Here is a 115,343-nt window from a genome sequence, read left to right on the forward strand (position 1 = left end):
GCAAGGCGGTGGCGATGATGACCGCTTGCTCCCAGGAGGCGCTGGGCGCGGCGCGGCTGAAGCCGCAGGACATCAACCGCTTCGTGCCGCATCAGGCCAACGCCCGCATCTTCGACGCGGTCGGCAGAAGCCTCGGCATTGCCGATGATGCAATCGTCAAGACGATCGCCGAATACGGCAACTCGTCCGCCGCGACGATTCCGCTGTCGCTATCGCTCGCCAACCAGCACGAGCCATTCCGGGTCGGAGAGAAAATACTTCTGGCGGCGGCAGGTGCGGGACTCAGCGGCGGCGCGCTTGTGGTTGGAACCTAGCCGCGCGGCTGCTGTCGACAAGACATCAAGACTAGTCATGCGAGACGGATGAGGACAACAGACCAATGCGAAAAATAGTCGCCGGCAAGCTTCACGGCATCCACGTCACCGAAGCAAACCTCAACTACCATGGTTCCATAACGCTCGACCCTGATCACTGCGAGGCCGCCGGGATCCTGCCGATGGAATTCGTCGAGATATGGAACAAGAATTCCGGCGCGCGGATTTCAACCTATGTCATTCTGGGCGAGCGCGGATCACGATGCTGCATCCTCAATGGTGCTGCCGCCCGCACCTGCCAGCCTGGCGACCCGATCATCGTCTGCAACTCCATCTACCTGAACGAAGCGCATATCACGTCGCTGAAGCCGCGGATCGTCACGTTCGACCAGGACAACCACATACGCGACCGCCTGAGCTACTCGGTCGAGCTCGACGCATATGGCCGTTATAGCTTCTCGATCCTTGATGAGGCCGATGAAGCCTTGGCCTTCCCTCCGCTTGTTTCCCGGGCGTGATTTTTATTCGACGCTTGCGCGAGCTTCCGCCAGAGCCATCGCATTCGGCCGAACTGGCGAAGGGTCAATCGGCGACGAAGTCACGGACGTTGCCCTTTACCGCGCGTGCTTCGAGTTCCGCCGCGAGGGCCAGCTCAACTTACCGATCAATCCCTAAACGGCGCGCGAGTTCCATGATCAGATCTTGCCCAAGGAAGGGCACTAGCTTAGCTAGTTGTGTGTCTGATCGACGTCTACGCCACGCGTATTTCCCAGACTTCTGCGCCGAGGCCCGGCGTGAGGACATGATGACAATGGCTGCGATCTCTATGCCCCGCGCACGATACTGTAACAGAGGCACATGAGCTGCCATGGATGATCTGGTCAAAGGGGCGTCACCGGCCTCACCCGCCACCTTCGAGTTCGCCATACGCGGCGGGGGAGCGTTGCGGAGGAAATGCCTAGGCTTGACGCAACGAATGGTGTTCAGGGTATGTCGGCGCCGTGGGCGCGCGCGTTAAAGCGCCGAGACGCTGGTGACGCGAAGACGCCGACCTATGCGACGCGGTAGGCCCGGCCAGGCGACAGCAGGCAGACCGGTCTGGACGATCAGCAACAGAAGCGCCCGGTCACGGCGCCCGCCCCAACTGCCGAGGTCGGGAGCGGCAAGCAAGGCTGCGGCTCCGACGTTGGTGAGGAAGGCGACGGGTCGGCGAACATAACGCTTGCTCGGGATGGCGAGAACCCGCTGTGCCAATGCGCTGTGTTCCGGGCGCAAGGCCACATGGCGGAAGAAGCAATGGATGGCGGCAAGACGGACATTGCGGCTACGGGCGCTGTTGTCGCAGTCGTGATCGAGATGATCGAGGAAGGCGCCGAGGAACGCGGTGTCGAGATCCGGCAAGATCACTTCCGACGGTCCCTTGCGCACTGCCGCTGGCCAGCAGCAGGCAGAAGGTATCGCGGTAGCTCGCCAAGGGGGCTTGCTTGTCGGTGAAGAAAACCTCAAGGAGAGCAGGGAACGTCCGGGCGGCGCGCATGGGCGGGACTCCAGCTGAGAGTGCTCCGCCCGCAGAAGCGCTTGCTGTAGTAGGTTCGGCGTTGCCGTCAAATACCAATAGGTGTCGGTGATGTGGGCATGGGGTCTGTGTGGCGGTGGGCGCGAAGCCGTTCAAGTCGCCTGAGCGGCCGAAACGTCATTTGAGGGTTGATTCATTCGCCATCGCGGCAATGCGGATGTGGTGCGCCAGAATCTGCTGGCCGAGTAAGCCGGCGAACACTGCAGCGCGTGCAGCCCTATCGTCAAACGCTGAAGGCCGAGGCGCTGGCGACGAGGCGGTTCGAGAAGCCACCGGGCCGACAGCTGCAGATCGACCTCGGCGAGCGTCTGGCCGAGATCGGCGGCGCGAAGATCAAAGCATTCGTGTTCAGGGCTACGCTCGGGCATTCGCGATGACTGCATATGCGTGCCTTCCGGGCCGAGAAGCAAGAGCACTGGTTTGCCAGGCTCGAGAGCGCGTTTACGAGCTTCGGCGGCGTGCCCGGAGGAAGTTCTGATGGACAATCGCGCGCTCGTCGTGCGCCACGGCGCGGAGAGCCGGTCCGTTCAGTTCAATGACAAGCTCATCGTTGCTTCCTTCCTTCGTTCCATCCATCGCGGCTGCCCTTGGGCCCGCAACTGTTCGAGGATCATCTCGGAATGCCAAAATCGGCGATATGCCTACCAATGATCATATGGAGGGATTGATCTCAGGAAACACGCGTCGCAGATCGTTGTTTCTCTAGCGCGCCGAAAAGACCCATAACCAACAACACATTTATAACCGCGACCGCGAACAGCATGGCGAGTGCACCGTTCGCACCAAGCCTCGTGATCAGCAGTGCTCCTAGCGAGGGCGATGCGGCCTGCATAATCAAGCTCGGCATGGCAATGCGCCCCATGATCGACGGGTAAAGGTCGTCACCAAAGACAGCGAGCGGCAGCGTACCGCGGGCAATGGACTCTAAGCCAATTCCCGCCCCGTAAAACATGAGTGCTGTCGCCCCGAGCGGGACGTTCACCCACAGAAGGCCAAGTCCAATAGCAACGAATACGGTCGAGGCAACCTTCGTCCAGATCGGATGATGGAAGCGGCTGATTGCCAAGTCGATCGCCCGCGCACCGACTTGGCATGGCCCGACAATCGCCCCGAGCGCGACCGCTGCAGCGAGCCCGATGCCACGAGCCTGAAGGATTGTCAGCAGATGGACGGAAAGCAGCGTTGAGCTGATCGAGCTGACGGTAATGACGAGCACCATTAGCATAAACAGCAACCTCAAACCTGCCGGTATAGGGCGCTCGTCCAAGTCCCCCCGGTCGCTTGCGATGACCGCACGTGTCTCTCGTTTCTGCTCTCTCGGCAGCGCAAAGACATAGATCGGCAGCAGAACGAACACATCAAGGCCCGCATAGATCAGGCATGCGTTGCGCCAACCGAATGCGGAGACGAACATGGCGGAGAGCGGCCAACAGATGGTGCTGGCAAAGCCACCGAACAGGGTCAGCGTAGCAATCGCGGTTCGCGCACGCTGGCCGTATATGCGGCCGAGCGTCGCGAATGCCGGGTCGTAGAGGCCCGCGCCCATGCCGACACCGAGCACCAGCCATGAGACTATGTAGACCAGTAGGTTGGGAGAGAGCGCCAAGCCGATTAACCCGGCAGCAAGGAAGACGGCGCTCGTCGCCAGCACGGGGCGACCGCCAAGCCGTTGGATGCAGTCGCCGATACGCGGCGAAACAATGCCGGCTACAAGCAGGCCGAGCGAAAGGCCACCGACAATCCAGGCCACCGGCCACCCCGTATCGCAGGCGATGGGCTGCGTCAGTACGCCTAGTAGAAAGAAGGAGGACCCCCATGCGAGTATTTGTGTCATGCCCAGAAGGGGAATGATCGTTCGAAGACGGGGCGCATCTCCGATTGGCGCAGATGGGTCTGCAGGGGTGATGTTCACGGGGCAGCTCCGCATGTCTTCTTGCCTTCTTCCTTGGCGATTACATCGGCGACGTAGCAGGCATCATCCCTACTCGGCGCAGGACCGCCGCAGCATTCTATCGCTTGCGCACCCGAGAAGGTTGTGGTGCAAATCTTAATCTCTGGCAGGGAATGTTCCATCACACTCGCGCCACGTCGGGGGATCGGCTGGCTTGCTATCGCATCGTCGACCAATTTCGTACCGGCCTCCGCGAGTTTTCGAAGCGTCTCCAGGCCTAACCGGAACATGCCCGATGCGTAATTGCTGGTCGGACGGCATCCTGCGCCTTCGAGTTCGGGATCAGGCGGTTGGACCTGTCAGGTCGCAGCCGACGATGAGGGTCTCTTGCGCGAGGTCGACAGGGTCGGCGAACGAATTTTTGGAAGATTGTCGATTTGAAACTGGCATGTTGCTTTCCTTCGTTCCATCGATCACGATCTCACCCAGAACATAACTGTCAGTCGGCAGTTCCTGCCGCCTTCGGAAGAGGGTGCATCAAAAATTGTGCCAACTGCGTTAAAAAAGAGCCGCAGAAATTTTCCCCCGCAGTTTCAACTTGTATTAGAGCGCAGCTGGAAGCCAGGTCGAACAGGCAGTGTCGCGGACTCGACAACGCCGACAGTAGGCATCGGTTGTCGGCGGTCTTTTCAGCAAGACCTGGCAGGATTGCATCGCCGGAAGCGGCGCTAGGCGACACCGCGATCATGATGATCGCTAGCCGGACCGGCAACGTAAGGAACCCGCGCCAAGCAGTCCGTGACGACGACCGGCATCTTGCGCTTCTGCGCAATTCGATAGGCGCGCCGGGCGCAAGCTCTATTTTCCAGCGTCCCTTTCTTCGCCGCGGTTCCCCCCGGCCATTCGCGCAGCAGTACCGCTGCCGGCGAGAGCGCCCTTCCATGCCAGATAGTAAGCCGGCCGAGCTTCTCGATGGGTGTCGGTCCAAAAGTGAGCGGATAGCGTTCGAACTTATCCAGCATGTTCTCTCCAGCGATGCGTGAATGAGCCGAAACTGGCTATGCACATCATTTTAACGGGCGTGTTTGGTCTGGGTCAGCTGGGCTATTCGACGTCTCAGAACAGCTTCGTGAATAGTCGAGTTTCAGCGCCGCATTCGTCACGAGACCAGCAACTGGCAACCAATGCCTATCGAACCGAGAAACTGCGCCTCCCGGAATTAGAACGACCGAAATGCGATCGCCGTCGACCGCACCAAGCATAGTATTCCTTGAAAGACCCGCCGATGTTCACGGTTGGTCCGAAGTGGCGTGAATCCGACTTTGATCTCGTCACCGCGCCTTAGTGGAGCAGCGATATGCCGCCCATCGGAACGAGCTGATGCACATCTGAAGATTCATTCCTCATCACCTCATCGTCTGGCGGCCGGTATGCAATTTCCTTGCAACTGCCGAATTGCTCAGCCGTTTGGCCATCTCTGCTGCCACTGCTAGACCGCCAGACCAGAAAGAGCACGCTTGCGAAATAGGTTACCTGGAGGAGCAGCGAACAAGCCAACGCTGCAAGGATCACTGTGCGGATAGAACGAGAAGCGAAGTAGACCGCCAAAGCGTTGCTGCACAGGACCAGCCATAGGGCGCGACAAAAGATTCTAAAGGGCAACGCCGTTCTCCTGGTTTGTCCGCCAAATCATGCAGCGACCTTGTCGGCCGCAACATGGGTCTGGCAGTTCTTCGGGCAGACGCGGGCGCAGGCTCCGCAGCCTACGCAGCGGCCGGCATGGTCGACGACCATGATCATTCGATTGAGTTCGCCATCGAAATCGTCGTCTTCACCGTCGCAGGGGCCGAGGATTTCGCCTGCGTCATCGACGCCGTAAAGGTGCATGACCTCGCGCGAGCAAACCTTATAGCAGCGTCCGCAGCCGATGCAGGTCGTGCCATCGATAGCGGTGAGATACTGCGGCATCCATCTGGAGCCGTCGCGGGTAGCGAAAGTGCTCGTCATCGCGGATCCTCCGACGCGGCGAGATTTCTCTTAGCAGCGTCCAACTCGGCAAAAACGGCGAACGTTCTCTCTGCAACCACCTTGATCTCAGTCCAGTTGACCGGGAGGTCCTCGGCAAGGTCGTGCAATTCCATTTTCGCAGTTCCCGCACGCGACTGCAGCTTGCGGACCTTCTTCTGCAGCTCCTCAAGATTTGACATTAATCCTTCCTCGAAAACGGCTTCCATCACGCCGGCGCAACGTCGGGACTGGCTTCGGTGTCTGCGGTCGCATCGTCGATTAGTTTGGTACCGGCCTCCGCGAGTTGCCGAAACGTCTCGAAGCCGAACCGATGGACGTCTGGACAGAACGACCCAAGGCCTGGCACCGAAAAGCCCGCACCAAAGGCCTCACGGGCTTGGCCTCCACAATAGGCGATGTCACCGGGCGGAAACGCTCCTCGATCACAAGGCCCTCGGCGGTGTAGAATATGTCGAGCCTCCACAGCACGCCCGGATCGGGATCGCCGATGCCAGGGATTGTACGGCGCTGTTTTCTGGTGACGATGAAGTCGTCCAACAGCTCGGCGGCCGATTTGCCTTTCCATGAGCCGCAGGGCTCCTGAGCACGGATCAGCCGCACGAGGCATTTGAGGAACGGGGTGGCAAGGGCCGCCTCTTCCTCGGTGAAAGCAGCGCTCACCGTGGCATCAGGCATGCCTTTAGTCCTCTTCCTCAAAACACGATTTGCCTTTTCGGCAGCGACTGCTTCGGGCACATTTGCGCAGCCGACGCCCGGCTCGGGGCAGGCAATTCCACGCGATCGATTTCCCGGTGGCCGACTTTGGACGCGTCTTCGTCTGTGAGGCCTTCCACGCGGATTCGCGTCGAACATCACTCCCGCCGCGGTGAGGCCGCAGATCATCGCAAGATTCGAGCCTTGAACCTGCTGCATGCGATCCATCAGGTGATGCATGGGGCCTACTTGCTGCGGTTACGCCAGGGACGAATTGGCCAGCAAGCATTCAGATTGACGCCCCTTTTTATGTATTTTCCTCGGCCGGCCGCGCTTTGGTACCTTAGGGAAATTGTTTTGCGGAGCCGCGCTGAGAGCGCTCTAACAGCCCTCCCACCCTTGTAGTTGGCCAGGGCCTGCAGCAAATCCGGCAGGAGATGTTGTCTCATGCCGTCCGGGATAGGCTCCGGACCGTCCAGCGACTTCAGCGCCAGCCCGAGCAACTCGATCGCGCGATGGTTGTTGCCGCTGTCGTAATAGTATCTGGCGACCGCCGGATAGGACCGGAACTTGGGGCCGTCGCCTTGCGGGGGATTGAGTGCCAGGATGTGTTCGGACAGCTCTTTGCCCATCGCGAAGCGCTCAGCAGACGGAAAGCGCGAGTGGTCATGCGCCGGACCGAACAGTTGGCCCAGCGCTGCAAGCATCCAATCTTCGGAGTTTCTTTCGATCGCGTCGCGAACCAATTCGCGCATTAGCGGGACGCCGGTCCACATGTCATGCATTTTGTGAAGCACCAGATGCACATGAGCCAGGCGGAAATTGATGTCGTCCGGCATCAAGGCGATGCCCTCTTCGATCGCCGAGAGCGCCGTCTTCCAATCCTCTATCTTTATCGCCGCCCAGAATCTGTCATTGATCGGCTTCTTCAACGCCTGTTCGCGCGCTATTGCGCCGTTTCTGGCGATCCGGGCCGCGTCGGCGGCTTTCGCTTCGTCGCTGGCGCGCCAGCTGCCGTTAAGCACTTTCGGCAAAACCTCATCGAGTTGCCTCGGATGACCGATAAAGGCGATGCGGCCGTCTCGGTCGACCACGAACGAGGTGGGAAGCCCGACAGAAAAGCTGGGCTCCCTCCAAAGCCTGTTCATTTCGCCTGTGGGGTCGAACGCGATCCGATAGTTCAGATCCGAGCACTTTTCGGACAACCACGCGTCCAACTTGGTTCGGGCCTCAACGGCCGAGGAAGCGTCTTCATCGGCCGCTATTCCGACGACCTCCAATCCGCCGTCTTTGTATTTCTCCTGCAGTTGCACCAGTTGGGGCGCCGCCGCCGCACATGGCCCGCACCAAGTCGCCCAAAACTCGACGACGTACACTTTGCCGGGCTGGAAGTTGGTGAGGGGCTCGCCACGCAGCCAGGTCTCGACTTTTATCGAAGGAGCCGGTGACTCCATCTGCAATGCCATGTTGCTCTCCAAGGCTATTGCCAAAGGTTGCGCGACTTTACGCGCGAGATTATTTCCCTCTAAGCGAGGGGCACACGGGTTCAAGGAAAAGGAGCATCGCTCGTCTCGCGCGTCAGCGCGCAGCCAGCCTTTACTCAGTCTTGCCGTTGCCGAATCTCAACTAGCAAAGGCCGTGCCAGTGCGCTCAGCGCGCAGTAAGGGGTGATTTCCCTTGAAATCCACCATGCGACCAAGATGGCCGGTTGTATTGATTCCGACATGTCTTCTGCCGTTGTCAGGTTTCGGACATGCATCGCGCGCTCAGCGCCACCAGAAAAGTCTGGCCAAGGACCACTCAACATGTACGCCGGCCGAGGGACGAGCAGATGGACATCATGACTGCGTCGGCTATCGCCATGCTCGTCATCATCGTCCGCGTCGTGCCCGTTGGCTGGAGCGTTGTGCCATTGCGGTCCCTCAAGCGGTAGCGGATCTCGGCAGTTGCGATCCCAATGGGCCAATCCATCGGCGAGCCGCCTGTGCTCCCTCGCCCGCCTTGCGATTGAATTGCTAGCCGGCGACATGGGAGTTCACCACGACCACGCCAGTCCAGCTGCGGCCCGCCAATACCGCCATCGCAAATGCCGCCATCGTCAGATTGACTGACGATCGTGGCGGACAGGCCAGGAGTACCGGTGCCGGCCCGTCAAGTCTGCGGGACTCCTGCTTTGTGTTACCTTGTGTGTTCGCGGTGCTCGGGCGCCACATCGACCGCCCGGGTGCGAATGTGAGCGTTGTCGGATTTGATTGGCCCAAGACCATTCGGCCGTCACGCGGGGCGGGCCGGACCGACTGAAGACACTGAAGATGCGGCCGTCCTCGCTGCTCTACCATCTGAGCCAATGACATTGTGATTGATGCCATCGCTTGCCGCCCAATCCGGCAAGGGCCGGACCGTCCAGACTCGACGTTGAGGCGGTCTCTCCCACGGCGCAGTTATCGCGTTGTTCAGCTCCAAGGCAATAGTGAGTGAGAGCGTGATTTCGCCCATGCGGGTGCCTATACGGGTCCGAACGGCGTGCCGCGTCCAAAGGATTCTCTTTTTCGACCTGACGCCGACCTGCGAAGCCTTGAGTTTGACTGCATTGAGAAGCGCATGTACGTCGGCGGCCGTTGAGTTCCGCTCACGGATCATCTCGGGCGAGCAGTAGCCGTCCCTAGGGGCGCGCTGGAGACGTCCGGTCTCGGGTCGAGGCGCTTGATTGTCTCGAGGCACTCCGCGAAAACGTGCGCCTTTGCCGCGACTCTTTCTCCGACTTGACATCAGGATAGGCGACCCGGGGAAGCAGAGCTTCGAACAGCATCGGTGCACCTTCGGAAGCGTCAGCGAGCCAAAAACAGCGGCAATGGCGGCTTTCCTTCTATCCATCTCCTCAAGCCGCCGAAGAGCCGCTCGCGCAGCCGTCGGCTGCTGTAAGCGCCCATGACAATCATGTTGGCAGAAATGTCGATTGCGTGCTGCGCGAGCACCGTTGCCGCCGGTTTGCCGGCGCTCGGCAGCCGATCGACCGACACCCGAGCACCATGCCGGGTGAGATAGGCAGCGACGTCGGCTCCCGGCTCGATGCCGTTTCCGGTGCAGGTCATCTCCGGATCGACTAATGTGACGCGAACTTCCTCGGCACCGGATAGCAAATCCAGAGCTTCGCGAACCGCACGGGACGCCTCGACGCGCGAATCCCAGCCGACCAGCACGCGCCGCGGCGACAGAGTCGCCTCGGCACCCTTCGGCACAACGAGCACCGGCTTTCCTGTATCGAACAAGCTGCCGTTGATAACAAGAGATCCGAGAGTGATGTCGTTGAGAAGTGTGGGGCCGACGATGGTCAGGTCATTGCAGAGCGCCCGCCGTCGCACCGCATCACCGACGCCGGCGTGATCACAGTAGTCGGTATCGACGTCATAGCAAATCCACATGGCTCTCAGCAGTTTTTGAATATCCCTGGACGTCTTTTCCAGAATGGCCATGTCGTGTGAAAATTTCTCGATTTGCCTATACCGCCTTTCCAGTCTGGCAATGGCCTCCGCGCACTGTTTTGGCCACTCGGGGATGCAATCGCCTAGCGGCGCCATAATCAGTACTGAAAGATTCGCGCCGACCTCGGCACACAAGCCGGCAGCAATTTTGACGTCCTCATCGGAGTGGTCAGCTCCCGTCACACTGAGTACGCTCTTGAAGGCCATGTGACTGCTTCTTTTTTGGGTATGTCATCTTACCTGGAGGCGCGTTTCGAAGGCGTAAGACTTGCCTTACGAGGGAGATGGGAGATGGCATTGGACCGGCTCGCCATTCAGCCATCCGGCTGCTCGAGCGAATAGCCGGCCGACCTGACGGTACGAATGACGCTGCCGGGCGAGGCCGCCTTCAGCGCCTTTCTGATCCGGCTGATATGGACGTCGACGGTGCGTGCACCGATATGGATATTGTCCGGCCATGCCGCCTCGATCAGCTCGTCCCGGCTGAAGACCTTGCCGGGAGCTTCAAGCAAATGCCGCAGCAGGTTGAATTCGAGCGGTCCGAGATGGATGTCGTGGCCATTGCCGCGAACTCGGTGGGCGTCGAGCTTCATCTCAAGGCTGCCGCAGCAGAGCCAGCTGCCGTTTTCGACCCCGTTTGAACCGGGCTTCGGCAGCGCCAGCTTCGTGCGCAAACAGTCAAGCAGCGTGGCCGGCGCGATTGGCCGCACAAAGCTCTCGTCAATGCCTGCCTTCAAGAGCTCGAGGTGCTGGTTCTCGGCGCCGGGGGCGATCAGTGCAATAACGGGAAGGTCGCCGGTCCGGGGCTCCCGCTTAAGCCTGGCGCAGATTGTGGAGCCCGTCGCGCTTGTTGGCCCGCAGTCCAGCACTACCGCCTGGAGCTCTCGTTCGTCGGCCGCTGCAAGTGCTTCCTTCACGCCGCCTGCCGGCTCGCTCGTGAAGCCGTCCACCCCCAGAATATGATTGAGGAACAGATACAATTCCGTGTCTTGCGAACAGATCAGGACCAGTGGCTTCATCGGTGCTGCCCCAACAACCAAATTGGCCTCGACCGCCTCGGTTGAGTGGGCTGGCCATGGTATGTCCTCAAGGGCTGGCATGATCCCGATGCTCCAACAGCGGCTCCATCAGGCCCGCGCCACCTCGGGATAAGCTTCAATGGCCGCGATCGCGTCGCCGGCCAGTTTCGTACCCGCCGCGGCGAGTTTCCACAACGTCTCGAACCCGAACCGGTGGACGTCGCGCAAGGTCTTCGACAGAACGACCAGCCGCCCGGCCGTAAAAAGTACACGCCCGAAGCCCTCGTGGCTCATCTCCATCATGGGTGATGCCATCAGGCCGGAGCGCTCTTCGATCGCCAGCCCGACGGCGGTGTAGAACATGTCGAGCCTCCATAGCACGTCGGGGTCAGGATCGCCGATGATCGGGATCGCACGGCGCTGCTCCTTTGTGATGATGAAGTCGCCCAGGAGCTCGGCTTCCGATTTGCCTTCCCATGTTCCGTAGGAATCCTGCGCCCGGATCAGGCGCACGAGACATTTGACGAACGGGGTGGCAAGGGCCGCCTCGTCCTCCGCCACATCAGAGCTGACCGCGGCGTCAGACATTTCACCTACTCCTCATTTGAATCCTCGTCCTCGAAGGACGGTTTCTTTTCGGCAACCCCTGCCTGGGCCAGCACCTTTCGCAGCCAGGGGGGAGGACACGTCCTCAGCATCGTCTGCGTGCGCAACAGAACCTCTTGGATGGTCTGGGGCTGCGGCACTTTGATCGGATGGATTTTCGCCGAAATAACCTTGGCTGCCGAAGGTCCGCCGATCGCCAGACAAAACAGGAGGTGACAGCCCTTCAGCGCCTCCACCTTCAAAGTGATGCGATCGTCGCCCTCGCTGCGATGCTTCCCGCTCTCATCGGAAACGTCGTCGAAGGCCACGGCTTCCACAAGCTGCCATTCCTCACGTGTGATGTCGTAGACTGCGAAGCGCTTGGCCGAACCGAAATGAGCGTTTAGGTTCTTCATGTCTTGCGTGGCGATCGCCACGCGCAAAGCGCCGGCTTGCCGCAGCGGCATCGATGCGTGAACCTCGTCAGTGACGAGCGAGAGGCGACGAACAGAGCTCATCTGGCATTTCTCGGTGGCGGAATGGATCAAGCGCGTCAGGCGTCGGCGGATGCCGGTTTGCCTGGAAGATGTTGGCAACCTCGAAGATCAGGTCGCGCGTCCCCTGATAGAGGATTGTGAGCTTGTGCTGGCTGCCGAGCCGGTCGAAGACGGGGAAGCCGACGCGCATGAGCGGGATTCCAAGGCGCTGCGCCGCCTGGCGGCCGTGGGAGTGGGTAACGAGAAGATCGGCGCCGGCGCCAAGAGCTTCCAAATCGCCGAGATCGCCGATTTGAATCGACTGCACCGGTACCTTCTCCAGAATTTTCGACATATCTGCCGTGGTGACCGCCGCCGCGATCTCGGAGCCCATGTCGATGAAGAACGTCGCGAGTTGATAGAGCTGGTCTGGTTCAGCAGCGATCGCAATTTTCTTGCCTCCGAAATGGAAATGTCCATCGAGCAACGCGTCCTGCAACTGCCCCCGGCGACGGCGGACCCCGGCCGGCACCGCCACGCCCGAAATCGCGGTCAGCAGCGAGACGAACCGATCAGCACTCTTCAATCCGGTCAGCGACTCGAACAACACGTAAGGCACGCCGGTCAGCCTGTGCAGCATCTCGGCCGGGCGGCGCATATGCTCACCGATGACGATGCATTGGCGGGCCGTGCCAAGCTCGCGGATATCCTCGACGCTGGCGCCGGCATAGGTGGTCGTGACCCAACGGTCTGGCACCGTGCCGTCGAGCGAGCCGGAGACGTCCGGCACAATCACCGGCTCGAGCCCGAAGCTTTCCACCGTCTCGCGCACATGCTCGATGTCAGCCACAGTCAGGTTCCAGCCGGGTAGAATCGCGATCTTCTGCGACTGCCGCGCCTGCTCGCCTGGCCGCGTAATCCTTTCGATCAGCGCGGCGACAGCCTTGGCCCAACCCTCTTCGATCGCGCCGTCGAAATCCGGCGTGTTGGCCAGCACGACCTCCGTACCTGCGAGTTCTTCTGCGCGCTTCAGCCTGATATTGGCGATATCGCCTGCGAAGTCTTCACCACGTGTCTCCACCAGCGCCGTCGTGCAGACCCCGATCAGCTTTGGCTTTGCGCGGGTCTTGAGATTGAGGATCGCCTCTTCCAGATGGTCTGCTCCGCCAACGATCGTTGCCACTTCGTCCATTGCGGTGGTCTGCAGGGGGATGGCTTCCTTGAAATGCCGCACGAACAGCACCAGCGCGAAGCTGGTGCAGCCCTGGCTACCGTGGAAAAGCGGGATTGCGCCATCGACCCCAAGAAAGGCCAAAGCTGCACCTAGCGGCTGCGACGCCTTCAGCGGATTGACTGCTGCGGCTTTGGTCTGGGGAAGGATGCGGACCATCGGCTTCCTCAACACTCGCCGAAATCGTCGGCCATCGTGCCGGCGAATTTCTTGAAGGCCTGGACAGTCGCGGTCTTGCTCTTCGTGCTCGGCGGTTCGTCGCCTGCGGCGGGCCGGCACTCCCACGGCGGTGGCTCCCGCACCTGGCGCCAGATCGGGTTGTGGATGGCAAGGTCGATCTGACGTACGAGCTCCACCATGCCGTCATAGCCGGCATAGGGCTGGTGACGCTCCTGGTTGATATCGAGCCAAGGTGTCTTGGCCTTCAGTGCGATAAATTGCGTGCGCCCGCCCGACAGCATGATGTCGGCTTCATGTTTTGAAAGCGTGGCGTAAAGCTCGCGCGGTGCCATGGTCTCGAACATGTGGTTCTCGTCCTTGAGTATCTGCTTGATGCGCTCCTTGTCTTCGTGCGTCGATTTCTTGACCGAGGTGCCGACGATCTCGATGCCGATCTCCATCAGTGCATGGACGACCGACCAGGACTTCACACCGCCAGTGTTGAGAAGCACGCGCTTGCCTTCGAGCCTCGGCCGGTAGGCCGCGAGCTTCTTCCAGGCAATCGCCTCCTCTTCAGCAATCAAGGCTTCAGTGCGGCCGAGGATCTCCGGTTCGGCCCCCTTCTTCACCAGCAGTCGAGATATCTGCCGGAGCGCTTCAGAGGTATCGGTGATGCCGTAGAAAGAGCCCTCGAAAAACGGAATGTCCCAGTGCTGCTCCATCTTGCGGGCGAGATTGATGAGTGCGGTCGAGCACACCATCATAGTTGCCCGGGCGCGGTGCGCTGAGGCAACGTCCAGGTAGCGCGCGTCCCCCGGAATTGAGGCGCGCACTCGGATGCCCAGCCGATCAAGGAGCGGCTTCACCAGCCAAAATTCGCCCGAGAGGTTGAATTCACCAAGGATATTGATGTCGTAAGGGCCGGCATCGTCGGGCTCTACCGTGCCGATGACATGATCAAGCAATGCCTCGCCGGCCAGCTTATTGCCGAGATTCTTGGAGCCGACGAAGCCCGGCGCATTGACCGGCACCACCGGCAGGCCGAACTTTTCCGCCGCGCGTTTGCACACTGCCTCGATGTCGTCGCCGATCAGCGCCGTCACACAGGTCGAATAGACGAAGATCGCCGGCGGCGCGTAAGTTTCCTTGATCTCGCGGATGGCTTTGAAAAGCTTCCGCTCGCCCTGCCCCATCACCACATCGAGTTCGGTGAGATCGGTCGTGAAGCTTGTGCGCCATAGCGTTGGCCCGGACGAAGCCGCGCCGCGGTTATCCCAGGAATTGCCCTCGCAGGCTAGCGGTGCATGGACCAGATGCGCGACATCGGTGATCGGCTGCAGCACGATTTTTGCGCCGTCGAAGGCACAGCCGCCAGCTGCCGCCCCGGGCGTCAGCGCCTTGGAGCAGCCCTTTTTGCGCGCCTTGGCATCCTTGTCGCGGTTCTTCTCGCAGGCAGGCTCGTTGAAGACATCCTGGATTTTGGCATTGAGCGAGGACATTGCGCCGGTCTCCAAAGTCCGTCGGGAAGACGACCGGCCTCACCGAAAAGCCGGCCGCCACTCCCTAAAGCGCGTCGCGATCTTTCAGGTTCGCTCCGTGCGCTTTAGGTTTTGACTTCATGCATGTGTTGCCCCGAAACCGGTTCCACTTTCGGGAGACATGCTTTAGCGGGTGAGGTCATAAGAATAGTCCGTCACCCCCGTCTCGCTTGTCTCGCGATCGAGCTTGTCGAAGATCTTGTCGAGGATTGTCGTCAGTACGCGCAACCCGCCCTGGTAGCCCATGAGCGCAAAGCGATGGTGATGGTGCCGGTCGAAGATCGGAAACATCAGCCGGATCAGCGGCGTGCCGGTGTCGCGCTCCAGATACTTGCCATAGGAATTGCCGATCAACAGGTCCACGGGCTCGGTGAAGAGCAGCGATCGCATCGCCCACAGGTCCTTGCCCGCCCAGACTTGAGCCTCCTTGCCAAAGGGCGAGGATGCAAGCAGTTCCTTCATCTCGGCTTCCCACGCCGTCGTGCCGTTGGTGGCGAGGCAGTGCGTCGGCTCGCCGCCTGTCTCCATGATGAAGCGTGCCATGGCGTGGACAAAGTCCGGATCGCCGTAGATTGCGTATTTCTTCCCGTGCAGCCAGGATTGGCTGTCCGCCATGGCGTCAACAAGTCGGCCGCGCTCCAGGCGGATTGCCTCGGGGATTTCCTTGCCGGAAATAGCGGAGACCTCCACCAGGAATTCGTCGGTCGCCTGGACGCCGAGCGGGTAATGGAACGAGGCCGTCGCCTGCCCGACCTCCTCGCAATATTCCAGTGTTTTTCGGGTGTTGTGATGCTGAAGCGAAAGTGTCGCCTCGGCGTTGAGTGCATTCCTCACGTCTTGGATCTTCGTGCCGCCGTCATACATGCGGTATTCGCCGTCCGACGGCGTATCGAACTGGTCAGAGGCGTCTTGGATGAAGGTATAGGATACGCCCATCAGATCGAGCAGGCGTTTGAGTTCCCGGTTGTTGCCAACGCAAAAGCCGTCGAAGCCCGGAATGATGTTGATGGTTCCTAAGGCTTCCGTCCGCTCCTCGCCTTTCCAGAAGTGCTCCAAAATGCCCTTGACCGTGCCGTCATAGCCGTCGACATGGCTGCCGACGAAGGCCGGCGTGTGGGCGAAGGGCACGTCGAATTCGCGCGGGACCGAGCCTTCTTCCTTGGCGTTCTCGATGAAGCTGTGCAGGTCGTCGCCGATGACCTCGGCCATACAAGTCGTCGATACGGCGATCATCTTCGGATCATAGAGTTTATACGTGTTGGCGAGCCCGTCGATCATGTTCTTCAGGCCACCGAACACTGCCGCATCCTCGGTCATCGAGGAAGAAACCGCCGAAGCAGGCTCCTTGAAATGGCGCGACAGGTGCGAGCGGTAATAGGCCACGCAGCCCTGGCTTCCGTGGACGAAGGACATGGTTCGCTCGAAGCCCGCGGCCGCGAACACCGCGCCGAGCGGCTGGCAGGCCTTGGCGGGGTTGATGACAAGCGCCTCGCGAGCGAGATTCTTTTCGCGGTATTCCCACGTCTTGGTGAATTCGCGTTGATCGGTAACAACCTGATCCTGGTGCGGACACTCGAAGGTCAGCTTCTTCTCGGCGAGCATCTGCCGGTATTCCGGCTCGCGGAAGAGGGGCGCATGGTCGAGAACTTTTTCGGCCGACTGCGGCATGGTGGTCACCTCTTTTTGCATCTGACCGCGCCATATGGCGGGACAGGGACATCAAACGTTTCAGGTCTTGCGCGGATCGCGGGGCCGCGGGGTTTATCGTCTCCTTGGGGAGAACAGGCTAAGGCCAGGCGTTTATTCGGCAGCCATCGCCCGCCCACGGCTCGGACGTCTTTTCCAAGGCGCCTCGAATAGGCCCCAGACCGGGTTGTTGATGGCAAGATCCACGTCACGGGCGAAAACGGCAAAGCCGTCATAGCCGTGATAGGGTCCCGAATAATCCCAGGAGTGCATCTGGCGGAAAGGTATGCCCATCTTCTGCACCGGGTATTTTTCCTTGATGCCGGAGCCAACGAGATTAGGGCGAACCCCCTCGATGAACTTCTCCAACTCGTAACCGGTCACGTCGTCATAGATCAGCGTGCCGTTCTTCACGTAGTGGGCGGTGCGTTGATAATCGTCGTTGTGGCCGAACTCGTAACCGGTGCCGACGATCACCATGCCGAGGTCCTCGTAGGCTGTGATGACGTGACGGGGCCGCAGCCCGCCGACATAGAGCATCACCGTATTGCCTTCCAGCCGCGGCCGGTATTTGGCGATAACCTCGTCGACCAAGGGGCGATATTTGGCGATGACCTTTTCGGTCTTCTCCTCGATTTCGGGTCCAAAATGCTTGGCAATCTTGCGCAGCGAGGCTTCGATCTGGGAGGGACCGAAGAAATTGTACTCCATCCAGGCAATGCCGTACTTTTCCTCCATGTGCCGGCAGATGTAGTTCATCGACCTGTAGCAATGGATCAGATTGAGCTTGGCCTTCGGCGCACGCTCTATCTCGGCGAGCGTTGCGTCGCCCGACCAGTTGCCGACCACGCGCAGACCGATTTCCTCGAGCAGGATGCGCGAAGCCCAGGCGTCGCCGCCGATGTTGTAGTCGCCGATCACGTTGACGTCGTGCGGGCCGCCCTCGAAATCGACGTCCTTCTTCTCGAAGACCCAGTCGCGGATCGCATCGTTGGCAATGTGGTGGCCGAGCGATTGCGAGACGCCGCGGAAGCCCTCGCAGCGCACCGGCACGATCGTCTTTTCGAGCTCCTTGGCCTTCTTGCGTGAGACCGCCTCGGTGTCGTCGCCAATGAGGCCGATCGGGCACTCGGACTGCACGGTGATGCCATTATTGAGCGGAAACAGTTCCTCAATCTCGTCGATGATCTGTTCCAGCTTCTTGTCGCCGCCGAAAACAATGTCCTTCTCCTGGAAATCGGAGGTGAACTGCATTGTCCCGAACGTGTCGACGCCCGTCGTACCGACGTAGTAGTTGCGGCGCTGCGACCAGGAATATTGCCCGCAACCGACCGGGCCGTGCGAGATATGGACCATGTCCTTGACTGGACCCCACACAACGCCTTTCGAGCCGGCATAGGCGCAGCCGCGAATCGTCATCACGCCGGGAATGGACTTGATGTTCGATTTGACGTCGCATTCGGAAAGGACCTCCTTTTCCTCGCCGGCCTCGTCCCCGCTTTTTGCGACGCTGAGGTGCTTCTTGCGGCGCTTCGCCGTCTTGTCGGGATATTGCGACAGCACCTCCTCGATAAGCTTCGCATGAAGAGCACCGTCATTTTCGTATTCCAGGCTCATGGGACCCCTTTCAAGGTTCGCGTGACGCCTCACCGGCGAGGCGCCGTTGTTCCAAAGGCGCGCCAGGTCAAGGCTGCGCCTCATGTCGACAACGCTCGTTACAGTGCGGCCGCCTTTGCCGTTTCCTTGGCCTGAAGCTCGGCAAGCATCTGCTCGTCGGTCTTCATGATGCCGAAGTCGAGCAGCATGTCTTCGAGCTCCTCCATGGTGATCGGGGTCGGGATGGTGCCCTGGCCCGAATTGGCATGGATCTTCTCGGCCAGCGCGCGGTATTCCCCGGCCTGCTTTGAGTCCGGCGCATACTGGATCACCGACATCTTCCTGAGTTCGGCATGCTGGACGATATTGTCGCGCGGCACGAAATGGACGAGCTTGGAATTGAGCTTGGAGGCCAGCGCTTCGGCGAGGTCGAGCTCGCGGTCGGTTTGGCGCTCGTTGCAGATCAGGCCGCCAAGCCGCACGCCGCCCGAATTGGCGTATTTCAGGATGCCCTTGGCGATGTTGTTGGCCGCATAGAGCGCCATCATCTCGCCGGACATGACGATGTAGATTTCCTGGGCCTTGTTCTCGCGGATCGGCATCGCAAAACCGCCGCACACCACGTCCCCGAGCACGTCGTAAGAGACATAGTCGACATCGTCATAGGCGCCGTTCTCCTCAAGGAAGTTGATCGAGGTGATGACGCCGCGGCCGGCGCAGCCGACACCCGGCTCGGGGCCGCCCGACTCCACGCACTTGATGCCCTTGTAGCCGATCTTGAGCACGTCCTCGAGTTCGAGGTCTTCCACCGACCCTTCCTTTGCCGCAAGGTGCAGGACGGTATCCTGCGCCTTCGAGTTCAGGATCAGGCGGGTGGAGTCGGCTTTGGGGTCGCAGCCGACGATGAGGATCTTCTGCCCCAGGTCGACAAGGGCGGCGAGCGTATTCTGGGAGGTGGTGGACTTGCCGATGCCGCCCTTGCCGTAAAAGGCGATCTGACGCAGACCTGACATGTAGCTTTCCTTCCTTCGTTCCATTCATCGCGGCTGCCCGCGACATGAATGCCGATCGGCAGCTCTCGCCGCCTCGCACCGAAGGGTCTCAAGACTCGTGCCAACTTGGCTGATGGGATCGAAGAAAGATTTCGTATTTGCTTTTCAGCTGTTTAGCGTGATCCAAGACAGCAGATGGCCAAACAAGCTCCTGTGTAGCGGACCCGACAAAGGCAACAGGGCGCGTCGGATTCCGTTGCTTGTGACCACTGCTGATATCGCCGGAACTGGCCCTCCCCGCCACTAAATGATCACCGCATCGGGATCCCTGTCTTTTTTGCAACGCAACCCTTTACGAGGAGGAAGCAAAGTACCTCGGGTGTGTCGGGAGACGATTGCAAAGATCCGCCGCCGTGCCTTGGTCCAGGGGAAGGTGATCGAGATAGCACCATTATGCAGCCGTTGGTCCTTCCCGCTCCAGCCGACGAGCGCTACCAGCCAGGCCAGAGGTAATTCCTTGGCAACATCCCCAGCGGTTCCGCCATCCGGCCGGGCTTGCTCCACGATCCAATCCAATGATTGGCGTTGACGCCGAGCGTATATCATTTGCCGGTCCCGGCGCACCACCTGCTCGACGTCGCCAACGCCGTTCACGGCTTTGGATCGGGTGGCTGCGCGGCATCGATCGGCTCCTGATAGAGATGGATGGCCCATTCGCTCAGATCGACAGCCGTCCTTTTCTTCGAATATGACGATACGTGGCTTGAGGACCCGGACCACTTCTCTCTCGAGCCGGCCCTTGCTCTCACCCGGGGTGCCTTCGCCCCTCCTGTCGGACTGGCAACCTTCGGTTCCATTAGCGGCTCGGCGCCCGATACCTGAGGTCGCCGCCTGATGCAGCGTGCCGAACGCCGCCTGGGCGGATCGCGAAGCTCGCGCCGTTCGCACCCTCGCGGAATACGACTATCTGCTCGGTGTCGCCGACGAGACCAGGCTTGGCGCGCTCCGCTTCCGCTGGGTCGGCGACGAGGTTTTTCAGGCGCCGATCCGCGATGGCGTTCCTGGCCTGATCGAGCTTGGCCGACTGCTCCAGATCACCGAGCGGATTCTCCGCGACGAGGAAACGGACGAAGATCTCCAGCTGATCTTTGCCCCCGGCTCCTCCCTCGGCGGCGCGCGTCCGAAGGCGTCGGTCATTGACCAATATGGTCGCCTATCCATCGCCGAGTTCCCGAAGGAAACGGACGACTACAGCATGGAGACCTGGGAGGAGATCGCGCTGCAACTTGCCGGTCAGGCCGGTATCGCCACTCCCGACCACGAGCTGATCGATGTCGCCGGCAAGGCGGTGATGCTCTCGCGGCGCTTCGATCGCAATGGCGCGACCCGCATCCCGTTCCTGTCGGCGATGGCGATGATGGGCGCCAGGGATGGCGAGCGCGGCAGCTACCGGGAGATCGTCGACGCCCTCGCGCAACACGGCGCCCAGGGAAAGACCGACGCCCAATGCCCTCTATCGGCGCGTGGTCTTCAACGTCCTGATCTCGAACGTCGATGATCACCTGCCGCAATCACGGCTTCCTGTGGCTGGGAAAGGCGGGATGGTCGCTCTCGCCGGCTTACGACCTCAATCCAGTTCCAACGGATCTGAAGGCACGGGTGCTCACGACGAACATCGATCTCGACGAGGGCACCTGCTCCGTCGATCTCCTTGAGGCAGCATCGGAGTTCTTCGCACTCACGCTGCCGCAAGCGCGCACTGTCATCAAAAAAGTCGCGGCGGTGACTGCGACATGGCGGGACACCGCGAAGGCGGTCGGCGCTCGATCGGCGGAGATCAACCGCATGGCCAGTTCTTTCGAGCATAACGATCTCAAGCGCGCGCTGGCGCTATGACAAGGAGCTTCCTGCACAGTTTCGATCCGCCAACATCCAGCCCTGTCACGGGCGCGACCGTCGACCTCGACGTCTCGGAGATCGAGGACGCCGGGATTCGCGAAGTGTCGCAGACACCAGGGGCCGCGTATGGCGTGTGGTCCATCCTGGACGCGGTGTCGACGCCAACGGGCGCGGGCACACCCTATCTTCCGGGAACCGCTTGGACATCCGATAGGTGATGCGACAGCGCCATCCGACGACATGCAATCAGGTCCGGAACATCGACCCGGAACCGCAGCCGACAGCTCGCAACCCACTCTATCATCGTCAGCCATGGCGCTCAGCAGATGCGAGCCTCCTTTGAATTCACTAGAAAATGTCTATTTGTCATTGACATATCCCGGGCTAACGCTGAAGTAGCCGCTTGCGGCCACTTTACCGCCGTGCAATTATGTCCACTATGAATGGACAATCTACATCGAAGCTACAGCTCCTGCTGCAAACCGTGCCTCCGGGCTTTCTGGTGGACTCAGCCTGGATGAAGCGCCATGCCATCTCCCGCCAGTCAGCTTCGGCCTACGTTGCGCGCGGGTGGCTCGAGCGGGTTTCGCAAGGTGTTTTTAGGCGACCTTTCAGCGCGGGCCACAGCTCCGAAGCGCGGTCCGGCTGGAAGATCCCCCTCCTGTCTGCGCAGTGGCTGATGGAGTATAGTTTCCATGTCGGCGGCATGAGTGCACTCGATCTGCGCGGCCATGCCCATTATCTGCGGCTGGGCGATGATCCCGCCATCTATCTCTACGGCGAGGATATCCCCGACTGGTTGGTGGGGCTCGACACCGACGCGCACTTCGTTCGGCGCCGGAACGACCTGTTTCATGACCCATCCCTCGGTGTCGATGACGCAACCTTTAGCCTCTCGGAGAGCTCAGACGAGGGCATGGGCCTTAGCCCCTGGCTTTGGCCAATTAGGATGTCCTCGCCCGAGCGTGCGGTTCTGGAAGCTACGGCGGACGTTCCGAACGCCATCAGCTTTCACACCATGGACACCGCCTTCGAGGCCTTGGTGAGCTTGCGTCCCCGGCTCTTGTCGCAATTGCTCGTGCAATGCCGCAGTGTGAAGGTGAAGCGCCTGTTCCTCGTCTATGCCGACAAACATGGGCATCCTTGGCGCAAACACGTCAATACAGCCGAGCTGAATCTCGGTCGCGGAGACAGGAGCCTCCTGACCGGCGGCCGGCTTCATCCGACTTATCGCATAACGGTGCCGGCTGACCTCCTGCCCCGAGAGGCGTCGGATGCGTGAAACCTACAGGCGGCAAGTGGAACTTCTGGTGCGCACATTGCCCTTCATCGCGCGCCAGGAGGTGTTTGCGCTGAAGGGCGGCACGGCGATCAATCTCTTCTATCGAGAGATGCCCCGACTGTCGGTCGATGTCGACCTCGTTTACCTGCCGATTGAAGATCGGGCGACCACGCTGAAGAGCATCGACCGGGCCCTCGAGGCCGTTCGTGAGGATCTGCAACGCGGTCTTCGCGGAGTGGTCGTGCAGCGGATTGCCGGCGGCGGCAACAACGACACCCGCGTCCTCGTTCGGCAGGGCAACACCGAGATCAAGATCGAGACCTCGCCGGTCGCCCGCGGCACCGTCCATCAACCGGAGTTGCGACGCGTCGGCACCCTCGTCGAAGACGCATTCGGCTTCGCCGAGATGCAGGTTGTCGCATTCGAGGATCTCTTCGGTGGCAAATTGCATGCAGCCGTCGACCGCCAACATCCCCGAGACCTGTTCGACGTGAAGCTGCTCTATGAAAATGAGGGGCTGACAGACCCCCTCTTTCGAACGTTCCTGGTATATGTCGCGAGTTCTGGTAGACCGCCTCACGAACTGATCAGGCCCTCACTCGCGAAGATCGAGGAGGCCTTCGTCAAGGAATTCGAGGGGATGACGTTGACGTCGGTCGATGTGGACGACCTCACAGGCGCGAGAGCTCATCTTACGGCGGACCTGCTCGAAAAACTCGATGACAACGCTATGCGCTTTTTGTTGAGCCTTCACGATGGCGATCCCGATTTCGAAGCCATTGGTTTGCCGCAGGCGGCTCAACTTCCCGCTGTGCGATGGAAGCTGCTGAATCTCGCAAAACTGAAGGAACAGAATCCAGACAAGCATACCCAACTACGCCGCGAGATCGAAAGTCTGCGAACTTAACCACGGGGGTTGCGCAACCCGATCTTAGGACATGTCACCCATGGGGTGAGGTTTTTGATTTTCTCAAGCCGATTAATGATCACCTTAACTGTCGCACAATTTGCCAAACAGGACCTATAGGGAAGCCGGCACTTGTACGTCGGCGCCGCACAGCGCCGCAAGGTCGTCTATCTCGAGGACATAGCCATTACGAACAAGTTCGAATTGGATTGAGTTGAGCTCTCTCACGGATCAATTCGACATAGTGAACAATCATCCACGACTGCTGCGGAGCCTCGGTTTCGGCGATGACGACCATGACGAATATGCGCTTAAGGTTGATGGGGATGGTCATGAGTGCCCAGTTTTCATCTCGTCCGGCGCACCGCTTCTCCGTTCCCGCGGTCCGCCCTCTCGCCCTTTGGTTGGGCTTCCGACATTTTTGTCCCCCTCCGGACACAAGAAGATTGATCGAATCGGCCTGTTCGAGACGGCTTTCATTTCTCCGAGCATTAAACGTTCTCGATGACCGAGCCCGCGGGCCGCCGCCGCAGCGACAAAGCAGCGCCGGAAAAGAAACTGGTGATCGATGCGGGACTGTTGATGCCGCAATCGCTGCGGCGGACGGGCTTTGACGTTTCGCAGCCCGCGAGTCTAGCCTGATCAGATCACCGACCTAGCCGGCGGGCTTTGCCGCGCGGCTACCCCGAAGGCGTGGTCCTTCAAAGCGAAATCGCTGCGATCTGTGCTTTCAAGTCAGATGGCATGGCATTTGCGCCAACTCATCAGAACCATCGAACCACACACAAACTACGAGAGAACCATGGCTGAAAGGCGACGCTCCAGACAAGCGCTTGAGGCGACGGTGCCCATTGCGGACAAACGTCGGGAGGTCGTCCCCTCCAGGAGCCCGTGCTCGCTAGCTTTTGTGCGCACGTCTCATCGGATGCCGACATCCAAATGCGTGGCGTTGGCCCAATTGCTGCTTGCCGGTCCTCATCAGCATGTGAATGCTAAAGTGCTCCATCAAAGGGCCACCCAAGCCAGCGTCGGCGCGTCACTGGCAACCATCTACAAAACGCTGAACCAGTTTCGTGAAGCGAGGATCTTGCGCGACCTCACAATTGCGGCGTCACACGCCTATTTCGACGCTGACACTGTCGATCACCAATACTTTCTCCTCGAAGACAAGCAGCCGGTCATCGATAACCCTTCCAGCGCCGATTGCCGTAAAAGGGTTGCTCGATCCGCCCAAATCACTCATACCGATCCGGCCGTTCGGATGACGAAGCGGATGGGCCAAGCCCTTCCCGTACCACCGGATGGAAGAGCGATTTGGAAGCCGCAAAGGCCTTCAACTCATGTCCGGCATGCCTCCCGAGCCGACGCTGCGTCGGCCCCAATCGAGAAGCCATGCCTCAGTTTTCTTCTAAAAGGAGCAACTTGATGACCGTCACGAAGAAGGTTCCCTTCGTTACCTTTCGCACCCGTGTTCGCGATGAGTCCATCGAGGGGCCAAATCCATACCGTTGGGAAGACAAGACATCCGATGACTATTTCGACGGCAAGTGCGTCATCTTGTTCTCGCTGCCAGGCGCCTTCACCCCGACCTGCTCGACCTACCAGCTACCCGATTTCGAAAAGCTCTATGGCGAGTTTGAGAAGGAGGGAATTGACGCAATCTACTGCGTCTCGGTCAACGACGCCTTCGTCATGAATGCGTGGGGCAAATCCTTGGGGCTGCAGAAGGTCGAGCTTATCCCGGACGGCTCAGGCGAGTTCACGCGCAAAATGGGCATGCTGGTTGCGAAGGACAATCTCGGCTTCGGAATGCGCTCCTGGCGCTACGCCGCCCTGATCAACGACGGCGCGGTGGAACAGTGGTTTGAGGAAGAAGGTTTCTCCGACAACTGCGAGACCGATCCCTATGACATCTCATCCCCGCAAAACGTTCTTGAGACACTGAAGGCCGCCGCATGACCGAGTGAACGTCTGGCAGCCCACTACACACGGCCAAGAGCCTCCTCGATAGGAGTTTCGCGCTCAACATGCTGTCCTCGGCAAGGCTGCTTCAACGCCAGAAGCAATCGATGGTGGCATCGCCTCAGCTCATTGAGTCGATTCGCCTGCTGCAACTGGCTCGTGCCGAGCTGCATCAATTCGTGGAGCAGGAACTCGAGAAGAATCCCCTTTTGGAGCCTGCTTCAAACGACGGCGAGGCTCTTGGCGATGTTTTACCGAACTCAGGAGACGATCAGTACACCGGCGCACGCGAAAACGACATTGATAGGCCGACGAGGGCGCAGTCCCCCGAGCGGCCCGGGGAATGGAAATCACTTCGCAACACGACGAACATCCCCGCGGATAATCGCCCTGCCCTGGACGAGTTTGCCGCCTCCACCGAAACATTGCACGACCATGTCGCTGGTCAGATCGCGCTCACTGCATTCACACCTCAGGAGCGGCTGATTGCCAGCGAGCTTGCCGCTCATCTGGAAGACACCGGCTATCTTCGGGTGGACCTTCTGGAACTGACCGGCAGCCTAAACGCCCGGGAGACGGATGTGGAGCGGGTTCTCGCAACCTTGCAGCACTTTGATCCACCGGGAATTTTTGCTCGCACTCTCAGCGAATGTCTCGAGATCCAGTTGCGCCAGCGAGACCGGTTCGACCCGGCGATGGCCGCTTTGGTTGCCAACCTTGAGATGCTTGCGCGACGAGATTTTCAGGCATTGAAGCAGCATTGCTGCGTGGATGAGGACGATCTTCTCGAGATGTTGCATGAAATCCGTGCGCTCGATCCCAAGCCTGGAAACGCATTCCAATCCGGAGCGCCGGAATCCATCATACCCGACGTCTGGGTCACGCCTTCGCCCGGAGGTGGATGGCAGATCGAACTTGATCCGGACGCGCTGCCCAAGGTTTTGATCAACCAAACCTACTATGCTGAAGTCTCGCGACACACCGTCCGGAATTCGAAAGATCAAGCATTTCTGAACGAATGCCTGCAGAGCGCGAACTGGTTAATCCGCAGCCTCGATCAGCGTGCCAAGACGATTCTCAAGGTTGCGGCTGAAATCGTGCGCCAACAGGATGCCTTCTTGGAACACGGAGTCGCCCACCTGCGGCCTCTCAATCTCAGGACTGTCGCTGAGGCAATCAACGTGCACGAGTCGACGGTGAGCCGGGTCACCTCGAACAAGTATATGCTTACGCCACGCGGGGTGTTCGAGCTCAAGTATTTTTTCACTGTCGCGATCGCCTCGTGCCAAGGCGGCGACGCGCACTCCGCCGAAGCTGTCCGCCATCGGATCAAAGCGATGATTGCTCAAGAACCGCCCGGTGACGTGCTTTCCGACGACGACATCTCCGCCCGGCTGAAGGAAACCGGCATCAATGTTGCGCGCCGCACCGTCACAAAATACCGCGAGGCGATGAACATCCCCTCCTCCGTGCAACGGCGCCGGGAAAAACGCCTACGGCTCAACGGCGATCAAGATTGGCCGCCTGATACCGCCGACGAACGCGGCTCTTAATCCAAGCGATCCCGTTCCTGATCCGTGCGAGGCTGCTTTTGCCTTTCTCCGGGCCGCTTGCGGTCGAATTGATCGAGTCCGTCACCCCGAATGCTATGGCCGGTTCTTCGCGTCCCCAAACGACCGGTTGAAACTCGGTAGTCATGGTACTTTCTCTTCATGTGACGGCAACGGGACCGCGGCGCGATCTCACCGCAGGCGGGCTGCCTGTGTCAGTCGGCCGCGACTACGCCCGCCGCATGATCGCCGGAACGCGGTATGCGGCACTATCGGAAGCAAGCTGATCGACGTGGCGGAGATAGCTATGCGCAACATTGAAGGGGTTGTGCGCAACTATTCTCTTTATGCGCAACTATAATTGCGCGGAGGCCTTTTCTTGCGCATAGAAAGGTCGGAGCAAGAGCAGTTCGAAAATCGTACGCGGCCGTGATCGAATGCCATGGTAAAGGAACCACTCGCAAAATCCTGGAGATGTGTTCCCCGATGCCTGCTTTCAGCGCCTATGCGATGGTGGGCGGAAGCGATGGCGATGATACGGGTGCTCGCCCATTTTTCCCTTACTCCAAAACGCTTTGAGAAGCGGCCATGAAGGCCTCGGCCCTATTTGACGCGGGAGGCTGATGTCTTCTGACAACCACGTTGTCGTTCCCAGTTTACCCACGCACCCAATTCCGCGCGCCCCGCCTGACCCGAACGGTACTGGAACCTCGGAACTCGTGGCGTTTCGTTGTGTCCTCCATAATCACCGGGATGCGTCGGGGCGAGGAGCGGCAGCGCCCCGCCAGATGTTCTCCACGCCCGCCGTTGCGTCGAACAAGGGCTGAGACGGTAGGGAGCGAGGGAGCGCGCCCTCAACAGCGCCGTAGCGACCGAGCGACCGCTTTACAAGCAATCATGGCTCGGATCGTTTCGCCGTGCTCGAACACCGCATCGCCCTGACACCAGCCAGAGCCGCGTGTTTTTTTGCGTGAGAGGGCGCGGTCCTTGGGATCCGTTTGTTGTCCTGCTTCCGACAAAAGAAGGTTTCGACCCTGAGCCGAACTCGACCCGTTCATCGCGATCAGGGCGATAAACATCCCTCCTCCCGTGTGACAGCCCATGGCCAGGGGCGATCAAGGTCGGCCGCCTCATAACGCCGACGAAAGCGCCTCTTGATCCAACGCGATCCCGTTCCTGATACGGGCGAGGCGACTTTCGCCTTCTTCCGGGCCGAAGCAGCTTTGGAAATCATTGCATTCCCGGCAACTCGGCGCGGTGCATAGCAAAAAACCTTCGGCCTCGCAGAGCTTGCGGTAAAGGTATTTCTTCCATTTCATGTTTTGGGTGTTGCCGGCCGCCAGCGTCGGAAAATGCCTGGCAAGCAGGCGGCTGAGCTCAGTCCGATCGAAAAGGCCAAGGTCCTGCCAGAGATGGTCGTTGCGCATGGCACGCCGGGCGATGATCTTGGCGAACCGGGCGCTTGCCGGATCGCCCGGCAGGGCATGGGCCAGGAGCAGCTCGCGCAGAAGTTCTTCCTCCGGGTCCGGCTCGGGCTCGCCCCCCTCTTCCAGTGAGAACGCGTCGACAGGGATAGCAGGGAAGCTGCCGGTCAGGAGATCGCGCAGCTCGGCGTGCGAAAGGCCGGTTGCTTCCGTCACCGTCGCCTCGCCGGCCCCGACTTCTTCGAGCGCACACGAAAGCACGCAGGCAAGCACATGCCGGTCAAACTCGAGCTCCATCCGCGCCGATTGGCCAGTACCGAGGCAGCCGCAGTCGTGGGCGAACATGGGTGCCATTCTCCTTGTTTTGTCCCATCACCCCCTCTGATGAGCGAGCGACTTGTTGACCGCCGGGATGATCTTGTCTCCCCAGAGCTCGATCTGGCGTAGCATTGTCTTTTGGTCGAAATCCCCCAACTGGGTCTGAATTGCGATCTGGTCCGGTTTTAAGATATCGATCTCTTCCAGTAGGCGATCGATCACTCGATTCACGCTGCCGACCGGCAGGTTTCGGCGCATCGTCTCGAATGAAAGATCCTGCTGCGTCGGAGTCTCCTTCAGCAGATAGCCGTCCAGGCTCTGCTGGCGCCGCTGATGCAGTGCTTCAGACAGCCGGCGCTGGAAGCGGGCATTGTCGAGATAACTGTTGATCTCTGCCTCGTCGTCGCTGGCATAGCAGCAACGCAACAGAGATATCTTGGCGTCCGTGACATTCTTGTCTTCGTCAGCCGCCACCTTCTCGATTGCGTCGCGCAGAGTGCTCAAAGTCTCCAAGCCATTGTGAAATGCCGTGACAAAAAAGTTGTGTCCCTCACGATAGGCTCGGGCCATGCGCGCGGTCCCGCCGGCGATCCAGATCGGCGGGGTCGGCTTCTGGACGGTGCGAACCGAAATCGCGGTGGGGGGTATGTTCTCATACCGGCCGTCGTGCTCGAAGATGTTTTGGTTGAGGCCCTTCAGAAGGATGTCCAAGTATTCCGAAAAGACCGTCGGCGCCTCATCGATATTGACGCCGAAGCGCTCGAACTCGAATTGCTGGTATCCCGAGCCGACGCCGAGCTCGAGACGGCCGTTCGCAACGATGTCGGCGAAGCCGATCTCGGAAAGCAGGCGCTGCGGTTGATAGAGCGGCAGCACGCACACAGCAGTGCCGAGGCGAATGGTGCTCGTCACGCCGGCGCAATGCGCCACCATCATCAAGGGCGAGGGAATGAGGCTATAATTGTTGAAGTGGTGCTCCGCGAACCACGCGGTATCGAAGCCGGCTTGCTCCGAAACGATGGCCTGTTCGATAGAGTTGCGGATAACGCTCTCGCACGACTGATGATAGCCGCGCTGGGCGGCCAGGATGAAGGTCGCGAATTCCATAGTGTTTCCTTGCTTACAGAGGGAATCTGCCGATCGGGGGATGCGCTGGGTACGCGCACAAGGCGTTGGCCGCGGTGTCGATCCAGCCCTTGGCGCCGGCATGGTCTTGCCGCAAACCGCTCGCCATTCGGCGGTTGCAGGCGCATGGAGCGGTTGGAACTATTTCGACCGCGATGGGGGACGGACGTTTTTTCGTCAACGCCGAAGATGACATCTTCGGTCGCAGCAGTGCAGGCGCGGCGCGTAGCCGGACCCCGAAGCCTTGGGCGTCCTCGTCTTCGATGAGTCCGCAGCCGGTCGCCTGGCGAAAAATCGACAGTTAACACGCGGTCTCCGCAAAATACTCGTTATCCGGTTCGCTGGCGTTTCCCGCATCACCGAAAGAGGTCCAGCCGCCGTCCACGTACAGAATGGAGCCGTTGACGTATGAGGCGGCAGACGAAGCCAGGAAGAACGCTGCGTCAGCGACGTCTTCGGGCTGTCCCATCCTGCCCATCGGGATGCGTCGTGCGATCGTGGTCATGTCGATGCGGCCGACCTTCGCCAACTGAGGAACGCCAGGCATACAAATGTAGCCAGGAGCGACGGTGGCCATCCGAATGCCGACCGGCCCGAGTTCGGCCGCCAAGCATCGGGTCAGAATGTCCAGCCCCGCCTGGGAGGCACCGTAGGCATGGCGCGGCGCGAACGGCAGAAAGCTGTTGATCGATCCGATGTTGAGGATCACGCCGCCAGCGCGCATCGCCTTAACCGCCTCGCGCGCGCAAGTGAAGGCGCCGGTAAGATTGACATCCAGGACGTGTTCGATGTGTTCCGGTATTTGTTCGATTCCCAACAACATAGTGTCGACGACAGCAGCACCGTTGACGAGCACATCGATGCGCCCGAAGCGCGCCCGCAGCTCCTCGAATAGCGCTACCACCTCGCTCTCGACGGCCACATCCACGCATTTGGCCGGGTTCTTGCCGCGGAGCCACGCAGCGAGCTCTGCCGCTGCAGCGCCATCTCTGTCAGCAATCACAACTGTATCGCCGTTTGCAGCAAAGCGGCGAGCGACGGCCGCGCCTATGCCGTTCGCGCCGCCGGTGACGAGCACGATTCGCGCGTCGGTGCATTCGGCCGGACAGCAGAGTTCGGCTTGGGGCGTCTCATCCACCGGCGGGTGCGCATCCCCCGGCTGGTTGAATGACATCCAGCCTCCATCGACCGCCAGCACTGAACCGGTGATATAGCGCGCCTGCGAGCTGGTCAGAAAACGCACGGCGAGGGCGATCTCGTCCGGGCGCGCCAAGCGCCCCAGCGGCACGCGGCGGCGCACCGCCGCTAGGTCCACTTTGCCGGCGCGTTCCAGTTCTGCCACCATCGGCGTGCGCACGTAGCCGGGCGCTAGCGCTGTCACGCGAATGCCGCGAGAAGCCCACTCGCATGCAAGCGACTTCGTCAACGAGATCAGGCCCGCTTTCGAGGCCGCGTAGGCGTTGCGCTTGGGATTGCCGACGATGCCCGCCATCGAAGCGACGTTGACGATGGCACCGCCTGGCCTCATGCGCCTCGCCGCTTCGCGGGCCATGACGAACGGTCCAATCAAATTTACTGCCAGGGCGAGGCGGAAGGCGTCGACACCCGTGTCGACGCTCGCAGCCATGGTGGGTCCCATCGCGGCGTTGTTGATGAGGACGCTGATCTGGGCGAACTGTGCTTCGAGGCGACCGTAAAGCGCGAGGACATCCTCCTCCCGCGAGACGTCGCACTCGAGGCCGAGATGCGGGTGGCCGAGACCACGGGCCAGTTCAACGACGCCACTGCCAGGGAGGTCTACCGCAACGACAGTGTCTCCATCCCTGGCAAGAATTTCGACCAGGGCACGGCCGATCCCACCCGCAGCGCCCGTAATGATGACGATGCGTCCTGTCTGCATCATAAAAACTTCTCCCGCGCTCCCTTCAGCGATTTCAGCCCTTCAATTTTTTGAGCGGCAAAATGATACATTGCGCTACAGCGTCGGGTCCTGGCGATGGCCAGTTGCAGACCCGGAAAGACGACGCAGCGATCCGGCAGCGGTCCAACTTCCAAACTGCTAGCCGAGGTTGCTGATAAACCGGCCAAGGACAGGAGTTTGCCTCGATGATCGGCGCTGCCAAGGTCCCGCACATTTGGGCACGACCAGTGTCGTCGGCGGGCTCGTGGGACAGAGCCCGATCGCTCACGCCGTCGCGAGCAGAAAGGCAATCCAATTTGGCGCACCTTCACCGGGCAGTCTTTCGCCGGGATCGCTTTGGCATTGCAAAGTTGTCATAGCCTTTGTTCTCCACGGCAGATGCGGCTCTGTCGTTCGAAACCGGCGAAGAGTCATGGCGAGAAGGAATGCGCTTTCCGAGCCTGTAGACCGGATCGTCCGGATGCGATGCTCCAATCGGCCGTCTCGGGCCGAACTGTTCTGCCTCAACGATCGCTGGTGGAATCTGCTCCTCGAGCCAATCGTAGACGACCGTCCGTTCGGCAATCCGCCACTCCCCTTCCCTCTTGTGAAACAGATCGCAGTAACGGCCGCACAGGAGCGTCTGGCGTAGGTCTCGGTCTTTGTCTGGTGCGCGTTGCAGCGCAGTGAAATAGCTCTCGACCGCAGCCTCTGCCGAGCTGATGAATTCGATCAGGATGTTGGTGATCTGGTGTATGTTACGGGGTCCGGTCTTGAAGACGCCGAGTGCAAACTGGATGAAGCCCTCCGCAGGGCCGCAATATGCTCCATGATTGTCATGCGCATCGGGCCAGTATGCGCTGCGTAGCGCCGCCTCATCGGCTCGGTCGATCCCGCGGCAGTACCGATAGAGGCAGTCGCGGATCGCCTCACGGTCGATTAGTTGGGCAATTTTCGTCTGGTCCATCGGCTCTGTTTTATTCTGTGGTTGGAAGAGGTATTTCGCGAACCGCCGCGCTGGCGGTTGGCCATCATGGGGGAGCACCTTGGTGCCGCAGATGCTCGCTGCGCAGTTGAACGGGGACGGTGATGGGACAGAAGGTGCGTGCCGTCCGTTCCATGTGGGGCCCACACTGTCGATCCCTTGCATGCCCGCCAGACTCTCGGTGGAAACACATCCGATTCAAACCGCGCTGCAGGGCTCGCGGTCAATTTCAAGTGCACGTTCGGGGCAGGATCGCGCGCCTCGCGATGCGGTCAGCTCCTCCCCTTCCGCAACTTCGATGTTACCGGGCAGGATGTAACCCGCGTCATCGAGCTTGAAGATGTGTGGCGCGTGCGCCGCGCATCTGGCGTGACCCTGGCATTTGGCATTTTGGACGATGATGCGCATGGCGCTGCCTCCATTGTCTTTGCCTCGGCTTGGCGCGAGTCTTGGTCAGGACCAGTCCAGGATCAGGTTTTCGATCCCGAACACATGGCCGCCAGAGGTGATGGGCGCCGTCCCCTCCTTGATCCTGAAGGCCGGGATGCGCGCCAGCCATTCCTCAAGGCCAATGACGATCTCGCGCCGGGCAAGGTGTGAGCCGAGGCAACGGTGGGGACCATAGCCAAACGTGGCATGGCGGTTGTCCTCTCGCGCAAGATCGACCGTGTTGGGGCATTCGAATTCCGCTGGATCGCGATTGGCGATCATCGTGGCGCAGGAAACATAGTCTCCCTTGCGGATCGGCGCGCCTTCGAAGTCGATATCTTTCGTTGCCACGCGGATCAACTGAACGGTCGGATAGGCGCGCAGCAATTCTTCGGCTGCGAGCACGATCCGCTCCGGTTCGCTGCGAAGCAGTTCCTGATCCTTGAGGTTGCGTGCGAGATAGGCCAGGTCAAAGCCAATGGCTGCTGCAACAGTGTCGAGCCCGGCAACGAAAACAAGCACGCCGACGCCGCGCACTTCCTGTTTCGTCAGGCGGCGCCCCTCGACCTGTGCCTGCACGATGAAGGTCATGAAATCGTCAACCAGGTCCTCGCGGCGGGCGGCTGCAAGTTCATCAATGAACGAAACGATCGTCCGGGCTGCGGCCGGCCGTTTCACATCGTCGCCGTGGAGCAGATCCCTCGCCCATCCGACAAATGTATCGATCCGGTCATCCGGCAGACCCAGGAGATGAAGGAAGATGCTGACCGTGAACGGAAATGCGAAATCCTTCATGACGTCGCAACTTGTGCCCGATGCGGCGATCCCGTCGATGAGCCTAATTGCCCGCTCGCGGACGGCCGGCTCCAATGCCGACACCCGCTTTGGCGAAAGCAGCGGATTGAGCAGTGAGCGAAAGACGCCATGGGCCGGAGGATCGAGTTCAAGCGGGATCATCGGCCAGCTTTCGCCCAGCGCGGAGGCAAAGATGTTGCGATGGCTGGAAAAGGTTTCGGTGTCCTGCAGCACCCTACGCTGGTCGCTAGCGCGGGTGATCACCCAGGTACCCCGGCCGTCGCGCGTGTTGAGGGGCGAATAAAAGATCGGCGGCCCGGCATGGACGCAAGCGACTGCTGCGTGCGGATCCCCGTTGGGAGTAGGTGACATGCCGGGCGAAGTAAACAGGCTGAAGTCCCTCACCATTTCGGGCGGGACATGATCTGGAACTGGATTTGTCGCCATTTGGCTTCTCCTGAATGTCAGGCATCGCTCGATCGAGATTGCACGGCCGGTCATAAAGTCGATTGCCCGTGCCCGGTAAGTCCCGCCTCACGCTCATTGTGATTGCGTTGGGCGATGCAGCCGACCTGCGCGCAAGGGATCGGCCGCACTCATGCGGCGGTCGGACCAGCAATGCGTGGCAGGGTTTCGGCCAGGAACCGCCAGTCCTCGCGCTCGCCCTGGCCTTCTTGGCGCTTGCCAAAGAACTGGATGATCATCTTGCCGTCGGCGCCGTAGGCTTCGAGCGAGGTGACGTGACCGTACTTGGTCGGCTTGCGAACGGCCCAGACCTCGCGGATGTGATGAGTCGCGAGATGCAAGTGGAAGGTCTCGTCGAGCACATTGATCCACGGCCAGATTGTTTTGACCGGCTTGATCGGACCGGCATGGATTTGGATGCAGCCACGGTTGCCGACAAAGCACATAATCGGCATTTCGTCTTCGGCCGCCTGTTGAAACATGGCGCCAATGGCATCCTTATCGAGCGCCCAGGCGTAATCCTCGCCGACCATACGAATCGCCTGGCAGCGGCTGAGCTTCAGTGTCTTCAGCATGCCGAAGAACTGATGCACGTCGGTCAGTTGGCTCCAGCACTCGCGTAGATCGCCCACCGTGGCGGCTTGATCGGGAACCTCTACGTCATCGTCGACCCCGCTCGCCTTGACAGCTATCATCGGCTCCTGGTTCGAGGATTCCAGCTTAGCCACCAGCTTCTGATAAGCATCGAGGTTTGAGGCGGGCCCGAGTTGCACCTTGTGTATCGCCTTGCCGGCGGCATCAAAGAATTGCAGGCTGCGGCTGATGTCGTTGCCATTGCGCTTCTCGACGGCAAAGCCATACGCCCAAACTTTCGGGAAGATACGCAAGTCGATGTCGTCGCCAAGTACCAGAGCATGCTTGTTGCCGGTGACTACCTTGTCGTATACGCCGATCTTTTTGTGCACTGCACTTTCATTGCGGGTCAGCGCAATCACCTCGCCGACCGTTCCGAGGCCGGCCAGCAGATCATTGACGCGCGGCTCGACACGAACCGCGGCGAGGCCGCAATGCGCGGCGACAAGTTCGGCCTCAGAAATGCCCAGTCGGGCGGCGAGATCATGCTCACGGATCTTCGGATTGTCTTGCTGCGCCCGCCGGATTTCGTGCGGCGTCGGTTTCTCGCGCTGGTCCATGTGTTAGCCCTGCTTTCTGCCCTGCCGGGTGGTCAGCCTCGTGCTCGTCCAGGAACAGGGCGTTGCTGGCGACAGTGCGTGATCGCCATCGAAGCCGGGCGTGTCGTGTGAGCGGCGGAGAGCCGATTCCACCGGCGCAGAGCGGTTCTGACCCAGACCTGACATGTTGCTTTCCTTGCTTCATTCGATCGATCGCGAGGGTGATCGCGGCATGATTGTCGCCTCGGCGGTTTTTGCCGCATCGCCGACATGCGTTTCAAAAGTCATGCCAATTCGCCTGAAGAAGCGCAGAAAAAATCTTCTGCACACTCATCAATGATTTACGTGAGAGTTCAGTGGGACCGAGGCCGGACACTTTGTGTGAGGTACTCGACAAACCCGACAGTGCTTGTCGGATGCCCGACGTCTTTCCAGCAATGCCCAACAAGATTGATAGCGTTTCTAGAGGAATCGCGCCGTATTGAAGCAGTTTTTCCCTTTGGCACGGTCCCTGCAACGTGATCCGCAAAGACGTTCACGGATTGAGGAGAAATCTCGCCATGATTACGCTCACCGACAACGCTGTTGCCGCCGTCAAGACCGCTCTTTCACGCGCCAGCGAGCCGGCGGAAGGCTTTCGCATTATGGTCCAGACCGGCGGCTGCGCCGGCTTCAAATACATAATGGGCCTGGAGAGCGTCTCGCGCCAGGGCGATGTCATCACCGAGACAGACGGGGTCAAGCTGTTTGTGGACGCAGACTCGCAGCCCCATGTAGCCGGCATGACCGTCGATTTCGTCACCGGGCTCGACTCGTCCGGCTTTGTCTTCGACAACCCCAACGCGCGGGAGAAGTGCGCCTGCGGCAAGTCCTTCAGTTAACTGAGGACCGTTCGTATGAGGCCTGTCTACCTGGACAACAATGCAACGACACGGGCCGATCCTGACGTTGTGAAAGCGATGTTGCCGTTTTTTACCGATCAATTCGGCAATCCTTCGTCCGCACATGCTTTTGGCGCCTCAGTCGGTGCGGCGATGAAAAAGGCGCGGCGGCGGTTGCAGGCGCTGATCGGCGCGCAGTTCGATGATGAGATCACCTTCACCTCGGGAGGAACAGAAAGCGACAACGCAGCTATTCTTTCGGCGCTCGAGGCCAGGCCCGACCGACCCGAGATCGTGACGTCCGTGGTCGAGCATCCCGCCGTATTGACGCTGTGCGCGCATCTTGAGCAGACTCGCCGCGTCAAGGTCCACAGGATCCCGGTGGATCGTCGTGGCCGGCTTGACCTCGAAGCCTACAAGGCAGCCCTCTCGCCCCATGTGGCAGTCGTCTCGATAATGTGGGCGAACAACGAGACCGGTACGATCTTTCCCGTGGCCAAGCTTGCCGAGCTGGCCAAGGAAATCGGCGCCCTTTTCCATACCGATGCAGTGCAGGCGGTTGGCAAGCTTCCGATAGACCTGAAATCGACGACTATCGACATGCTCTCGCTCTCGGGCCACAAGCTTCATGGCCCCAAAGGGATCGGCGCACTTTGGATAAGGCGTGGCGTGCACTTCCACTCGATGATCAAGGGAGGGCACCAACAGCGCGACCGGCGTGCCGGTACCGAGAACACGCCCGGCATAGTCGGGCTCGGCATGGCAGCCGAACTCGCCTTGAAATTCATGGACGACGCGACCACACGGGTAAAGTCGCTGCGCGACCGCCTGGAGGATGGCATCCTCCAGCGCATCCCAAACACCTGTGTCACTGGCGATCCCATGGAGCGGTTGCCAAACACCGCAAACATCTCCTTTGAACATACCGAAAGCGATGGAATCCCACATCTGCTCAGCCGCGTGGGCATCGCCTGTTCCTCCGGCTCCGCCTGCACCTCCGGCTCAATGGAACCCAGCCATGTCCTGAGCGCGATGAAGATCCCACACGGGGCGGTCCGCTTCTCGTTGGCGCGCGACAACAGCGAAGAAGACGTCGACCGGGTGCTTGAGGTCATACCGGCAATCGTGGAGAAGCTGCGTGGCTCTCCCGGTTCTGGGCCGCGCGGGCGAAGTCCCGAAGACGTTCGATCCGGTCTATGCCTGAGCGGCAGCAGAACAGGCTGCCATTCATGAGCCGTGATGTCTTTCTCAACGACACGACCTTGCGCGACGGCGAGCAGGCGCCCGGTGTCGCCTTTACGACGGCGGAAAAGCTGGAGCTGGCCGAGTCTCTTGCGGCCGCCGGCGTCCCAGAGATCGAGATCGGCACGCCGATCATGGGCGCTGACGAGATCGAAACAATTCGCGCCGCGGTCGCGCGGCGTCTCCCGGCTCGGCTCATGGCCTGGTGCCGGATGAAGGCGCGGGATCTCGACGCAGCGACCGAGAGCGGCGTCGGCGCCGTCAATCTGTCGCTGCCTGCGTCGGACATTCAACTTGCCGCCAAACTCGGCCTCGACCAGGCGGGAGCGCTCCAGGTCATCGATGATATGGTGAGGCGGGCAGTCGCTGCCGGCTTCTTCGTCGCGGTGGGCTGCGAGGATGCCTCGCGGGCTGATGGAGATCATCTTGCACGCGTCATCGAAACGGCTGCGCGGGCCGGCGCAAGCCGCATCAGGCTGGCCGATACGGTCGGCATTCTCGACCCGTTTTCGACTTTCGAACTTATTGCCCAGCTCATGGCGAAGTCTGAAATCGACCTCGAATTTCATGCGCACAACGATCTCGGCCTTGCGGCCGCCAACACGCTGGCCGCGATCCGCGCGGGCGCGCGCCATGCCTCCGTCACCGTACTCGGGCTCGGCGAGCGTGCGGGCAATGCCGCGCTGGAAGAAGTGGCGGCCGCGATGGCCGTCATTGACGGCGCGGATACCGGCATCGAGCTGACCGCATTGCCCTACCTCGCCGCCCAGGTGGCTTCGGCCGCCCGCCGGCAGACCGCGGCTATCAAGCCGGTCGTCGGCGCCGATGTTTTCACCCACGAATCCGGCACTCACGTCGCAGGGCTGCTGAAGGACTCGCGCGCCTATCAGGGGCTCGACCCGGCACTCGTGGGCCGCTGCCAGCGTATCGTCATCGGTAAGCATTCCGGCGCTACCGCGATTGCCCGTGTGCTGAGCGAAAGCGGTCGCGATCTCGATCCGGATCTGGCAGCCGCGATGGTGGCCCGCGTCCGCCGCAAGGCGGCCGAGACCAAATCGACCGTCACTGCAGATCAACTGGTCGAACTCTACGATGGAATGTGCAGCGAGACACGCCTCGCGGATCTCGCCGGTCCAGGCCAGCTGTGCGACGAAGGCAGCGACACCACGGTTGGGAGAATGCAATGAATTGTTCCGCTGACAGCCGCCCCATCGATGTTAGGGACATCCTCGCGCGACTGAAGGGCCTGTCGGCCGCGGAGGAGTTCTTCGCGCTCCTTGGGGTCTCCTATGATCCGAAGGTGCTGAATGTCTCACGGCTTCATATCATGAAGCGTGTGGGCCAATACCTTGCCGAAGAAGATCTATCCGATCTGCCCGACCAGGTGGTCGCCGCGCGGGTGCGCGCCACGCTTGAGCGCGCCTATGAGGATTTCGCGACTTCCTCGCCGCTGACGCACCGGATCTTCAAGGTGCTCAAAGACCACGATCCGAACAAGCCTGCCACGCCTGGCCGCACCTTCGTCCCGTTCGAGTCCGTACTGAAGCGGTTCGCAAAAGAATGAGCGCGACATGGTTGCGACGCGACAATGTCGAGAAGCCGACAAATCGGGTCATCATGAACGCGCCTCTGAGCGGATCCAGCCGACTCTTCAAGAATAGGAGCACGCAAAGCAGTTGGCACGAATGATGCTGCCAAAGATCAACTGCCAGGCCCCCGCATCCCGATAGAACCCCAGAGAGATCGTCAATGCACATCGTAGTCTGCATCAAGCAGGTGCCGGACTCGGCACAGATACGGGTCCATCCCGTCACGAACACGATCATGCGCCAGGGTGTGCCTACTATCATCAATCCTTACGACCTATTCTCCCTCGAAGAAGCGCTCAGACTGCGCGACACTTATGGCGGCGAAGTCACCGTGCTCAGCATGGGTCCGCCCATGGCGGAGGACGCGTTGCGCAAGGCGCTCGGTTACGGTGCCGACCGTGCGGTGCTATTGACCGACCGCTATTTTGCCGGCTCCGACACCCTGGCGACCTCCTTCGCCCTTTCCCAGGCAATCGCGAAGGTCGGCGACACGTTCGGCACGCCAGACATCGTCTTCACCGGCAAGCAGACCATCGATGGCGACACCGCCCAGGTCGGGCCCGGCATCGCCAAGCGCCTCGATCTCCTGCAACTCACCTATGTCGCGAAGATCCCCTCCGTTGATCTTGCTGCGCGCGAGATCAAGGTCGAGCGCCGGTGTGAAGGCGGCACGCAGATGCTGAGGAGCAGGCTCCCTTGTCTCATCACCATGCTGGAAGGCACCAACGAGATCCGTCGGGGCTCGCTCGAGGATGCTCTGTGCGCCGCTCGCAGCCAGGTCTTGAGATGGAGTGCGGCCGACGCCGGCATTGATGACCTCACCAGATGCGGCCTGCGCGGCTCGCCAACGGTCGTCAAGCGCGTCTTCGCCCCTACTGCGCGGTCGGAAAAAGCAGCACTAGTCGACACCGCCGAGATGACCTTGCGCGATCTCGCTGACGAACTCATCGCCGCAATCTTGACCCGCCAGCCAGCGCTGGAACAGGAGCTCGCCTTCAACGGCGGCGCGTGACGGCAAGGAGAGACGATGTCGACCACGAACCGAGAAACCCCTCGCCCTGCCGCCGGACGTGCCGGCACAAAAAAGGAACTGCCCGAGCATTTCAAGGACTACCGCCACGTCTGGGTCTTTATCGAGCTCGAACGCGGCCAAGTCCATCCCGTATCATTCGAACTGCTCGGCGAAGGCCGCAAGCTCGCCGACAAGCTTGGCGTCGAGCTTGCGGGGATTGTGCTCGGACCGCCGGGAGAGACCACGCAGTCTGCGGTGGCCGAGGCTTTCGCGTATGGCGCCGACCTTGTCTACTACGTCGAGGCGCCGCTGCTTGCCGACTATCGGAACGAGCCTTTCACTAAGGCGATGACGGATCTGGTCGATACTCACAAACCCGAGATCCTGCTTCTCGGGGCGACCACACTCGGCAGGGATCTCGCCGGTTCGGTGGCGACGACCTTGCAGACAGGGCTCACGGCCGACTGCACCGAACTCGATGTCGATGCCGACGGTTCGCTCGCCGCGACCCGTCCGACTTTCGGCGGTTCCTTGTTGTGCACGATCTATACGCTCAATTACCGGCCGCAGATGGCGACTGTGCGACCGAGGGTCATGCCCATGCCGCAGCGGGTGGATACGCCGGTCGGGCGTGTCATCAATCACAAGCTGTCGGTTGCCGAGGACGAGATCATTACCAAAGTCCTCGGTTTCCTTCCGGATAGCCAGTCGGCAAAGGCAAATCTCGCCTATGCCGACATTGTGGTTGCGGGGGGCCTTGGTCTAGGCGCAGCGGAGAACCTGCAGCTTGTGAAGGATCTCGCGCGAGCAATTGGCGCCGAGCATGGCTGTTCGCGCCCGTTGGTCCAGAAGGGCTGGCTCTCGGCTGACCGGCAGATCGGCCAAACAGGCAAGACCATCCGGCCGAAGCTCTACATAGCGGCCGGAATTTCCGGCGCCGTCCAGCACCGGGTCGGCGTCGAAGGGGCGGATCTCATCGTGGCCATCAACACCGACCCGAAAGCGCCGATTTTCGATTTCGCCCACCTTGGGATCGTCACCGACGCGATCCGCTTCCTGCCCGCACTGACGGAAGCCTTCACCCGGCGGCTGTCGCCCCACAGTCGCGATAAGCTTGCGAGCTAGGGAGATGGACATGATCGAGGAAAAATTCGACGCCATTGTTGTTGGGGCCGGCATGTCCGGGAACGCTGCTGCTTATACCATGGCAAGCCACGGCCTGAAGGTGCTGCAGTTGGAACGGGGCGAATATCCGGGCTCCAAGAATGTTCAGGGCGCAATCATGTACGCGAACATGCTGGAGAAGATCATCCCGGATTTCCGGGATGATGCGCCTCTCGAGCGGCATTTGGTTGAGCAGCGGCTTTGGGTGATGGACGACACATCCCACACCGGGATTCACCATCGCTCGGACGACTTCAATGAGGCCAAGCCCAACCGCTACACGATCATCCGCGCCCAGTTCGATAAATGGTTTTCGCGTAAGGTGCGTGAGGCCGGCGCGACGGTTCTGTGCGAGACGACCGTGACGGAACTTGTCCGCGATGCCAAGGACAAGGTGGTTGGCGTCCGCACCGACCGGACCGGCGGAGAGATTTTCGCGGACGTTGTCGTTCTCGCGGAAGGTGTCTCCGGGCTGCTTGGCACGCGGGCCGGGCTTCGCGAGATGCCGAAGCCGAAATCCGTGGCCCTCGCCGTCAAGGAAATGCATTTCCTGCCTGAAGAGGTCATCGAGCAGCGGTTTGGCCTCAAGGCCGGCGAAGGTTGCGTGATCGAGGCCGTGGGTACGATCTCGCGCAGCATGGCCGGGCTCGGCTTCCTTTACACCAACAAGGAGTCGATCTCACTGGGCATCGGCTGCCTCGTTTCGGATTTCGCTGCGATGATGGAGAGCCCATACGTCCTTCTCGATGCGTTAAAAAACCATCCTTCGATCCGGCCTCTGATCGCCGGCTCGGAGGTGAAAGAATATGCCGCGCATCTCATTCCCGAAGGTGGCTACAAGGCGATCCCGCGGCTGTTTGGCGACGGGTGGGTGGTGGTCGGCGATGCTGCGCAATTGAATAACGCCGTCCACCGCGAGGGTTCGAACCTCGCCATGACCTCCGGTCGCATCGCGGCTGAGGCAATCATGCAGCTCAAGAGCCGCATGCGTCCAATGACCAAACAGAACCTTGTCCTCTACAAGATCATGCTCGACAATTCCTTCGTGATCAAAGACCTGAAGAAATACAAGGACATGCCGGCCCTGCTCCACACCAATTCCCGAAATTTCTTCACGACCTACCCGCAGCTGATGTCGCAGGCGGCCCAGAACTTCATGCGGGTCGATGGCACCCCGAAAATCGATAAGGAAAAGGCGACCACTGCTGCCTTCATCAAGGCGCGTTCGCGCTGGGGGCTGCTGAGCGACATGGTCCGCCTGGCATTCGCCTGGCGCTAGGAGACACGAGATGACAAGCGCAGCCTCACGTATTGAGGAGAAGCTCTACCAGAACCGCTACCTGGTCGATTCGGGGCGCCCACATATCAAAGTGCGACCACACCAGAAGCCGAGCGCCAAGCTGCTCGCGTTGACCCGCGTCTGCCCGGCTCAATGTTATGAATTGAACGACGAAGGCCAAGTGGAGATCACCGCCGACGGCTGCATGGAGTGCGGCACCTGCCGGGTACTGTGCGAGGCCAGTGGTGAGATCGAGTGGAATTATCCGCGCGGCGGCTTCGGTGTCCTCTTCAAGTTCGGATGACCTGCGCACGCACGCGCCGTTGCCAGAGCGTGCCGATACCTGCAATTGCCGCAATTGCAGCCTGACAATTTGCAATTGAACAGGGGCTCGTTAATACTGAGGTCTCGCGAGTCGAGATACAAAAGGCGCTTTGGGAGGAGCACCCTGCAAACCCCTGAGGTGTTTTTATGGCTCAAATAATGCGGGATCGGGTGGATGAGTTTGAGCTTCGCAACACCCGGCTACCTATCAAAACCACGCACGGAGCGAACATCCCGCTCAGGGGAATCTACGAGATATCCGAGATCCTGACCGCCCCCACGCGGCTGGAGACCACGCTTGCCAATGTCGTCAACATTCTCTCCTCGTTTCTACAAATGCGTCATGGAGCAATGGTCGTCCTGGACGCGAAAGGAGCGCTGGAGTTCGCCGCAACTGCCGGCAACATTCCCGCACCTCAATCAGACCGGCGGGGCGTCATACCGCAGGCCGTGGTAGACCGGATCGTGGCTGCGGGGACGCCGCTCCTCATCCACGATGTGAGCAAGTCCGAACTATTTCAGCCTGATCTTCAAACGGCTTCGAGCGGCGCCACCAGGCCGGTTACCTTTATCGGAGTGCCAATAGAGGCTGAGGATGAAATCCTCGGAACATTGTCGATCGACCGTGTCGGGGACGGCGCCGCCAGCGAGCGTTGCGACGAAGACGTACGCTTCCTCACGATGGTCGCCAACCTTGTCGGCCGGACCATCCGCCTCCATCGCATCTTGAGCACAGATCGTCAGCGGCTTGTCGAGGAGCAACGGAGACCAGAGAAATCGCTCGACGAGAAGGAGACCCGCCCTGCCCGGCATTCGCATGTCAAAATCGACGGGATCATCGGGGAAAGCCCCGCACTCAAGCAGGTGCTTGAAACCGTCGCGGTCGTAGCAAAGACCAACTCCACCGTGCTTTTGCGAGGCGAAAGTGGCACCGGCAAGGAATTCTTTGCACAGGCCATCCATAAGCTTTCACCTCGCAGCAAGAAGGCTTTTGTCAAATTGAACTGCGCCGCGCTGCCTGAAAGCGTTCTGGAATCGGAGCTGTTTGGGCATGAAAAGGGCGCCTTCACCGGGGCAGTCTCGCAGCGCGCCGGCCGTTTCGAATTGGCAAATGGCGGAACCCTATTGCTTGACGAAATCGGCGAGATTTCGCCTGCCTTTCAAGCAAAGCTGTTGCGCGTCTTGCAGGAAGGCGAGTTGGAGCGCGTCGGCGGCACCAGGACGCTAACGGTCGACGTCCGGCTTATATGCGCCACCAACAAGGACCTCGAGACGGCTGTCGTGAATGGAGAGTTCAGGGCCGACCTTTACTACCGCATCACTGTGGTGCCAATCATGCTGCCACCGCTCAGAGAGCGACCCGGCGATATTCCACGCCTTGCTAAGGCCTTCCTCGATCGATTCAATAGCGAGAACCATCGCGAGCTCGGCTTCGCGCCGTCGGCGCTTGACCTGATCTCGCAATGCTACTTCCCTGGTAACGTCCGTGAGCTGGAAAACTGCGTGCGAAGGACGGCCACGCTTGCGCGTTCAAGCACGATCGCCACTTCAGATTTCGCCTGCCAGAATAGCCAGTGCCTGTCTTCGCTCCTTTGGAAAGGAGCCGACCGTTCAAATGGCGGCAATGCCAGCGATGAGTTCGGCCGCAACAGGATGCCGGTTGAATCGTCGCTGGGGGCCAAGCGCATCGACGCCTCCGAGGGTGAGGCGGTGCCCGTCAATGCCCGCGATCCGAACGATCCTGCTTGGGGCGCGACAGGCATGCGTGTAACCGATCGCGACCGGCTGATCGACGCGATGCAGAAGGCCGGCTGGGTTCAGGCCAAGGCTGGTCGTATCCTCGGCCTCACGCCGCGGCAAGTCGGCTATGCCCTGCGTCGGCATGGTATCGAGGTGAAGAAGTTCTAAAGCCCGCGACGTCAAACGTCAGGCCTCCTCGCGCTCTGTGTGAGTGGTACCTTTTCAGACGCCACTCGCCTGTTCAAGTCGGAAGCCCGACAAAATTGGGACGTAACGAACAGGCGGAATCGCACATGAAAGCCGACATTTTGAACTGAAACCGCTTTTTTTGGAGCTGGCACAACTTTTGCGCTTTGAACTGCGACGTCCACCCAGGAACGGAGCCGTTCATGTCTTTACCGACGATTTCGCTTGAGAGTTTGGTCAGCACCAAATCCTTCGACCAGTTGCTGGCGACCGCGAAATCCGCCGGCTGCGCATCTTCATCCTGCGGCTCGTCCGCAAAGCCGGACGAGATGGACTGCGCTATCTGGGAGAAGATCAAGGACCATCCATGCTATTCGGAAGAGGCGCACCATTATTTCGCGCGCATGCATGTTGCGGTCGCGCCAGCCTGCAATATCCAGTGCAATTACTGCAATCGCAAATATGACTGCGCCAATGAAAGCCGGCCCGGGGTCGTCTCGGAAAAGCTGACCCCTGACCAGGCGCTGCGCAAGGTGATCGCGGTCGCCAACGAAGTTCCACAGCTTTCCGTGCTCGGTATCGCCGGGCCGGGCGACGCCTGTTACGACTGGAAGAAAACGAAGGCAACGTTCGAACGCGTGGCCAGGGAAATCCGCGACATCAAGCTGTGCGTCTCCACCAATGGGCTCGCGCTGCCGGATCATGTTGCTGAGCTTGCCGACATGAATGTGGATCACGTGACAATCACCATCAACATGGTCGACCCCGAAATCGGCGCAAAGATCTATCCCTGGATCTTTCGCAAACACCGCCGCCACACCGGCATTGACGCGGCAAGGATCCTGCACGAGCGGCAGATGTTGGGCCTGGAGATGCTGACCGCGCGCGGCATCCTCACCAAGATCAATTCGGTGATGATCCCCGGCGTCAACGACGAACACCTGATCGAGGTCAACAAATGGGTCAAGGAGCGCGGCGCGTTCCTGCACAATGTCATGCCGCTGATTTCCGACCCGGCGCACGGCACGCATTTTGGCCTGACCGGACAGCGCGGCCCAACGGCGTTGGAACTGAAGACGCTTCAGGATCGCCTCGAAGGTGGCGCCAAGCTGATGCGCCATTGCCGGCAGTGCCGGGCCGATGCTGTCGGCCTGCTTGGCGAGGATCGTGGCCACGAGTTCACGACCGACCAGATTTCGGATGACATCACCTACGACGCCAGCAAGCGCGAGGCCTATCGGGAGGTGGTCGCGCGCGAGCGCGGCGATCACGTGGCAGCCAAGAGTGAAGCGGTCGCGACGGTCAAGGCAGCGGGTTCCGGCAAATCGCTCCTCATCGCCGTGGCCACCAAGGGCGGGGGCCGGATCAACGAACATTTCGGCCATACGAAGGAATTCCAGGTTTATGAGGCGTCTCAGAGCGGGATCAGCTTCATCGGGCATCGCAAGGTCGAGCAGTATTGCCTCGGCGGGCGAGGCGCGGACGCGACCCTCGACAGCGTCATAGCTGCGCTCGACGGCATCCACATCGTGCTGTGCGCCAAGATCGGAGATTGCCCCAAGGATCAGCTCGCGGAAGCTGGAATCCGTGCAATGGATTTCTATGGCTACGACTACATCGAGACCGCTATCAGCGCGCTTTACGCCGCCGAGTTTGGGAGCGAACCACTGGCGGCGACGGCTTGAGCATCTCGTCCCAACCAAATCAGGAGTTGAGAAATGGCCTTCAAGATCATCGCCTCCCAATGCACGCAATGCGGTGCCTGCGAGTTCGAATGTCCCTCGAGCGCGATCAAATTCAAGGGCGAGACCTACGTGATCGACCCGGAGCGGTGCACCGAATGCAAGGAGGCCTTCGATACACAGCAATGCGCCTCGGTATGCCCGGTGCCGGGGACCTGCATTCCCGCCCCCGCCTGACTCCAGTCGGGCCAGCGGCACGGTCGGGTCGCTTCCGCCGGACGCCATGACCTCCTTTGTTGACAAGCTGCAGCCGCGAGAGAGGAAGCAAGGGGATGGGCCTGGGACGCGAACAGGAGGTCGAAATCCGCAAGCCTCCACGATTTATGCCGGGCGAGCGAGTCCGTGCCACACGCCACATAAAGAATGACGGCACCTATCCCGGTAGCGAGATAGGCGCGAACCTCGTGCGGAAGGGCGATGAAGGCTATGTGCGCGACATCGGCACATTTCTCCAGCAGTTCTACATCTATGCGGTCGAATGGTTGGATCGCGGCAGCGTCGTTGGCATGCGCGCCCACGAACTGATCAGCCTCGACATATCCGGAGATCCTTGCAGTGCCGAAATCACTTGTGGCCACGAATAAGGGAACAGCCCGATGAAGGTAATGATCCGTAGAACCGACGCCGGCCTATCGGCGTATGTTCCCAAGAAGGATCTCGAAGAGCCCATCATCAGCGTCGAAAATGAAGACCTATGGGGCGGGTCCATAACGCTCAGGAACGGCTGGCGGCTAGTCTTGCCCGACCTTCCGCGGGAAACGCCTCTGCCGATCACCGTCGAGGCGAGAAAGATTTCCAACGAGGACTGATGCTCAGGCTGACAACGTGGGCACCAACGGGAAATGAGCATGAACACGATCCTGGCCTTGGACCATCTCTTGATCTACCGCGACAGTCATGCCGCGAAGCAGCTGAACATGCTGAAAAAAGCGCTCTGCGCCGATGAGGTCATCCCCTATCTCGGTCCGGGTCTGCTCTGGCCTGGGCCCGCCGAACCAGTTGTACCGCACACGCCACAAGCCGTCGCCGCCGAACTCAACGCGCGAGCGCCAGCTCCTTCCAAGATCCGCACCAATATGTGGTCGATAGCCCAATTCATCGAGCAGCGCCGGCATCGCCGGACGCTTCAAGCTTGGATGGCTGAGATATTCGCAGGGCCGGTGGCGCCGACCGTCTTCCATGCCTGGCTCGCAACGCTGCCGCTCTCCCTCATCGTCGACAGCTGGTACGACGGCGCCATGCGCGCGGCTCTCGCGCAGACCGGCCGAACGGATGTCGTCGAGATTCAAGGCGTCACGCGGGCGCACGCCATCAGCGACATTTGGACGAAAACCTACGATTTGTCCGGTAGGGAACTTCAACTCGGATCAGTGGCAACGACGGTTCTCTATTCGCCGCATGGCAGTATCAAGCCGGCCGCAAACTTCCTCGTCGCTGACTCGGATTATGTCGAGGCCCTAACTGAAATCGATATCCAGACGCCGATTCCTCAAGTTGTAAAGGAACGGCGCACCAAACGCGGCTTTTTCTTCTTCGGCTGCCGGTTCGACGATCAGATGCTGCGCACCTACGCCCGACAAGTCATCAAGCGCTCAAGCGGCCCACACTTTGCGGTCATCGATTCGGCAACGCTGACCAAAAACGAACGCCGTTTTCTTGCAGCAAGCGCAATCACCGTCATTGACATGCCGGCAGGCGAAGCCGTGGCGAGGCTTGTCGGAGCAGGTGTCTAGCAGATGGTGGCCAGCTTTGCATGTCGGGGGCATTTGACGGGGGAGCCATCCGGCTTGAGGCCCTCCAAACGGCCCAAGATCAGTCTGGAATGTATCCTCGAACAGTAAGGCTATTCGCGGCGTGACGAAGCCCAGGAATTCGCTCGCGCATGGAGAGGCGGCCGGTTCGGACCGGGGCTTGAGCACGATAGCGCGCATTACCCGCATGAATTTGCGGCACCCGTGTCAGGTCGCCGTCGCTATCGGCTCGACACTCGTCGCGGCATCGCTCCAATTGCTCATCCCCGAGCTCCTCGGCCAAGCCATCGACCAGACCCAGACAGCCGTCGGCGGAGGTGTCAGCGGAGCGGCAGCGCAGGAGGCGCTGCGGACCTCGGCCCTCCTGCTGCTCGCCGTCAGCGTGCTGCGCGGCCTTTTCACGCTGGCTCAAAACTATTTTGCCGAAGCGGTCGGACATCACGTCGCGTATGAGCTGCGGGTCGCTTGTTATGAGAAGATCCAGCGGCTCAGCTTTTCTTTTCACGACCAGGCGCATTCAGGCGATCTGATCACGATCGGCATGCTCGATCTGGAAGGCGTGCGGATGTATTTTTCTGTCGCTCTGGTTCGCGCCGTCCTGCTCGTCATGTTGATCGGGATCGGCGCCTACATGCTGATTTCCACCAACCTGGTTCTTGGCCTCCTCGCGCTGAGCTTCGTGCCCTTCGTCGGGTGGCGCTCATCAATCACCCAGCTCAAGCTGCGCGCTACCTGGCTTGACCTGCAGGAGCGGCTTTCGGTCCTCAGCCGTGTAATGGAAGAAAATCTCGGCGGCATCCGAGTTGTCCGCGCCTTTGCAGCGCAGGCCTACGAGATGCTGAAGTTCGACCGCGCATCGAAGAGTGCGCTTGGCCTCATGCACGAACGGATCGAGATTTACGTGCGCAACATCTGCGCGATGAATTTCTCCTTCTTTTTCGCGATGGGACTGGTTCTGTGGATTGGCGGCAGCAAAGTCATCGCGGGCGAAATCAGCGTGGGCAAACTTGCGACGTTCCTGACGTTTATGACCATCTTACAGATGCCGGTTCGCCAGATAGGCTTGATGGTCAATGGCTTCGCCCGCGCCTCGACGTGCGGTTCGCGCCTTTTCGGGTTGCTCGACCTGGATATCGCAATCAAGGACTCAGCAGACGCTAAACCGCTCGACATCAGCGAAGGCACCTTGCGCTTCGACAATGTTTCATTCGCCTATCCCGACGCCGAGAACCGCCCAATTCTGAAGAATATCAGTTTCGAGGCCCGCAAGAGCGAGACGATCGCTATTGTCGGTCCGCCCGGCTCTGGCAAATCGACGATGGCTCATCTGATCCCTCGTTTTTACGACGTCGCCGGCGGCGTCATCACGCTTGACGGCCAGGATATCCGCGAGGTCACCCTCGCCACGCTTCGCAGGGCGGTCGCGGTCGTGCAGCAGGATGCATTCCTTTTCACCACGACGATCGAAAACAATATCGCCTATGGCGACCCCTGGGCCAAGGAACAGCGGATCGCGCGCGCGAGCGAGTCAGCTCAGCTTCACGACTATATTCTCGGGTTGCCGGCCGGCTACAAAACGGTGGTGCGCGAGCGCGGCGTGTCCCTGTCGGGCGGCCAGCGTCAGCGCCTAGCGATCGCCCGCGCGATGATGCTGCGCCCGTCGGTCATCATCTTCGACGACTCGACTGCAGCGATCGATGCAGCCACAGAGCAGCGCATTCGCTCCGCCGTGCGACTCTTTGCCAAGGATTGCGTAACCATCATCATCGGCCACCGGCTGAGTTCGCTCATGCATGCCGACCACATCCTGTTTATCGAGAACGGCGAGATTGTCGAGCGTGGCACTCACGAAGACCTTCTAGCGAAGTGTGGGCGCTACAAGGCCCTTTACGATCTCCAGGTGCGCCCGCTTGATGACATGCTGCCCGAACAAGAGGGGGCGAGCTGATGCTCCAGACCGGCGAAGTCGAGACGGAACGCAACGACGCCCGCGACGACGACCGGCGTCCGCCGCATGCGGTCGTCGGCTCGCACCGTATCGAAGAGGAGATATTCGGGCGGGCCTTCGACAAGAACATTGTCCGACGCATTTGGGCGTTCGTCCGGCCCTATCGCACCAACCTGATCATCTCGGTTGCTGCGATGTTGATCCTCACCGGCACGCAGCTTGTCGTCCCGCTGATCATCCGCTTCGCGATCGACCACGGCATGCACCCGGAAAGTGGCGATCACTCGGCCCTGCTTGCAGCCGCCTGCGCCTTTCTTCTCACCATTTGGGTCAATTTTGCCGCCAGCTACACGCACGAGATCGTGGTCTACAAGATGGCGGAGAATGTTTTGTTCGATATGCGCCGCGCCACGTTCGGCCATCTGCAGGACGTCTCGCTTTCCTTCATGGACAAGACAGAGGTAGGACGGCTGATGTCGCGTCTGCAGGGCGACGTCAATTCCATGCAGGAGTTCCTCGAAACCTCGGTCTTTTCGCTGGGCGACATCACCCTTCTCTTTGGCATCGTCTTCGTCATGCTGTGGCTCGACGTTCGCTTGGGGCTCCTTACGCTCTCAGTGTTGCCGGTTCTCTTCATCGTGCGCATCTTCTGGCTGCCTCGCGCCCGGGACGCCTTCATGGCCGCCAATGAGGCCAATTCGGTTTCCAACGGCGCGCTGGCTGAAGCCATTCATGGCGTACGGGCGGTGCAGTCCATGGACCGCCAGCAGGTCAACTTAATTCTTTACGATGACAAGGCCCACGCCAATCTCAAGACACATCTGACCGCCGCCAAATACGCTCAGATCATGGTGCCGATCGTCGATAGCCTGACCGGCGTTGCCATGGCCGTCGTCATCGTCATCGGTGGCTCGATGGTCATGAACGACCGTATCGACGTGGGTGTGATGGTCGCTTTCCTATTCTACATCCAACGCTTCTTCGATCCGATCCGCTCGCTCACCTTGCAATATTCGATCATGCAGCGCGCGATGGCGTCGGGAAAGCGCCTGACCGACGTGCTTGACGTCAAGATTGAGGTCCAGGACAAACCGAATGCCAGGGTGCTTTCGCCCGAGATGGACGGCTCGATCGAGTTCAGGAACGTTACTTTCGGCTATGATCCCAAGCATCCGGTATTGAAGAACGTGTCGTTTCGGGTCAATCCCGGCGAAACCGTCGCCCTGGTCGGCCCGACCGGATCAGGTAAATCGAGCGCAATGGCCCTCGTCCACCGCTTCTATGATGTCCAGCAGGGCCAGGTGCTGGTCGGCGGATATGACGTGCGCGATCTCACCCAGGAATCGCTTGGCCGTCAGGTCGCCATGGTGCTGCAGGAGCCGTTCCTTTTTACCGGCACGGTTTTCGAGAACATCCGCTACCATAAGGCTGAAGCCACGCGGGAAGAGGTAATCGAGGCCGCCATGGCGGTCGGGGCGCATGGCTTCATCGTGCGCCTTCCTGGTGGATACGATGCTGCTCTAGGTGAACGCGGTGGCAATCTCTCGCTGGGCCAGCGCCAGCTTATCAGCTTCGCGCGCGCGCTTGTGGCAAATGCCAAGATCCTCGTCCTCGACGAGGCAACCGCCAATATCGACAGCTACACGGAAATGCTGATCCAGAAGGCACTGGTAAGGCTCCTCGAAGGCCGCACGGGCCTCGTCATCGCCCATCGCCTTGCCACAGTCCGAGGCGCCGACCGTCTCATTGTTCTCCACAATGGCAGAGTCGCCGAAACCGGCAAGCACGACCAGTTGATCGCCAGAGGCGGTCTCTATTCCAAACTCTACAACCTCAATTACGCCTCGTTCGACGACACCCCCGATGAGCAAATCGATACCTCGGCACCAACCGGCTTGCAAACCTGAAGCGGACTGCGAAAAACTCGTCGAGTTTGTTCAGCTAGCCTCGGACACGTGCGTCGGGAGTGGGCTTCATCACCTCGGACAAAACGTTGGTATCGAGCAGGAGCCTCACAGGGACAAATCGCGCGGTTCGTCGCGCAACGGTCGCGCTCGGAGCCGCGCAGCGGCGAGGCGAGCAGGCATGAACGCCCTGCACCATAGGTCGGTTCAGGGGCGTGCCTAGTAAAAGGCGGAGGTAGGTTGCTGTCGTGTCGCTTTGCAAAGAAATGACGCCGGCATCTTGCTGCTCGCAGACTATACTTGTCGGGCTGGCTGCATGAGGTAGTGCATGACGTTATGAGAGGTCGCCGCTCGTCCGTCGCAGGTTGTCGGCGGTCTACCGTACTCGTATTTTGTCGCCTAGAAGATCGCCGCTTTATCTTGAGCCAAGGTTATTGGTTTGTCGTTTCGCTCAAGTCCTGCCCAAATGAGGCCTGAGCGGCATGTCGTCGTGTACGCGCACGGTTTGGCGTTCGATCTTGTGATGGATTTTGGGCGGGCAATCGCCACGGTGCAGAGCTTCCAGGCGCGCAACGATTTCGGCGTCATCCTGGGTCTGCCTCTTGTTGTGGCGAACATACTCGACCCAGGTCGGCACGTGGTAACATTCGGTCCATAGTTCGGGCTTCTCCAGGTCGCGTAGCAACGCCCATTGTCTGGCGCCATCCCGCAGCCTGGCTTTTCGCCATGATGTCATCACAGTGAGAAATTCTGGGACGTCTCTCTGATCGATACGATAGTCGACCATCACCATGATCGGACCGCTTCGTGGCCGCAGATCAAGTTGCAGGGTCGGTTCGCAGAACTTGTTGGTCGGATCGAGGTTGAGCGTTTCAAAATCCGGATGACGCAGAACAATGCCGATCAGTCCCCCAAACACAAAAACCAAGCTAGCGACGAGCAAGGCTCCCGAAACGCCTTGCACGTCCGCCAACTCGCCCCAGAGCCAGCTTCCCGCCGCCATGCCGCCGTATGCGGCCGTCTGATAGAGAGCCAGGGCTCGTCCAACCACCCACCGAGGGGCCGAAAGCTGAACTGTGACGTTAAACAGCGAGAAGGACTGGATCCAGGCTGCTCCTGCTGGCATGAGCAGCAGGCAGGTTAGCCAAACGTGGTCGCTCCATGCCAGAAAGAAGCAGCTGATCGCCAGTGTAAAGAACGCACCGCGAATGACCCATTCGTTGGAGAGAACTTCACGGGTCCGCCCGATGAGAAGCGCGCCGCAAATCGCACCTAGGCCAAAGAAGCCGAGCATTACACCGTAGGTAACCGCGGTGCCCTTGACCTGTTCGCGCGCGACCAAGGGCAGGAGAGCCAAAATGACGACGGCGGTGAGGCCGAAAATGAAACTCCGGCACATCACCTTCAGAAGATTCGGCGACAGGAGCACGTAGCGGAAGCCCGCCGCCATCGCACTGCCGAAAGCCTCGCGCGGCAGCGCCTGGCGCGCCCATACAGTTTTCCAGCGCAACAGCGCGGCGATCAGGGCGACATAACAGAATACATTGAAGAGAAACGCGAAGGCCGCCCCGGCTGTCGCCACGATTATGCCGCCAATCGCCGGTCCGATGCTGCGCATGAGGTTGTAGCTCATGCCGTTGAGCGCAACTGCGCTTGGGAGGTCTTCGCGAGGCAGGATATCTCCCATCGAGGCTTGCCAAGACGGATCGTGCAATGCCCAACCACAGCCGATCAGGAAGGTGAGACCCAGAAGGGTCCAGGGTGTGATTTCCCCGGCATAGGTCAGACGCCAGCGAGGCGGATACGCAAACCATCAGCAGTTGCGCCGTCAACATGATCCGGCGACGGTCAAAGTTGTCCGCGATCGCTCCCGCCGCGAGCGAGAAGATCATGTAGGGCAAGGTGGTCGATGACTGGACGAGCGCTACCATTCCATGGGAGGTGGCAATACTCGTCATCAGCCATGCAGCTGCTACACCTTCAACGAGCGTGCCAAGATTCGAAACAAGGGCAGCCGACCACAGAGAACGGAAGGTCTTGTGCTGAAAGGGTACGAGTGGAGATGTTCTCTTCGCCATTGTGGGAAGCTTCGGAGTAGACCGCGCGGCTGGATTTTCAGCTCACTCAACCACAGCCTCGCCGTTCAAGCCAAGCTGCCACAGCGGGCCGGCCCGCTAACCCAGGAGATACTAATGGGCAGGACGCTAAGCCGCTGGCCAGATTCGGCATTGTCCCCGGCAAGCGATTTTTTCATACGGCACTGAAGACAATCGAGATGCAGCAGTTTTTCAATTTCAAGAATTACGGAGTTCCCCAACGGCACGATGCGACATTCGATCCGAGACAGCGCCTGCCCTGCAGCCTCGCGATGCCCCAAGCGTCTGCGAACGGATCCACTCCCATCGCACCTTTTGCAGCCATTCTCCTTGCGCGGCCGCCCGCACCGGGCCGCCTGCAGCTTCTCGAACAAGCTTGTCAAAAATCTCCCCAGATAATTTAGCCATCGAAGACCGGCGTGACCGGCGTCACTTGCTCGTCGAGGGACTTTTACGATAAAGCTCCGCGCGAAGCAGGAAGCGCCAGGAGTTCCGAACGGCGACTTCATTCTTCTATTCGTTTCTTATCAGGAAGGAACTATGAGGCGGCAAACGCGACCATTCACCGTGGAAGTCAAACAGAAGCGCAGTTATCAAAAAACCGCCCGTTCCATCTGGGGCGATTTCGACATCGCCGCGGCGATGGCCGAAACAACCGAGGAACTCCAGAAGATTCAATTGCCAAATCGTCAGCTTGTTGACTCTACTGTCGGGGCCCTTGATGCTAAACCTTTGCACAAACCGCAAATGGAGCATTTCATGGCAAATCGCCTGGAAACCGAAACAGCAGTAGTTCCTACCGAACCGGCAGCCAAAGCGGAGACGCCAAAACCGAAGGCAAGAACGCCGCGGTCGAGGAAGCCAAGAGCCGAGCCGAGCGGGCCTGGCCGGAAGAACGGCGTCAAGCAGACATCTGCGACCACTGAAGTACCGCCATCGGCACGGACAGGCCGCAAGGTCTACTCCGCACAGGAGCGCGGCCAGAAGCTCGCTCAGATCGAGACGTTGATCGGCGGCGGCACCACTCTCAAGAGCGCGGTGAAGCAGGCCGGCATCTCGGAACAGACATATTATCTTTGGAAGAAAGCGGCGACGCCTGCGGCGGACAGCGACGAGTTGAAGGATCTCGTCGCGCTCGAGGAAGAAAACAAGCGGCTGAAGAGCCTGCTTGCGGATCGTCTGCGCAAGGAGAATGCGGAACTGAAGAAAAGGCTTGGGCTGGATTAATTCACACTGAGTTTGCGGCGGCTATCTATATCGACACGCTATTAGGCGAAGCCGTGCCATGTTTCGCTGCTCTGCATTGAACGACCGGGTTGGGCAACTGGGTTCACCGTTCATCGGCGGCGGCCAAAACGATGAACATTGTCACCGAACATGGCCAAGTTTGCAGCACTAGACGTGCGATCGATCTGACTCGCCGCTTTTTCCTCTTGAAGCGTCATCGCGCTGACAACACATTCTGCAACGGTCTGGGGGGTCGATGAGGCCTGCCTTGCAAGTCGGCTGTTCAGCAAGTTGGGAGGAAACGAATGAGGGCGGAGGCCTTCGATAGCCCTATTTTCGTGAAGCGTGCCGCTTATGTCGTGCAAGAGATTGCCAACCTCGAGGACGCCATCGATTTTCTAGACGAGTGGCCTGAAGATCGCAGAGACCTGATCCACGAGACGGCTCTTAAGGCGTGCTACGATGCCTATGATGGACGCAAGCCTTTAAGCGCCGCCCGCGCTGCCTTTTACGGCTTTGCGAAACGGGTCGCAATATTGGAAGATCCAACCTCGGCGATGCAGTGGATTGCGGCCTGCAAAACGGGCAATGGAAATGGTTAGGTGTGAACGTCGGCGAATACGTGAGGACAGGCCGAGACACGTATGGGCGACAATATTGTGTGTGCATATCGGCGCCCGGAAAGCGGAACCAGTTCTCATCATCCGAAACGGCGTCCGACCCGGCAGGCTTGGCGACTGGAATCCCCACGTAGACGGTTGCTTGCGTCAGCGGCCGAGACACAAGCGGGACCGTTCGGCTGGGCAACGGGGTGACGCTAGTCTCCGCATGCCGGCTGCAGGGAGGGAAAGATGACCGGCTTGAGCAAATTCGAGCGGCAAGTCGTCGTGCAGCTTGGACACCACGGCTCAGAGCGTATTGTGTTCGATGTCAATGACGCGGCCGCTATCTTGCTCCGGGATCTTCCTCGTGAAACCGAGAAGCGCAAGATGGCGATGGACGCATGTCTGCAGGTGTTACGTGGCCAAGCTCATCCGCCAACCGCTCGACGGGCTTTTGTTGCGGCCGCGCTTGAAGCAAAAATACTGCGGTTGAGAAAAAGGTCCCGCGCGCTTATTGATCAATTTGATCCCTCGGAGCGTGTACCGCTTGCATTCAAATGCAACGCGACCTGCCCCTCGACGTGACATTTTCCTCAAAGAGAGCGGCCGAGCGCTCCATCATGTGCGGCCGCATACCCACCATCGCTCGCCAACGTTAGCTGGGTTTCCGCGCGCCAGATGAGTCGGACGCGGCAGCATCAGAGCCGCTTCGACATCCAGGCTATGCATTTTTCGAGGCGTTCCAACCTGGCCTTCTGCGAACGAAGCTGGTGACCAAGGTTCTGCAGATTGGATTTGCCCCTGGAAGCCGCAGCATTGATCAGTTCGGATTCGAGCACGGCGATCCTATCTCGTATCTGCTGAGCTTCGGTCGATCGTATGTCTCTGATCCAGCCTGGGCCACGCATATTCAACAATCACCGTCCATGCAGCATGGAATAGCGTCTGAATGCTAACGTCGGCAGAGTCGAATACCGCCAATTTTAACCGTCGCTAAAATTCGCCGCACTATCCCAATCCTCGCTGCTACGGTGGACGACAGCACGTTCCCCTGACCCTTCGATTCGGAATAATCTTAATCGACCGGGTAAGAACTCTTTTAGCGCCATTGTCTAAATAAGCAGACACTGATCTTCTTAAAGAAATAACATGACGCCGCGCACCAAGCGTATTGTGGGCAAATCGATAGTCGTGACGATAATTGCAATCGTCGCGACCTTTGCTCTGTCGTTTACGGCAAGAATCGCGTTGCACATGCCGATCGACTGGCTGAGCTGGGTGGAATGCACCTTCATCCCCATTCTGATCGGAATGCCCGTCGGAGCCTACATCTTCGCCCAGGCGGAAACCATCCAGGACACATGTGACAAGCTGGAGAAGTCGTACGCGGCGCTCAGAGATACACACGATCGGCTGACCTTCGTAACCAGTCACGACCCGATGACAGGGCTTCTCAGCCGTGGCGAGTTCATGGCCAGGATGGACCGGCAGCGTGATGACGGAGAATGTGACACGCTTCTTGTGATCGATCCGGATCACTTCTCCTTGTTCAATGACAAGCACGGCCATGCCAAGGGTGACGAGACCTTGGTGCAAATTGCAAAGGCGCTCGTCTATCTGACTCGCCCAGGCGACTCGATTGGCCGCCTTGGTGGCGAAGAGTTCGGGGTCCTGCTGCGAGGCCTGCGCAAAGAGCAGGCGATGACCATTGCGGAAAACATCCGCCGGCATGTCGGAGGACTTCCGTGGATCAAAGGGTTACCCGATGACGTGAAGGTGACCGTCAGCATCGGGGGTGCGGAAGTCTCTCGCGACGCAGATCCCCAAGATGTCCTTCGCGCGGCAGGACGATGCCTTCTCGACGCGAAGCAACATGGGCGGAACCGCGTTTCGTTCGACTATGAAGCTGCCAAGTTGCGATTGATGACGCCGTAGTCGAGCCCTTGAGACAGACTGATGCAAGAAGGGTCCGGCTGCCGATCGGCTGATGCGGTGACCGCAATGTCAACTGGCAAAAGTTCGTTTTACCGCGCCGCGGTGTCAACGCGTTTCCTCCATTGGGTGATTGAAGGCCATGGCTATGCCAATATGCTCGCGGCGGCCGGACCTGAAGGACGACAGGCGGACATGATGGGCGAGCCGCGCTGGCCAGTTGAACTGGGGATTCACAGGGAGTGTCAAGGAGTACTGGCATTACAATCTCCAAAGTCGAATACCACTTTCACGGTCAGCCAAATCGGGCCATGATTTCGGATTGAATCGTCACCGCGGTGTATAGGGACGCTTCCAGTGGTAAATCCCCAAACGCGAGCTGGCAAAGAAGATAATTGGCACCGGCCATTTCCAGCTGATTAAGAAGAGCTTCCCGCACAAAAGCTGCCGTTCCTGCCACGCACAATTCACTCTCGATCGCCGCTTCGAAGGTCAACGGCAGGTTTGGGGGGGTCGGGAGAGCATTGAGGTCGTAAAGAAATTTGAAGCTCTTGAGCCATCGTTCATAAGCAGGTGCCGCGAGCGAATAGGCATGCGTGTCAGAGCGCCCAATCACGACCATGCGGAGCAATCCAAGAAACGGCGCCGGATTGCGTCCGTCAGTGTCTTGCTCTTGATTGGCGCGGAAGGCATCGGTAACCTTGCGAACGGAAGAGCTAGGTCCTAGGCAGGCGAGATTTGCGCCATTCGCGGCGGCCCAACTTGCCGATTCGGGTCGGTTGGTGGCGACCCATGTCGGCGGATGCGGGCGCTGGTGGGGCCTAAGCGTTAAGGGAACGTCATTCAGCTCAAAGTGGCGGCCTTGATACGACAACCTCCCGCCTTTCATGGCATCGATCAGGATTTCACTGGCTTCCGAATAACGGCCTGGCACTGCGTCCGCGCCAATCCCGAAATAACCCAATTCGACTGGGAGAGAGCCTCGCCCTATACCGAGCTCCACCCTGCCACCACTCAACTGGTCGAGCATACAGATCTCTTCGAACGCACGAAGCGGATGGTAGAGGGTAAGCAGCATCACCAACGGACCGACACGCAGTTGGCGGGTACGCTGTGCGACGCTCGATAAGAAGAGATTCGGCGACGCACCTCTCCCATGCGGGGTACAGTGGTGCTCTGCGAGATGATATGCATAAAAACCCAGGTGATCGCATGCCTCTGCAAGCTTCAGGCGATCTGCGTATTGTGGGCCGATGTCGCGGCCGTCCTCGTCCAAGTGATCGAAGATTCCGAAGGTCAGCTTTGACGGGAAGGTATTTTTCACTCTATTCTCCAGTTTTGACGCCGCAAACCCCTCGCCTCAGACGACTGTCGAAGCGAATAAAGGGCGTCGACTTGTTTTTCTGCCAGGCCATTGCCCGTGGAACAAATAAGAATCTATTGCTTTTCTATTTACGATTTTCGAATATTTAAGGCTTCAAGAATTTCTAAGACGGCGTTCAGAAATGATCCCATTTGCTTTTTTGTGCCGATGCTGACGCGAATGTAATTCTCCAAACTTTTTTCAGGAAAAACGGCGACAAGAATTTTGTGCTGTTCCAAGGCTGCTTGCCACCACCTGCCGTCTTGCCCGCCCGGCACGCGGGCTAGCAAGAAATTTGCGTGTGAAGGCGTTACGGAAAATCCAAGTTGCGTGAGCGCGAAGGACACTCGCTCTCGTTCATGCTTGATGTGTCTGTGGTTCTCTTTGTAGGCGGCGCGATGCGCAAGAATGCTGATGCCAACCGCATGGCCGATTACATTCATGTTGAAGACGTTCTGGATATTGCGAAGCCTTCCAATAACTTCGGGGTGACCGAAGCCGAAACCGACACGAATACCGGCGGCGGCGTAGCTTTTTGAAAATGTCCGTAGGAGCAGAACATTCGGATAATGATCGATAAGGCGCAGGCCGTCATCCGGCGCGAAGTCGACATAGGCCTCATCCAGGACGATCAAACGATCCGAGTGCGCCGCGAGGTGTTCGATCTCGGCCACCGGAACGAATGTTCCAGTTGGATTGTTGGGATTAGCTAGAAGAATGAACTTGGCGTCTTCTGCTGGGCCAAAAAGCAATTCCTCTACCGGTAGGACATTATCTTTACCGCATTCGATTTCAAGAAATTGAGCCCCCTGCAACATGGCCAGTTTGCGGTTGAACGAAAAGCCCGGCGATAGCATCGCCACGCTGTCGCCCGGAGCAAGGAAAGCCCTGTAGATGAGCCCCAGAAGTTCGGAGGATCCGTTTCCGGCAATCACCTGATCCTTGGTGAAGCCATAAGCATCAGCCGCCGCTTCCCTCAAGCTGATGTTGTCGTGTTCCGGATATAGGTACTGCCGCTCAAGGGCGGCAATTGCACTTTGCATTACGACGTCCGGCAACGGAAATGGATTCTCATTCGTATTTAGCCTGACGCAGTCATCGTCCAGCGCGGGTCGATCGGATGGCAAAGGCTCTAGCTCCTTTGCCATCTGCGAAAACGATGAAAGCACGCTTTTTAGTTTTATATCCGACATATCTTCTCCAGTCGACTGGAGGGCACGATTGTCCGCCCTCCCGTAGTTCGCCCCCAGCTGATTTCGCTTTGCTAAATGTATTTATTTAAATGTCATTTGACCTCAGGATAACTTCCGAATTAGATTGATACTGTGAGGTGGCGAGACTTAATACTTCGCTTGCGGCCAACTCTAGTTTATCGGATGCTGCTGCCTCTACGTGATCTTTTCAATGAACGTACACGTGATAACTGTTTATTTTCGAGGCCGTGCTTCACTTGCTCACGCCTCGCTTTTGTGCATCGACGTATTGGAGGTTAATGTGAACCGGCGCTGGTCGGCGCCAGACTGCTGTTCGTTCACGGCTAACACGGCGCCACAGTACCCCTATCGCTCGCGTCATAGCCGGCCAGCACCTCCCAATCCTCGAGCTGGAGTTGCCGGGGTCACGTCGTTTGAATCTCTGTGATCGACACCGTGCCGGTGAACAGCGCTTCGGGCAAAACCGGGTGCGTATTTGATGGACGTCGTTTGTTCAGGCGCGATTAGGCAGCTTTTAGCGCCTTTGATTTCATCAATCCGCGGGTCCTCGTTTGATGTCTGCGGCTCGACCTTGCTGTGCGTGTGGCCGACCAGGCGATTGGACAAGTTGCAGCGATGTGACCTCACATGGCGCGTGCGCAATGGGTGGTTGGCCGGCCAATGTTTCGGCAAGCTGACGCCCCGCAAAGGCGGCTTCCAATTGCGCTTGGTCCAACTCGCCTTCCCAACGGGCGACCACGAGCGTTGCAACAGCGTTCCCGATGATGTTCGTCAGGGCCCGGCACTCGGACATGAACCGGTCGATACCGAGGATCAGTGCCATGCCAGCGACCGGCACGGACGGCACCACAGAAAGAGTGGCGGCCAGCGTGACGAAGCCGGCGCCGGTTACCCCTGCTGCTCCCTTCGAAGAAAGCATTGCAACGAGCAGCAATAAGATCTGATCGCCGACCGAGAGATCGGTATTCGTTGCCTGGGCAATAAACAGGGCCGCAAGCGTCATATAGATGTTGGTGCCGTCCAGATTGAAGGAATATCCGGTCGGGATGACGAGACCCACGACTGAACGCTTGGCGCCAGCCTTCTCCATCTTCTCCATGAGAGTGGGCAGCGCAGCCTCCGAGGAGGACGTTCCAAGGACTAGCAGCAGCTCTTCCTTGATATAGCGAATGAGAGAAACGATCGAGAACCCATTATAACGGCAGACCGCGCCGAGAACTATGAACACGAAGAGAAAGGCCGTCATGTAGAACGTCCCGACCAGCATTGCGAGGTTGACCACCGAGGCGATGCCGTACTTGCCGATTGTGAAGGCCATGGCGCCGAATGCGCCGATCGGAGCCGCCTTCATCAGGATGCCGACCAACTCAAAGACAGGCGCGGTGAGCGCCTGGAGGAAGGAACTGACCGGCTTGCCCATCTCCCCGGCCATCGCCAGCGCGATGCCGAACAGGACCGAGAAGAACAGGACCTGCAGGATGTCGCCGTCAGCAAAGGCGCCGACAATCGTGGCCGGGATGATGTTCATCAGAAAGCCTGTCACGGACTGCTCGTGGGCCTTTGTGGCATAGGTATCCACCGCCTGGACGTCGAGCGAGGCCGGATCGATGTTGAGGCCGGCGCCGGGTTGAACGACATTCGACACAATGAGGCCGACGATCAGTGCCAGCGTCGAGAAGGTGAGGAAATAGACCATCGCCTTGCCGGCTACCCGGCCGACCTTGTGAAGATCGCGCATCCCGGCGATGCCGGTTGCAACGGTCAAAAAGATCACCGGTGCGATGACCATCTTGACCAGCTTAATGAAGGCATCACCGAGCGGCTTCAGCCTTTCGCCGAATTCGGGATAGAAATGGCCGAGTGCGACGCCGAGGGCGATGGCGACAATCACCTGCACGTATAGCCGGGCATAGAAAGGCTTGCGAGGCACGGCATTCGGGCTAGGGGCTTGTGGGGTCAACATCAATCTCTCTCCCAGACCGGATGGCGGCTCTGCCTCCCCTCCCGGGTTTCTCCCGATCGCTGCGCTCCGGTCGAAACGCTGCTGCGGTTTTCGTCGCAAGAGCCATGCCAAACCCGGAAGGCCGAACGAAGCGCGCGGTCCCGGATCTTTTTGGCCCCGCACAACATTGGCTGTGTGGATTTCCGCACTTTTTGGTTTTCTTTGGCGAAATCCGGCACTAGTGTTGAGTCTGGAGAATGCAGTGGCAGAAGACGGTATCGACGAGGGCGGCTTGCCTCACGGCCCGTTCAACTTCCCTGGCAGATCGGCCGCCGGTCGATTTCTCTGGCTCGCGGTTTTGCTCGCACTTCTTGGTCCGGCCCTCGGTTTTTTCGTTTTTGCAACCGGCCGTATCGCCGGCACCAGAGCTGAGTTAGTCCTACGCGACCGTGCTCTTGCCGCGCGTCCTCTTGCAGCCGACACGTTGAAAGGGGACGTCGAGAAGCAGCGACTGATTCCGAGGGTCTTGGCTCGCGATAGTGCGGTTCAGGAGATGCTTCGCAGTCCGAGTAGCGGCGGGGAAGGTGCGCTCGATGACAAGCTTCGCGCCATCGCGCGCGACGCCGCCTCTTCGGTCATCTACGTCATCAATTGTAAGGGAACCACGGTTGCAGCGAGCAACGCCGGTGAGCCGACCAGTTTCGTCGGTCGCGATTACCGCTTCCGTCACTACTTCGTTGAAGCGATGGCGAGTGGCATGGCCACGCAATACGCACTTGGTACCGTCAGCAAGCGCCCTGGCCTCTTCCTGTCGAGCCGGATCGACGGACCGGAGGGGCCGCTCGGTGTCGTCGTGGTAAAGGTCGAGCTCGACCGTGTGGAGTCGAGCTGGCGCGAAAGCGGTTTCGTGGTCTTCACGAGCGATGAGCGCGGCGTCGTTCTTTCGACCAGCGTGCCTCAATGGCGTTTTGGCGCTCTCTCCCCCCTTTCCAAGAAGAAAGCGGAAATCGCCCGCGATCATCTACAATTGCCTGGCGCGACGTTCGAGCCCGTCCCGCTTTCCCACCGTGGCGGCAACCTGGTCACCGCAAGTCCCGCGGACAAGGCAGCCGGATTTGTCAAGGTTTCGCAGGATCTCGGCAACTTGGTTCCGGGCTGGCGGCTGTCACTGCTCATTCCTGCCGATGCAGAGATTTCCGCGGCGACGATCATCGCCCGTGCGACAACGCTGCTAGCCCTCGTGCTCGCGGGATTTGTCGTTTTCGTTATGATTCGACGGCGGCGGGCGATCCGACAGCGGCAGGAGTCGCTTGCGCGTATGAATGCGGAACTGGAACATCGCGTCAATCTGCGTACGGCAGAGCTCCGCCGGTCGAACGAAGCGCTCGCAGGTGAGATAACCGAGCGGGAGAACGCCGAGGCAAGAGTGCGCCGGTTACGTGATGAACTGTCCCAAGCGAACCGCCTCTCAATTCTCGGGCAAGTCGCAGCCGGAGTTGCTCACGAGATCAACCAGCCGGTGACAGCAATTCGCACCTATGCCGAAAATGCTACACACCTTCTCCAAGGCGGTAGGCCGCAAGAAACTGCAGGGAATCTGAAATCGATCATTGCCATAACGGGAAGGATAGGGACGATCACGGAAACGCTGCGGTCGTTCTCCCGCCGCGCGACCGGTTCTGTAGGGCCAATACCGGCGGAAGAGGCCATCGACGGGGCGCTCTCGCTCCTATCGGGCCGAATTCGCGAATCCGGGGTGACGATCGAACGAAAGCGGACCGATTCGTCTCCGATGGTGATGGCAAGCTGCGTTCGGCTGGAGCAGATCCTGGTCAATCTTCTGCAGAACTCGCTCGATGCCCTGAAGGACCTGCCGGACCCGCGGATCGAGATCGCGCTTGCCCAGAAGACGGAAACGGTCACGATTTCGGTTCGAGACAACGGCTCCGGCCTCGCCCCTGAAATCCGCAAGAGCCTTTTCATGCCATTTACCACAAGCAAGGAAAAGGGGCTTGGTCTTGGCCTGGTTATTTCGGATGAAATCGCCCGGGAGTTCGGCGGCTCGCTGCGACTCGATGCCAACCACGACAAGGGTGCTTCCTTCACCATCGAACTGAGGCGTGCCGGATGAGTGCCGAAAAAGGGCCGGTCATTTTCGTTGACGACGACGAGGATCTACTGCCCGCAGCAAAGCAGATGCTGGAACTTGCCGGCTTCAGCCCCATCGTCGTCAATTCGGCCGAGGCCGCACTCGCCAGAATCGACGAGAACTTCAATGGTCCCGTTGTCAGCGACATCCGTATGCCTGGAATGAACGGCCTGCAGCTCTTCAACCGGGTGAAGGCAATCGACCCCGACATTCCGGTTGTCCTTATCACTGGGCACGGCGACGTCGAACTGGCCGTTGCCGCCATCAAGGACGGCGCCTACGATTTCATCTCTAAGCCATATGAGACTGACCGGCTTTTGGTGACGCTGAATCGCGCTTCGGAAAAACGATACCTGGTCCTGGAAAACAGGCGTCTCAGGGATGCGGTCGTCCGATCCGCGGGCGATATGCCCCTCCTCGGGAACGCGCCGAGTATGACAGTCCTGCGGGAAACGCTCCGCCAGATCGCCGACACCGATGTGGACGTCCTCGTGGAGGGTGAAACGGGCACGGGCAAAGAGGTGGTGGCGGATCTGCTTCACCGCTGGAGCAGGCGAAGCACCAAGCCGTTCGTTGCCTTGAATTGCGGAGCGCTGCCCGAAAGTGTCATCGAAAGCGAACTTTTCGGCCACGAAGCAGGCGCGTTTACCGGCGCGCACAGGCGCAGGATCGGTCGCCTCGAATATTCGAGTGGCGGCACGCTGTTCCTCGACGAAATCGAGTCCATGCCGCCTGCACTCCAGATAAAACTTCTGAGGGTACTCGAGACCAGGCAGATCACGCCGCTCGGAACCAACGAAACCCGTAGCATCGATGTTCGTGTCGTGGCGGCGACGAAGGTCGATCTCGGCGATCCGGCCGCTCGCGGTGATTTCAGAGAAGATCTTTATTTCCGGCTAAACGTCGTGACGGTCCATATCCCGCCGCTCCGCGAGCGGCGTGAGGACATCCCTGTCCTGTTTGCTCATTTCCTGGAACGCGCGTCCAAACGCTTCGGCAAGCCTGTGTGGGAGATAACCGCAGGCGTGCGCAACCATCTCATGGGCCACGACTGGCCCGGCAATGTTCGCGAACTTGCGCATTTCGCCGATCGCGTCGCATTGGGACTTGAAGGGGCGCCGAATGCGCTTCCTGGAAAGAGAGAAGCGGAATTATCTCTCTCTCTTTCCGAAAAGGTTAGCCTTTATGAGGCGACCGTCATTCGCGACGCATTGCGGGAATGCGATGGCGACGTTAGGAGGACGACCGAGATTCTGGAAGTGCCTCGCAAGACCTTCTACGACAAGCTTAAGCGCTACGGGATAATTCCGGGCGAGTATCGAAACAGCCGCGATCGTTCGAAACCTTCTTGACCTCGCCTGTCGCGGAAAGGCTGCGATGAGGTTGTTGGCACCAACGCATCGGAACAATCAAAGGCTGCTTATGCTCAAGCCCAAGGACACGCTCTACCTGCGCGCAAACATCAGGTCGCGCCTTGGCGATATGTGGAATGTGTCGTGAGAGAAGCGCGCCTGATCACCAGGCAATTGGAATCTATCCATTCTGACTCTGAGACCGCTAAGACATCGTGCAGCCATGTCTGCTCTTTCGGCCGCCCATGTCACTTGCCTTGAAGTGCCAACGATCACGCGCCGTAGTCGCCGAATTCGCGAAGGTGGGGAACAAGCCGCGACGTGGGCGGCATCAACGCAGCCTGATACATCATGTTAAATTCTGTGACTCGTCCTGTATGTCCCTCATGACTTCCTGTTAGACTCGAATCATGGCTAAGCGTCCCACAATTGCAGATCTCGCCCGCGAAGCCGGGGTTAGCGTAGCGACGGTCGACCGGGTTTTGAACGCTCGTCGTCTGGTGAGGAAAGAGACCGCACGGCGAGTCTGCGAGGCGGCGCGCGCCATCGGCTACAACGCGGCTGGCTTGATGCAACAGCGCCCGCAGCGGATTTTGCCGGAGTACCGATTAGGCTTTATCCTCAGAACGCCGGCCGAGCATTTCTATCAGGATTTCGCGCGAGAGATCGAAGCTGCAGTCAACGCGGCACAGTCCTTCCGGGGCATTCCATTCGTCGAATTCGCGCCGTCGCATACCCCTGGCGACCTGGTCGCGCTGCTCGAGAACATGGGGGCACGCTGCCACGCGATCGCAATGGTGGCACCGGATCATCCAACCGTCACGGCAGCTGTCGAAGAACTCAAATCGAACGGTACTCCGGTTTTTTCGCTGCTTTCCGATTTTGCCGCAGGCGTGCGCGAGGGCTATCTCGGCCTCAACAATCGCAAGGTTGGGCGGACGGCTGCCTGGATGTTTTCCAAGGTTGCAAAACGTCCGGGCAAGGTGGCGGTCTTGGTCGTCAGCCATCGCTTCCAGGGACCCGAACTTCGAGAAATCGGCTTTCGCTCATATTTCCGTGAGAAAGCGCCGACATTCGAGGTGCTGGATACGCGCGTGAATCTCGATACGCGGCAAACCACCTATGAGGCCACGGTCGATCTCATGCAACGCGAACCCGACCTTGTCGGCTTCTACGTCGCCGGCGGGAGCATGGAGGGAGCCATCGCTGCGCTCCGGGAAGAGGGCCAAGGCCGAAATCTCCTCGCAATCGTCAACGAGATCACGCCGGAGTCACGGGCCGCGCTCGCGGACGACGTCATTACGATGGCGGTCGCCACGCCACTGCGCCCGCTTTGCCAGGAGTTGATAACGCTGATGGCAAGAGCAATCGAGACAGGCACCGCGGAGACGCCATGGCAGACATTCTTGCCGTTCGAGATTTATCTGCCAGAAAATATATGATGGCAAAGACTCGCCGTCTTTAAGCGGTTCGCCAGAATTAGAGCATAGTGACAGAATTCCATCATCTCTCTCATCACCGAAAACGGTGAGAGCTCATCGACTCTCCTGCCGTATTTTTCTCGTTCCGGTCTCGCGAGGTTGGCCGGGGAGCCGACGCCAATTCTACTAGAGTGGATGTTTCGACGGGGAAGGCTCCGTTGGGCAAGCATGCCGGCGCCATTGTGTGGTCCAGCGAGACCAAAGCCTGCCGTTGGCGAGCGTGGCGAGCCGAGGACCTCTTGTGGTGGCGGAGTGAGTTGCGGGGCCTTGGAGGCGAATGAGGCGAGGCGTCGGTGTCGATCCCGTAGGAGAACTTCCCACGGGTTCCAGGGTAGTCAGGACAGCACGAGGCAAGGCCCGGACATGCAGTAGTGATTGCCGAGCGGCGATACTCCATGGTGCCCATCAGAAAACGCGTCGCAGCGGCTGCTGCTGGGTCGGGTCAGGCGACCTCGAAACTCCGCTAGCCATCTCGCCGGCTCCCTAACTCATCACCGAAATAGACGCCTAACAGCGTGATAGCCCATCCAGCGTGCGCATTCCGGTGATGCCGGACGGCAATCACAATCTGAAGCCGGACAGATGTTTCCGGTTGACTCCTGGAACGCCCGGCGAGATGAAACCGGAGAGCGGCATAACTGCCCTACCAAACCACCATAGCGCTGATGGTGGGGAGCTTCCCCCACAAAACGGTCCATTTCCTTCTCAGCAGCCCGAGCTGCCCAGGCGACCGCTTTCGCATTCGGTGCCGGAAAAGGTCGCTCTCCAATCGTTGAGCAGCCGCGCCTGCGATTTACGGCATGGATGAGTGACATCCAAACAATTGATTTTTCCAATTTTTTGAAATGAGGCAGATGTCGACCTGATTGATGTCAAAGTACGTCGAGCACACATGTGCAAACGGCGCTGCGAATAACCGTAAGTCTAATGGGACCACTAGATTTGTAATCCAGTGAAACGACAATTAACTCGGCGATACGATAGCACCAAGTCGGTCTTCGTCAGCGTCCATAGCCCCTTACTTCTTCATGTAAAATCCGTCCGTATTCAGGCACTCTATGCCGCAATATTTGCGAACTGATATCCAGGCCTTGATGGCCTAGCTGTATTTCTAGTTGTTCACTATCGCTCTCGGAGATAAAGGCGCGGCGGAAGTGTCATTCTAGGTAGTTACAGTTCGCGTAAGGAAGGGAAAGCAATATGCATCGTCGTCACCTGATCAAAGGGTTCGTTGCACAGGGCACTTGCCTCATCTGTGCCGCGGCCGCGCGTGCGGAACGGAACCATTGGGGATACAACGGCCAACTGGGGCCCGAGCACTGGGCCGATCTGGACAGGAAGAATTTCGTCTGTTCGGCGGGCACGCAGCAATCACCCATTGATATCACCGACGCCGTTAAGGCCGACATACCGCGCATCGCCGTAAATTGGCAAAAGGGCCGCCGCAAGATGGTGAATAACGGCCACACCATTCAAATCAATATGCCGCAAGGCAGCACGCTTACCTGCGGGGATCGCACTTTCGAATTGATCCAATTCCATTTTCATGCGCCAAGCGAGCATCGCATAGCTGGCAAGAGTTTTCCGATGGAAGCCCATTTCGTCCACAAGGACACAAAGAGCGACAGTTTTGGTGTCCTGGGCATCTTTCTGATACCAGGCGCGACAAATGCCAGCTTTGCAGGCCTGGCAGCGGCCTTCCCGGCGTGGCCAGGCGCGTCAATGGCCGTCGATATTGATCCCAGTGGGCTTCTCCCGGCCTCGCTCAGCTACTGGACCTATGAGGGATCATTGACGACGCCGCCCTGCACTGAGAACGTCGAATGGATGTTGGCAAAAGAACCGGTAGAGGTCGACGCTGCCGATATTGCCCGATTTGCCTCTCTCTACCCCCAGAACGCGCGGCCGATCCGTTCACCTAATCGGCGCTTCATCCTAGGCTTCAACTGAGGCGTTGGAATGCGGCAGTGGCGAACGTTGAACTGCAGCGGAAATTGGCCGCTGAACGCCAACGGCGACCGCCAGTGTTGTTGGTTCCGATGAAGATGACAGTGGCGGGACGATCGCGGTCGAGATGACCGCAATGCCAGGCCGATTTCGTTAATACGCCAGCGGCGCGCCATCGGCATCGAGCGCAGTTTGTCATTAAGTCTTCAGGCCGCAGCCTTTCCGGCTCCGGGCGTGATCGCCTGAGGACAATGGAGGCGGGGCTCTATCATGTCAGCCGCCGCCATCTGCACGGACAGGAGCGTCGGCAAGCGTCAGGCAGACATCGAGCAACCGTTACGGATCTCGACCCGCCCATCCTAGATGCAGTAGCGCTTCGTCTCGGCGCCTTTGGCTTCGGATCGAGGGGCGGCGTGCGTGTCGTTCGACTGACCAAAAGGAGGGCGCTTACCTGTCAGCCATCAAGCGCGGCGGGCACGTTCTTTAAAAATCAGCTCTAGGCTCCTGGCCGACGCATGGAGGCCTTGTCGCAGGCCCGCGCCGCAGCTTCGGTATCCATTCCATCCCGCACCTCACGACCAGACTAGCCTCAACGACGCTATCCGACGTCTTCTGTCGGGTTTGTCGAGTTCACGACACGGCTTTTTTAGCCGATTTCTTGCTTTGCTTCAGGCTAATCGGCTGAAAAGCAACCACAAAATTCCTTCTTCGGCTCAATCAACCAAATTGGCACGAATCTTGAGGGTCTCCGTTGCTAGGCGGGCAGCAGCTGCCGGCCGTGATTCATGCCACGGGTCCCCAGATGCACAGTCGAAGTAAATCGATACTCTACGATCACGCAAGCATTCCTCCTATCATGGAAATATGCGCGCACCGAAGACTCGTATCTTATTGAAATGCGCAATTATCTACATCATCACTGCACCGAAGCAGCGTACAAATTCATGAGATGACAAATGAACGCCCCCGTCATTTCGGCTACCAATAAACGCCTTTTGTGGCAGAGGCGTATGTTCATCGCTGAAAGATGCCTGATTTCCTTCGCTATGGGCATCTTTGCCCTGTTTCCAGTCTACCTGTTGTCGATTGGGCGAGACGAGATCTTTTTTGGCTCGATCTCAGCAGCAGGCATGGCGGCCGCTATATTAATAGTCTTGATCAGTCCTTCGCTGACGCGCCAGTTTAGCGTGCGAAGGCTCGCACCCATCGGCGGGCTTCTCTATGCGGCAGGCTGCGCGACCATGCTCGTAAACGAGTTGTCGGGGGTGCGCGCGACATTCCCTTACTTCGTCAGCTACATGCTGCAATCGAGCGGATGGGCGCTGCACTTCACTGTGGGCTCGATCTGCATTTCCGCCCTCTCAAGCGATGCAGACCGGCCATCGAGCTTCATGGCCTACTCTGCATTCTCCACCTTGGGAGTAACCTGCGGACCGCTGCTAAGCAGCCTCCTTACCCGGTTCACCGGCTTGGGCACGCTGGACATGTTCATTCTGGCAATGCTTGCGGCGACGGCAGGCTCAGCATTGTCTTCGTGGGCAGCGCAACGTGCGGCGAACATCCACGAAGCCGATATTCCCACTAACGCCTCGCTTGCGCGCGACCTTTTCAATCTCCTCTTCAGCAATTCTGCTATGTTCTTTTTACTCGTACTGCTGTCTGCAAGTATTTACACTACCCTGATAAATTTCCAGGCTCCATTCGCAAATAATTCAGGCCTTCGATATGAAATATTCTTTGGCTCTTGGGCGATAGGAGTAGTCGGCTCCAGATTTGCAATTGGGCCGCGCGTAACCCGCAGCGCGGCTCACCGCACTTTGCCGCTACTCCTGGGCGGGATGGTCATTTCGCTTCTCGGCTTTCACTACTCCCCAGGCCACCCTGCTGTTTACGCAGTGACATCGCTGTCGACCGGCATAACCTATGGGCTATCCTATCCCCTGATGCAGTCAGAAGCTGTCCGCGTGACTGCGCCTCAGTCCCGGACTTTGGTACAGATCATCTTCAGCCTTTCCTATTTTCTTGGCCTGTATTTCTTCCCCTTCGCCGCCGGGCTCGTCTCAGTCCACCTAGGATACGACACGCTGACGTTGTTGATTGCCGGTTTGGCTCTGCTGCAAACGGCTATTGCTCTCCTTGGCTATCGCACGAGCCGACGCAAGCCGGCCCCGACCGTGGTCGGCAACAAGGGCTGAAGCAGAGCACAATGCGCGGAAGGTCCCACGTCGTCATCGGAGCCGGGCCAGTCGGCCGGGCAGTGGCACTGCAACTTGCGGGCCAGCCAGACTCGCTCGTTATCGTGATTGACAGGAACCATTCTGCGCTTGCCGCGGCGCAACGGCTTCTGGGCGATCTCGAAAACATCAGCTTCGACGTGTCGCTGGGTGCATCCGCTCTCTCGGTTCAAGCGCGATCGCTGATCATGGCTACGTCTTGGAGAGACTGCCGAAATCTGGTCGGCAAGCTTGTGCACCAAACGAACGAGGCGGGGCTGCACACCCCTATTATTTGTGTCGGCAGGCCGAACCCTGAGGATGCTGACATTCTGCGGATACCGCCTAATGGCCCGCCCGTGGTCTTGGGAGCGGGTCTCGAACCGGGACTGGCTGAATCTTTAATCTCGCTGGTTGCGGCTGAACTGAAGGATGTAGTGAGCATAGTAACTCATTGCGGAGGGATTCCCAGAATTCCGGAACCTCCGCTGAACTATGCTCTCGCTTTTGGGCGTCGGCTGCCGCTAGAGCAGAGGCTCGCGCTGGCTCGAATCAATGGCCAAGCCGTAACGCGAAATCGATTCGAAAACGTGTCTTCGCTGTTCGTGGATGGTATCGGCCTTCTCGAAGCATACGATGACGCAATGGTTTCATCGACGGCCGCGGGCGCTCATCCTAGCATTCCGACACTTCGTCAATTGACTGTGCGATGGCCGGGCTTTGCGGATGGTGTTCGGATGTTGCATCGCCTTGGGCTACTGTCCGACGACGAGGTCGAGATCGGGTGCGCGCGTCTACCAGTCAAGGACGTCACGGAGGCGCTTTTAACTCGCCGGAGCCCTAATGGCGATGGCGACCAGGTCATCCTTGATATCGCCATTGAGGATCGCCACGGGAGGCTTGGCCGCTGGACGGGCATCCTTCGCTCCGCGCTCCAGGAGCGAGGCTTCTCAAGCATGGCTATCGCCACCGCGGTTCCGGTGGCCGCGGCCGTGGAATGCGTAACGCGCAAACAGCTGCGGGGTCCCATACACCCCGGCGAAGCCACTCTCGCCGATGTCGCCTCGATGGCCCTTGAGCAAATGCGGAGATGCCGGATCGCTGTCTTAGCCGAGCGCGCGACCGGGCTGTTGGAAACAAGCACGATTTTGGGAGCCAGTCATGCAAAGGCGAAAGACACTGCTCGTGGGGAGCGGACCAGCAAACCTTGCACTGCTGACGTGCCTGAAGGAATTGGGTTCCTCAGTTCTGGATTCGCTGGAAGTCCTTGAGCGCCGTGAAAGTGCAGAATGGCACCCGGGCATCGCTTTCGAGGATTCGATGCTGCAAGTGTCGCTATTCAAGGACCTGGCGTTCCTGAGGAATCCGGCAAGCCCATTTACTTTTTTCTCGTTCCTGCGTGACAAGGAGCTTCTCTATCACTTCATCCATACGAACAACCTGTATCCTTCAAGGAAGCTGTTTTCCGACTATCTGGTCTGGGTAAGCCGGTTCTTTGCGAACAAGATTTCTTTCGGCAAGGAGGCGGTGGCGGTCAAGCTCCGCGAAAAGCCGCCGGGAACCCAAACCCTTGTCGTCACGACCCGGGATGTTTCGAGCGGAGATGTTTCGGAAATCGAGGCTGACGACCTGGTCGTCAGCCTTGGGCATGAGCCACACATTCCCGAAGAACTGGCCGTCGATCCCGGCCGCGTGGTGCATTCAAACTTCTTCCTGTCCCATGCGAAGGAGGGAATGATCAACGCGAACGCTCGCGTTGCAGTCGTCGGGTCCGGGCAAAGCGCCGGTGAGGTAGTCAGATTCCTGCTTCAACACCGGGAAATATCGCAAGTTGTTGTCGTTGGTCGGCGTCACCTCTTTGAACAGACGGATGACAACCCGTTTGTAAATGATTTCTACACCTATCCACATTCGCTGAAGTTCGCGGACCTGCCACTCGAGGATCGCAAGAGGTTTCTTTCCGACACGAGGAACACGAACTTCTCCACCGTCACCAAGGACGTCCTCAAAAGCATCTACGATCTTCGCTTCGAGGATCAGTCGTGCGGACGCGACAGGCTCAGGCTGTTCCCGTACACGGAAATCACGGCGGCGAAGCGTCACGAGAATGGTCTTCGTCTTGACCTTCGCAGAATCGGAAGCAGGCCCGACCCGATGACGCTCGAGATTGATCTCCTGGTATGCGCGACGGGCTTTTCGAACCGTCGCCATCTATCATTCCTCCAACCGCTGCAACCGCGCATGAAGGATGCCGACGTCGTTGTCGACGAGTCCTTCGAAGTGGGACTCGATCAGATGGCAAAATTGCCTCGCTTCGGCCCGAGCCCTCGCGTTTTCCTGATGAACCACTCTTTTGGCCTTCGAGGCCTGACGGAGCACACACTCGGCGGTCTGGCCGAGCGCGCGGCGGGCGTGGCAAAGGCGCTGCAAGACGGGCACGTGCTTCAACCTGCTCAGGATCGCCCCGAGACCTTGCCAGCGGCATGGCCAACCCCAAATTCGAGAGTGGAAACGAAATGATCTGTCGCCAAGTAATAGATCTCAAAAATGAAACACGCGCGGTCCCCATCTCGATCGATGGTGGCATCGTCATGCATGATCCCTTCCCGGAAGGGGGCGACGTTTCCGTCCGACTGCTGAAGCTCAGTCCAGGCGCGACCACTTGCCGTCACAACCATACGGAAGTCGAATTTTGGACGGTGATCTCTGGCGGTGTTCGAATTCACCTGGATGAAGAGACGTTTCTGCTGCTTGGCGGAGAGAGCATTAGAATGGACCCGCTGAGCAGGCACAAGATTGAGGCTTTGGACAGCGGTGCAGTCATGCAGACCGTGTGGTGGCACAGCCGCGCGGCCTTCGAAGAGGCGACTTCCGCGAATGAAGCGACAGGAAAGAACAGACCGCTGCTGCTCGTGCCCGCAATGCTTACCCCGAATGGGAGCATGCATATAGGTCATGCCTCAGGACCGTTCCTCCACGCGGATGTGTTGCGCCGAATTGCCGAGACAGGCGGCCGAGAGGTTTTCGTGCTGCAGGGGACGCACGGTCACCTTGAGCACATTGCAATTGCGGCCAATGCCGCTGGACTGGAATACTACCAATTGGCCGAGAAAAACACGGCTTCTTTCCTGGAGGCTCTAAATCGGCTCAATGCAGTTCCGGATATTTTCCTTGGGACGGAGCCTGACTGCCGCGGTAAGGCGGTCGTTCTCGAGGTCTTCCAGCGACTTTGCAGCAAAGGCCTGATCGCTGAAAGAGAGCATTTGGTCCCGTATGACGTCCAAAGCGGGCGCTTCAAGGTGGACGCCTTCGTCCACGGCCAATGTCCCTATTGCGGCGGCTATTCCTCCGGTCACGAATGCGAGGATTGCGGTGCACTAGTCCTCGATGCCGAACTCCAGGATCCGGTCGATCTCGACGGGCGCTCACTGGAACGTCGTCCCCTGAAGCGCCTTTTCCTGAACCTCGCTCCATTGCATGACGCACTCGAATCCTTCGCCTCACGGAACTTACTGCCCGTTTACGCCAAACTCTACATCGAGTCCTGGCTGTCTCGGGGGCTTCCGGAAGTCTGCATCTCAAATCCAAACCGGGAGGGAATTCGAATCCCAATTCCAGGATTTGAACGCCAGCGTTTCACCATCACCATGGAACACGTGCCTCGGCACTTGCTCGCCTTAGAAACGATAAGGGAAGAGAGCGGATGCCCCGCCTTCTGGTACCAAATCCCACGGAACGAGATGCCGGAGCTGGACATTCTCTTCGGGGCGGATAACGCCTTCGGGCGTCTGTTGGTCATTCCCGGGGTACTTTCGGCGCTTGATCTGCATGAGATGCTCCCCCGACGGATTTTCGTCAACCAGATGCTCACTCTCGAGGGCAAAAAGTTCTCAACATCACGGAATCACGCAATCTGGGTGAACGATATCGCTGTGGAAGAAACTGCCGAGCCGCTTCGCTTCTACTTGTGCCGCTGTCGTCCAGACGGTTCTGTCGAGGACTTCTCCATGGGTGCCTACGAGGCCTGGAAACGGGACTTCTGGGACGGACGGCTGTCCAGATCGACCGCGAAGGCTAACGAGGTCATCGGCCGGGTCGCGGCAGACGACCTCCCTTGTCCTGGCCAGTGGTCGGCCACCGACATTGCGTTCCTCGCCGACTGCAGACGCTTCAACGCGGAAGTGCGGGCGCGCTTCGAAGCGGATTACCCGGACGTACGTCAGCTGACACGCGCAATCGAGGCCTTCGTCGACGCAATCGACCGCTATTCATGTTCGGTGCTGCAAGGCCCGGCTGCGGCGAAGGTGAACGAGGCGCTTGCCCGGACTGCGGCCCGCGCGGTGACCTTCGCGCTCGTCGGACTCTGTGTCGCGACATATCCGGTCGTACCTAGTTTTGCCGTCTCCATTGCAGGGAGGCTGGGGCTAGAAGTTCCCAAGCTCAGCTGGTTGGACCGCGACTGGATGGCCGAGCCAGTCCGTCTGTCTGCAAGCCGTGACATCAGGGGCCGTAAATAGCCGATCAAAAGATTTCGGGCGTACAGCGCAGCCGTTTCTCGAGAATCAGCGCCGAGGATGCGAGCAAGCCAGGAAGTGCGTTCGGACGCCGTCTGTGATCAGCTTTGTCAGCGAAACCACGCGATGTCGGTCGGGCGACGGGCCACGATGGTCTGGAGGGTCATCTCTGTTGCGCAGGCGGTGACAGGCACCTCGTTGCACCATCGGTGCCGGGCGGCATGACCGACCGACGGCCTTCAGGGCGATCTCAAAATTATCCACCGCTGACATGGTCGGCCCGACGCGCGCCTTGAAGCGCCCGACCGCAAAGACCGGCTGCTGCGCAAGCCATGCATCTCCTCAAAGGGAAGCGCTCCATGAGCCCATCGTTGGGCATGACGCGCGCCCTTGCCCATTCCTCACTCGGCTGGAAGACGATGCCGCACTGCCGTCCAAGTTCCGCCAGCGTCTGGCTGACGGCAAGCACGTTTCGACGGTGGCACCGGTTGCATGCACCACCTCCGGGCTTGCCCCCTTCGAGCGCCTGCCCGATCGCGAACCATAGAACATCGGCGCCCCGGACCAGCTCACGGGCCCGCGCTCTGTCGCCATATTGCATAGGATCTTCAGGCTGCGAGCAGACCATACCAGCGCGTGTCGCGCGGCGACGGACGGCAGTGCAGGCGCCGATCGAGAAGCGCACGTGCCTTGACGGCCTCGCCGCTCCGCATGAGGGCAAGAAGAAGCATGTCTTCAATGACCTCACGCTGCGCGCCACTGCCGCCGATCCGCACGACCTCGGCTGCGACCGGTTCCAGGATATGGACGCAGCCTGCATAGTCCTCCTCCGCGAAGGACAAAGCGGCGCGGCAGATCGCAGGCACGACTGGCCCCGCGGCCAGGGCTCCTGCCTCGATCATGCCCGTCAATGCCTGCACCCGCTGCTCGACGGCGGCCCCATCGCCGACTGCCGCCGCGATAAGGGCCATGTGGACATCCGCGAAGGCGAAGCCGGCCTTCTGGAAGTATCTTTCGGAATAGGCCGCCGCCGCCGCCCACAGCCCAGTCGGCACCTTGTGACCGTAGGCCTGGAGCCGCCACAGGAAAGAGGCCGTATCGCTAATAACGTTGATCGGCATTCCGGCCGTGACCGACGGCTGGATGTAGTCCGCATAGATCGCAAGCGCTCGCTCCGGATCACCGCGCTCCAGCGCGCCCAATGCCGCGTGCCAGGCGATGTGGCCGTGGAGGATACCGGTGCGGTCGTATCGAGGCAGCCAATCCGCGATCAGCCTCTCGGCATCCTCAGATGCGCCCCCTTCGTACATGGCGTGCGAGAGCGCGTGTGCTGCGTTCGCGTTGTTTATCCGCAGGTCGTAACCGCGCTGCGTGAGCGCGTGGCCGTGTGTCACGTTGCCATTTTCGGCATGGGCCCAGCCCCGATAGGTGAGGAACCACCAATCGTCGGTGTCAAAGTGCCTCGCGTGACGCTCACAAAGATCCACGCGTGCCTGATCATGATCCGCCATCCCCGAGAAAGCGAAGAGTCCGAAGGCGCCGAGAGGCAGCGAAAAAATCACGATGTCCCGCGGCCACGTATCGGCATGTGCGAGTGCCCGCTCCAGCGCCTTTGCCGACTGGCCGTTGATGGCAAGCGACAGAACCTGCACATGACTCCGTTCCCGCTCGCTCCCGTGCCGCGCGACGATCTGTTCGGCCGTTGCGATCCGCGCTTTGGCCTCGGCCAGTTCAGCGCGGATGGCATGCAGGCGCGCGCGCGCCGCATGGGCGAGGGCGAAATCTGGGTCGGCCGCGATCGCCTCCCCGAGGGCCTCCCCAGCACCAGGCCAGTTCGACAGGAGCAGATCGACCCCCTCCCGATAGTGTTCGGCGGCACGGTCGGAAGTTGTCGAGAGTGGTAAGCCGCGGGTGTCGAGTTGCGTCATGGCAGGCTCTTCATTCGGGAAGCTGGCACGTATCAAGGCTCGTTTGCCGATTATATGCGACTGCCTTATTGGCTGTATTTTGACAGCCTGCCAAATCGTGTGGAATTGCTGCGAATGTGGACCCGACGGCCAAGCGTGAGTGGTTCAGCCGAAGGGAGGAATTTTGGAGCAGGCGTCATTCAAGTGGAGAGACTTGCTGAGAAAGGGCCTGATCGTCGGCGTCACCTACGGCTTCACGGGGCATCGCTGATTCACCAAATAGCAGCAATGGCGAGAAAAAGGCATGCCCGGCGAAATCCGTGTCATCGACCTTCGGTATACCCACGGCTTCAATGCGTGCGACGACGTCCCGGTGAAGCCATCAAGTGGCGCACCAAAGACCTCCTGCCCGACTTTTGTGCTTGGCGACATCAGCACGCATCTCCACTACTTCTCCGAGATCGCGCTGCCGCATCTGAAGATCGAGCGGCTACTTGTTCATGCCTGATGGTTTATGCAGGTCCCTCGAAATGGAAAGGAGCGCGAACGCCAGCCGAGAACCGCTCGGCTGCTTCCAGTGCGAGCGCGAGCCGTTCCAACGGCTTGCCGCCCTTGCTTGCGAATAGCGCGCCCTGAGCGATCTGCTCGCCGCACCCAACGGCATCGAAGCCGTCAACCGCCTCAGCCACCTGATAATCGCGCTCGATGCGGAAAAGCCGCCCTCCATAACCTGCCAGGAAAATGCCACCGCGCTCGGCATCGTTGTGCCGTTCGGCATAGCCACCTGATTTCAGGCAATGCCGCACGGCGTTGATGAAGTCGTTCACCATGAACTTCTCAACATTGCTGTCGGGGTGGCACTTAGGCGGTGTGAAGGCATGATGCAGAAGCTGCCCCATCCGAAATGAAGTCGTAAAACCCATCAGGAAATCGCCGTTGCGGAATACCTTTCGGTCGGCCCGGATTTTGAGCGAGTAGCCACCTACGCCGGCGGAATCGCCGCCGATGTAGACTTTTCCTTCGTCGACAAGGCCAACAATGCACGTCATGCCGCGCCCGTATAGCCGTTCGAGAAGATCGCCCTGCAGCTGATCATAGATCCTGCCTGCTGCGGACCCGTGGAACGCCATCAGCGCGCATCTCAATTGGATGGACTTGCCGATGCTCGCTGTTCTGGAATGCGATCCGACGCAGACCTGGCATGTTGCTTTCCTTCCCTCGTGACACCCGCGACATGAATGCCTGTCGGCGATTCCTGTCACCTCGCAGCGAAGGCTCTCAAAACTCGTGCCATTTTGCTGATTAGGTCGAAAATAGAATTTTGTGATCGATTTTCAGCCATTTAGCCTTAGGGAAAGCACGAGATTGACTAAGCAGCCCGTGTCGCGGATCCGACAAAGCACTTCATGACGCTTCACCGAAACCGTTGCTGTATGGGAAACCAAACCCGTGGCTTGATGGAAAAATGTTACGGCCGGCACCCGCCTTACGTGTTCGGTTGTTAGCCGGGCGCATCTGCGCCCCTGCCTGCGCGAGATCGCCACAAACTTATTGCCATACCCGAACGGCAAAGTAGTCCGCGAAGGGCACGCCAAGCTCGGTCGCCACGCCCCGTGCACGAGATAGCATCAGTGCAAAGACGGGACTGCGACGACCGACGCTTACTCTACGGTCACCGACTTCGCGAGATTGCGCGGCTGATCGACGTCGGTGCCCATGAAGACCGCCGTGAAGTAAGCGAGCATTTGAAGCGGCAGCGCATAGACTATCGGCGCGATGAGGTCGGGCGCGTCAGGTAGCACGATCGTTTCGAAAGCCTTCACCGAAGCCTGCGCGGCACCCTTTCCGTCAGTGATGAGGATGATCTTGCCGCCACGCGCCGCGACTTCCTGCATGTTCGACACGGTCTTCTCGAACATCCGGTTATGCGGGGCGATCACGATTACCGGCATCGTCTCGTCGATCAGCGCAATCGGCCCGTGCTTCAATTCACCCGCCGCATAACCCTCGGCGTGGATATAGGAGATTTCCTTGAGCTTCAGCGCGCCTTCCATTGCGAGCGGATAATTGGTGTCGCGCCCGAGATAAAGGACGTGTCGGACGTGGGCGAGCTCGCGCGCCACCTTTTCGATGCGGTGCTGAAGCTTCAACGCCTCGCTTACGAGACGCGGCGCATCGCAGAGCTGCCGTATCAGTGCTTTTTCTTCCTCGCGTGTGATGGTGCCGCGAGCGGCAGCAGCGCGGGCGGCGAGCGAAGCGATTACCGCGAGCTGGCAGGTGAAAGCTTTGGTCGAGGCAACGCCGATTTCCGGGCCGGCAAGCGTCGGAAAGACGACGTCCGACTCCCGGGCCATCGTCGATCCCCCTACATTGACGATGGAGGTGATCGGAATGCCCGCGTTGCGGCAGTAGCGCAGGGAAGCGAGCGTGTCGGCCGTCTCACCGGACTGCGAGACAAAGAGTGCGGCGGCGCCCTTCGCGAGTGGGATCTCGCGGTAGCGGAATTCCGAAGCGATATCGATGTCGACCGGCAGCCGCGCAAGCCGCTCGAACCAGTATTTGCCGATCAAACCAGCAAGATAGGCAGTGCCACATGCGGAAATAGTCAAGCGGTCGAGCTTGGCGAAGTCGAACGGCATGTCGAGCGGCCGCCAGGTCCCGCCGGCGAAGTCAAGGTAATGCGCGAGTGTATGGGAGATCACCTCCGGCTGTTCATGGATCTCCTTCTCCATGAAGTGCCGATGGTTACCTTTATCGACGAGAAGAGTCGTGCCGATCGACTGCTGCCGTTGCCGCTCGACCGGGTTGCCGTCGAGATCGAAGATCTGCGCCTGATTGCGGCGCACGATGGTCCAATCGCCATCCTCGAGATAGGTGATCGAATCGGTGAATGGCGCCAGCGCGATGGCATCCGACCCGAGGAACATTTCCCCTTGACCGTGGCCGACGGCGAGCGGCGGACCGTTGCGCGCGCCGACGATAAGGTCCTCGTCGCCGCGGAACATGATGGCGAGTGCGAAGGCACCTTCCAGCCGCTTGATCGCTCTGTGGGCCGCCTCGGCTGGGGCAGCACCGCGCTTTATCTCACGCGACACCAAATGCGCGACCACCTCGGTATCGGTCTGCGAGGAAAATTCGTAGCCGTCGCGAACGAGTTCGTCGCGCAGTTCGGCGAAATTCTCGATAATGCCGTTGTGGACAATGGCGACGTCGTCCGAAAAATGCGGATGGGCGTTGGTTTCGTTCGGCGCTCCATGCGTTGCCCAGCGTGTGTGGCCGATTCCTATCTTGCCGTCCAGCGGTTCCGCTTGAAGGCGCCTTTCCAGATTGACGAGCTTGCCTTCCGCTCGGCGCCGCGCCAGCACGCCAGATTCGATCGTGGCCACGCCGGCCGAGTCATAGCCGCGGTATTCTAGTCTCTTCAAAGCATCGGCGATAAGCGGCGCAACTGGGGCTTGCCCAATGATTCCAACGATCCCACACATTGGTTCAGGTCCCTCGCTTCACTGAAAAGGAACGACTAAGAGAGAGGCGCAGTCCTGAGGAGAAAGCCTCGATGGCTCGGGCTTTCGCCGGCCGGTCATCAACTCAGACACGGCGCAGATGCCGCCGAGACCGGTGGTAATGATGCACAAACGGGCCATGCCGATGGACCATCAGCCGTTGGCTGCAATCAAGGCGCGCGTCGCCTCGACGATGTCGCTGACATTGCTGAAGTTGTTCCAAGCTTCGGCTGTGTCCATCTCGATTTCGATGCCGTAAGCGTCCTCGATGTCGAACATGATCTCGGTTAGTTCGAGCGCATGGATGCCAAGATCTCTGAGCTTGGTTGCGACGGTAATTTCCTTCTCGGTATCCGTGTGAGTTTTAATCGTTTCGACGATCTCGGTTGCCAGCCGATCGTCCACTGCCCTTTTCCCCTCGCCGACCTCAAAGAATCTCGCGTAAGGCCCATGCGCGAAGTGGCGGCGCAACTCATGGAAATTCTCGATCGTATGTTCTAGCGGTCGGGTTTCCTGGCGCTGAAGGACGGCCGCACCAGAAGGCCGAAACGCTGGAACCCCTAGGAAATCCCAGATTGCTGCCAAGCATGTGGCGGGTTCGCGAAGAAGGCTTTCGTACTCGATCTCCAGCACGTTGGTCTTCGCGAAGGAGTGCGCGACCTGAGTGTGGAAATCGTCGGCAGTCTTGAAGTATGCCTCGCAGTCCGCGATCGACAATCTGACTTGCGGCGGCGGAGCATCATTGTCCGAGCTGAACTTCAGCCATTGGCGCGTTTGCCTCGCCTGTATCAGCGACCGTAACGATTCCAAGGTATTTTCGCGAACCACTAGGATGACTTTAAGGCTTGGCCAGCGGGTCAGCTCGGCAAAAAAGCCCGGACGATCATGAAACTGAGGTTCATTGACCTTGCAGCCGACGTGCGTCACCTTCTTGTCGCTGCGCGTGGGGTGGCGCACGTAGGCAAGCTCAAGGAGCTCGCGATCGCTGCGAAGCAAGCGATCCTTATCGGGCCAATTCGTGTCATACGCGTTGATCAGCTCACCGTTGCTCAACACATTCGGATGCTCGTTCAGCAATTCTTCCAGGTAGTGCGTGCCAGTCCTTGGCATAGCCAGGATCACAAATGGCGCAGGCAGCGGCGTGTGGCGATCAGTCATTGCATGTGTTCCAACTAACATTTGTCGCGGCGGTTCGGGTGGCGCTTAAGGACGAGAATCCTGACTGTCATCTTGTCCACAGGCTCGTTCGAGGACGTTTAGAAACGGACGGATTAAGCTTGAGCTCATGCAACCGTATAATCGAAGGGGATAGCACCATAACTTTATGCGCTGCACAGACCGGGGTGAGTGCCCGGCCTCAAGCCGGGTTGCAGTTTGGGCGGCATTCAAATACGGCCGCGTCAGCGCATCAGACGCCGACGCAACAGCGCCGCCGATAAAAAGAACGGCAAAACCGCGTACGTGCAAAGTGTCGTAATATGCAGTCCGACACCTTCGGCTGGGTGGCCAAGCATGAGGGGGCGAATCAGGTCGACCGAGTGAGCCAGAGGCAAGAAGGACGCTACCTGCTGAAACGCGCCTGGCATTTGGCTGACCGGAAAGACGGCGCCGGACAGGAACAACATAGGCGTGAGGATAAGCGTTTGGTAAAACACGAGACAGTCGTAATTGGGCGCAAGTGCCGTGACCACCATCGCTAGGCTCGCGAAGGCGAGGCCGGTGAGGGCAATGACTGGCAGCGTGTAGAGAATGGATTGCCACTCTGCATAGCCGAGCGTGGCAGCAACTAGCGTAATTGCCGTACCGGCCAGAAGGGACTTGGTCCCGGCCCAGGCCAATTCACCGAGTACGATATCGCCGAGCGTGAGCTGAGTGCACAGCATCGCTTCCCAGACGCGCTCACCTCCCATGCGAGCGAAAGTCGAGTAGATCGTTTCGTAGGTCGCCGAGGTCATCGCGCTTACCGCGGCCATGCCAGCCGCCAGAAAAGCTACGTATGAAGTGCCGTCAACGCGGCCGATCATTATCCCGAGGCCAAGCCCGAGAGCGAACAAAGAGATCATCGGCTCGGCGAGGTTCCCGAGGACCGCCGCAAGCGCAATTTTCTTCCAAGCCAAATAATTGCGCCGCCATACTGCGACCCAATTCCATGCGTTGGCGGGCATAGCCGCCACATAACCTTCGTTCATTGTTCAGTCCCTCATCTCGCGCCCGGTCAGGCGCAAGAAAACATCCTCAAGATTCGGGGGGCGCTGCAAAAGGCGCAGACCAGCAACCCCACGCAGCTGCACGAGCACATGCTCGGGATCGGGCGCATAGCAAAACAGGGTTTCGCCGCTCACCTCGATGCGCTGCGCGTATGGTTTGATTAGCGCTCGCAGCTCATTGGGATTGCCGCCATAGACCTCGACCACTTGGCAGCCTATCTGCTCGTCGATCAACGCGTGTGGTCGCCCTTCGGCGATCTTGCGGCCTTGCTCGAGTACACACAGCCGGTCGCATAACCGCTCGGCCTCCTCCATGAAGTGAGTGGTCAAAAGTATCGTTTTGCCGCGCGCCAACAGCGAGCGCAGGCGTTCCCAGATCAGATGGCGCGCCTGTGGATCGAGGCCAGTTGTCGGCTCGTCCATGACCAGTAGCTGCGGGTCGTTGATCAGCGCGCGGGCCAGCGTCAGGCGTCGCTTCATGCCGCCGGATAGTTCGCTTACGCGTGCATCCGCCTTGCTCTCGAGACGGGCGAACTCGAGCAGCGACGGGATGACCGCTTCGACCTCGCGTCTGCTCATGCTGAAGTATCGCCCGAAGACCAGGAGGTTCTCACGTACCGTGAATCTATGATCAAGGTTGTCGAACTGCGGGACCACGCCGATGCGTCCACGTGCCAAACGGGCGCGTGCCGGCACTGGCACGCCGAACACCGTGATCTGACCTGCGTCAGGCGTTGCCATGCCAAGCAGTAGGCGCGCAATCGTGCTTTTGCCCGCGCCGTTCGGTCCCAGGAGGCCCAAGCACTCTCCGGGCGCAACGGTAAACGACATCCCGTCGACAACGATCCTGTTGCCATATGATTTCGTTACACCGACAAAGTCGATTGCTACCATGGACAGGCACTCAACCCGGCGTAAGGACGCCGTCGACCGGCGATAGTTCCGTTGCGGGGGTCTTGGTCAACAGCACGCCGTCAGACCATATGTGTTCAATGCGTCCCCAGTGGCAGGCTGCGGCGGCATCCGGGAAGAACCCACGTCCATGGTGGTTGGCACTCGTATTGCAAAGCAGCGGAATGCCCGTGAGCTTTTCATATTCGACGAGCAGCTCAGCGACCTTGTGCTGTGAGGTTCTGCAAATCGTCTGCAATCGCGCAGAACCGTCGAGATGCACAACAGCGGGGACTTTGTCCCGCCATTCCGTCCGCGTCTGGTGATCGAACAACATGTAAGGATCCGGCGTTCCAGGACTGAATATCTCCGGTGCACGGTCCTCAAGGCAGATCGGTGCCACTGGCCGGAAGTGTTCGCGAAGTTTGACGTCGTTGAGATAATCCTTCATTTCCGGCGAAGTCGCGGCCGCGAGAATGCTTCTGCCACCCAATGCCCGTGGTCCGAGCTCGGCGCGCCCGGTCAGGAAAATGACGGGCTTGTTGCTGGCGAGGATGGAAGCGAGTTCCGCCATACTGCACGGTGCGGCGTCCCATCCGGAAGGTAGTTGGCCACCTAGCAGGGCCGGGCCGCTGTAGACCGACCATTCCAGAGGTCCGAAGCCATCTTGCGCAACCATTGCGCTGCAAGCCGCACCGATTGCCGAGCCGCTGTCATTCGGAAACGGCGGCACCCACACAGCATCGAAGAGGCCCGTCTCACGCAACGCGCTGTTCCATTTGATATTGAGACCGCAGCCGCCGGCGATGCACAAATTTCGCGACCCCGAAAGATGCGAGTGCCGCTGCACAGCGTTCGCCATTTCGCGGGCTAGGAGACGCTCGAGAAAAAGATGGAACGATGCAAGCACATCTTCGGGTGACTGATCCCTCAATCGAAGCACACTGGCTTCGAAGAAGTCGTGCACCGCCTCAAGCAAGGGCTCGGCACTGGTGATATCGGCGCGGTAACAGCTGGCAAGCTCTGTGTCGCCCGCAAAGCGCTCCTCGTAGAGTTCCTGAAACACCGCCACGATGTCTTCGTCGACCGACCCGAGCGCGATGTAGGCCATCAGCTTGCCAGCAACACCTAGGTCCCAGTCACCGCGAGCCGCCCGCTTATAAGGCCCGAAATGATGGCCCGCAGCAGCGTAAACATGGCCTATTACCGGGAACAGGCATTCCAGGAGCCGGGCTCCCCGGCGTTCTACATAATAGAGGCGTGGAAAGATGCAGCCGTCCCACACCAAACAGAACGCGGGTTGCCCGGTTTTGGCAAACGGGCTGGTGCAGTATGCCGAGGTCACATGGCCAGTAACATGCGGGTAGCTTTTATAAGAGAAGATCCTTCCATCGAGCATTAGGCCGGAGCCGTCAAGCGAAGTGAGGACGCCCTCGGGATGGCGTTCGACATAAGGTGCCCCTTTGAGAGTGATTGGAGTCGCCCCGCTGAGGACTTGGAACTGGGACTCCACATCCCCATCCCAGCCGTCGATGACGAACTGATCAATGTCCTGGGCATCCAGATCGTGTTGGGCCAAAGCGGCGACAACTGTGTCCAGATTGTCGATGGCTTGATACCGTCGATTGTTGCCTAGCTTTTCCTGTTCAATGCAAAAGACGAGCCGTCCGTCCTCGACAAGGGCGACCCCCCCGTCATGCGTCAGCTTGATACCGCAAATGCGCATAATGCCTCCTCGTCTAACGCGGGCAATTCGATTCATCCGAAGGCCGAACCGGACTCCGGAAAAGGGCGAGCAAGCAGTCTTGGTTGGGGGTCTCGCCCTGGCACCGCAGATGATCGACAGCGATCAATGTTTCGTTCAGCATGGCCATGACAGTCTCGGCGCCAGCAGCGTGACCCCAGCGCCGGCAAGTAGCGTCGCGTGCAGACCCGAATACCAGATGCCCACCTGGCGCAAGCATGCGCGCAAGGTTGCGGATGGCAGCGTGCATCTCGGCTATGCCGTTGAGGTAGTACAGAACCTCCGCCACGACGATCAGATCGAACGGGTCGTCAGTCGAGAATTGTTGAACATCGGAGACTGCCCATTTGATGTGCGGTGGCTCCTTCATCCGCTGGCGTGTTCGAGCAATCGCGCGCGGCGCCACATCGATTACTGTGAGCCGTTGGCAATGTGGCGCTAGTCTTTCCGTGAACGCGCCTGCCGCACACCCGACTTCGAGTGCATTAGTGATGGAACCCTGGGAAAGGGACAGCCGGAGCATTTGGGTGTGACGCTCCCGCTCGAACGGATCGGCATCGAGCAGCCACGGATCGTCCGCGGCCAGTTCCCGATCCAACAATCGATGGTTATTGTCCTGCTTCAAAATTCTTCTACCTCAATAGGGCAACTATCACTCGTCGGAAGTCACCAATGCCGCACAATCCCGTGCAAGGTGGCGCATACGATGCTGCGCCGCGTCTCCCGGCAATTTTGTATTTGATCCAGTAAGCGGCGTTTGGACGGGGTTCTCTTTTCTTTGCTCATCTGGCGCGCTGGCAGCGGCGCTGCGCGACAGCCAATCGCTATTACTCAACGTACATAACGCATAGGCTTTCAGGGGAAGTAGGAGAAAGACGTTGATGAATGTGTGGAGAGAAAAGCCTAGAAATCGAAGTTGACGAGCACGAAGCGCCACCACACTGCACCGCACCAAGGTCATGGATATGATCATCAGGACTGTCCACCATGGCACGGTGCCTGTTAGTGCGAACTGTGCGATGGCTGTTAATACTGACAGAGCGAGAAGCAGCGGCCCGAGATTCTGTCCGACCACGTCCAATGTTAGAAAGCGGTCGAGGCCAGGCAGAAGGTTCAGGGCAAGCCAGGTGTCTCGGAAAGTGCTGCGTGCCCAGCGGAGTTGTTGGCGCAGATACGGCCCCAGGCTGTCCGGAACGACTGTAGCCGCGACGGCGCCCGGGACGTACTCGGTTCGAAGGCCCGCTTTCAGCATGAGGATCGTAAGATGGCGATCCTCACCGAAGTCGCTTGGTTTCCCCCGAAATGTTTGCGTCTCATACTGATCCAGCAGCAAAAGGAGTGCGGACCGACGGTACATGGCACACGGGCCGCAGCAGCACATTACGGCGCCGAAGCGAGCCTGCGCCGCGCGTTCCTCATTGCAAGCCAGCCAGTACTCCATATCGATCAACCGGGTAAGCCAGGTGTCGCTCCGGTTGCTGGCTGTCAACTGGCCCATGGCGGCGCCGACCGCCGGATCTCGCATCTTCAGCGCAAGCTTCGCGACAACATCGGACGCCAGCATCGTGTCCGAGTCGACATTGAGCACCAAATCTCCAGATGAGCGGCGTATCGCGGCGATCTGCGCCTTGCGCTTTCCGGCATTTTTGGGGAGCAGAATGAAGTTGAATCTAGGGTCGCTCGCGAAGGTCTGGTGCACAGGTGTGACGGCGTCGCGATTTCCAGAACCGTCATCAACAACATAGACGCGCAGTCTTCCAGTGTATTCCTGGTTTGCAATAGAAGTGAGGCACGCGAAGAGTGTGCGCGGGTCCTCGTTGTAGCAGGGAACGATGACGTCCACGCTCGGCCAAAGGTCGACTACGTCGTCCGATACCGATGAAACGCTCGATGGCCGGGCATAAGCGGCCTGCATGCTCTTATATGCGGTCGAGAGCAGCGCATAACACGAGATGGCGACAGTGCTGGTTGTATCTAGAAGGTCCATGAGATCTTTGGTTTGTTCAGTGCTGTTGGGGAAGCGAGCGCATTTCAAATCCGCGGTCGTGCAATGCTGGAATTATGCGGGATAGCGCCGTGATGGTTTGGCTGCGCAAGCTGGCGTCACTGCACGGTTTCATCTCGCTGGGAGGGCACCCGTCGTGCAAGAGCACGATTGCGCCAGGCCGGACGGAGGCCAGCACCGCATCGACGATCGCGTCGACGCCGGGACGAAACCAGTCTTGCGGGTCTACCGACCAATGGACGGCTGCCAGGCCAGCGCTCGCCGAAGAGGCGATCACTTCTTCGGTCCAGACGCCATACGGAGCGCGCATGTACCGCACCGAAGCCCGAGGGCAAGCCACCTTGATGGCTCTATTCGCGTCGAATATCTCGCGTTGCACTTGGCCGGGTTCGCACTGGGACAGATCAGGATGAGTCATCGTGTGGTTAGCCACCTCATGCCCTTCCGCGATCATTCGTTGGATTAATTCCGGCTCGTCTGCGGCGTACGCGCCGATGACGAAGAAGGTCGCCGGCACGCGGTGTGCCGCCAGCACAGCGAGCACCTCCGGTGTGCAAAACGGATGGGGCCCGTCGTCAAACGTCAAATACACGCTGGGTTGGCCGGCACCGTTAGCGCACTCGCTGCACACTTCGGATAAGCAGTCGAGGCGGCTCAAAGCTCTGCTCCGTTCCGATCAATCATCGAGCCGGCGGGCCAATCGGAGATCGGACGTCCAACTGGCACGACTAGGACAAGTGCGTCGTCTATGCGCGTGGGCGGTTTGTCGAGAAGCGCGTCTCGAAGGGTGGAGCGCACGCGAATGCCCGACTTGACGATCACCAGACCGCCTCGCCCAAATCTTGCAACGAGGTTATGCAACGCTGGCCGAACCGTGCCGAAGCCGAATGGAACCCCGAGTTCCTGCAGCACTGGAAGCACGACGCGGAATGAGCTACTAATTCCGAGCCCCTCGAGATCCGGGCGTATCCCGTACAATCCGAGTTCAGCCACTAGCAGATCGGTCCCATCGATTTTGATGAAACGGCGCAGCAATCCCATATGTGCCGCAACACCGCTCGAGTCATACGCGATCGCACGGAACTCAGGTCTAGCTCCGGCCCAGCTTCGGCTGCCTTGGAATGGCTTGGCATTAAAGGCCCCAGTCGGTCCGTATGTCCTTCGAAAGAACTCGGCGAGTTCGACATGGTCGGACAGCTGCAACTCGTTTTCCCAGCACAGCTTCCACCGCACCTGAGAGCGCATACAAAGAACTCCTTTTCGATGCTTCCCTAGGAACACATTACGCGGTCGAAGCCGCGTCATTGCTGAAGGTCAGACACTGTCGTCAGCGATCGTGATGCTTAGGTAATTGGACTGGTAGACCCCGTACTACGGTGCTCCAGCGCTGATGGGCTCTCTCAAAACTTGCCGTTCCTTCCTGAGCCTACCCTTGATTTCGCTGTTCCTAATGCAGCATCCCGTCCGATTGGTAAAATTGATTGTTTGGATGAAGCGCATTCGTTTTATGGATATAGGCAGGGCATGCGTCTCAACAGTCTCAATCTAAATCTGCTCGTCGCGCCTAATGCCCTGCTGACCGCGCGGAACCTCACCACGGCAGCACCCAGCATCAACCTCAGTCAGCCGCCCATGAGCGCGGCCCCAGCCAGGTGGCGTGTCTATTTCGGCGATGAGTTATTCGTAATGCGCGGCCGCGCTGAATCCAAAGGGCTCACGGTGCCTGTCCGAGAGGTTCTGCTGCAAACCAGCACTCCATCGTCCATTGGGACGATTTCGACCCAGCGCAATCGGATCGCCGCTTTAGGATGGTCTTTTCAAAAGGTCGTGGAGCGTGGCCGCGTGGGAAGCTCCCTCCGTCAGCTTCGACCTGCTCGCAATCGCAGACGCGCCCCTGAGCTGCTCCGGCGCAGGTGACATCAATTTTTTACTTATGTCGGAAAGTTCATGTCGAGCGCGCATCTAGAGCCGCACGGTGTTGCACGAACAAAGAACTATCCGGGCAACTTACATTCGAAAGAGCTCGCGCATTCGACAAATACGACAGTAGCTGTGCGCATTCGTTTTCCTGGTGCTAGGGTTGCGATAACCACCTGTTCCACGACAGGCGACAACCCACGCGGTATGCGATTTTTGGCCATATCGCGCCGAACAGCAGGCGGGTCCGAGCCTCTGGAGAAAGGACGTGAACCCATGCGGACCATCGATGTGGCGCGGATAGATATCCCTTCATGATCGAGGCGGCCGCCAAGGCTGCGTGGGAACGGACAGGCTTATGGGCAGCATTGACGCGGTTCAACGGCAAGGATGCCATGCTGCCCGCTTACAATCCTGGCCATGATGAAATTTGCGAATTGGAACTGAGCTGGTCAATATTCGTGCTTGTCCTGTCGACGAGCGGCTCGGCTGCTGCAAGCGGCGAAATCATACGAGAAGCCTCCTGGAATAGCATTTCGCGCATCCAGAGGCTTGCCGGATCATTATCGTGAAGCGCAGGCCATTGAGCGACCTCGGTGAACGGAAGGAGTAGTCGCAGCGGAAGCTCAACGATTTGGAGGGGTATTGTTTTCGCGAAATGCCGCGCCAGCCTTAAGGGCATGGTTCCTATGCGCTGGGTATCCGCCACCATGTGCGGGATCATGCTGAAGCCCTGTACGACGACGTCGATACGTTTCTTGTGGCCGTGCTCGTGCAAATACCATTCGTCCATGCCTGGCCTCTGGGTATTGCCGAACTTGACCGCAACGTGCCCCATCGACATGTATCTTTCGAAGGTAAGTGGCTCTGAGAGCAGTTTGTTCGAGCGACAGCCCACACACACATGTACATCGTCGAACAGTCTTGCTCGAGGATGAGCATTCGACGTGAACATTTCCGGGAGAATTAGAAGATCGACTTCGCCTCGCCCGATAAGGTCCTCGTTGTCGTCGGTGTGAGGCCGAAAGTCGAAGCTGACGGCGGGAGCTTCTCGCACCACACGCTCCATGACCTTTTCAAAAAAAACGAGCGTCACGTAATCGGAAAGGATGATCCGGAAGCAACGATCTGATTGGGCCGGGTCAAACGGCTCCCAGGAAATAATGGAGTGCTGAATATGCAGCAGAGCCTCACGCACCGCGGGCGCGAGCCGTTGCGCACGCGGAGTAGGGGTAAATTCGCGGCCAACCATCGTAAACAGGTCATCTCGGAAATAGTCGCGTAACCGGGCGACGGCCGCGCTCATTGCCGGCTGACTGAGCTTGACGCTGCGTGCCGCCGCCGTGAGGCTACGCTCAGTGAACAAGGCGTCGAGCGCGACCAGGAGATTTAAATCGAGACCCTTGAACCGCATGTCTCGTTATCCGCGGTCTGAATTTACGCCGCCGAACCATCGATCGGCTGCTTTATCACGAGAATATACTTGCCAGGCAGACGCAGCCAGATCCGCCGACAGGGTGGTGCGCTGTCGGTCCGTCCGACCGCCAGCCTTAAACTGCGGCCGAGGCTGCGCCAACTCGTCAATGTGACTCATAGCTCTGGTCCACTCCGGTCGATTATCGTTCCAGCGGGCCAATGGCAGATCGGCATCCAATAGGAAAGAACGATCACAAGCGGCTCGTCGATGTGCGTGGGCGGCAAGTCGGTACGCGCGTGTGGCAGCGCGGGATCGTATTCTAATCGCCGGCGCAACAGTCATCGGACTGTGCCGACCGAACCTCTCAATGTGTTTCCGCAGCTCGTGCCGAACTGTACCGAATGCGAATGGAACTTGAAACTGCTGCAGGGTTGGAAACATGACATGGATCGAACGGGCGATTCCGAGTCCCTCTAGATCCGGCCGGAACTGCGCCGTTTCGTTAAAGTTGACGGAGTCGATCTGCTGGTGGCTGAAAGCTCTCTTCCGTGCTGTTGACTGGAGTTCGAAGATATCGACGACCTCAGGCCCTGTTGCATCGATCTGACCGACTTCGCCCAGCCCGCTGATCCCTTCATCGGTACGAACGCGCACAAGGGTGGACGCCAAATCGCGACGCCGTTTTGATCTAAGTGAGCGATTTTCTGGAGTTTCGACTTTGGCAATCTTCAATTGCGAAAATTCCTGCGTAAGGGTTTTACCAAGCAGCGGCATGGGCGGATCATGGTCAAGCTTGTGCGGAACGTGCGTGGGCCGTTGGCGCCAATGTAATGACGGCCATCACGAGAGGAACGAAGGAAAGCCCCAGCACGACGTTCCACCCGTATGCCGTCAGCAGACCGCCGGACAGGAAAGAGCCAAAGGTCATGGTTCCGAAAACGGCGAAGTCATTGAGCGACTGAACGCTCGCCCTTTCCTCGGGATGGTGGCATTCGAGTACAAGTGCGGAAGCGCCAACGAAACCGAAGTTCCAGCCAACGCCCAACACAATGAGGGCGATCCAGAAGTGCGCTACATCGACGCCCATTAACCCGACCGCTGCCGATATGCCCGTCAGAACAAGCCCACTCATGACCACGCTGGGAGCACCGAACCGAGTGATCAGGCGGCCAGTGAAGAAGCTTGGGGCATACATCGCGATCACATGCCATTGAATGGCGAGATTGGAGGATTCCTGCGACAGGCCGCAGAGATGCATCGCCAGAGGAGCGGCGGTCATCAGGAAGTTCATGAGCAGGTAAGAGACCACACCACAGATGACCGCCGTGATGAAACGGGGTTGACGGGCAATGATACTTAGAGGGCGACCGCCGGCAGCCTCGGCAGCAGTGGGTTTCGGTAGGCGAACACCCACCAGAAGCAGCGCGGATATCGCAGCCACTGCCGCCTGTGCGAGATAGCTTGCCGCAAACATGTGCGGCATCCAAAGATACATCGTGTTGTTGACAAGCTGCGGCCCAATCACGCCAGCGAAGACCCCGCCCGCCATGACGAAGGACAAAGCGCGCGGGCGCCGTTCAGGCGATACGCAGTCCGCGGCAGCGAAGCGGAAAGAAACCACGACGGAGGCATAGGCACCGCCAAAGAATGTTGCGACACAGTACAGCCAAAAGGAGCCAATCACCGTGGCAAACGCTGCCAGCACACCTCCGAGCACACCGCACCCCGTGCCGATCAGAAATGCCGCGAGACGACCGTAGCGTCGGGCGATGGCCCCGGCGGGCAGGGTCGAGGCCGCCATTCCCACCACGAACATCGATATCGGAAGCGTGTCCAGTGCGGCGTTGGGCGCGAGTATGTTTCCGACGATTGCACCGGTAGAATACACAACCGCCGAATTTGCCCCGCCCAGCGCCTGCGCGATGGTTAACCGCGCGACGTTGCCTCTGGCGGAGTCATAATATGAAGTCGCGGGCGCGCTGTTTGCAGTGATTTCTGACATCCGAATTCACAAAGCACGAGCGGTCGATCCGACACGAGGGGTCGTCGCGTCGAGTGGCGGGGGCATTTGGCACTTGATTTGACGGCCTATTAGCGCTTTTTCATGTGGCTGTATTTCAATGGAAGGACAAATGATGTAGAATACCTGCCAAAATGGAGGGTGGGATGACTTGGCATGAGATCACCGCGCCGCCCGGTGTTCGTCCTCCCCAACCGATCACCGTGCGGGCGCAAACCATTCCTGCGCGTCACTACTTTCCAGACCACTCACACACCTGGCATCAGTTGGTCTATGCGATCTCTGGAGTGCTGACTGTCTATACAGAAGCGGAATCCTTCGTGATCACACCGGATCAGGCGGTGTGGTTGCCAACCGGCGTCGTGCATCGGGTCGGTTCGCTTCTCGGCGCCGTGTTCCGAAGCCTCTGGATTGCTGATGAAGCTGGCGCCAACTTACCGAAAGTGCCGACTATCTTCATGATGTCACCTTTGCTCCAGGCCTTGATTGTCGAGGCCACGGAACTTGAGGGCAAGCCGGAAGGGGATGACTACTCGAACCGGGTGACCGCTCTTATCCTTGATCAGCTTGTGCGAGTGCAGCTGCTGCCGTCGGCTTTGCCATGGCCACGCAATGCGCCGCTGACCGCTCTGTGTGAGGCACTGTATATGGATCCCACGGACAACCGAAGCCCGCAACAATGGGGGCTGGCGCTGAACATATCTCCTCGCACATTGGCACGCCGCTTCAACACCGAGTTGGGCATGAGCTTACGCTCGTGGCGACGACGCCTTAGGCTCTTCCGTTCAATAGAGCTTCTAGGTGGTGGTCTAGGCGTGACACAGGTCGCCATGGAACTCGGCTATGGTTCGGCATCCGCCTTCGTCTATGCATTCCGCAGCGAGATGGGTAGTAGTCCCCAAGCCTACATGCGCCGCCATCTCATGAACAGCGCAGGCCCAACAACGGGCGCCGACTTTCAGAGGCTGAACGATTGAGCCGTGCCTGTCACGTTGCGCCCGACAGGGTGCTATCAGGCCGTGGTTCAAGGCTCGAAGCTTCGGCACGTTGCCGTCGAAATGCTCCGCCTGAATCGTCGTCAGTTGCCTTGTGGAGGCCTGCGCCAGCGTTGAGGGCGTTACTATGCGAAGTAACGATCTCTGAAAGCCGATTTGCCGGGATGGTGTGGCGGGTTCTGCTGCGCATAACCCCGAGGTCGCCGCGCGCGGCGGCAAGATCGTCCTGATCACCGATGAGAAGGGTGCCACCCAGGCTTCGGTGAAGGCTTTCGAAACGGTCGTGTTACCGGATGTGCCCGTCTCATCGCGACAATGATCCACGCGCTGCCGCTTTAATTGCTCGCTGCTTAACGGCAGTCTTTATGGCACGTCGACCAGCCACGCAATCTCGGGAAGTCGGTGACGGTGGAGTAGGAGCCGTTTACGCATCCCCTTTTCACTGACGCCGTTTGCTGGGCGGCGCGCCGCACCCCGGCCAAGGGGTGCGCGCAAGCGGAATCTCGTCGCGCCAATTGGCAGCGCGATCCAGGACGGCCTGGGGCTCAAAGTTCGGGCCTTCTGCAATCCCCATTGGATCAGTTACAACACTGGCATTAGGCTCAACCAGCACATCGAAGATTTCTGGTGGGCAGAATGAATGAGGACCCAATATCGCACTTCAAATAGTTGAGGCGCCGCTGTCGAAACAGCCTCACAGCTCTGGTCCGTTCCGATCGATCATCGTGCCGGGGGGCCAATCACTGATCGGGCGTCCAACTGGCAGAACCGTGACAAGTGCATCATCGACGCGGGTTGGTGGCAGGTCGAGGCGCGGCTGTGGTAGGGTTGATCGAACGCGAATTCCCGAAAAAACGGTCAGCGGGCTATGTTGACTGAACCTTTCAATATGTCTGTGCAAGGCTTGCCGAACGGTGCCGAAAGCGAATGGAACATTAAGCTCCTGAAGTATTGGATGGACGGCGCGGATCGAATGACCAATTCCGAGCCTTTCAAGATCCGGACGTACCCCGTACAGTCCTAGTTCAGCGACTAACAGGTCGACTGTGCCAATTTTGATGAAACGGCGCAACAAGCCCATGTGCGCCGCTACACCGGTGGAATCGTAGGCGATTGCACGAAGCTCAGGTCTCGCTCCGGCCCAACTTTTACTACCTTCGAATGGTTTTGCGTTGAACGCTCCGGTCGGGCCATACGATTCGCGAAAGAATTTGGCGAGTTCGACATGGTCTGCGAGTTGCAACTCGCTTTCCCAACTCAACTTCCACCGCACCGCAGAGTGCATATAGAGATCTCCCTTTTCTCGCTGTCTCTTCAATTAACCACGCAATGGAATTCCCCGCGGGATGGGAGTAACAATTGTAAAGGAGCGCCTATCGATCTGACACAATTCTCCTCCCCGTCGCGCTCCAGAACTCACCAGGTCCGCTCTACCATCGATCGGACAGCAACCCTCTATATCTGACTGAACGCCAGAACCGCGTTGGTGCCGCCCATGGCGAAAGCGTTGCTCATTGCGACTCGCACTTTGCGCTCGCGCGGCACATTGGGAGTAATATCAAGATCGCAAGCGGGGTCTGACTCCCGATAGTTGGCCGTCGGCGGCACGACCCCGTCCTGAATCGCCATCACGCAGGCGATCATTTCCAGCGCGCTCGCTGCGCCGAGGCAATGTGCATGCACAGACTTGGTAGAGGAGACAGACATTGAATAGGCATGGTCACCAAAGACGCGCTTGATCGCCGCCGTTTCGATCTGATCGTTGGCCTTGGTGCCGCTTCCGTGCGCGTTAAGATAGTCTACCTCCTCGGCATTCAGCCCGGCATCAGAAAGGCAGGCGCGCATCGCAGCCTCGGGTCCCTCGACGGCAGGCGCTGCGATGTCGAACGCATCGGCGGAAAGGCCGACACCGGCGATTTCGGCAAGTACTGTGGCGCCGCGCGCTGTAGCATGCTCATAGCTTTCCAGCACGGCCATGCCCGCACCCTCACCCAGCACGACGCCCTTTCTGTCGGCCGAGAAGGGCCGACAGGTATCCGGCGCAAGCACGCGCAGTGCCTCCCACGACTTCAGTACGCCCCATATGAGTGGCGCATCGCTGCCGCCGGCAACCATTACATCGGCGCGGCCGAGCCTAATCTGATCCACGGCCGAAGCGATCGCATGGTTAGCTGAGGCACAAGCGGACGTGACCCCGAAGACCGGCCCCCTCAAGCCAAGGCTCATGCTGACATGACCGGCGGCCGCACTCGGCATAACCTTAGGTGCGGTGAGGAGGGCAGCGCGGGTCGCGCCATTCAAAAGGATAGCCCGGTAGTTTTCTTCAATCGAGTTCCAACCGCAGATGCCGACGCCCACCGTTGCGCCGAAGCGGTAGGCGTTCCCTGCGTCCGCGGAAAGTCCAGCCTGTCGCATGGCTTCGCGCGCTGCAATCACGGCAAGCAGGCTGAAACGGTCCATTGAGACGAGTTGTTTGCGGGCGACGTCGTGTTGCGGAAGCGCCTTGATCTCGGCACCGATTATCCCCTTCAACTCGTGAAGTTCAGAATTGACAAGGGGCCCGATGGCTGAGCGACCTTCGCGCATTGCTTTCCATATGGAAGCGGCGTCAGTGCCTAGCCCGCACAGTCCACCTATTCCGGTGATGACGACGCGCCTCTCCACTCAATCCTCCTTATTGAGGAAGCTACGGACGGCCTCCACTACGTCGCCGACATTCTCGAGGTTTGACCAGGCATCAGCCGTGTTGAAGTCGATTGTGATGCCGTGAGCCTGCTCAAGGTCCCAGAGAATATCGGCCATGCCTAACGAATCGACACCCAGCGAAGTCAGTTTCGTAGCAGTCGTTATCTCGGCGCCGCCCAAGGCGGCGTCGATATCGGCGCCGTTAGACACGGCGCGATTCTTGATTAGAGCGATGATGTTGTTTGCGAATTGATCTGGCATCTTGCTCCTATCTGCTTGCGGTTCGGGCAAACGGCGCCGCGAGTCACGATATTGCCGGCAGCCGGGCGGCTGGCTCCGGGACGCGAAGGTGCAGGGACCATCATCATCGACGCTGCGACCAGGGTAAGCATTGCACGCGGTCGTCAATCGCGACTCTGACCAGAGCTTCGCTGGTGGCAATTCGTAGTTGCACTCGAGAGATCGACAAAATTGATTTTTTGGATCATGTCCATTTGCAACATGGATGTGTTGCCCTGGAAGTGATCTATTCACTCGGCTGTTGAGGGCGCAGCGACCTAACGGTCGGCGCCATCGGCTATGGCGCGATGGGCACCGCGAGGGTTACGGCCCCAGCGACGATCAGGAGTCGATTACGGCGATCCGTCGAGCCCATGAGCTCGGCGTCACCCACTTCGACCTCCCACATGTACGGCTGGGGTGAAGGCGAGAAACTGCTCGGCATCGCACTGCGGCCGATCCGCGACCAAGTGACGATCGCAACGAAGTTCGGCTTGACGGAAAGCTACGCCCCCGACTCTCGCCTGGAGACCATCCGAAAAGTCGTGGACTCCAACCTCAAGAATCTGAACGTGGAGGCCATCGATCTGCTTTACCAGCACATCCCCCGACCCCAATGTCCCGATCCCCGAAATCGGAGCGAGCGCTGGCGCGACGGATGGTATCCGCGTGCGAGTTGGAGAGGCCAAGATACTTCACCTTGCCCGCCTGCACAAACTCCTGCATCACGCTCACGATGTCCTATGCGTTAGGCGCAACGACCGCAAAAAGGCTCCTCCTGGCCAGCACCGAACCCAGACGGGAACTCAGTGGGATAGAAGCCGCATCAGCCATGCAGGCCCGGCGTGACGGACCGTCATAGCGGTATCTATCCAACCCACTGCGCAACGCTGGGGCGGACCACGGTAGGGAACTCCAATCGCTAGTTATGCTGCGGGAGTTGCCGACGCCGGATCACGCGAGGTGTGTGTCGTCCCGCGTGCTACGAAAAAACCATCCACAACGTGGATGCGCTTAATCCAATCAATCGATTTTACTGAAGTTGGCGAATCCTGCATCGGGCATCCGACATGGACGACAATTGGAAGCGACGCATACACGGCGGGCGCGGCACTATTATACCCGTTCAATGTTCAATGTCTGATTGGCCGGCCGGAGCGACAATCAATCGGAACGGACCAGAGCCAATGATGCATTCCGACTGGGGGGACGTGCACAGTGAGTGCGACGATTGCATCGGGCGCCGCAGTGTTTATTTAACGTTTGACGACGGCCCTAATCCGCTTTGTACACCGCAGATCTTGAATCTACTCGCGAAACATCGGGTGCCGGCGACGTTCTTCGTCATCGGCGCCTATGCCTTAGGCCAACCGGAGCTGATTCAACGAATGGTCGCGGAAGGGCACCAAATAGGCAACCACACGATGACTCATCCGGACTTGTCTAGATGCGGGCTTGATGAAGTGCAGCGTGAAATATTTGACGCAAATGCGGCTATTATGATGGCGTGCCCTCAAGCTTCAGTCCGGCACATGCGCGCACCTTACGGGAACTGGACCGAAGAGATATTTGCCGCGTCCGCGATCGCTGAACTGGCAGCTATCCACTGGTCGGTAGACCCGCGCGACTGGTCTCGCCCCGGCGTGGGAACTATCGCTGATGCAGTCCTGGAATCTGTGAAGCCCGGCGCAATCGTGCGCTTGCACGACGGGTGTCCACCCGACGAGTTGAGAGCCGGAACTGATGCCGGTCCGCGATATCAGACCGTCACGGCGCTATCCCGTCTAATTCCCGCTTTGCTTGAGCGCGGATTCCAAATCCGCCCACTTCCTCAATTTGACTGAAAGTACCTGTTGCTTCCGCGTTTTGACTGCTGCGATCTACTTTAGGACATATAGAGGGTCTTCGTGCAGCGATAACTTTCGGCATTTGCGTCGGACGAACCGGACTCTGACTGCGAAGCATACGGTTCAAAGAAGCATGGCGCTTTCTGATCTTTGCATATGTCGGAATTAGACGGCCCAGCGCCATGAGGATCCAATTCGCAAACTGGCCTTGATTCTCTCGCAGGGAGGACAGCCGTCGCGTAAGAGCACTTTGGCGCCTAGCAGGATGGGAGGCGAAGACGACATCGACGATTGCGCCGGCACAACTCCAGCGCACCTTATCGTTTTCAAAGTCTGCTTCGTGGTCGAGGCAATGGCGCTCAGATTTGCTATCCCGATCACGGTGCTGGTCGTTTCGGCCGCAGGAACCTTCGAGCATCGTGGCCCGAGCTGATGAGCTCCCAGCACCTTGCTTGCTCCTTCGCTGCCTCGATTTGAATCAGCCTATATGGGACTTTCCCAAAGCAGCATCTCGTGACATTGGTGAAATTGATTGCTTGGATGGCAGGCCTCCATGCTTTGGATTAGGAATGGGCATGCGTTTTAAGGGCCTTGATCTAAATCTCCTCGTCGCGCTCGATGCTCTGATGACTGAGCGTAACCTCACAGCGGCGGCTCGCAGTATCAACCTTAGCCAACCAGCCATGAGCGCGGCTGTCGCCCGGCTTCGCAGCTATTTTGGCGATGAGCTTTTTACGATGAGGGGACGTGAGCTCGTCCCGACACCGCGAGCGGAGGGTCTTGCCTCACCGGTTCGCGAGGCGCTGTTGCACATCCAGTTCTCGGTTATTTCCTGGGAAGAGTTCAAGCCAAGGGAATCCGACCGCTGCTTCAGGGTAATGCTTTCCGATTACATGACGATCGTTTTCTTCCAAAAGGTCGTGGAGCGAGTTGCGCGAGAAGCCCCTTTCGTCAGCTTCGAACTTCTGCCTCTGGCTGACGATCCGGACGAACTTTTCCGGCGGGGTGACGCCGATTTGCTGATCCTTCCGGAATTGTTTATGTCGAACGCGCACCCGAAAGCGAGGCTTTTCGACGATACACTCGCTTGTGTGGGGTGTCGGACGAACAAGGAACTGTCTGGAAAGCTCACGTTCGAGAAATACATGTCAATGGGCCATGTAATGACCAAGTTCGGACGTTCGCTGAGGCCATCCATTGACGAATGGTTTTTGATTGAGCACGGAATCAAGAGACGTAGCGAGGTGGTTGTGCACGGGTTCACCATGATCCCTCTGATGCTACCAGGCACCAGTCGCATCGGGACCATGCCATTGAGGCTTGTTAAGCATTTCGCAAAGACGCTACCGCTGCGCGTCGTCGAGCTTCCACTCTCGCTGCCAGCGTTCACCCTGGCGATGCAGTGGCCTGCCCTTCACAATGGCGATCCGGCAAGCGTCTGGATGCGAAAGATACTGTTGGAGGAGGCATCTCGCCTGATGCCATCTCCCGAGGTTGCCGCATGACTTGCACACCTTGGATCTGATCCGCGGGTCAGCGTCGGTGTGCTTCGCCGTGGACGCCAGGTGCGCGTATTGTGTGTATGTTCGTCCGTATCTGGGGTCCGTTTGAACCTCCATGACAGCGGAGAGGCGCTTGCGAGGTCGTTGACGGACATCCAATGCCGGAGCGTGAATTCCCCCGCGTCGGCTCCGACATATCTGCCATTGCCGAATTTTCATGGCAGCCAAACGGCGCGCGCGCCGTTCACCACCACCGTTAGGTCCTTGAAAGGCCGTTGCAATGCTGCGTTGGTGTCCTTCGGCGCCTCGCGGGCCTATGCGGTCACGGCGCTGGCCGGGGAGTCGTAACGACGCTCGGCGGCAGGATTGGGTAGACTACCTGCGGCTGGTCCCCTGTGAGGGCCCGCAGAAAGGCAGCGATGTTGTCGACTTCCTCAGGTTTCAGCTGCGTGCCGAGCTGAGTGGTGCCCATCACAGCCACGGCCTGATCGAGGTCCCACGATTGGCCACTGTGAAAATAGGGGGCAGTGAGTACGACGTTCCTCAACGTCGGGACTTTAAAGACATACTCGTCGTCCACTTTGCGCGTCACCTCAACACGTCCTTTGTCGTCAGGCGGCAGGAATTCCCAGCCGGGCTTCTCGACCACGCCAAAAGGAGCATACATGCCCCCGCCCACATTAATTCCGTTGTGGCAGGAGGAGCATCCCCTGTCGACGAAAAGCCTGAGCCCTTCCTTCTGTTCAGTGGTGAGCGCGTTCTCATTGCCCTCAAGGTATCGGTCAAAGGGTGCGTTGGGTGTGATCAGCGTCGCCTCGAACACGGCGATCGCTTTCGCGATGTTGTCATAATTGAGGGAATCGATTTCATCTGGGAAGGCTTTGCCGAACGCTTCTACGTAGCCGGGAATGCCCTTCAGCTCTTCGACCGCTCGTTCAGGAATGGTCCCCATCTCGATCGGGTTCGCGATCGGGCCGCCGGCCTGCTCCTTCAGGTCGGCGGCTCTGCCGTCCCAAAACTGAGCGGTATTGAACACCGCATTGAGCACTGTTGGCGCATTGCGGTCGCCGCGCTGCCAGTTGTGGCCAATTGAAGTAGAGCGGCCATCAGCGCCGCCGCGGCCGATTTGATGGCAGGTGTTGCAGCTGATGTTGTGAGCTTTCGAGAGCCGCGACTCGAAAAAAAGCATCTTTCCCAACTCGAGCCTGTCTGACGTTGCCGGATTGCCGTCCAGACCGGCAACGCGCTTGGGAATGGGGCTGAACAGCGACCTCGCCACATCCAGCAGGTTGTCCTGCCCCCCGGCCTCGGAGGCGAGCAGACAGCACATCAGTGCAGCACATGGAAAACTCAGGAAGCGCGCCGCCAAGCGGAAGAAGAAGGGAAGGAATGTGTTCACGGTAAAGCCTGCTCTACCCTGAAGGCGGATCTGAGGCTGACCAATATGCAGCCTATCGTCGGTACCATCCTTACCCCCGTCGCATTTGGCGCGGACCGCAGGCGCGGTCGGCCGCGGCCACGTCTGGCAAATGGGGAACAACAAGGATCATGCCATTCGAGGCCAACCGAGATTTTTCTGAAGTTTTCAGCGGTTCGGCTCGAACGGGACAGTGTCACGCAATATCGCCAGTGTCGCCAACCCGACAAAGTCGACTGCGAAATGTCGATGGTTAGCGGGTGCCACATAGGATGGAAATCCATTTCGGGCGTGGCCACCGATTGATTGGCCTCCTCGAATTCCAAATGCCGACTGCGACTGCGGCTTCACACAAAATTGGTCGCTGCACCTGGTGGTGCACTTGAGCCCTTGCTCGACAAGCGGGCCTTGCCTGCTCGCATTCGTTGCGTCCACGGCTTAAAGGTGAACAATCGTGGGCTCGCGTCGCCTGCTTTTCGCAAGCAAGGTCGCGTTCGCGTCCTTGTGCAAGCAGAGGCGCGGAATCCGTAGGCTACTGCAGTACTTCTTAGCCGAGGGCGGCTAAGCCAATCATCGCCTGGCCGAGCGCCAGCCCCCCGTCATTGGCTGGGACGTTCGTATGGGCCAGCACCTCGAACCCAGCGGCGGAGAGTTCCGAGAAGACGCCTTCAAGCATGAACCGGTTCTGAAAGACGCCACCGGAAAGCGCAATCGTGTTGACTTCGTTCTCGCTGGCCAATCGGCGCGTGGTCCTGAACACGACAGCGATCAAGGTCCGATGAAAACGCGCGGCGATCAGGCCGGTTTCGACCTCCGCAGCCATGTCGCGCAGCAATGCCGCCCAGAGACCTCGCCAGCGAATGATCGATCGATCGTCGGAAGGCAGCGCCCAAGCCTCGGCCTCCTCGATGAACGGGTTTGCCAACGCTTCTAACTCCATGCCTGTTTGCCCTTCATAGGACTGTAGCTCGAAGCAGGTCCCAAGGATCGCCGCACAAGCGTCGAACAGCCGTCCTGCGGAGGACGCGAGTGGGGTATTCACGCCTCTTTCAATCATTTTCGCGACGACATTCGGCTGCCTTTGGGCGAGCGCCCGCGCAAACGGCAAGCCACCTGCCGGACCAGACAAGAAGTCAGGGCCGAAGGCGGCGCGAAGATGCGCGTAGGCATTGCGCCAGGGCTCCCGGCTCGCCCGGTCGCCGCCCGGCATCGCAACCGCGTCGAAATGGGCCAGACGCTTGTAGCGGCGATAATCGCCTAGCAGGAACTCGCCGCCCCAGATCGTATCGTCTTCGCCGAAACCCGTGCCGTCGAGGATCACGCCCAGAACCGGCGGCGCGTCGAGGGCGCGGCCGTGCTGAGCGATGCAAGAGGCGAGGTGAGCGTGATGGTGCTGAATCTTGACCAGTTTCGCGCGGGTCTCGCGCGCGAGTTCGACGCCGATGCGCGTCGAGCGATAGCCGGGATGCAAGTCGGTGACGACGATATCCGGCCTCGCGTCGAAGATACTCCGGTACAGGGCGGCGGCGTCTCGCCAGGCCTGCTCGCTCTTCGGTTCTTCGAGGTCGCCGAGATGTTGGGAAAGCAGCGCCTTGCCGTTGCCCGCCAGGCAGAAGGCGGCCTTGAGATCGCCGCCGACGGCAAGCACCCGACGCGAACCGTCGAACCCATCCGGTACGGCAACTTCCTCCGGCGCCAGGCCGCGAGCGCGGCGCAGGACCGAAACGCCATGCCGATCACATCGCACGACGCTGTCATCCAGTCGATTAACGATAGCACGGTCGTGCATCAGCCAGTGATCGGCGATGCCGCTGAGATAGCGTCTGGCCTCGTCGTTTTCCGTGCATTGCGGCTCGCCTGAACGATTGGCCGAGGTCAGGACGATCGGCCTGTCGAGCGCCCGCATCAGGAGGTGGTGGAGCGGAGTATAGGGCAGCATGAAGCCAAGCCGGTCACCGCCGAGGGCAATCCCCGCCGCGATGCCGCAGCCCCTTCGGCCGCGCAACAGCACGATCGGCGCGGCTCGCGAGCCGAGAGCTACGCGCTCTTCTCCGGAGATACGGGCGAATTCCCCGACCTGACGCAGGTCGCGTGCCATCAGCGCGAAAGGCTTCGCCTCGCGCCGCTTGCGGCCGCGCAGCCGCGCAACGGCATCGTCTTCGGTCGCATCACAGGCGAGGTGAAAGCCGCCGACACCTTTGAGGGCCACAATGTGCCCTGACGCAATCAAGGCGGCCGCCCTCTCGATAACGGCCTTCGACGCTCCTTCGACTGCAACGCCAGCCCTGCTTTCAAGCCAGATCCGCGGGCCGCAGGCGGGGCAGGCGATCGGCTGCGCATGGAAACGCCGGTCCGCCGGGTTCTCGTACTCGGCCCGGCATTCCTCGCACATGACGAAGCCTTTCATCGAGGTCGAGGCGCGATCGTACGGAATCGCCTCGATGATCGACAGACGCGGACCGCAATGCGTGCAGTTCGCGAATGGATAGGAGTAGCGACGGTCGCCTGGATCGAGGATTTCGGCAAGGCATTGCTCACAGCATGCGGCGTCGGGGACGACGCTTGTCCTTACCTGCCCGCCCGCGCTCGCAACGATGGCAAAGCCGCCGGCCGGGGGCACGCCTTCGACATCGACGGTTTGGATCGCGTCGATGCGCGCCAAGGGCGGGCATTCGGCGGTGAGCCTTTGCCTGAAGGCGGCCAGTTCCGCGTCGCTGCACCACAACGCAATCTCGACACCCGCTGCATCGTTGCGCACGTGACCAGCGAGTCCGAGGGCGGTGGCTATGCCCCAGACCGTTGGCCGGAAGCCGACGCCCTGCACGACGCCGGCGACCCGGATCATGTAACCCCGGACGGCTGGCGAAGCAGCGAGCGGCATGCTCATCGCCTGGCCCTCAATGCACCGTGCAGACCATGCACAGGTCGAACGAGCGCACGAGGTGCTGGACTGCGACCGGTTCGGTCTCGTCTTGACGCACGGGCGCGCTTTCGAGCGCGAGCTCCAGCGGACCCGCATTGCCCTCACGGTCGAGCGGCGAAAAGTTCCAAGTCGTCGGAGCAATGATCTGGTAGTTCGCGATCCGGCCATTGCGCACCGTCGGCCAATGGCCGAGCGAGCCGCTAGCTGCCTCCGTCAGGCCCGTGCCCTGGCTGTCGGCCGCGATGGCGCCGTGATTGCAAAAGGTTTCGCCAGGTCTGAGATCGCGGATCATGCAGGTATGGTTCTCGTACATTTGGGCGGCTGGGATCGCACGTCTCAGGCAAGGTTAAACACCAGGTCGGGTTCGAAGAGCTCGTCCGCCTCGATCGTTCGGGCATCGTTGCCGTCGATCTCGATCGAGACCTCGTGTCCTACTTGGCGGAGCTCGACGAAGAGCTCCGGCTCAGCGCATTGAAGGCAGTGACAAGGAGCAAGATTCGCATCTCAGCAGATCCTGGGAAGCTGTTCGCCGACGATCCAGTCGACAACGCGCATGCCGCCGAGCCGGGTGTGCATGGTGACCAGCGCGTGCTCGTCCGCGACGACCTCGCCAATGAGGGCCGCATCGAGTCCTTTCGGATGGCTGTGCATGGCGGCAAGCAGGGTTGCGGCGTCGTCCGCCCCACAAATCGCAATCAGCTTGCCTTCGCTAGCGACATTGAGCGGCTCGAGGCCGAGCAGTTCGCAGGCCGCCGCGACTTCCGGCTTCACCGGCACGGCCGTTTCCCTGATTACCATGCCGACCTTCGACTGGTGCGCGATCTCGTTGAGCGTGGCCGACAGCCCGCCGCGGGTCGGATCGCGCAGCACGCGAATGCCGGGCACGGCCGCTAGCATTGCCGCAACCAGATCGTTGAGCGGCTGTGCGTCGGACAGTATCTCGGTCTCGAAGTCGAGATGCTCGCGTTTGGAAAGTATCGCGATGCCGTGATCGCCTATCGTGCCCGAGACGATGATCGCGTCGCCGGGCCGCGCGTTGCTTCCACTGATGTCGGTGGCTTCGGAGACGACGCCGACACCGGTCGTGGAGACAAACACGCCGTCGCCCTTGCCCTTTTCCACGACCTTGGTGTCGCCGGTGACCACCGGCACGCCCGCCTGGCGCGCGGCCAGCGCCATGGAGACGACGATCCTCTCCAGATCCGTGAGGGGAAATCCTTCCTCAATGATGAAGGAAGCGGAGAGCCAGAGCGGCCTGGCGCCCATCATGGCGACGTCGTTGACGGTGCCGTGAACGGAAAGCGCGCCGATGTCGCCGCCCGGGAAGAACAGCGGTGAAATGACGTGGCTGTCGGCCGCCATCACCAGTCGGCCGGGGACGCTGCCCAGAAGAGCGCCGTCATTGCCTTGCGCCAGATACTCGTTGGCGAGGTGCTTGTGGAAAACGTCGCGGATCAGCTCGGCCATGGCGCGCCCGCCCGCGCCGTGGGTCATGTCGACCGAACCGCGGACGCGCGCGGTGTCCTCGGCGAGCCTGGGATCGGCCACGGTCATTCGGCTGCCTCCAGCTTGGAAGGCTGCTGTTCGCGGAAGCGACCGTAGGTCCAGTAGGCTGCGCAGGCGCCTTCCGGTGAGACCATGCAGGAGCCGATCGGATTGTGCGGCGTGCAGGCCGTGCCGAACAGCTTGCAGTCGGTCGGCTTCTTGACGCCGCGCAGGATCGACGGGCATTCGCAGGATTTCGCGTCGCGCGAAGCCTTGACCGACAGCTCGAACCGCTCCTCGGCATCGAAATCGGCATAAGCGTCGCGGATGCGAAGCGCGCTGTAGGGCATTATGCCCAGCCCGCGCCAAGCGAAGCTCTTGCGCAGCTCGAAGACCTCGCTCACCAGCGCCTGCGCCTTGAGGTTGCCTTCCTTGGTCACAACGCGGATATATTCGTTCTCGACCTCGTGCCGCCCCTCATTGACCTGGCGGATCAGCATCAGCACCGACTGCATCACGTCGAGCGGCTCGAAGCCGGCGATGACGATCGGTTTCTGGAACTCTTCGGCGAAGAACTCGTAGGGCCGCGAACCGATCACGGAGGAGACGTGCGAGGGTCCGAGAAAGCCATCGATCTTGACGATGCCGAGGTCCCGCACCTCCGGCGACGCGAGGATGTGGCTGATCGCCGGCGGGGTCAGCACATGGTTGCAGAAGACGGTGAAATTCCTGAGCCTCTCAGCCTCGGCCACCTTGAGCGCCGCTGCGGTAGGCGGCGTCGTGGTTTCGAAGCCGATGGCGAAGAAGACGACCCGCCGGTCCGGATTCTCGCGTGCGATCCTGAGCGCGTCGAGCGTCGAATAAACTATGCGTATGTCGGCGCCGTCAGCCTTTGCCCGGATAAGGTTCCGCTGCTTGGTGTCCGGTATGCGCATCACGTCGCCATAGGTGCAGAGGATCACACCGTACCGCTCGGCAAGTTCCACCGCATCGTCGAGCCGCGAGGCCGGTAGCACGCACACCGGGCAGCCTGGACCGTGCACGAAATGCAGGTTCTCAGGCATTAGGTCCTGCACGCCATAGCGGAAGATCGCATGCGTGTGGCCGCCGCAGAACTCCATGAAATGGTAGCTCCTGCCAGGATCGGCCTCGGCCGCGATCGCAGCGGCAACGGTGCGCGCGAGTTCCTGATCCCGATATTCGTCGACATATTTCATGCCTCGATCGCCTCCAGTTCCTCCTGGAGCACACCGGCTTCCGCCATCATCTTCAACGTGCGCTCGGCCTCATCGACGCTCACCTTGTGCAGCGCATAGCCGACATGGACGAGCACGAAATCGCCGATCGCCACGTCCTCGACAAGCGCGAGCGAGATGCGCTTCCTCACCGTGTCGAAGGCGACGACCGCCGTGTCGTCGTCCAGGAGCTCCACCACGCGGGCGGGCACGGCGAGGCACATCAGGCCGATTCCTTCAGTTCAGTCCGAAGTTCGGCCGCAAGCGGATGGCCGGCGAGCACCATCGCGCGGGCCGCGAAGATCCATCCGGTCCAGTCGGTCATCCCTTCGCCGGTCCGCGCCGAAAGCTGCAGGACCTTGATCTTTGGATTGATCTTCCGCGCATTGGCGATGCAGGCTTCGAGATCGAAGTCGAGATGCGGCACAAGGTCCGTCTTGTTGAGGATGATCAGGTCCGCCGCGTGGAACATGTCGGGATATTTGAGCGGCTTGTCCTGGCCCTCGGTGACCGAAAGGATCACCACCTTATGCGCCTCGCCGAGATCGAAGCCGGCCGGGCAGACGAGATTGCCGACATTTTCGATGAAGAGCAGCGAACCCCCGGCGACATCGAGATGTTCGACGGCATGGCCCACCATGTGCGCATCGAGATGGCAACCCTTGCCGGTATTAATCTGAATCGCCGGAGCGCCTGAGGCACGGATGCGCTCGGCGTCGTTCGACGTCTGTTGATCGCCCTCGATGACGGCGGCCGGAAGCTTGCCCTTCAGCGCCTCGATCGTGCGGCAGAGAAGCGTCGTCTTGCCCGAGCCGGGGCTCGACAGGAGGTTGAGCGCGAGCACGCCGCGCGCGGCGAAAAGCTGGCGGTTCTCCATGGCATATCGGTTGTTCTTGGAAAGTATGTCCCGTTCGAGCTGGATCAGCCGCGCCTGATTCATGCCGGGCGCATGGCCAGCGGCGGCGTCCGAACCATAGTCGTGTGGATGATGGTCGTGACGGTGATGGTCATGTCCGTGACCATGACCGGCATGGCCGTGGCCGTACCTGTGATTGAGGCGGCCATCTTCGTGGCGATGATGATGATGGGCGGCCGCGGCCTTGCCTTCGATCCGCACCTCGCCTTCGCCGCATCCGCAAACCGTGCACATCAGCTCACCTCCAATTCCTTGATCCTCAACTCCTCGCCCCGGGTCACCTGCAACTGATGGCTGCCGCAATCCGGACAAGGTTCGTAGCGCTGGGCGATTGCGACGCTCCGGCCGCAGGGCATGCACCATGCGTGACCCTCCGTTTCCAGAATGTCGAGCCTGGCGCTCTCGGCGAGCGATCCGCGCATGACGATGTCGAAGCCGAATTTCAACGCCTCGACTTCGACGCCGGCGAGCCGTCCGATCTCCAGGCAGACGCGGTCGACCCTGGCGAAGCTCTGCCTCGCGGCTTCTTCCTCGAGGATGCCGCGGATGCTTTCGCAGATCGTCATCTCGTGCATCAGTGGAACCTCACCTCGTAGCCGACACAGGGGTCGATGGCGCGCACGAGAAGATCCGCCTGCAGCGCGAGTTCCGCGGGGGTCGGCGCGGCGAGCGCCGCAAGCGAGCGTTCCGCGATGCCGTTTTCGCCGAAATGGCTGCTTGTCGGAGCATCGATCGCGTAGTCGACCACACGTCCCTGGCGAAGCACGACACGGTGCTCGAGCCTGCCGCGCGCAGCCTCGGCGCAGCCGATGCCGGAGAAAGCATTCGTCTCACCGTTTCCGGGGAGGAGATCACCGGACGAGGAACTGCGCCAGCCTGCCGCATCTTCCCTCCCGGCCATCCGGCGCGTCGAGATACTGTCTCCCCGCAAACCACGGGGACGGATCCCGCTCCTCCCCCGCAGCACCGCAAGGCCGGCGGCGATCTCGCCGGGAAGCTTTACCGCCTCAACGAACCGCGCCGCCAGGCGCGCGCCGAGTCCTCCTTCGCCCTCCGCCGAGAGGAAGGCTCCCACGAGCGGCTCGCCGGCCTGCCGGGCGAGGCAAGTTGTGTCCGCGGGCGCCCGCGACTTTTCGCTGTTTCCTTGTGCTTTCGGGCAGCCTATCGTGGCCCAGTCCCTTACCAGGATCCGGTGGACAAACCGCGCGGCGGCGGTGCCCCCTTCCGAGGCCCAGGCGGCGAAACCGGCCGCGTCCATTTCGCAAAGGCTTTCTGCTTCCACATGGACCGTGGCGCGCGTCAATTCGGCGGCTTCGGCGGCGATGCGACTGGCGTCGGTGCCTGGCGATCCGGCTCGCGCACCGGACATGAAAGCGTCGTCGTCGGGAAACAGCGCCTGCTTCAGACGCATAGGCAGTGCCACGGCGCGGCGCATGAGCGCCGCCTCAGGCGCGGCATTTGTGAGGCGCTGAACGTCGAGGCCGATCCTGACGAGGTGCTCGCGCAGCGTTTCGGCAAGCACGAGGAGCTGCCGCGCCGTTTGCGTTGGCGGATCGGTCTCGATGCCCATAGCCGCTTCGGCCGCTTGCACGCCGGCCGCCGCTTGCGCCATGCCGCAGACGCTGAACAGCGATGCCACCGCCGTGACGGCCTCGGTGGCCGATCTGTCCTTCACGATCGGGCCGAGGCCGACCGGGCGCGCCGGCTGGACGCGCGCCCGACAGACCACGCCGCCATCGCAAAAAAGATCGATAACGACCCGCCCGTCGAGGCTCATTGCTGGGCCTCCTCGTCTCGAAGCCCGAACAGGGCGCGGCGAGTCAGCGGCAGAGGCTCTGCTGCGGCCAGGGTGGCGGCGTCTTCATCCGGCCTGGCGGCGGGCTTCGGCAGGCGGCCCTCCCAGAGGCGGACCATGTCGACGTCTTCATCGTCATCCGTTTCGCCCTTGAAAAGCTCCGCGAGCACTTGCCGTGCTGTCTCTTCCGCGCTCTCCTGATCGGCAAACTCGAAGACCGGCGAGAAAAGCGAACATGTGAGGTAGGCGCCAAGTTCTTCCTCGTAGGCGTGGATGAATTCGAACCTGCCCGCAGGGAATGCAACGTGTTCCTTAGCGCCGGGCCGCAGCCGGGAACGTGCCTCGGCGCCCGCGGCAGGCAACAGGACGAGATTCATGAACCAGGGCGTGATCAGAACCGCAAGCCACTCGCCCTGCCACATCCGCACGCCCAGCGCCCGGATGGACAGCGTGGGATTGAGGATCGGGATGCCCTTCATCGATGTCCGCGCGATCCTTTGAAAGGCGGACTCCAGGCAGCGGGCGACGGCAAGCGATTGATCCACGTCAATCGTCCTCTATCACCATGAAATCTTTCCGGGAGCCATCGCAATTGGGGCAGCTCCAGTGCAGCGGCAGTAGGGCGAAAGAGGTTCCGGGCGGTATCTGCCAGTAATCGTCGCCTTCCGCCGGATCGTAGACATGCCAGCAGATCTTACATTCGAGCCGCGTCGCCCGGCCGATCTTGGCGTTGTCCCCGCCATAGGAGCCGTCGAAGAAGGACGCCGTCATCGATAGCCCTCGAGGATTTCGAGCAGCCGGCCGTGGCTATCGGCAATGTCTTCCGGCGCGGCGCTGACGACCTCCGGCAGGGCCGTCACCTGGATCGTGTTGAGGATCAGTGCTTCGGTCGAATTGTAGAAGCGCACCCACCACACGTCCTGCGTCGCGGTCGTCGTAACGCGGCAATTGCCGTAGCCGCGCGAGAGGACCACGACTGGCCCCTGTCCGAGCAGGTTATCGAGAAAGGCAAGATCCTCTTCCGTGTGCGGCAGGAGCGACAGGTTGATCACATGCGGCTCGACGCCCGGCCCCGTGCGGCCCATGTGCTCGTTGATCTCGGCAATCAGTGGCGGCGCGTTGAAGACGCCCGCTGGGTAGACCGCCGGGGCGGCGAGCGCGTCGCGGCTCCCGGCGAAGGCCTCCGCCATCACGGCGGACGGGAAAGGCCCGACCTCGACCGTATCGCTCGCGAGCCGGCCGTCCGGACATGTCCGGCGGATGCGCCAGACTCCGGCAAGCACCGATTCCTGCGCCTGGATATCACCGCCGCAGATCACCGACACCTCGCCTTCGCCGAGCGCCTGGTCGACCAGCGCGAGGTTGGCACTGTCGAGGCCGGCGAGATTATGGACCGCATTCGGACGCCCGAGCGAAAAGGCGGCGAGGCTGTCGGCCACCGCCGAGAGGACGGCGAGCGCCGCTCGCAGTCCGGCGACGCCTTCCTTTTCCGGCAGGATCGGTCGGGCGAAGGTGAGCATGCCTTTCGGCATCTCCATATACTGCAACTCGCCGTCGTCCTCTTCGACCGGCTGCGAGCCCGGCCCCCGGCCGCCAAAAGACGTGATCGCCATGTTCTAGCCTCCCAGCTTACGCCCGCTCAATGGAAATGGTCGTGATCATGATGATTGCCGGTTGCGCAGCCCTCCGGTAGTTCCAAGGGCGGCGGCGCGGAAGGCTCGCACGCCAGGATGGAGGAAATCTCGCCGAGATAGTCCTCCCAGTCGAGCACACGCTTGATGACGCCGAGATATTCGCCGTTTCTCAGGAAAACGAGCGCAGGGAACGCGTTGAACCGATAGCGGCTCTGCAGCTTGCGCTCGCTCTCCTTGGCGACGACCGCCGCCTTGAACACACCCTGGAAGGCTGCGACCAGTTCCGGCAGGATCACCGCCACGTCGTTGCTCTCGACGAGCTGCTGCCAGTCGCCGGCGAAGAAGAGCACCGTGAAGTCGTGGTTTTCGGCGAACGCATCCACCGTCGTTTCGTCAACGACGGCGATGCCGTGGCGCTCGATCATCTTGCTGAGAAGCGGCGAAAACATGGGCTCAAGCGTCCTCCCTACTTTGTGCTGAAGAGGCCGCGCGCAGGTGATCCGGCAATTGCGGTTCACGTCCGACGAGGTCGGCGAAGAGATGGTCGAGATCGGTCTCCCCGGCGAGCGCCCGCTCGGCGGCTTCTAGAGCGTCGGCGATCCGGCGCGCGGCCTCGGGCGTAATCACTTCGCGCGCCGCGTCGAGGAAGGCGATGACCCACGTGCCGGCCGGCTGGTCACCGGTGAGCGTCATGTCGATCCGACGCAGTCCGGCCCGCCCCCGGCAGAGCGCGATGCCGTCGTGCGATTCGATCACCTCAAGGGGCACGCCGATGCACATCAGCCCTGCCCTGCCCGCGAACCGAGAAGCCGATCGATCTCGCTCTCGTAATTCTCCGGCGCGCGGAAGCCGCCGCCTTGCAGGATGCGCGCATCGCCGATGCGGCAGGCTTCGTCGGGCCGCGGCCGCCCGCTCTCATAGAGGCCGATCCGCATCTCGCACGACGCCAGCGTCTCGTCTTCGGCAAGCGGCTCGGCGCGCCGCTCCACAGCCACTCCCTGGAGGGCAAGCCAGCCGACGGCGATGCCGATCGCCGGAACGATGCGGTCCCTGACTGCCGGGCGCAGGCTGCCGCCATAGTCCTCCAACTCCTGCGGCTGGACGCCGACCAGGAGCAGATGGCGAGGATAGTCGCCCATCATCGCCGCCATCGCCAGCACCTCCTGGAAGCCGGTCTGATGCAGGGAAACCTTCTTCACGCCAAGGAAGGCGGGGACCTCGTCGCCCTCGACGACCTTGATGGTGGCGGCAGGCAGGCCGTAGTCGACCGCGTCGAAGACGACCAGAATATCGGCCTCACGGATGTGCTGGACGAGATAGATGCCCTGCGTGCCGCCATCCATCACGCGCATGTTTTCGGAAGACTCGTAGAGACGGTTGAATTCCTCCGCGGCGCGGACACCGAAGCCCTCGTCCGCCCACAACAGATTGCCGATGCCGAGTACCAGCACCGAGGGTGCGTCCTCCAAAGGCTTTTTCTCCTGCCTCCAGCTTTCTCCAACAGAAGGCGCAAGAAGCAGGCCAAATCTACTGGGGCTCGGGCGAACCCAGCAAAAGCAAGGATACGAGGGCCGGTCGCGGCGCAAAACTGAAAGGTGGGCTGCCTGTTTCGCCAGCCAGTCGGAGAGAACCTTCCACATCCAACGACAAATGTTGGCGGCAAGCAGACATTTCACACACAGAAAAGTCGCCTTTCAGCCCGCAAAAAGAAGGCCGGCGCGGCTGCACGCCGCACCGGCCCAAATGCTCGCGGTCACGAGCGTCAGTGGGAGTCAGTCCTTGGGCACTCCATTGCCCCGGAAGGTCCGCCAGCCCGAGAACATGGAGGAGATGATCGACTGCCTCGATATGATGTCCTCACGCACCACGGCGTAGATATGGACGATGATGAAGCAGATGATCACCCACATTCCGAGATGATGCCAGGTATGGACGTCCTGGCTCTGGCCAAAGAGCGGAATTACCCAGCTCGTGAACAGGCCGTACTGCCAGGACCCCATCCCCTCGCCCTCGCCGTAGAGCGCAAGCCCCGTCACGATCATGAAGATCGTGAACCAGACAAACAGGATGTGCATGGCGAGCGTGGCGAGCGGATTGTGCCCGGAATAATTCATCGGCTCCTTGACCCGCATCGCGTACCAGAGCACCTCGTGCCAGAGTTCGCGCCAGAACCGGCCGCTCAGGACCGGCGGCAGGAAGATCTGGCGGGCATGCTCGCTGCCGGCGAACGCCCAGTAGATGCGGAAGGCGAAGCCGACGGCAAGCACGTAGCCGGCGCTGAAATGCAGATAGCGGATCCAGCCGAACAGGAAGCTGGCGCTTGCCTCGCCCCCGACCGCCGGCGGCGGCGACCCGATCAAGTAGCCGGTTCCGGCCAGGATGAAGATCGCGAAGGCGTTGACCCAGTGCCAGAGGCGCAGCGGCGCCTCATAAACATAGACGGCCTCCTCGTTGCGCGGTGTGTGGCTGACGCTCATGGCTGCCTCCTACCCGCCGAAGACCAGCGCCGCGCCGGAGCCGGCGACGAGGATGCCGAGGCCTGCACGCGCCAGGGGCCATTGGGCGAGCTTCAACCCCACGCCAACGCCGAGCCCGTGCAGCGCCGCGGTCGAGAGCGTGAAGCCTGCGACATAGGCCAAGGCCGCGCCGGTCGCCTCGCTTGCATGGGCGTGGCCGTGGAAGACGGCGAAGAGGCCGGCGAGGCCGACGCCGACGGCGGTCGGCAGCTCCGCGCCAGCTACGATCA

At 59.9% G+C, this 115,343-nt stretch carries 101 protein-coding genes and 12 pseudogenes (1 of these 113 running past the window's edge); 46 read left to right on the top strand and 67 right to left on the bottom strand.

Going from position 1 to position 115,343, the window contains the following annotated elements; genetic code table 11:
• Together bioZ and panD are read left to right on the top strand one after the other, a co-directional pair.
• A pseudogene (gene bioZ / locus AC4FWB_RS17950) lies at positions 1–314 on the top strand (3-oxopimeloyl-[acyl-carrier-protein] synthase BioZ); the annotation flags it as partial.
• Positions 315–379: 65 nt separating this feature from the next.
• A complete protein-coding gene (gene panD, locus AC4FWB_RS17955; protein ID WP_491027610.1) occupies positions 380–832 on the top strand; it encodes an aspartate 1-decarboxylase in 453 nt (150 codons plus the stop codon).
• Between the two features lie 496 nt (positions 833–1,328).
• Here panD and AC4FWB_RS17960 read toward each other — a convergent pair whose 3' ends face one another.
• Positions 1,329–1,715 (bottom strand): hypothetical protein, encoded by a 387-nt coding sequence (locus AC4FWB_RS17960; protein ID WP_491027611.1) that lies wholly within the window; start codon positions 1,713–1,715, stop codon positions 1,329–1,331.
• A gap of 384 nt (positions 1,716–2,099) precedes the next feature.
• On the opposite strand from AC4FWB_RS17960, the gene AC4FWB_RS17965 reads away from it, so the two are divergent.
• Together AC4FWB_RS17965 and AC4FWB_RS17970 are read left to right on the top strand one after the other, a co-directional pair.
• Positions 2,100–2,267: a hypothetical protein gene (locus AC4FWB_RS17965; protein ID WP_491027612.1), complete on the top strand. Its 168-nt coding sequence runs from the start codon at positions 2,100–2,102 to the stop codon at positions 2,265–2,267.
• Positions 2,268–2,367: 100 nt separating this feature from the next.
• Positions 2,368–2,541 carry a hypothetical protein gene (locus tag AC4FWB_RS17970; protein WP_491027613.1) on the top strand — a complete coding sequence of 58 codons (174 nt, stop codon included), beginning with the start codon at positions 2,368–2,370 and terminating at the stop codon, positions 2,539–2,541.
• A 19-nt stretch (positions 2,542–2,560) separates the two neighbouring features.
• Here the strand turns inward: AC4FWB_RS17970 and AC4FWB_RS17975 are convergent, their stop codons facing one another.
• From AC4FWB_RS17975 to AC4FWB_RS18055, 17 genes and pseudogenes are all read right to left on the bottom strand, one after another.
• Positions 2,561–3,724, bottom strand: coding sequence for an MFS transporter (locus tag AC4FWB_RS17975; RefSeq protein WP_491027744.1), 1,164 nt, complete (start codon positions 3,722–3,724; stop codon positions 2,561–2,563).
• Positions 3,725–4,509: 785 nt separating this feature from the next.
• The gene (locus AC4FWB_RS17980) at positions 4,510–4,803 is read right to left on the bottom strand and encodes a hypothetical protein (RefSeq protein WP_491027753.1); all 294 of its coding nucleotides are present in this window, start codon (positions 4,801–4,803) and stop codon (positions 4,510–4,512) included.
• A gap of 319 nt (positions 4,804–5,122) precedes the next feature.
• Positions 5,123–5,443 carry an exopolysaccharide production repressor protein gene (locus AC4FWB_RS17985; protein WP_491027614.1) on the bottom strand — a complete coding sequence of 107 codons (321 nt, stop codon included), beginning with the start codon at positions 5,441–5,443 and terminating at the stop codon, positions 5,123–5,125.
• A 27-nt stretch (positions 5,444–5,470) separates the two neighbouring features.
• Entirely contained in the window at positions 5,471–5,788 is a 318-nt protein-coding gene (fdxB, locus tag AC4FWB_RS17990; protein ID WP_491027615.1) for a ferredoxin III, nif-specific, read from the bottom strand.
• On the bottom strand, positions 5,785–5,988 hold the full coding sequence (locus tag AC4FWB_RS17995; protein WP_491027745.1) for a CCE_0567 family metalloprotein: 204 nt from the start codon (positions 5,986–5,988) through the stop codon (positions 5,785–5,787). The genes fdxB and AC4FWB_RS17995 overlap by 4 nt, the downstream gene beginning before the upstream one ends.
• A 26-nt stretch (positions 5,989–6,014) precedes the next feature.
• Positions 6,015–6,484: pseudogene (locus tag AC4FWB_RS18000) on the bottom strand (DUF269 domain-containing protein).
• Positions 6,485–6,747: 263 nt separating this feature from the next.
• Positions 6,748–7,968, bottom strand: coding sequence for a TlpA disulfide reductase family protein (locus AC4FWB_RS18005; RefSeq protein WP_491027616.1), 1,221 nt, complete (start codon positions 7,966–7,968; stop codon positions 6,748–6,750).
• 1,362 nt (positions 7,969–9,330) lie between these two features.
• Positions 9,331–10,191 carry a universal stress protein gene (locus AC4FWB_RS18010; RefSeq protein WP_491027617.1) on the bottom strand — a complete coding sequence of 287 codons (861 nt, stop codon included), beginning with the start codon at positions 10,189–10,191 and terminating at the stop codon, positions 9,331–9,333.
• 107 nt (positions 10,192–10,298) lie between these two features.
• Entirely contained in the window at positions 10,299–11,084 is a 786-nt protein-coding gene (locus AC4FWB_RS18015) for a response regulator transcription factor (RefSeq protein ID WP_491027618.1), read from the bottom strand.
• A gap of 27 nt (positions 11,085–11,111) precedes the next feature.
• The gene (locus tag AC4FWB_RS18020) at positions 11,112–11,591 is read right to left on the bottom strand and encodes a NifX-associated nitrogen fixation protein (protein ID WP_491027619.1); all 480 of its coding nucleotides are present in this window, start codon (positions 11,589–11,591) and stop codon (positions 11,112–11,114) included.
• Between the two features lie 5 nt (positions 11,592–11,596).
• Positions 11,597–12,106 (bottom strand): nitrogen fixation protein NifX, encoded by a 510-nt coding sequence (gene nifX / locus AC4FWB_RS18025; protein WP_491027620.1) that lies wholly within the window; start codon positions 12,104–12,106, stop codon positions 11,597–11,599.
• Complete coding sequence (gene nifN, locus AC4FWB_RS18030) at positions 12,072–13,454, bottom strand: nitrogenase iron-molybdenum cofactor biosynthesis protein NifN (protein ID WP_491027621.1); 1,383 nt, start codon at positions 13,452–13,454, stop codon at positions 12,072–12,074. The genes nifX and nifN overlap by 35 nt, the downstream gene beginning before the upstream one ends.
• Positions 13,455–13,462: 8 nt before the next feature.
• Positions 13,463–14,953, bottom strand: a complete 1,491-nt coding sequence (nifE, locus tag AC4FWB_RS18035) for a nitrogenase iron-molybdenum cofactor biosynthesis protein NifE (RefSeq protein WP_491027622.1) — start codon at positions 14,951–14,953, stop codon at positions 13,463–13,465.
• A gap of 165 nt (positions 14,954–15,118) precedes the next feature.
• A complete protein-coding gene (nifK, locus tag AC4FWB_RS18040) occupies positions 15,119–16,660 on the bottom strand; it encodes a nitrogenase molybdenum-iron protein subunit beta (RefSeq protein ID WP_491027746.1) in 1,542 nt (513 codons plus the stop codon).
• 132 nt (positions 16,661–16,792) lie between these two features.
• Entirely contained in the window at positions 16,793–18,295 is a 1,503-nt protein-coding gene (gene nifD / locus AC4FWB_RS18045; protein WP_491027623.1) for a nitrogenase molybdenum-iron protein alpha chain, read from the bottom strand.
• 98 nt (positions 18,296–18,393) lie between these two features.
• Positions 18,394–19,287 (bottom strand): nitrogenase iron protein, encoded by an 894-nt coding sequence (gene nifH / locus AC4FWB_RS18050; RefSeq protein ID WP_491027624.1) that lies wholly within the window; start codon positions 19,285–19,287, stop codon positions 18,394–18,396.
• Positions 19,288–19,569: 282 nt separating this feature from the next.
• Positions 19,570–19,920 (bottom strand): hypothetical protein, encoded by a 351-nt coding sequence (locus AC4FWB_RS18055; protein ID WP_491027625.1) that lies wholly within the window; start codon positions 19,918–19,920, stop codon positions 19,570–19,572.
• An 84-nt stretch (positions 19,921–20,004) separates the two neighbouring features.
• Between AC4FWB_RS18055 and AC4FWB_RS18060 the strand changes: the two are divergent.
• The 5 genes and pseudogenes from AC4FWB_RS18060 to AC4FWB_RS18080 all read left to right on the top strand — a co-directional run.
• Positions 20,005–21,162 (top strand): annotated as a pseudogene (locus AC4FWB_RS18060) (type II toxin-antitoxin system HipA family toxin); the annotation flags it as partial.
• A 442-nt stretch (positions 21,163–21,604) separates the two neighbouring features.
• A complete protein-coding gene (locus AC4FWB_RS18065; RefSeq protein WP_491027747.1) occupies positions 21,605–22,447 on the top strand; it encodes a type IV toxin-antitoxin system AbiEi family antitoxin domain-containing protein in 843 nt (280 codons plus the stop codon).
• On the top strand, positions 22,440–23,354 hold the full coding sequence (locus tag AC4FWB_RS18070; protein WP_491027626.1) for a nucleotidyl transferase AbiEii/AbiGii toxin family protein: 915 nt from the start codon (positions 22,440–22,442) through the stop codon (positions 23,352–23,354). The genes AC4FWB_RS18065 and AC4FWB_RS18070 overlap by 8 nt, the downstream gene beginning before the upstream one ends.
• A 205-nt stretch (positions 23,355–23,559) precedes the next feature.
• Positions 23,560–23,862, top strand: a pseudogene (locus AC4FWB_RS18075) (hypothetical protein); the annotation flags it as partial.
• 417 nt (positions 23,863–24,279) lie between these two features.
• Positions 24,280–24,462 (top strand): annotated as a pseudogene (locus AC4FWB_RS18080) (transcriptional repressor); the annotation flags it as partial.
• 3 nt (positions 24,463–24,465) lie between these two features.
• Here AC4FWB_RS18080 and AC4FWB_RS18085 read toward each other — a convergent pair.
• Positions 24,466–24,636 (bottom strand): hypothetical protein, encoded by a 171-nt coding sequence (locus AC4FWB_RS18085; RefSeq protein WP_491027754.1) that lies wholly within the window; start codon positions 24,634–24,636, stop codon positions 24,466–24,468.
• 143 nt (positions 24,637–24,779) lie between these two features.
• Between AC4FWB_RS18085 and AC4FWB_RS18090 the strand changes: the two genes are divergently transcribed.
• A complete protein-coding gene (locus AC4FWB_RS18090; RefSeq protein ID WP_491027627.1) occupies positions 24,780–25,313 on the top strand; it encodes a peroxiredoxin in 534 nt (177 codons plus the stop codon).
• Positions 25,314–25,381: 68 nt separating this feature from the next.
• Complete coding sequence (rpoN, locus tag AC4FWB_RS18095; RefSeq protein ID WP_491027628.1) at positions 25,382–26,869, top strand: RNA polymerase factor sigma-54; 1,488 nt, start codon at positions 25,382–25,384, stop codon at positions 26,867–26,869.
• An 851-nt stretch (positions 26,870–27,720) separates the two neighbouring features.
• On the opposite strand, the gene AC4FWB_RS18100 is transcribed toward rpoN, so the two are convergent.
• The 8 genes from AC4FWB_RS18100 to AC4FWB_RS18135 all read right to left on the bottom strand — a co-directional run bounded on the left by AC4FWB_RS18100 (position 27,721) and on the right by AC4FWB_RS18135 (position 35,500).
• On the bottom strand, positions 27,721–27,945 hold the full coding sequence (locus AC4FWB_RS18100; protein ID WP_491027629.1) for a hypothetical protein: 225 nt from the start codon (positions 27,943–27,945) through the stop codon (positions 27,721–27,723).
• Positions 27,946–27,996: 51 nt separating this feature from the next.
• Positions 27,997–28,635: a nitrogen fixation protein NifQ gene (locus AC4FWB_RS18105; protein ID WP_491027630.1), complete on the bottom strand. Its 639-nt coding sequence runs from the start codon at positions 28,633–28,635 to the stop codon at positions 27,997–27,999.
• Between the two features lie 27 nt (positions 28,636–28,662).
• A complete protein-coding gene (locus AC4FWB_RS18110) occupies positions 28,663–29,715 on the bottom strand; it encodes an LLM class flavin-dependent oxidoreductase (protein WP_491027631.1) in 1,053 nt (350 codons plus the stop codon).
• A 319-nt stretch (positions 29,716–30,034) separates the two neighbouring features.
• Positions 30,035–31,636: an SDR family oxidoreductase gene (locus tag AC4FWB_RS18115; RefSeq protein WP_491027632.1), complete on the bottom strand. Its 1,602-nt coding sequence runs from the start codon at positions 31,634–31,636 to the stop codon at positions 30,035–30,037.
• Positions 31,637–31,961: 325 nt separating this feature from the next.
• Positions 31,962–32,600 carry a nuclear transport factor 2 family protein gene (locus AC4FWB_RS18120; protein WP_491027633.1) on the bottom strand — a complete coding sequence of 213 codons (639 nt, stop codon included), beginning with the start codon at positions 32,598–32,600 and terminating at the stop codon, positions 31,962–31,964.
• A gap of 216 nt (positions 32,601–32,816) precedes the next feature.
• Positions 32,817–33,026 carry a ferredoxin gene (locus AC4FWB_RS18125; protein ID WP_491027634.1) on the bottom strand — a complete coding sequence of 70 codons (210 nt, stop codon included), beginning with the start codon at positions 33,024–33,026 and terminating at the stop codon, positions 32,817–32,819.
• 45 nt (positions 33,027–33,071) lie between these two features.
• Positions 33,072–34,289 carry a cytochrome P450 gene (locus AC4FWB_RS18130; RefSeq protein WP_491027635.1) on the bottom strand — a complete coding sequence of 406 codons (1,218 nt, stop codon included), beginning with the start codon at positions 34,287–34,289 and terminating at the stop codon, positions 33,072–33,074.
• Between the two features lie 149 nt (positions 34,290–34,438).
• Positions 34,439–35,500: a hemin-degrading factor gene (locus AC4FWB_RS18135; RefSeq protein ID WP_491027636.1), complete on the bottom strand. Its 1,062-nt coding sequence runs from the start codon at positions 35,498–35,500 to the stop codon at positions 34,439–34,441.
• Positions 35,501–36,039: 539 nt separating this feature from the next.
• Between AC4FWB_RS18135 and AC4FWB_RS18140 the strand changes: the two genes are divergently transcribed.
• From AC4FWB_RS18140 to nifA, 9 genes are all read left to right on the top strand, one after another.
• A complete protein-coding gene (locus AC4FWB_RS18140; protein WP_491027637.1) occupies positions 36,040–36,360 on the top strand; it encodes a HesB/IscA family protein in 321 nt (106 codons plus the stop codon).
• Between the two features lie 15 nt (positions 36,361–36,375).
• Positions 36,376–37,593 carry a cysteine desulfurase NifS gene (nifS, locus tag AC4FWB_RS18145; RefSeq protein WP_491027638.1) on the top strand — a complete coding sequence of 406 codons (1,218 nt, stop codon included), beginning with the start codon at positions 36,376–36,378 and terminating at the stop codon, positions 37,591–37,593.
• Positions 37,590–38,789: a homocitrate synthase gene (gene nifV / locus AC4FWB_RS18150; protein ID WP_491027639.1), complete on the top strand. Its 1,200-nt coding sequence runs from the start codon at positions 37,590–37,592 to the stop codon at positions 38,787–38,789. The genes nifS and nifV overlap by 4 nt, the downstream gene beginning before the upstream one ends.
• Positions 38,786–39,166 (top strand): nitrogenase stabilizing/protective protein NifW, encoded by a 381-nt coding sequence (nifW, locus tag AC4FWB_RS18155; RefSeq protein ID WP_491027640.1) that lies wholly within the window; start codon positions 38,786–38,788, stop codon positions 39,164–39,166. The genes nifV and nifW overlap by 4 nt, the downstream gene beginning before the upstream one ends.
• Positions 39,167–39,351: 185 nt before the next feature.
• Positions 39,352–40,203 carry an electron transfer flavoprotein subunit beta/FixA family protein gene (locus AC4FWB_RS18160; RefSeq protein WP_491027641.1) on the top strand — a complete coding sequence of 284 codons (852 nt, stop codon included), beginning with the start codon at positions 39,352–39,354 and terminating at the stop codon, positions 40,201–40,203.
• A 15-nt stretch (positions 40,204–40,218) separates the two neighbouring features.
• The gene (locus AC4FWB_RS18165; RefSeq protein WP_491027642.1) at positions 40,219–41,328 is read left to right on the top strand and encodes an electron transfer flavoprotein subunit alpha/FixB family protein; all 1,110 of its coding nucleotides are present in this window, start codon (positions 40,219–40,221) and stop codon (positions 41,326–41,328) included.
• A gap of 10 nt (positions 41,329–41,338) precedes the next feature.
• Positions 41,339–42,646: an FAD-binding protein gene (locus AC4FWB_RS18170; protein WP_491027643.1), complete on the top strand. Its 1,308-nt coding sequence runs from the start codon at positions 41,339–41,341 to the stop codon at positions 42,644–42,646.
• 10 nt (positions 42,647–42,656) lie between these two features.
• On the top strand, positions 42,657–42,950 hold the full coding sequence (locus tag AC4FWB_RS18175) for a ferredoxin family protein (RefSeq protein ID WP_491027644.1): 294 nt from the start codon (positions 42,657–42,659) through the stop codon (positions 42,948–42,950).
• Positions 42,951–43,117: 167 nt separating this feature from the next.
• Positions 43,118–44,878, top strand: a complete 1,761-nt coding sequence (gene nifA / locus AC4FWB_RS18180; RefSeq protein ID WP_491027645.1) for a nif-specific transcriptional activator NifA — start codon at positions 43,118–43,120, stop codon at positions 44,876–44,878.
• 73 nt (positions 44,879–44,951) lie between these two features.
• On the opposite strand, the gene AC4FWB_RS18185 is transcribed toward nifA, so the two are convergent.
• On the bottom strand, positions 44,952–45,254 hold the full coding sequence (locus AC4FWB_RS18185; RefSeq protein ID WP_491027755.1) for a hypothetical protein: 303 nt from the start codon (positions 45,252–45,254) through the stop codon (positions 44,952–44,954).
• On the opposite strand from AC4FWB_RS18185, the gene nifB reads away from it, so the two are divergent.
• The 7 genes and pseudogenes from nifB to AC4FWB_RS18220 all read left to right on the top strand — a co-directional run bounded on the left by nifB (position 45,157) and on the right by AC4FWB_RS18220 (position 52,244).
• Positions 45,157–46,581, top strand: a complete 1,425-nt coding sequence (nifB, locus tag AC4FWB_RS18190; RefSeq protein WP_491027748.1) for a nitrogenase cofactor biosynthesis protein NifB — start codon at positions 45,157–45,159, stop codon at positions 46,579–46,581. The two genes, AC4FWB_RS18185 and nifB, sit on opposite strands and share 98 nt — an antisense overlap.
• Positions 46,582–46,614: 33 nt before the next feature.
• Positions 46,615–46,815, top strand: a complete 201-nt coding sequence (locus AC4FWB_RS18195) for a 4Fe-4S binding protein (protein ID WP_491027646.1) — start codon at positions 46,615–46,617, stop codon at positions 46,813–46,815.
• 95 nt (positions 46,816–46,910) lie between these two features.
• A pseudogene (locus tag AC4FWB_RS18200) lies at positions 46,911–47,238 on the top strand (nitrogen fixation protein NifZ).
• Positions 47,235–47,447, top strand: coding sequence for a putative nitrogen fixation protein NifT (gene nifT, locus AC4FWB_RS18205; protein WP_491027647.1), 213 nt, complete (start codon positions 47,235–47,237; stop codon positions 47,445–47,447). The pseudogene AC4FWB_RS18200 and the gene nifT overlap by 4 nt, the downstream one beginning before the upstream one ends.
• A gap of 39 nt (positions 47,448–47,486) precedes the next feature.
• A complete protein-coding gene (locus tag AC4FWB_RS18210; RefSeq protein WP_491027648.1) occupies positions 47,487–48,371 on the top strand; it encodes an SIR2 family protein in 885 nt (294 codons plus the stop codon).
• 112 nt (positions 48,372–48,483) lie between these two features.
• Entirely contained in the window at positions 48,484–50,337 is a 1,854-nt protein-coding gene (locus tag AC4FWB_RS18215; RefSeq protein WP_491027749.1) for an ABC transporter ATP-binding protein, read from the top strand.
• Positions 50,337–52,244 (top strand): ABC transporter ATP-binding protein, encoded by a 1,908-nt coding sequence (locus tag AC4FWB_RS18220; protein ID WP_491027649.1) that lies wholly within the window; start codon positions 50,337–50,339, stop codon positions 52,242–52,244. Before AC4FWB_RS18215 ends, AC4FWB_RS18220 begins: the two co-directional genes overlap by 1 nt.
• Before the next feature lie 448 nt (positions 52,245–52,692).
• On the opposite strand, the pseudogene AC4FWB_RS18225 reads toward AC4FWB_RS18220, so the two are convergent.
• Positions 52,693–54,319 (bottom strand): annotated as a pseudogene (locus tag AC4FWB_RS18225) (MFS transporter).
• A gap of 558 nt (positions 54,320–54,877) precedes the next feature.
• Between AC4FWB_RS18225 and AC4FWB_RS18230 the strand changes: the two are divergent.
• From AC4FWB_RS18230 to AC4FWB_RS18245, 4 genes are all read left to right on the top strand, one after another.
• Positions 54,878–55,564, top strand: a complete 687-nt coding sequence (locus AC4FWB_RS18230; RefSeq protein ID WP_491027650.1) for a transposase — start codon at positions 54,878–54,880, stop codon at positions 55,562–55,564.
• 305 nt (positions 55,565–55,869) lie between these two features.
• Positions 55,870–56,166 (top strand): DUF982 domain-containing protein, encoded by a 297-nt coding sequence (locus AC4FWB_RS18235; RefSeq protein ID WP_491027651.1) that lies wholly within the window; start codon positions 55,870–55,872, stop codon positions 56,164–56,166.
• Between the two features lie 249 nt (positions 56,167–56,415).
• Positions 56,416–56,751 (top strand): DUF982 domain-containing protein, encoded by a 336-nt coding sequence (locus AC4FWB_RS18240; protein WP_491027652.1) that lies wholly within the window; start codon positions 56,416–56,418, stop codon positions 56,749–56,751.
• A gap of 564 nt (positions 56,752–57,315) precedes the next feature.
• Complete coding sequence (locus AC4FWB_RS18245; protein WP_491027653.1) at positions 57,316–58,101, top strand: GGDEF domain-containing protein; 786 nt, start codon at positions 57,316–57,318, stop codon at positions 58,099–58,101.
• A gap of 292 nt (positions 58,102–58,393) precedes the next feature.
• On the opposite strand, the gene AC4FWB_RS18250 is transcribed toward AC4FWB_RS18245, so the two are convergent.
• The 3 genes from AC4FWB_RS18250 to AC4FWB_RS18260 all read right to left on the bottom strand — a co-directional run bounded on the left by AC4FWB_RS18250 (position 58,394) and on the right by AC4FWB_RS18260 (position 62,638).
• Positions 58,394–59,422 (bottom strand): LLM class flavin-dependent oxidoreductase, encoded by a 1,029-nt coding sequence (locus AC4FWB_RS18250; RefSeq protein WP_491027654.1) that lies wholly within the window; start codon positions 59,420–59,422, stop codon positions 58,394–58,396.
• A gap of 128 nt (positions 59,423–59,550) precedes the next feature.
• On the bottom strand, positions 59,551–60,654 hold the full coding sequence (hisC, locus tag AC4FWB_RS18255; protein WP_491027655.1) for a histidinol-phosphate transaminase: 1,104 nt from the start codon (positions 60,652–60,654) through the stop codon (positions 59,551–59,553).
• A gap of 553 nt (positions 60,655–61,207) precedes the next feature.
• Complete coding sequence (locus AC4FWB_RS18260) at positions 61,208–62,638, bottom strand: dicarboxylate/amino acid:cation symporter (RefSeq protein ID WP_491027656.1); 1,431 nt, start codon at positions 62,636–62,638, stop codon at positions 61,208–61,210.
• A gap of 241 nt (positions 62,639–62,879) precedes the next feature.
• Between AC4FWB_RS18260 and AC4FWB_RS18265 the strand changes: the two genes are divergently transcribed.
• The 8 genes from AC4FWB_RS18265 to AC4FWB_RS18300 all read left to right on the top strand — a co-directional run bounded on the left by AC4FWB_RS18265 (position 62,880) and on the right by AC4FWB_RS18300 (position 76,276).
• Positions 62,880–64,748, top strand: coding sequence for an ATP-binding protein (locus tag AC4FWB_RS18265; protein ID WP_491027657.1), 1,869 nt, complete (start codon positions 62,880–62,882; stop codon positions 64,746–64,748).
• On the top strand, positions 64,745–66,118 hold the full coding sequence (locus AC4FWB_RS18270) for a sigma-54-dependent transcriptional regulator (protein ID WP_491027658.1): 1,374 nt from the start codon (positions 64,745–64,747) through the stop codon (positions 66,116–66,118). The genes AC4FWB_RS18265 and AC4FWB_RS18270 overlap by 4 nt, the downstream gene beginning before the upstream one ends.
• A gap of 410 nt (positions 66,119–66,528) precedes the next feature.
• Complete coding sequence (locus AC4FWB_RS18275; protein WP_491027659.1) at positions 66,529–67,560, top strand: LacI family DNA-binding transcriptional regulator; 1,032 nt, start codon at positions 66,529–66,531, stop codon at positions 67,558–67,560.
• 1,239 nt (positions 67,561–68,799) lie between these two features.
• On the top strand, positions 68,800–69,549 hold the full coding sequence (locus tag AC4FWB_RS18280; RefSeq protein ID WP_491027660.1) for a carbonic anhydrase: 750 nt from the start codon (positions 68,800–68,802) through the stop codon (positions 69,547–69,549).
• Positions 69,550–70,502: 953 nt separating this feature from the next.
• The gene (locus tag AC4FWB_RS18285; protein ID WP_491027661.1) at positions 70,503–71,741 is read left to right on the top strand and encodes an MFS transporter; all 1,239 of its coding nucleotides are present in this window, start codon (positions 70,503–70,505) and stop codon (positions 71,739–71,741) included.
• A gap of 62 nt (positions 71,742–71,803) precedes the next feature.
• On the top strand, positions 71,804–73,030 hold the full coding sequence (locus AC4FWB_RS18290) for a saccharopine dehydrogenase C-terminal domain-containing protein (RefSeq protein WP_491027662.1): 1,227 nt from the start codon (positions 71,804–71,806) through the stop codon (positions 73,028–73,030).
• Entirely contained in the window at positions 72,921–74,279 is a 1,359-nt protein-coding gene (locus AC4FWB_RS18295; RefSeq protein WP_491027663.1) for a SidA/IucD/PvdA family monooxygenase, read from the top strand. Before AC4FWB_RS18290 ends, AC4FWB_RS18295 begins: the two co-directional genes overlap by 110 nt.
• Positions 74,243–76,276 (top strand): class I tRNA ligase family protein, encoded by a 2,034-nt coding sequence (locus AC4FWB_RS18300; protein ID WP_491027664.1) that lies wholly within the window; start codon positions 74,243–74,245, stop codon positions 76,274–76,276. The genes AC4FWB_RS18295 and AC4FWB_RS18300 overlap by 37 nt, the downstream gene beginning before the upstream one ends.
• 605 nt (positions 76,277–76,881) lie before the next feature.
• On the opposite strand, the gene AC4FWB_RS18305 is transcribed toward AC4FWB_RS18300, so the two are convergent.
• Positions 76,882–78,201, bottom strand: coding sequence for a tetratricopeptide repeat protein (locus AC4FWB_RS18305; RefSeq protein ID WP_491027665.1), 1,320 nt, complete (start codon positions 78,199–78,201; stop codon positions 76,882–76,884).
• Positions 78,202–78,403: 202 nt separating this feature from the next.
• Between AC4FWB_RS18305 and AC4FWB_RS18310 the strand changes: the two are divergent.
• Positions 78,404–78,676 (top strand): annotated as a pseudogene (locus AC4FWB_RS18310) (gfo/Idh/MocA family oxidoreductase); the annotation flags it as partial.
• A 16-nt stretch (positions 78,677–78,692) separates the two neighbouring features.
• On the opposite strand, the gene AC4FWB_RS18315 reads toward AC4FWB_RS18310, so the two are convergent.
• The 11 genes and pseudogenes from AC4FWB_RS18315 to AC4FWB_RS18365 form a co-directional block, all read right to left on the bottom strand.
• Positions 78,693–79,310 carry a hypothetical protein gene (locus AC4FWB_RS18315; protein ID WP_491027666.1) on the bottom strand — a complete coding sequence of 206 codons (618 nt, stop codon included), beginning with the start codon at positions 79,308–79,310 and terminating at the stop codon, positions 78,693–78,695.
• A gap of 531 nt (positions 79,311–79,841) precedes the next feature.
• Entirely contained in the window at positions 79,842–81,665 is a 1,824-nt protein-coding gene (glmS, locus tag AC4FWB_RS18320) for a glutamine--fructose-6-phosphate transaminase (isomerizing) (RefSeq protein ID WP_491027667.1), read from the bottom strand.
• 171 nt (positions 81,666–81,836) lie between these two features.
• Positions 81,837–82,088 carry an acyl carrier protein gene (locus AC4FWB_RS18325; RefSeq protein ID WP_491027750.1) on the bottom strand — a complete coding sequence of 84 codons (252 nt, stop codon included), beginning with the start codon at positions 82,086–82,088 and terminating at the stop codon, positions 81,837–81,839.
• Between the two features lie 12 nt (positions 82,089–82,100).
• A pseudogene (locus AC4FWB_RS18330) lies at positions 82,101–82,841 on the bottom strand (sulfotransferase); the annotation flags it as partial.
• Positions 82,842–83,083: 242 nt separating this feature from the next.
• On the bottom strand, positions 83,084–83,872 hold the full coding sequence (locus AC4FWB_RS18335; RefSeq protein WP_491027668.1) for an ABC transporter permease: 789 nt from the start codon (positions 83,870–83,872) through the stop codon (positions 83,084–83,086).
• A 3-nt stretch (positions 83,873–83,875) separates the two neighbouring features.
• Positions 83,876–84,790: a nodulation factor ABC transporter ATP-binding protein NodI gene (gene nodI, locus AC4FWB_RS18340; RefSeq protein WP_491027751.1), complete on the bottom strand. Its 915-nt coding sequence runs from the start codon at positions 84,788–84,790 to the stop codon at positions 83,876–83,878.
• Positions 84,791–84,794: 4 nt separating this feature from the next.
• On the bottom strand, positions 84,795–86,507 hold the full coding sequence (gene nodU / locus AC4FWB_RS18345) for a nodulation protein NodU (protein WP_491027669.1): 1,713 nt from the start codon (positions 86,505–86,507) through the stop codon (positions 84,795–84,797).
• Positions 86,508–86,520: 13 nt separating this feature from the next.
• Positions 86,521–87,150 (bottom strand): nodulation methyltransferase NodS, encoded by a 630-nt coding sequence (gene nodS, locus AC4FWB_RS18350; protein ID WP_491027670.1) that lies wholly within the window; start codon positions 87,148–87,150, stop codon positions 86,521–86,523.
• 27 nt (positions 87,151–87,177) lie between these two features.
• A complete protein-coding gene (gene nodC, locus AC4FWB_RS18355) occupies positions 87,178–88,512 on the bottom strand; it encodes a chitooligosaccharide synthase NodC (protein ID WP_491027671.1) in 1,335 nt (444 codons plus the stop codon).
• A gap of 16 nt (positions 88,513–88,528) precedes the next feature.
• A complete protein-coding gene (gene nodB, locus AC4FWB_RS18360; RefSeq protein ID WP_491027672.1) occupies positions 88,529–89,188 on the bottom strand; it encodes a chitooligosaccharide deacetylase NodB in 660 nt (219 codons plus the stop codon).
• Positions 89,185–89,775: a NodA family N-acyltransferase gene (locus tag AC4FWB_RS18365; protein ID WP_491027673.1), complete on the bottom strand. Its 591-nt coding sequence runs from the start codon at positions 89,773–89,775 to the stop codon at positions 89,185–89,187. Before AC4FWB_RS18365 ends, nodB (AC4FWB_RS18360) begins: the two co-directional genes overlap by 4 nt.
• Before the next feature lie 279 nt (positions 89,776–90,054).
• Between AC4FWB_RS18365 and AC4FWB_RS18370 the strand changes: the two are divergent.
• Positions 90,055–90,551: pseudogene (locus tag AC4FWB_RS18370) on the top strand (type 2 periplasmic-binding domain-containing protein); the annotation flags it as partial.
• Between the two features lie 302 nt (positions 90,552–90,853).
• Here AC4FWB_RS18370 and AC4FWB_RS18375 read toward each other — a convergent pair.
• From AC4FWB_RS18375 to AC4FWB_RS18385, 3 genes and pseudogenes are all read right to left on the bottom strand, one after another.
• Positions 90,854–91,861, bottom strand: coding sequence for a LysR family transcriptional regulator (locus AC4FWB_RS18375; protein ID WP_491027674.1), 1,008 nt, complete (start codon positions 91,859–91,861; stop codon positions 90,854–90,856).
• A gap of 176 nt (positions 91,862–92,037) precedes the next feature.
• Positions 92,038–92,350: pseudogene (locus tag AC4FWB_RS18380) on the bottom strand (GNAT family protein); the annotation flags it as partial.
• A 301-nt stretch (positions 92,351–92,651) separates the two neighbouring features.
• Positions 92,652–93,866, bottom strand: a complete 1,215-nt coding sequence (locus AC4FWB_RS18385) for an MFS transporter (RefSeq protein WP_491027675.1) — start codon at positions 93,864–93,866, stop codon at positions 92,652–92,654.
• A 164-nt stretch (positions 93,867–94,030) separates the two neighbouring features.
• Between AC4FWB_RS18385 and AC4FWB_RS18390 the strand changes: the two genes are divergently transcribed.
• Positions 94,031–94,861, top strand: coding sequence for an AraC family transcriptional regulator (locus AC4FWB_RS18390; protein WP_491027676.1), 831 nt, complete (start codon positions 94,031–94,033; stop codon positions 94,859–94,861).
• A gap of 214 nt (positions 94,862–95,075) precedes the next feature.
• A pseudogene (locus tag AC4FWB_RS18395) lies at positions 95,076–95,296 on the top strand (glutamine--fructose-6-phosphate transaminase (isomerizing)); the annotation flags it as partial.
• A gap of 277 nt (positions 95,297–95,573) precedes the next feature.
• On the opposite strand, the gene AC4FWB_RS18400 reads toward AC4FWB_RS18395, so the two are convergent.
• From AC4FWB_RS18400 to AC4FWB_RS18410, 3 genes are all read right to left on the bottom strand, one after another.
• Entirely contained in the window at positions 95,574–96,164 is a 591-nt protein-coding gene (locus AC4FWB_RS18400; protein WP_491027677.1) for a NodA family N-acyltransferase, read from the bottom strand.
• Between the two features lie 170 nt (positions 96,165–96,334).
• Positions 96,335–97,543, bottom strand: coding sequence for a beta-ketoacyl-[acyl-carrier-protein] synthase family protein (locus AC4FWB_RS18405; RefSeq protein WP_491027678.1), 1,209 nt, complete (start codon positions 97,541–97,543; stop codon positions 96,335–96,337).
• A complete protein-coding gene (locus AC4FWB_RS18410; RefSeq protein WP_491027679.1) occupies positions 97,544–97,825 on the bottom strand; it encodes an acyl carrier protein in 282 nt (93 codons plus the stop codon). It lies immediately after the preceding gene.
• Positions 97,826–98,250: 425 nt separating this feature from the next.
• Between AC4FWB_RS18410 and AC4FWB_RS18415 the strand changes: the two genes are divergently transcribed.
• The 3 genes from AC4FWB_RS18415 to AC4FWB_RS18425 all read left to right on the top strand — a co-directional run bounded on the left by AC4FWB_RS18415 (position 98,251) and on the right by AC4FWB_RS18425 (position 101,195).
• The gene (locus AC4FWB_RS18415) at positions 98,251–98,595 is read left to right on the top strand and encodes an aldo/keto reductase (protein WP_491027680.1); all 345 of its coding nucleotides are present in this window, start codon (positions 98,251–98,253) and stop codon (positions 98,593–98,595) included.
• 435 nt (positions 98,596–99,030) lie between these two features.
• The gene (gene nodB, locus AC4FWB_RS18420) at positions 99,031–99,687 is read left to right on the top strand and encodes a chitooligosaccharide deacetylase NodB (RefSeq protein WP_491027681.1); all 657 of its coding nucleotides are present in this window, start codon (positions 99,031–99,033) and stop codon (positions 99,685–99,687) included.
• Positions 99,688–100,265: 578 nt separating this feature from the next.
• Positions 100,266–101,195 (top strand): LysR family transcriptional regulator, encoded by a 930-nt coding sequence (locus tag AC4FWB_RS18425; protein WP_491027752.1) that lies wholly within the window; start codon positions 100,266–100,268, stop codon positions 101,193–101,195.
• 319 nt (positions 101,196–101,514) lie between these two features.
• Here AC4FWB_RS18425 and AC4FWB_RS18430 read toward each other — a convergent pair whose 3' ends face one another.
• The 17 genes from AC4FWB_RS18430 to AC4FWB_RS18510 form a co-directional block, all read right to left on the bottom strand.
• Positions 101,515–102,591 carry a cytochrome-c peroxidase gene (locus AC4FWB_RS18430; protein ID WP_491027682.1) on the bottom strand — a complete coding sequence of 359 codons (1,077 nt, stop codon included), beginning with the start codon at positions 102,589–102,591 and terminating at the stop codon, positions 101,515–101,517.
• 565 nt (positions 102,592–103,156) lie between these two features.
• Positions 103,157–105,496 (bottom strand): carbamoyltransferase HypF, encoded by a 2,340-nt coding sequence (hypF, locus tag AC4FWB_RS18435; protein WP_491027683.1) that lies wholly within the window; start codon positions 105,494–105,496, stop codon positions 103,157–103,159.
• Between the two features lie 10 nt (positions 105,497–105,506).
• Positions 105,507–105,824, bottom strand: coding sequence for a nickel-dependent hydrogenase large subunit (locus AC4FWB_RS18440; protein ID WP_491027684.1), 318 nt, complete (start codon positions 105,822–105,824; stop codon positions 105,507–105,509).
• 212 nt (positions 105,825–106,036) lie between these two features.
• Positions 106,037–107,086: a hydrogenase expression/formation protein HypE gene (gene hypE, locus AC4FWB_RS18445; protein WP_491027685.1), complete on the bottom strand. Its 1,050-nt coding sequence runs from the start codon at positions 107,084–107,086 to the stop codon at positions 106,037–106,039.
• Positions 107,083–108,234: a hydrogenase formation protein HypD gene (gene hypD, locus AC4FWB_RS18450; RefSeq protein WP_491027686.1), complete on the bottom strand. Its 1,152-nt coding sequence runs from the start codon at positions 108,232–108,234 to the stop codon at positions 107,083–107,085. The genes hypE and hypD overlap by 4 nt, the downstream gene beginning before the upstream one ends.
• Complete coding sequence (locus tag AC4FWB_RS18455) at positions 108,231–108,476, bottom strand: HypC/HybG/HupF family hydrogenase formation chaperone (RefSeq protein WP_491027687.1); 246 nt, start codon at positions 108,474–108,476, stop codon at positions 108,231–108,233. The genes hypD and AC4FWB_RS18455 overlap by 4 nt, the downstream gene beginning before the upstream one ends.
• On the bottom strand, positions 108,476–109,402 hold the full coding sequence (gene hypB / locus AC4FWB_RS18460; RefSeq protein WP_491027688.1) for a hydrogenase nickel incorporation protein HypB: 927 nt from the start codon (positions 109,400–109,402) through the stop codon (positions 108,476–108,478). The genes AC4FWB_RS18455 and hypB overlap by 1 nt, the downstream gene beginning before the upstream one ends.
• Entirely contained in the window at positions 109,402–109,743 is a 342-nt protein-coding gene (hypA, locus tag AC4FWB_RS18465; RefSeq protein WP_491027689.1) for a hydrogenase maturation nickel metallochaperone HypA, read from the bottom strand. Before hypA ends, hypB begins: the two co-directional genes overlap by 1 nt.
• Entirely contained in the window at positions 109,743–110,945 is a 1,203-nt protein-coding gene (locus tag AC4FWB_RS18470) for a nickel-dependent hydrogenase large subunit (protein ID WP_491027690.1), read from the bottom strand. Before AC4FWB_RS18470 ends, hypA begins: the two co-directional genes overlap by 1 nt.
• On the bottom strand, positions 110,942–111,508 hold the full coding sequence (gene hybE, locus AC4FWB_RS18475; protein WP_491027691.1) for a [NiFe]-hydrogenase assembly chaperone HybE: 567 nt from the start codon (positions 111,506–111,508) through the stop codon (positions 110,942–110,944). Before hybE ends, AC4FWB_RS18470 begins: the two co-directional genes overlap by 4 nt.
• A 1-nt stretch (position 111,509) precedes the next feature.
• The gene (locus tag AC4FWB_RS18480; protein ID WP_491027692.1) at positions 111,510–111,734 is read right to left on the bottom strand and encodes a rubredoxin; all 225 of its coding nucleotides are present in this window, start codon (positions 111,732–111,734) and stop codon (positions 111,510–111,512) included.
• A complete protein-coding gene (locus AC4FWB_RS18485) occupies positions 111,731–112,576 on the bottom strand; it encodes a hydrogenase expression/formation protein (RefSeq protein WP_491027693.1) in 846 nt (281 codons plus the stop codon). The genes AC4FWB_RS18480 and AC4FWB_RS18485 overlap by 4 nt, the downstream gene beginning before the upstream one ends.
• 26 nt (positions 112,577–112,602) lie before the next feature.
• Positions 112,603–113,046 carry a thioredoxin domain-containing protein gene (locus tag AC4FWB_RS18490; protein WP_491027694.1) on the bottom strand — a complete coding sequence of 148 codons (444 nt, stop codon included), beginning with the start codon at positions 113,044–113,046 and terminating at the stop codon, positions 112,603–112,605.
• Positions 113,047–113,050: 4 nt separating this feature from the next.
• Positions 113,051–113,377: a HypC/HybG/HupF family hydrogenase formation chaperone gene (locus tag AC4FWB_RS18495; RefSeq protein WP_491027695.1), complete on the bottom strand. Its 327-nt coding sequence runs from the start codon at positions 113,375–113,377 to the stop codon at positions 113,051–113,053.
• Positions 113,377–114,066: a HyaD/HybD family hydrogenase maturation endopeptidase gene (locus tag AC4FWB_RS18500; RefSeq protein WP_491027696.1), complete on the bottom strand. Its 690-nt coding sequence runs from the start codon at positions 114,064–114,066 to the stop codon at positions 113,377–113,379. The genes AC4FWB_RS18495 and AC4FWB_RS18500 overlap by 1 nt, the downstream gene beginning before the upstream one ends.
• 303 nt (positions 114,067–114,369) lie before the next feature.
• Positions 114,370–115,074: a Ni/Fe-hydrogenase, b-type cytochrome subunit gene (cybH, locus tag AC4FWB_RS18505; protein ID WP_491027697.1), complete on the bottom strand. Its 705-nt coding sequence runs from the start codon at positions 115,072–115,074 to the stop codon at positions 114,370–114,372.
• 9 nt (positions 115,075–115,083) lie between these two features.
• Positions 115,084–115,343, bottom strand: partial view of a HupE/UreJ family protein gene (locus tag AC4FWB_RS18510; protein WP_491027698.1) — the 3' portion only. Its footprint extends 319 nt past the window's final position; 260 of the gene's 579 nt are visible here — the last part of the coding sequence; its start codon lies beyond the right edge, outside the window; the stop codon is at positions 115,084–115,086.

The sequence above is a fragment of the Mesorhizobium sp. LEGMi-168a genome (assembly GCF_058312955.1).

Excerpts from the sequence above, each read along its gene's own strand:
- panD (WP_491027610.1), top strand. The coding sequence starts at position 380 with ATGCGAAAAATAGTCGCCGGCAAGCTTCACGGCATCCACGTCACCGAA.
- AC4FWB_RS17970 (WP_491027613.1), top strand. The coding sequence starts at position 2,368 with ATGGACAATCGCGCGCTCGTCGTGCGCCACGGCGCGGAGAGCCGGTCC.
- AC4FWB_RS17975 (WP_491027744.1), bottom strand. The coding sequence starts at position 3,724 with ATGACACAAATACTCGCATGGGGGTCCTCCTTCTTTCTACTAGGCGTA.
- AC4FWB_RS17980 (WP_491027753.1), bottom strand. The coding sequence starts at position 4,803 with ATGCTGGATAAGTTCGAACGCTATCCGCTCACTTTTGGACCGACACCC.
- fdxB (WP_491027615.1), bottom strand. The coding sequence starts at position 5,788 with ATGACGAGCACTTTCGCTACCCGCGACGGCTCCAGATGGATGCCGCAG.
- AC4FWB_RS17995 (WP_491027745.1), bottom strand. The coding sequence starts at position 5,988 with ATGTCAAATCTTGAGGAGCTGCAGAAGAAGGTCCGCAAGCTGCAGTCG.
- AC4FWB_RS18005 (WP_491027616.1), bottom strand. The coding sequence starts at position 7,968 with ATGGCATTGCAGATGGAGTCACCGGCTCCTTCGATAAAAGTCGAGACC.
- AC4FWB_RS18010 (WP_491027617.1), bottom strand. The coding sequence starts at position 10,191 with ATGGCCTTCAAGAGCGTACTCAGTGTGACGGGAGCTGACCACTCCGAT.
- AC4FWB_RS18015 (WP_491027618.1), bottom strand. The coding sequence starts at position 11,084 with ATGCCAGCCCTTGAGGACATACCATGGCCAGCCCACTCAACCGAGGCG.
- AC4FWB_RS18020 (WP_491027619.1), bottom strand. The coding sequence starts at position 11,591 with ATGTCTGACGCCGCGGTCAGCTCTGATGTGGCGGAGGACGAGGCGGCC.
- nifX (WP_491027620.1), bottom strand. The coding sequence starts at position 12,106 with ATGAGCTCTGTTCGTCGCCTCTCGCTCGTCACTGACGAGGTTCACGCA.
- nifN (WP_491027621.1), bottom strand. The coding sequence starts at position 13,454 with ATGGTCCGCATCCTTCCCCAGACCAAAGCCGCAGCAGTCAATCCGCTG.
- nifE (WP_491027622.1), bottom strand. The coding sequence starts at position 14,953 with ATGTCCTCGCTCAATGCCAAAATCCAGGATGTCTTCAACGAGCCTGCC.
- nifK (WP_491027746.1), bottom strand. The coding sequence starts at position 16,660 with ATGCCGCAGTCGGCCGAAAAAGTTCTCGACCATGCGCCCCTCTTCCGC.
- nifD (WP_491027623.1), bottom strand. The coding sequence starts at position 18,295 with ATGAGCCTGGAATACGAAAATGACGGTGCTCTTCATGCGAAGCTTATC.
- nifH (WP_491027624.1), bottom strand. The coding sequence starts at position 19,287 with ATGTCAGGTCTGCGTCAGATCGCCTTTTACGGCAAGGGCGGCATCGGC.
- AC4FWB_RS18065 (WP_491027747.1), top strand. The coding sequence starts at position 21,605 with ATGAATGGACAATCTACATCGAAGCTACAGCTCCTGCTGCAAACCGTG.
- AC4FWB_RS18070 (WP_491027626.1), top strand. The coding sequence starts at position 22,440 with ATGCGTGAAACCTACAGGCGGCAAGTGGAACTTCTGGTGCGCACATTG.
- AC4FWB_RS18090 (WP_491027627.1), top strand. The coding sequence starts at position 24,780 with ATGACCGTCACGAAGAAGGTTCCCTTCGTTACCTTTCGCACCCGTGTT.
- rpoN (WP_491027628.1), top strand. The coding sequence starts at position 25,382 with ATGCTGTCCTCGGCAAGGCTGCTTCAACGCCAGAAGCAATCGATGGTG.
- AC4FWB_RS18100 (WP_491027629.1), bottom strand. The coding sequence starts at position 27,945 with ATGTTTATCGCCCTGATCGCGATGAACGGGTCGAGTTCGGCTCAGGGT.
- AC4FWB_RS18105 (WP_491027630.1), bottom strand. The coding sequence starts at position 28,635 with ATGTTCGCCCACGACTGCGGCTGCCTCGGTACTGGCCAATCGGCGCGG.
- AC4FWB_RS18110 (WP_491027631.1), bottom strand. The coding sequence starts at position 29,715 with ATGGAATTCGCGACCTTCATCCTGGCCGCCCAGCGCGGCTATCATCAG.
- AC4FWB_RS18115 (WP_491027632.1), bottom strand. The coding sequence starts at position 31,636 with ATGATGCAGACAGGACGCATCGTCATCATTACGGGCGCTGCGGGTGGG.
- AC4FWB_RS18120 (WP_491027633.1), bottom strand. The coding sequence starts at position 32,600 with ATGGACCAGACGAAAATTGCCCAACTAATCGACCGTGAGGCGATCCGC.
- AC4FWB_RS18125 (WP_491027634.1), bottom strand. The coding sequence starts at position 33,026 with ATGCGCATCATCGTCCAAAATGCCAAATGCCAGGGTCACGCCAGATGC.
- AC4FWB_RS18130 (WP_491027635.1), bottom strand. The coding sequence starts at position 34,289 with ATGGCGACAAATCCAGTTCCAGATCATGTCCCGCCCGAAATGGTGAGG.
- AC4FWB_RS18135 (WP_491027636.1), bottom strand. The coding sequence starts at position 35,500 with ATGGACCAGCGCGAGAAACCGACGCCGCACGAAATCCGGCGGGCGCAG.
- AC4FWB_RS18140 (WP_491027637.1), top strand. The coding sequence starts at position 36,040 with ATGATTACGCTCACCGACAACGCTGTTGCCGCCGTCAAGACCGCTCTT.
- nifS (WP_491027638.1), top strand. The coding sequence starts at position 36,376 with ATGAGGCCTGTCTACCTGGACAACAATGCAACGACACGGGCCGATCCT.
- nifV (WP_491027639.1), top strand. The coding sequence starts at position 37,590 with ATGAGCCGTGATGTCTTTCTCAACGACACGACCTTGCGCGACGGCGAG.
- nifW (WP_491027640.1), top strand. The coding sequence starts at position 38,786 with ATGAATTGTTCCGCTGACAGCCGCCCCATCGATGTTAGGGACATCCTC.
- AC4FWB_RS18160 (WP_491027641.1), top strand. The coding sequence starts at position 39,352 with ATGCACATCGTAGTCTGCATCAAGCAGGTGCCGGACTCGGCACAGATA.
- AC4FWB_RS18165 (WP_491027642.1), top strand. The coding sequence starts at position 40,219 with ATGTCGACCACGAACCGAGAAACCCCTCGCCCTGCCGCCGGACGTGCC.
- AC4FWB_RS18170 (WP_491027643.1), top strand. The coding sequence starts at position 41,339 with ATGATCGAGGAAAAATTCGACGCCATTGTTGTTGGGGCCGGCATGTCC.
- AC4FWB_RS18175 (WP_491027644.1), top strand. The coding sequence starts at position 42,657 with ATGACAAGCGCAGCCTCACGTATTGAGGAGAAGCTCTACCAGAACCGC.
- nifA (WP_491027645.1), top strand. The coding sequence starts at position 43,118 with ATGGCTCAAATAATGCGGGATCGGGTGGATGAGTTTGAGCTTCGCAAC.
- AC4FWB_RS18195 (WP_491027646.1), top strand. The coding sequence starts at position 46,615 with ATGGCCTTCAAGATCATCGCCTCCCAATGCACGCAATGCGGTGCCTGC.
- nifT (WP_491027647.1), top strand. The coding sequence starts at position 47,235 with ATGAAGGTAATGATCCGTAGAACCGACGCCGGCCTATCGGCGTATGTT.
- AC4FWB_RS18210 (WP_491027648.1), top strand. The coding sequence starts at position 47,487 with ATGAACACGATCCTGGCCTTGGACCATCTCTTGATCTACCGCGACAGT.
- AC4FWB_RS18220 (WP_491027649.1), top strand. The coding sequence starts at position 50,337 with ATGCTCCAGACCGGCGAAGTCGAGACGGAACGCAACGACGCCCGCGAC.
- AC4FWB_RS18230 (WP_491027650.1), top strand. The coding sequence starts at position 54,878 with ATGAGGCGGCAAACGCGACCATTCACCGTGGAAGTCAAACAGAAGCGC.
- AC4FWB_RS18235 (WP_491027651.1), top strand. The coding sequence starts at position 55,870 with ATGAGGGCGGAGGCCTTCGATAGCCCTATTTTCGTGAAGCGTGCCGCT.
- AC4FWB_RS18240 (WP_491027652.1), top strand. The coding sequence starts at position 56,416 with ATGACCGGCTTGAGCAAATTCGAGCGGCAAGTCGTCGTGCAGCTTGGA.
- AC4FWB_RS18245 (WP_491027653.1), top strand. The coding sequence starts at position 57,316 with ATGACGCCGCGCACCAAGCGTATTGTGGGCAAATCGATAGTCGTGACG.
- hisC (WP_491027655.1), bottom strand. The coding sequence starts at position 60,654 with ATGTCGGATATAAAACTAAAAAGCGTGCTTTCATCGTTTTCGCAGATG.
- AC4FWB_RS18260 (WP_491027656.1), bottom strand. The coding sequence starts at position 62,638 with ATGTTGACCCCACAAGCCCCTAGCCCGAATGCCGTGCCTCGCAAGCCT.
- AC4FWB_RS18270 (WP_491027658.1), top strand. The coding sequence starts at position 64,745 with ATGAGTGCCGAAAAAGGGCCGGTCATTTTCGTTGACGACGACGAGGAT.
- AC4FWB_RS18275 (WP_491027659.1), top strand. The coding sequence starts at position 66,529 with ATGGCTAAGCGTCCCACAATTGCAGATCTCGCCCGCGAAGCCGGGGTT.
- AC4FWB_RS18280 (WP_491027660.1), top strand. The coding sequence starts at position 68,800 with ATGCATCGTCGTCACCTGATCAAAGGGTTCGTTGCACAGGGCACTTGC.
- AC4FWB_RS18285 (WP_491027661.1), top strand. The coding sequence starts at position 70,503 with ATGAACGCCCCCGTCATTTCGGCTACCAATAAACGCCTTTTGTGGCAG.
- AC4FWB_RS18295 (WP_491027663.1), top strand. The coding sequence starts at position 72,921 with ATGCAAAGGCGAAAGACACTGCTCGTGGGGAGCGGACCAGCAAACCTT.
- AC4FWB_RS18300 (WP_491027664.1), top strand. The coding sequence starts at position 74,243 with ATGGCCAACCCCAAATTCGAGAGTGGAAACGAAATGATCTGTCGCCAA.
- AC4FWB_RS18305 (WP_491027665.1), bottom strand. The coding sequence starts at position 78,201 with ATGACGCAACTCGACACCCGCGGCTTACCACTCTCGACAACTTCCGAC.
- AC4FWB_RS18315 (WP_491027666.1), bottom strand. The coding sequence starts at position 79,310 with ATGGCGTTCCACGGGTCCGCAGCAGGCAGGATCTATGATCAGCTGCAG.
- glmS (WP_491027667.1), bottom strand. The coding sequence starts at position 81,665 with ATGTGTGGGATCGTTGGAATCATTGGGCAAGCCCCAGTTGCGCCGCTT.
- AC4FWB_RS18335 (WP_491027668.1), bottom strand. The coding sequence starts at position 83,872 with ATGAACGAAGGTTATGTGGCGGCTATGCCCGCCAACGCATGGAATTGG.
- nodU (WP_491027669.1), bottom strand. The coding sequence starts at position 86,507 with ATGCGCATTTGCGGTATCAAGCTGACGCATGACGGGGGGGTCGCCCTT.
- nodC (WP_491027671.1), bottom strand. The coding sequence starts at position 88,512 with ATGGACCTTCTAGATACAACCAGCACTGTCGCCATCTCGTGTTATGCG.
- AC4FWB_RS18365 (WP_491027673.1), bottom strand. The coding sequence starts at position 89,775 with ATGCGCTCTCAGGTGCGGTGGAAGCTGTGCTGGGAAAACGAGTTGCAG.
- AC4FWB_RS18375 (WP_491027674.1), bottom strand. The coding sequence starts at position 91,861 with ATGCGGTTCAAGGGTCTCGATTTAAATCTCCTGGTCGCGCTCGACGCC.
- AC4FWB_RS18385 (WP_491027675.1), bottom strand. The coding sequence starts at position 93,866 with ATGTCAGAAATCACTGCAAACAGCGCGCCCGCGACTTCATATTATGAC.
- AC4FWB_RS18390 (WP_491027676.1), top strand. The coding sequence starts at position 94,031 with ATGACTTGGCATGAGATCACCGCGCCGCCCGGTGTTCGTCCTCCCCAA.
- AC4FWB_RS18400 (WP_491027677.1), bottom strand. The coding sequence starts at position 96,164 with ATGCACTCTGCGGTGCGGTGGAAGTTGAGTTGGGAAAGCGAGTTGCAA.
- AC4FWB_RS18410 (WP_491027679.1), bottom strand. The coding sequence starts at position 97,825 with ATGCCAGATCAATTCGCAAACAACATCATCGCTCTAATCAAGAATCGC.
- AC4FWB_RS18415 (WP_491027680.1), top strand. The coding sequence starts at position 98,251 with ATGTACGGCTGGGGTGAAGGCGAGAAACTGCTCGGCATCGCACTGCGG.
- nodB (WP_491027681.1), top strand. The coding sequence starts at position 99,031 with ATGATGCATTCCGACTGGGGGGACGTGCACAGTGAGTGCGACGATTGC.
- AC4FWB_RS18425 (WP_491027752.1), top strand. The coding sequence starts at position 100,266 with ATGCGTTTTAAGGGCCTTGATCTAAATCTCCTCGTCGCGCTCGATGCT.
- hypF (WP_491027683.1), bottom strand. The coding sequence starts at position 105,496 with ATGAGCATGCCGCTCGCTGCTTCGCCAGCCGTCCGGGGTTACATGATC.
- AC4FWB_RS18440 (WP_491027684.1), bottom strand. The coding sequence starts at position 105,824 with ATGATCCGCGATCTCAGACCTGGCGAAACCTTTTGCAATCACGGCGCC.
- hypE (WP_491027685.1), bottom strand. The coding sequence starts at position 107,086 with ATGACCGTGGCCGATCCCAGGCTCGCCGAGGACACCGCGCGCGTCCGC.
- hypD (WP_491027686.1), bottom strand. The coding sequence starts at position 108,234 with ATGAAATATGTCGACGAATATCGGGATCAGGAACTCGCGCGCACCGTT.
- AC4FWB_RS18455 (WP_491027687.1), bottom strand. The coding sequence starts at position 108,476 with ATGTGCCTCGCCGTGCCCGCCCGCGTGGTGGAGCTCCTGGACGACGAC.
- hypB (WP_491027688.1), bottom strand. The coding sequence starts at position 109,402 with ATGTGCACGGTTTGCGGATGCGGCGAAGGCGAGGTGCGGATCGAAGGC.
- hypA (WP_491027689.1), bottom strand. The coding sequence starts at position 109,743 with ATGCACGAGATGACGATCTGCGAAAGCATCCGCGGCATCCTCGAGGAA.
- AC4FWB_RS18470 (WP_491027690.1), bottom strand. The coding sequence starts at position 110,945 with ATGAGCCTCGACGGGCGGGTCGTTATCGATCTTTTTTGCGATGGCGGC.
- AC4FWB_RS18480 (WP_491027692.1), bottom strand. The coding sequence starts at position 111,734 with ATGACGGCGTCCTTCTTCGACGGCTCCTATGGCGGGGACAACGCCAAG.
- AC4FWB_RS18485 (WP_491027693.1), bottom strand. The coding sequence starts at position 112,576 with ATGGCGATCACGTCTTTTGGCGGCCGGGGGCCGGGCTCGCAGCCGGTC.
- AC4FWB_RS18490 (WP_491027694.1), bottom strand. The coding sequence starts at position 113,046 with ATGTTTTCGCCGCTTCTCAGCAAGATGATCGAGCGCCACGGCATCGCC.
- AC4FWB_RS18495 (WP_491027695.1), bottom strand. The coding sequence starts at position 113,377 with ATGTGCATCGGCGTGCCCCTTGAGGTGATCGAATCGCACGACGGCATC.
- cybH (WP_491027697.1), bottom strand. The coding sequence starts at position 115,074 with ATGAGCGTCAGCCACACACCGCGCAACGAGGAGGCCGTCTATGTTTAT.